The sequence below is a fragment of the Aminobacter sp. 01T433 genome (assembly GCF_056398585.1).
This window is the reverse complement of record NZ_JBFTPR010000002.1, coordinates 1-115,343: the sequence shown is the minus strand read 5'-3', so window position 1 is coordinate 115,343 and position 115,343 is coordinate 1. Positions and strand designations below refer to the sequence as shown.

Here is a 115,343-nt window from a genome sequence, read left to right as displayed (position 1 = left end):
TGCCACCCAGTGGCATGGATAGCGCCTTAACCTACATCATGCCTGCCGTGACGATGGGCGTCATCTTGACGGCAACCAATGTACGGCTCGTGCGCACGTCGATGCTTGAGACACTGCAATCGCAATACATCATGGTGGCGCGCGCCAAGGGGCTGAGCGAAAGCAAAGTCCTCTACAAGCACGCGCTTCGCAATTGTGCCATTCCGCTCATCACCTATTTCGGATTGCAGTTCGGCGGCCTGCTCGGCGGTATCGTGGTGGTGGAGCGCGTGTTCAACTGGCCCGGCATGGGCACGTTGGCCTTCGACGCTGTGGGCGCGCGCGACTATCCCGTGCTTCAGGCAGTGATCACCGTTCTGTCGCTGATGATTGTCGGCGTGAATCTTCTGGTCGATATCGCTTACGGGCTGGTCGATCCGCGCATCCGTACGGAGTAGACGACAATGGCCTCCAAGACATTCTCGCTGCGCCAGTCGCGCTTCATGAACCTGGAATTCATCCTCGGCGCCTTTCTCACCGTGACAATCTGTCTTGCGGTGGTCTTTTCCGACCTGCTGTTTCCCGGCGGTGGCGCCAAGGTCGATCTACTCGCTCGCTTGACGCCCCCCTTTGTCAATGCAGCTCATCCGCTCGGCACCGATCCGCTGGGACGCGATGTACTGGCGCGCGTGGTTGCGGGCGGCAAGATATCGCTGCTTGTCGGCTTCACCTCAGTTGCAGGGGCCTTGGTCATCGGCGTGCTGATGGGCCTGATCGCTGGCTATTATCGCGGCTTTTGGGACATGATCGTCATGCGCTTTGCCGACATCCAGTTGGCAATGCCTTTTATTCTCCTGGCCATCACATTCATTGCAATCGTCGGCGGCAGCCTGACCAATACCATCATCCTGCTGATCGTGTCGCAGTGGGTGCAGTATGCACGCCTTGTGCGAGGCTCGGTGCTTACCTTGCGTGAGCGCGAATTCATCCTGTCGGCGCGCGCCATCGGCGTGCGCGACTGGCGCATCATCTTCCAGCATCTGCTGCCGAACCTGATCGGGCCGGTTATCGTGCTGATGACGCTCAACGTCGCCTCCAACATCTTGCTCGAGTCGAGCCTGACCTTTCTCGGCCTTGGCGTCGATCCGACGATCCCCAGCTGGGGCGGCATGCTTGCCGACGGGCGTACCTATCTGCAACTGGCCTGGTGGGTCAGCGTCTTTCCCGGCCTTGCCATTTTGCTGACGGTGCTCGGCCTCAACCTTCTTGGCGACTGGCTCCGCGACAGCCTCGATCCGACAGGCAGAACCTCACGATGACATTGATTTTTGAAAAGGCCTACGGGCGCACGCTGGAAGCGCTCGTCGCAACCGTAGCAGGCGAGGGCGCGACGCTGCAGGCATGGACGTTCGACGATCGTGCAAGCCGTAGGGCCGCCGAGCAGAAGCTGGCACAAAAAGGCATCAACGCCCGTATTCGTTCCGCCTACAAGCCACTGCTGCACTTCTTCCTTGAAGAGCTCGACCTGTCCGGCGTGACCGAAATTGCGGTCACATACCCAGTTCATGAATCCGCGCCAAAAAACCGTTTCATCCTCGAAACCTATCCGCTGGCCGCCCTTGCCGGAAACGCCAGGATATCTTTCGTCGCGCGCTCCGATGACCTGTTCCACTACTGCGTGACGCTGACGCTGGCTGACGGCAGCACGGCAAGCCATAGCGTTTTCGCCCCCAACCGGGTGCACGTCGATTTCGTTGGCGAAACCATCGTGTCGCCGACCGGCTGGATCATAACGGGCACTGGCCTCGGCGAACGCCTCGAAACGGACTACGAACATCTGTTTGCCGACACGGTCGCAGCCATCCAGTCACACGACTGGGGAACGGCCGAGCCCTTTTTCGACGAGTTGAACATTCGGGCAGTAGTTCCCTCGTCGGATGAGCCACTGGCCCATGGCGACGAAGTGCTCAGCTTGCGCGAAGCGCTGCACGAGGATTTCTACTTCTCGCTGCTTGAGGTTTTCCAGAAGAAATCAGGCCGTCCGCTCGGTGACCGGGGGCTGCGTCCGGGCCAGATCGTGCCTGAGATCGTGCAGGGCGAAGTTCTCTCAGTAGCCGTTAGCCAGCGGCCCTTGTCATCGCATATCGCCGACGGTCCTGTTGTTGCGCTCGACACGATGCGCGAGCCGCCTTTCTTCGCGCAGGTGGTCGCTGAGCTCGACGCCATCGGCGGCCAGCCCTTCGAAGCGCTGAGCCGCGCGGGCCGGCCTGTGCTTGCCCGCTACGTCAAGGGAACGGATGCGCCGGTCATCATCAGCGGCGGCCAGCACGCCAATGAAAACACCGGGATCGTTGGTGCGATGCGCGCAGCCAAGGTTCTGGCACAGCGACAGAACGCGCATTTCAGCGTTAGCCCGATGGAAAACCCTGACGGCTATGCGCTGCATCAAAGGCTGCGCGCCGACAATCCACGCCACATGCATCATGCCGCGCGCTATACTGCGATGGGCGACGATCTTGAGTACCGCACGCTGGAAAATACCGGCGGTGTGTTGCACGAAAAGGCCATTCGCATCGAGGCCCAACGGCTGACTGGTGCACAACTGCACGTCAACCTGCACGGCTATCCGAGCCACGAGTGGACACGGCCTCTGTCAGGCTACGTGCCGCGCAACTTCGCCATGTGGACGCTGCCGAAAGGCTTCTTCCTCGTCATGCGCCATCACGCAGGATGGGAGGCGCGCGCCGAACGTATGCTTGATCACGTCACAGACCATCTGGGCAAGATCCCCGGCCTTCTCGCCTACAATGACGCGCAGATCGCGCTCTACGAGGTCCATGCAGGTGAAACCGGCTTCCGCATCATCAACGGCTTTCCTTGCCTGTGTTCGGTCGACGACCGCCACACCACCCCGCTGACGCTGGTGACGGAATATCCTGACGAGACTATTTATGGCGAAGATTTCTTAGCCGGGCACACTGCCCAGATGGAAACCGTGCTTTCGGCCTATGAGGCCATGCAGGAGATTTCGGCCATTAGCTGACCAAGCGAAACCGTTTGAGCTGCCCCTGAACGTTTATCCGTATGCCATTGAATATTAACTGGAATGCGGATGACTGGATGCGAGCTTCGGGGGCGGCAAGATTGAAACGTCCAGGACCGTGTATACTTGGCCTATGGTCCGCGTGATTGCTCGGTCCGACGTGTTGGAATGCTGCCGCCTCTTGACCTTGTAAATGCGGCTGGGAGTCAGCATGTCAAGCAAGAGCGGCCCGATTGGATCACTCCAATGCGGGCCGTCTGCATTGCGAGGTGGGCGGGGTTTGGGGCAGCCGTCGCAACACTCAGATCGATTATTTACGGCATCGCGCCGACGCTACCCACCTTCACACTACCGAATGTTACCGTAGGCATCGGTACGTAGCAATTAGCTCATTGGATGGTAGTGCTACCTTTTGACTGGCCGCTTGACGCTCCGCGTCGGTTTGGCGAGTTTGGCGCAAGCGGAGGTGGAAAGCGTGACCCTTACCGACCAAGATATCGTCGAGCTTACGGCCTGGCGGCGCAAGTTGCATCAGCAACCGGAGATCTCAAATGAAGAGGAGATCACCGCAAAGGAGGTCGCCGACTTCCTCGCCAGTACAAGACCGGACCAGCTACTGACCGGGTTGGGCGGTCACGGGGTTGCGGCCATCTACGAAAGTGGTAAAGCCGGGCCAACGGTGATGTTTCGCTCCGAGCTGGACGCGCTGCCGATCCACGAACTCTCGGGCATGCCACATTCATCCCTTGTGCCAGGCAAGTCTCATATGTGTGGTCACGACGGGCATACCGCAATCCTCGCAGCACTTGGCCGTCAGTTTGGGCGCCGACGGCCTGCTCAAGGCCGTGTCGTGCTGATTTTTCAGCCAGCGGAAGAAACTGGAAACGGCGCAGCCGGCGTCGTTGCTGATCCGCGCTTCGCCGCGATCGCGCCGGATTTCGCCTTCTCATTGCACAATCTGCCAGGGGTGCCTCTCGGCCAGGTGCGGCTCAAGGCGGGGGTGGTGAACTGTGCATCGCGCGGCATGCGCATCGTGTTGAGCGGGAAGACAGCGCATTCATCCATGCCGGAGACCGGTGTCTCGCCGATGATGGCCATCAGCCAACTCATGCCTGCGCTCCCAGCTATTGGCGCCGGAGCATTTGATGACGACGAATTCAGCATGGTCACAGTTACCCATGCCGTGATGGGCGAAGCCGTGTTCGGTATCGCGCCTGGATACGCGGAGGTCTGGGTGACTTTACGGACCCGTCGCGACGACTTCATGTCTAATTTATGTGCCTCAGCAGAAGCCCTTGTGACACAAATTTCTGATCAGCATCATTTGTCAGCGCAGTACGACTATCATGAGACATTTGTTGCAAGCGTGAACGCGGCTGAGGCGGTGAAGCACCTGCGGCGAGCTCTCGATGAAGAGGGCATCATGCATGGAGAAGAAAACTTGCCGATGCGCGCTTCCGAAGACTTCGGCGTGTTCGGTCATAAAGCAGCATCAGCGATGTTTTTTCTTGGGGCGGGCGAGCGCCACCCCGCGCTGCACAATCCAGATTATGACTTTCCCGACGCGCTGATCCCGATTGGCTCTAGAATATTCATGCGTACGGCGCGCAACCTCCTTGGTTAATTCTCTGGTCCTTCTCCCTTCGTTGAACGCCTAGGAGACAATGTCCTCGATCCGGATCGGAAAGCGATGCGCCCTTACCCCCGTGGCATGCCAGATTGCGTTGGCGATAGCGCCTACAGTGCCGGTGATGCCAATCTCGCCGACACCCTTGATCCCTAGTCCATTGACGTAGGGGTCATCCTCGTCGATCAGCAGCGCCTCGAGCTCGGGAATGTCGGCATGGACGGGGATGTGATAGGCTGCCAGGTCGGCATTCATCGGCCGACCTGTGCGGCGATCATGGATCGCCTCTTCGTGCAGCGCGAAAGAAACGCCCCAGATCATCCCGCCATAGAGTTGGCTGCGCGCCAATCTGGGGTTGATGATGCGCCCAGCGGCGAAGGCGCCGACAAGGCGCGTGACCCTCACCTGACCCAGATCCGGGTCGACCTTAACTTCCGCAAAGACTGCGCCATGCGAAAACATGGCGCGCGCTTCCGCATGACTAGGATCGCGACGGCCCGTCCCGCGTCCTTCAAGGGACTTGAGGCCTGCTCGCGCGAGGATGTCCGAGTAACTTTCACTCCGGCTCTTGTCATTGCTATGATAGAGGCGCCCGCCTTGCGCCTCGACGCCAGCATTGCCGGCGCCAAACAGGGGGGAGTTGGGGTCGCTGGTAGCGATCTCGGAAAGTTTTGCAATGACATCGGCTCCGGCGCTGTAGAGCGCGCCTCCAGCCGTCGCGGTATGGGCCGAGCCGCCGGCGATGCCGCCATCGGGGAGCTCTGACGAGCCAGAGCGAAATTCGACCATATCGATGTCGAGTCCCAATCCGTCGGCTGCGATCTGCGCAAGTGCCGTCCACGCGCCCTGGCCCATGTCGGCGGCCGCGGTTTCGACGAGCGCGGTACCGTCGCCACGCAAGGTAGCGCGCGCCTCCGCCTGGAACATCGGGGCAGGGAACAGTGCACTGCCCATGCCCCAGCCGACAAGGAGACCGGCATGGTCGCGCATCTGCCGCGGTGCCCGCGGACGCCCGGCCCAACCGAACCTTTCTGCGCCTTGCGCATAGCACTGGCGCAGCGCCTTGGCTGAAAATGGCCTGCCCGTCGCGGGGTCGGTATCGGCATAGTTGCGCAGACGGAATTCCAGGGGATCGAGCCCGCAGGCCAACGCGGCCTCGTCGATCGCGCATTCGAGTGCGGCCGAGCCTGAGGCCTCGCCCGGCGCTCGCATTGGGCCAGGTGTGCCGGTATCGACCCGCATTGCCGAATGCCGGGTCGAGATTGCGGGGCTGGCGTAGAGGTTGTGCGAGGCATTGGCAGCGGGTTCGATGAAGTCGTCGAAGCTGCTCGTGGTCGCTACCGCGTGATGCTCCAGGGCCGTCAGACGCCCCTGCGCATCCATGCCGAGCCGAAGATGCTGTTGCGTTGCCCCGCGGTGCCCGACAGGCCCGAACATCTGGTCGCGAGGCAGCACCAATTTCACGGGGCGTCCAAGCATCCGCGCCGCGAGAATGCAGAGGATCTGCGGGCCGACCAGGATCGCCTTGGATCCGAAGCCGCCGCCCAGAAACGGGCTGCGCAAATGCACGTTTTCGGCCGGAATGCCGAAGAAAGCCGCAAATCCTGCCCGCGCCATCACGATGGCCTGGTTCGGTGTGTCGATGGTCAGCCGGTCGCCGTCCCACTCGGCAACGATCGCATGCGGCTCCATTGCGTTGTGATACTGAGGCGGAGTCTCGTATTCGGTGTCGATCCGATGCGTGGCTGCAGCGAGACCGGCGGCCACATCGCCGCGATCGAAGTTGGGCTCTGCGCCAATGCCGACAGCAGGCGGATCGTAGCGCTCTCCACCATCAAAGCCGATCCGCGCAGGCTCCACCTCGTAGGTCGGAGCAAGCAGGCGCGCGCCTTCCGTCGCGGCCTCCAGAGTGTCGGCGACGACAAGTGCAATCGGCTGTTTGGCATAGCGTACATGGTCGTTCTGCAACGCCTCGATGCGAAACCCAAACAACCCATGTTTGCCATCCGGATCGAGCGCCAGCGGCGGGCGGTTCGCGGGGGTGATCACCTCCACGACGCCGGGATGGGCTTTGGCTGCGGTCACATCGAGGGAAGCGACCCTGCCGCGACCAATCGTGCTGACCGCGACCACTGCGTGCAGCATGGCCGCAGGACGGTTGTCGGCAGCATAGGTCGCCGCACCTGTGACCTTAAGGCGGCCGTCGCGCCGGGTCAGGGGCTGGCCGCTGCTGGAGCCGAGACGGACATGCGTCAAGGGAAATGGAAGAGTGTCAGCCATGGATGAGAACTCCGCTGTCGGATCCGAAGGGGGAGGCGGGCAGTGCCGGCATGCGGTCTGGGGTTCCTGCCGCCGCAAGCAGCAACGCGCGCTTCACTACCCGTGTCGCAAGTTCGATCTTGTAGCTATTGTCGCCTGAGGGAGCCGCGCCAGCGAGCGCCATTTCGGCTGCCTTGGCGAAAGCCTCAGCGGTAGGTGAGAGGCCCTCCAATAGCGTCTCGGCGGCGCGGGCGCGCCAGGGTTTTGCGGCGACGCCGCCCAGGCAAATCCGGGCCGCCCGGATCGTTCCGTCCTCGATCTGCAGTGCTGCGGCGGCGGAGACGAGAGCAAAGGCAAAAGACGTCCGCTCCCGCAGCTTCAGGTAGCGGGCATTGGCGCGGAAGTGTCCGGCCTCTGCCGGCAGGCGCAATCCGGTGATCAGTTCACCTGCCTCAAGGACGCTTTCGCGAGCCGGCGTCGTGCCAGGAAGCAGGTGGAAGTCTTCCAGCGTGACGTCTCGTCGGCCACCTGGGCCCTCGATCTCTACCACCGCGTCGAGTGCGACAAGAGGAACGCAGAAATCGGACGGGTGCGTGGCAATGCAGGCGTCGGACCAGCCAAGGACGGCATGGTTGCGGTTTTCGCCGCCGCGCGCATCGCAGCCCGCGCCCGGATCGCGTCTGTTGCAGGCACTGGCGGTGTCCTGGAAATAGGCACAGCGGGTGCGTTGCAGCAGGTTGCCGCCGACAGTGGCCGCGTTTCGCAACTGCGGCGAGGCACCTGACAGCAGTGCTTCCGCCACGGCGGGATGCGCCGCTGCGAAGACTGGGTCACGAGCCAGATCGGCATTTCGCACCATGGCGCCGATGCGCATGCCGCCTCCAGCCAGCACCTCGATCCTGTCCAATCCAGGCAGCCGGGTAACATCGACGAGCCGGCTGGGGCGTGATACGCCGCCCTTCATCAGGTCCAAGAGATTGGTGCCGGCGGCAAGATAGGCAGTTCCGGGTTCGGAACCAGCGGCAATGGCTTCGGTCACCGAAGCGGGGCGGACGTAGTCGAACAGGTTCATGCGATCCTCCGTTCGTCGTTGGCAAGGTGCTTCTGCGCGTCGAGCACCGCCTCGATGATCCCGGCATGAGCGCCGCAGCGACAGAGATTGCCGCTCATACCTTCGCGGATGCGCTCCGGGTCTTCCCCAGCCTCGCCCTCGCCGATGAGGCCAACCGCACTCATGATCTGTCCGGGGGTGCAAAAACCGCATTGGAAGCCGTCATGGGCGATGAAAGCGGCCTGGACGGGGTCGAGCACGTCGCCTTGCGCAAGACCTTCGATGGTCACGACATCGGCTCCGTCAAGGCTGAGCGCCAGCGCAAGGCAGGCATTGATGCGCCGCCCGTCCACCAACACGGTGCAGGCGCCGCATTGGCCGCGATCGCAGCCTTTCTTCGTTCCCGTCAGCGCAAGCCGCTCGCGCAGAAGGTCGAGCAGCGTTACCCTTGGATCGTCAAGCGTAACGTCCGTGCGGACGCCATTGACCGTAAGGCAGAGGGACAGAGTCATGATTGCTCCGATTGTGATGTCTTAGATTTTTGTCGACCTGACAGGCCGGCTGTGCAACGCAGGCAGCACGCATTGTCGGAAGGAGGCGCTTCCATCAAAAATGGTGGTGGTGCCAACCATCTGATAATGCTTTATACGGAGGGCTCCTCCGTTTTGCAAGCCGTAACTGGAATGACAGCAAAAATGGGACAGCAAATCGAAAAGGCAAGCCGCAAGCCGCGAGCCGATTCCTTGCGTAACCGGGACCGGCTGCTTGTCGCTGCTCGGAATGTTTTCAGCGCCGGCGGGCAGGATGCCAGCCTTGAGGCGGTGGCCCGTGCCGCAGGCGTCGGCATCGGTACCCTCTACCGTCATTTTCCCACACGCGAAGCGCTATTTCAGGCTGTCTACCGTCGCGAGATCGACCAGCTTGTCGATCTCGCCGTAACGCTCACTGCCGACGGAAATCCGCTGGAGGCGCTACGCCGCTGGCTACATGCCAACATCGGGATGGTTGCCACAAAAAAAGGCATGCTTGCGGCGCTGTCCCCGGCAGTTGGGAGTTCAGCTGAGCTGTATGCCGATTCCGCTGCGCGGCTGGCCCGCTCCGTCAGCGATCTGATGACGAAGGCCATTGCGGCTGGCCAGATTCGCGACGACATCGCGCCTGAAGACGTCATGCGTGCGCTGATCGGCATGTGTTACACACGCGAGCAGCCTGGCTGGCAGGACACGGTCATTCGCCTGGTGGATGTCTTCGTGGACGGCCTGCGCTTGCGCCACGACCAGATCGGCTGAAGTAAGCTGCCGCATTGGCGGTGATAGCCCGAAAGCAATCCACGATTGAGACACTTGGCGCTCTGATGTCAGGCCTTTCGCAAATCGAGCAAACGCCGGACTTTGTCGCGACCAAGGCGGGTGTGTTCGGCTAGCGTTCCTGCCTCGACGATTTCTACGTCCACCTTGACGCCAAGGTCTTTGAATAGTTCGCGTCGGATATCAGCTTCCAGCGCCGCTGCATCGATTTGCGTTGACTTGCGCTCGACACGTACTGTCATTTCCTCACGCCGGCCGAGGCCGTCGCCGACATGATAAGCGACGCAAATGTAGTCTCCCGTCGTCCGGTCGTCCTTTGTCACTGCATTTTGACAGGCCAACGGATAGACGTTGGTGCCCCGCAGCTTCACCATTTCGTCGGCACGGCCCAGGAAGGTGGAGAGCTTGCGCGTGATCAGGCCTGACTCGGATTCTTCCCTGTCGGTCATGATCATCAAGTCACGGAGATCGTAGCGGATCAGCGGCGGCACCGACCTGTGCAAGCTGGTGGCGACAACGTTGCCACGCGCACCGTAGGGCACCGCCACACCGGTGTCTGTGTCCAGGATCTGAACATAGACGGTGTCTTCGCTGATGTGCTTGCCGTTGCGCTCGCGTCCTTCGAACGCGATCAGGCCTATCTCGTGGCTACCGTAGTTGTCGTAGACCGGGCAGCCCCATGCCTCTTCGAGCTTCTGCCGTAAACGTCCTTCGACATCCGGTCCGAGATAGGAGTGAAGGAACCGCGTCTTCAGTTGGTGCAAGTCGAACTTCATCTCCTCGGCGACTTGGGCCAAGCGGCCGAGATATTCACCGCGCGCGAACCACCAGTCGACACCCCACTCCTTGGCATACTCAAGCTTGCGTTCGCTCGATGTAACAATGCCTGTGCCAGTCGTCACGGGCACGCAGCCCAACCAATTGAACAACCCCGTAAACGCGTTCCATGCGGAATTGGCGAGCGAATTGGTATAGGTGATCTGAACAACGTCGCCCGGCCGGGCGCCCTGTTCGTAAAAGGCGCGCGCGGCCTGCACGGCCTGCACTTCCCAGGCAATCGGATCAAACAACGTAGGACGAGGCATGCCCGTGGTGCCGCCGCTGGTCTGGATCTTCAGCGGCATCTTGCCGAAGTCGGCCCGGGTAAACTTGTAGTGATCACCAAATGGCGGAGCTGACACCAGCGCGCCCTTGAGGTCATCGCTATTGAACGTTGGAATGCGGTCGATGTGCTCGAGCATGCTGACATCGCCCGGCTCCAGCCCGGCAGCTTTCCAATGCCGCTGATAAAATGGCACCTGCCACGCATCTGCGACGCGATCGAGAAACCGCTTCTCCTGCAACGCATGCATGGCATCGGCCGACAAGCGTCCGGTCGTCGCGTTGAAGTGCGGCGGTGGCGGATAATCCGCCATGAACTGATCCCAGTCGATCGATTTGCAGTAGTAGGGAATACTTAAGGTCATCGGCAGGTATGTTTTTCTGTATTGTCGTCAGCGCTCACACAAGTCCAAGGCTCGCCCTCAACGAGTATTGCCTTGCCGACAGAGGACGCGAACCGAGTCCGCACGCTCCGTTGATACGCTTCGGAGAAGTAAAAATTGCGCGCCTGATCCCAGCTGGGAAACTCGATCACAAAGAACCTCTCAGGAGCCCAATCGCCCTCAAGGGTCTCGATTCGGCCCTCCGTTCCAGCAACACTGCGGATCAGGAAACGCCCACCTTGCTGGTCGAGGATCGGTCGCGCGGCGGAGCGGTAGCTGTCGTATTCCTCCTGATTCTGAATGGAGATCTCAAAGACCAGGAACGCTGCCAACGGCATCTCTCCCACGATTTTCGTTCACATGCACCAGCCTTGCAGATGGATGCAAACAGCGGGCAGGCACACCCATACAGTGGATTGCTCCCTGCCAAGTAACCGTCCGAACGGACTATGGCACCCGTGGCCGATCTTCGTGGCTGGACGTGGCAAAATCGGCATACCGTCCGTTCGGACTATGTTGGGCGGGCAGTTACCGTGAATTATACTGCCAGCTTGGTTTGACCGCGGCGTTGGAGGCGCTCGGTCCAGACCAATATACCCATTTGCCAGCGTAGAGTTTTTTGCTGCCGCAATCAGTATTCTGGAGGAGACGATATGACCTTTCTTAAGCGCGCCGCCGTCGGTGCGGTGCTTTGCACCGGATTGTTGGCCTTTGCACAGCAAGCTTTGGCGGCTGACGACTTCAATACCATTGTTGAGAACGCTAAGAACGAAGGCAACGTCATCGTTCGGATCACCAATCCGAGTTCGCCGGAGGCTCATGCGGCGCTCGAGAAGGCATTCAATGAACGCTTCGGCCTGGCAGTGAAACTTGAATGGACACCACAAGGTGCTCCGCAGACCAACGCTCGTGTCATTGCCGAAGCCGGTGCCAACCAGGGCTCTGTCGACATCATTGGCCTCGGCAGCGCCGAGGATGTGGAGGCCTTGCGCAGCCGTGGCTTGGTCAAGGAGTATCCGTGGGTCGAAGTATTCGGCAAGGAACTACCCGGCATCGAACGTGTGGTGAACGACGTCATTCCGGATTTGCGTGGCGCGACGTTCAACCTGCTTGATGCCATCTATGGCATCGGCTGGAACACCAACATGATCAAGGCTGAAGACGTGCCCACGGCGACGACCGACCTGATCGATCCAAAGTGGAATGGCAAGCTCGCGCTCAACGCGTTCTTCCTCAATCCGCTGCCCACCATCGCTTATATCACCGGCCAGGATGAAATGCTGGACTACGCGCGCAAGCTCGTCGAAAACAAGCCAATCCTGCAGCGTGGCAGCCCGGTGGTGATGCAGGCGCTCTCCGTCGGACAGGCGCCACTCGGCATCATCACTTACCACGCTGCGCAGGCCGCCAAGAAGAAAGGCCAGCCTGTCGATTTCAAGCTCTTCTCCGACTACGTCATGATTTATCAGGGATTGATCTACATTCCCGAGAACGCGCCCCATCCAAACGCAGCCCGACTGTTCATGGCATGGCTCGCCACGGATGGCACCAAGGTGGCGTCCGAGTTCGAAGCCATGCCACGTATCAGCGACGAGGGTTCAGCTGCCGCGATTTTCGTCAAGGACGCACTTACTAGGACTGGCGCCAAGATCGCGACACCAACCTCTTTGAAGGAGATCGCGGCACAGGAAGCTCTGCGTGCGTCGCTGACCAAGCTTCTCACGTCCGCCGGCAACTGACGCTTCCAACTTCACTCATACATGCCCCGCTCCACAGCGGGGTATGGCACTTTACCAGCTTGGATACGTCATGCTTGTCATCGAAAACCTTGAGAAGACCTATGCCGGACGCGGCGGCGGCCAGCCGGTTCACGCTTTGCGTGGCGTGAGCTGCACAGTGAAACAAGGCGATTTCTTTGCCCTCTTGGGACCAAGCGGCTGCGGCAAGACGACAATGCTGCAATCCATCGCCGGACTGGAGACGCCAGACAACGGCGAAATCAGGATCGGCGACAAGACAGTCTTCAACCCGAACAAGTCGGTTTACGTACCGACCAGCCAGCGCATGCTGGGCATGGTGTTCCAGTCCTACGCGATCTGGCCGCACATGACTGTGTTCGACAACGTGGCTTTTCCGCTCGTCCACGGTCGCCATAAGGCGCCGCGCGAGGAGGTTAGCAGACGCGTGATGCTGGCTCTTGAGCGCGTTAAGCTGGCCGACCACGCCCAGCGACTGGCTCCCCATCTCAGCGGTGGCCAGCAACAGCGCGTGGCATTGGCACGCGCAATCGTTCACGAACCGCGCCTGCTCCTACTCGACGAGCCTTTGAGCAACCTTGATGCGCGCCTGCGCGATACGATGCGCGAAGACCTAAGGCAGCTCGTCAAATCGCTTGGCATCACCACCGTATTCGTGACCCACGATCAGGTGGAAGCAATGGGCATGTCCGACCAGGTCGCCGTGCTGCATGGCGGCGCTATCGTGCAGATCGGTGCACCGGAGGAGATCTACTTCCGTCCCAGAACGGCTTTTGCCGCAAACTTCGTCGGTCGAAGCAATACACTGCCTGGTCGTGTGACCACGGTAGAGCGCATTGGCGGACAAACACTGCGTCGGTTCGAAACAGCAATCGGCGAAATATGCAGCTTGGTGGATTCCGACGTGGACGTGGGCTGTGAAGGGCTTTGTATCATCCGTCCGCAGGCCTTCAGCCTAGTGCCGGGCGACATGGGAGGAGGAGGCAACGCCATCTCCGGAACCCTAAGCGCCAGAAGCTTTCTTGGCGACACTGTTGAGGCGCAGCTTACGGTTCGCGATACGCCTTTGCGCATTGTTCTCAACTCCTACGACACAGTCGCGACAGGGTCCGAAATGCGTTTCTCAGTGCCCTTCGACAGATGCGTCATCGTGCCGACCGAGCATTGACCATGACAAGTGAGACAAGAACGACAACGCGTCGCCGTTCGCTCGACGTCGGGCAGCCATGGGTTGCGCAAACCGTGGTGCTGTTGATCGTGGCAGCCCTGGTTATCGGGCCCCTCTTGATGTTGTTCCGCACTGCTTTGCTGCCTGAGAATTCGCTTCCTTTCGAGACCTGGGAACTTACCCTATCCAATTTCGCGACCATCCTGGCGGACCCGCAAGTTCTGACCCTGCTCTTCAACACAGCAGTATATGCATTCGGGAGCGTCTTGGTTGGCCTGTTGATCGCAACGGTGCTTGCCTGGCTGGTCGAGAGGACGGACATGCCGGGCCGAACGGCCGTACGTATAGCGCTCTTCACATGGATGGCGGTGCCGCCGGTCATACTGGGTTTCGGCTGGATTCTGTTGATCAATCCCGGAAGCGGTATCCTCAATGCTCTGTGGCGCGCATTCGCTGGAACGGACGGGCCGCTGACCATCTATTCGATGTGGGCGCTGATCCTGATCACCGGTATCAGCGTGGCGCCGACGGCCTTCGTTATGATCGGCGGACTGTTTCGCAACATGGATCCGCAGCTTGAGAACGCTGGTTATGTACATGGAGGAAACTGGTCGTCGGTAGCACGGCGCGTCACGCTGCCGCTCCTCACTCCCGGCCTGCTATCGGTCGGCATCTATGTATTTATCGCCGTGGTACAGACCTTCGAGTTGCCACTAATAGTCGGCCTGACAGCACGCATCCCGGTGTTGAGTACGCGCATTTACCTCTTGTCCTCTCCCGATGTAGGCGTGCCGAGCTACGGCCTGTCAGCGGCATTCGGCCTCGTACTCCTTGTTACTGCCGTGCTGTTGATGCTTCTCTACTTCCGGGTGGTCGGAGCCGGTGAGAAATACCGCGTCGTGAGCGGCAAAAGTTTCAGGCCGCGTCAGACCAGGCTCGGACGCTGGTCCATTCCGGCTGTCGTCGGCACGGCACTGTTGGTGCTGCTGATGATCTTGCCGCTTCTCGTACTCTTTTGGACTAGCTTCCTGCGCTTCTACGAACTGCCGAGCCTTGACGCCCTTTCACGCGTGTCGCTGGACACCTATCGCGAGGTACTTGCGCGTGGTGCTGTGCGCGGTGCGATCCTGAATACTGTCATTTTAGTGCTCGTAAGCAGCACGGCGACCATGTGCTTGGCGGCGGTAGTCGCGTGGTTTTCACATCGCGGGCGTGGTTGGATCGCCCGATTGCTCGATGTACTTTCATTCTCGCCGATAGCTATTCCACCGATTGTCATGGCAATGGCCATCCTGCTGCTCTATCTGCGCACACCGCTCTACGGATCTGTGGCAATCCTCATTCTGGGCCATATAACGATCTATCTGGCCTTCGCCACGCGCACGCTGTCCAGCGCACTTGTTCAATTGCACAAGGAACTGGCCGATGCCGCCGTGGTCAGCGGGGCTAGCTGGTGGACGACGCTCACCCGTGTCATCATTCCTTTGATATGGCCGCAGGCCCTGAATGGCTGGATCTGGGTGTTGGCCCACAGTGCACGCGACCTGACGATCCCGCTGCTTCTTATGACCAATTCGAACATGGTCATGTCGACCGTCATGTGGACGCTCTGGGATGTGCCCGACCTGCCTGGCGCGGCGGCGCTCTCAACGCTGCTTGTGGCCGCACTTTTGTGCATCGTGGTTCCCCTGCAGCTATGGATTACCCGCGCGTCGGAGCGCGCCCTATAGACGCTAGGTTGGGGAGATGTTGCGCATCCCTCATTTTTTGTCTGGAACTGACTAAGCCCGACTCGGTGCGTGAAAGGGTCAAGGGAAACTAACGAGAGTTCTTAGGAACCCTCCGGTTCGGCTGACTACTCACGCCGAACCTTTCGATTTTCCCTTTGACAGAGAGCATGCTGCAGCCGTTGATCCGGCCAGCAGATGCCCTACCCGCTCTCTAGATGGTTAAGCCTTGGCCTGCTTTGGGCCGCGCTTCGTTGGCAGCTTCGCCGGTTGCTTGGCGCCAGGCTTGCGACCAAGGCCGAGCTTCTTCGCCAATTCGGAACGCTGCTGAGCATAGCCGGGCGCAACCATCGGGTAGTCGGCTGGCAACGACCACTTGGCGCGATATTGTTCAGGGGTCAGGCCCACTCCGGAGAGATGCCGTTTCAGGGCTCGGTACTGTTTACCGTCTTCGAGGCTGATGATGTATTCGTGGGTTACCGTCTTCTTGATCGGCATCCGTGGCTTTGGCGCCTCTTCAGATTGAACTTCCGGCACATTAAGTTTTTTTATGCTGGTGAAAACATCTGCGATCAGATTTGGCATATCCTCTGGTCTGATCGAGTTGTTGGAAACATACGCCGCTACAATGTCGGCGGTAAGTTCAATAAGCTGATTGCCAGGTTTCGGAAACAATTCGGACATCAATAAGCTCCAGTCTAATTCCCCCTGGCTGTCGCGTAGCTGATATTCCACTGCAGTGGAACCCGGAAATCGAAAAATTATGGGTCAAATGGCCGGCTTGTACCGAGAATGTTGTCCGAATTCTTCGCCGAGTTCAATGAGGGTACGTGGCTGGGATCTTTAGGTCTGTCCCCAGCTTGTGATCTGGTGTGCAAAATTGACCCCTTAGGGCGGACATCAGCTGCTGACGGTTTGAACCTGTAGGCCGATCTTCCAGCAGTCTTACTTGCGCGCGGAATGCTACTCTCGCAATCGCTTGAACGTTTTTTCTGATGCAAGCTCGTCGGTCAGATAGTCTAGAAAGCGCTCGGCGATTGGGTTCTCTGGGCCTTTGCGGAATGCAAAAATTCGGTGCTTCGGCAATGGGCCGAGATGTTCGGTTGCTCGTATCTGCCGCAAGTCTGGCGGTATTGATGACATTGGCAAGACGGACACGCCGAATCCCGCGCGTAGGCCTTGCTGGATTCCGGCAACACTGGAACAAACCAACGAGACTTCCCAAGGGCGTCCTTGTGCTTCCAGGCTGTCGACGGCGGCCTTGCGAAAACGGCAAGGCGACGGCAGCGTGATCAGGTGTATCATCTCTTCTTCGCCAGGAGACCAAGTCGGACCGCCAATCCAGCTCATCTCTTCTTCGAACAGGGGCTCCCCATTTTCCAGCATGGGTCCGGCGCCTGCCACGGCAAGGTCGAAATTCCCACGTGCGAAATCAGGGGCAAGATCCTGGCCGAGGCCAATGACCACCTCCAGACGCAACTGCGGATAGTGCGTGCGAAAGCGGTGCAGGATCCGGTGCAGAGTCAAAGGAGCCAAATACTCGGCGATACCGACCCGTAACTGGCCGCTGAGATCAGGGCCGCTCAGTCTTTCGACTGTCTCGTCATTGAGAGCAAGAATGCGCTTGGCGTAGCCAAGTAGAATTTCTCCATGCGAAGTCAGCTCGAATGTCCGGCTTGTCCGATGAATCAGCTGAATTTGGAGAATATCTTCGAGTTTGCGGATACGAACGCTAACGCCAGATTGGGTGAGGTGTGTCGTATCGGCGGCAGCGGTGAAGCCTCCTGCATCGACGACTGCCACAAAACATCTCAGCAGTGATGTATCTATGTCTATTTTGCGCATGCGAACCCCTAGCATGGTTTATTACACCGGTCATGGAGCCCATGCATCCGGATCACAAATACAATGATCGGAAGGCCCCGGTCGCCGGTTTCGCGTTGCTCGTCCCCAATTATTCTGTTCTGCGGCCATGGCCGGTCAGAATGGGCGTCCTTTCGCGCCGCAAATGCGCAAGGGCGATCAATGAGAACTGGTCATTGCTGATCGGTATATAATTCATTTGCCTCGCCACAAGCCTGCTTCTAGATGTGAAAACGATGAAACGCATCCCGCTGATCTGCGCTGACCTGGCTACCTTAAATGGTGAAAATCAAAAATAAAATCGCCAAATCGGTTAACGAAAGAAAATATTTCATCAAGAAAAGTATGTTTTGATTTCATGGAGGAGGATATTTCAATGAAGTCGACCTTGTTTAGAGCTATGGACGCGATAAAGTCCATTGATTTTGGCAAATCAATGCACAGATCTGTCCCAGATCTAGTTGATGGATTGAGTTCTGGTTCTATCAGTCGGCGTCAATTTTTGCGCACTGCCACGCTGCTTGGTGTGTCCGCAGCGGCCGCGTATTCGGCGGCCGATGTTTTTGGCGGCGGCATCGTGTCTTCCGCAATGGCACAAGAGACGCCCGAGCGCGGCGGCACCCTGAAGATCGGCATGCGCGTCCTCGATGCCACCGATCCGGCAATTGTCGATGGCTTCGAAAAGGCCAACATTTTCCGTCACACCGTCGAGACACTGACCGAGACCGGTTCAGACAATGTCACCCGTCCGATGCTTGCCGAGAGCTGGTCGGTCAACGACGATCTCACCCAGTGGACCTTCAAGCTCCGCCAGGGCGTAACATGGTCCAACGGCGATCCGTTCAAGGCCAGCGACGTGGCCTACAATTTCAATCGCTGGCTGCGCAAGGAGCTGGGCTCGGCAAACCTTTCCCTGTTTGCAGGCCTCACGTCGGACAAGGTCGAAGTGGTGGACGATCACACCATTCGCCTGACATTCGCCACGCCAATGCTGACGGTTCCTGAGAACCTCAACAACTACACCACCTTCATCGTCCATCCGAGCTTCGACGAGACCGGCGCCAACATCACTCGCAATCCGATTGGCACCGGCGCCTATACGATCTCCGAGTATGTGCTTGGCGAGAGCTGCAAGCTTGATCGGCGTGAGAAGTACTGGGGCGAGGGGGCCTATCTCGACGCCATCCGCTACATCGACCTTGGCGACGATATTGCCGCCCAGGCGGCTGCGATGGCCTCAGGCCAGGTCGACGGCCTGTTCGAGGTCGATGTCAGCCAGATCGCCATGTTCGAGGCAATGCCCGGTGTCATGGTCTCCGAAATGGCCTCGGCCACCACGGCAGTGGCGCGCATGCAGGTCACGCAGGCGCCGTTTGACAACCGCAATGTCCGAAAGGCCGTCCAGCTTTGCGTCGACAGGGCGCAGATCCTTGAAAAGGCCTACGCCGGCCGCGGTGTCGTCGGCGAGGATCACCATGTCAGCCCGATCCACCCCGATTACACGCCGATGCCTGCCTTGGTGCGCGATCCTGCCGAAGCCAGGCGCCTGCTGGCCGAGGCTGGTCATCCTGACGGCATCACCATTGCCGTGACCTGCCGTTCGTCTCCGCAGTGGGAGCTGAACGCCATGCAAATCCTCGCCGAACAGCTCAAGGAGGGCGGCATCACCTTGAACCTCAATGTCGTCCCGACGTCGGTGTTCTGGGAAGGCTGGACCAAGGTGCCGATGAATTTCTCGCCCTGGGGTCACCGCCCGCTTGGCGTGATGGTGCTCAATCTCGGCTACACGTCGAGCGGGCCGTGGAACGAAAGCAAGTATTCCAACCCCGATTTTGATGCGGCGATGGTGAAGGCCAATGCCGTGGTGGATCCGGTTGCCCGCGCCAAGCACCTCGCTGTCGCGCAGAAGATCCTGCAGGACGACGCAGTGATCATTCAGCCTCTGTGGCGCTCCGTCTTCGCGCCGATGCGTGAGAACGTGCGTGGCTTCCAGGTCCACCAGACATTCAATCACCTGTTCCGCAATGTCTGGTTGGCCGACGCTTAATCGACCCACCGGCGATAGATTTCTCCTCTTGAGGCCCGGATTTCGGGCGCAAGAGGAGTTGTCCCCTGTGGCAGGCAGCCTACGGCATGTACAAGAAATGGGTATCTCTGGATGAACGACCTCGCAGAAATCGCTGCAATCATCGCTGACGACATTTGCGGCCCACGCAGCTTCAGTACCTATGAAGAGCGAGTCAGCGACATGGACGCGGCCTATGCGATCCAGGATGCAGTGACCGGCCAACTAATTGCGTCCCGGTCGCGGGATAGCATCGGCGGCTACAAGATGGCATTCAACAGTCCTGCCTCGATGCAATATTATTCGCTTGCTGAACCTTGCGTTGCGCCGGTTTACGGCGGGCAGATCGTCGATAGCGGGGCCGTCCTTGATGCCCGCAACTATCACACATTCATCGTCGAACCTGAAATCTGCATCGTCCTGGGCAAGGACATTCCCATGGTGGAGAGGCTCGACCGCTCTTTCGTCGTCGGCTGTATCGACAGTGTCCGCCCGAGCTTTGAACTTCTCGATCATAGGGGCGCTTTTGCACTCGATCCGTCGGCGGCGCTAGCGGTCGCGCAAGGCATCTACAATGTTGGAGCGGTGCTCGGCAAAGCGGTTCCCGCCAATTTGCTCGATCAGCGCGCGAGCCTGGTGACGACCTTTTCGATCAACGGTGCAACAGTTGGGGAAAAGATTGACGCAGCACCGCAGGATCCGATCGATGCGATTAGCTGGATGGCGGGTGCGCTGGCGCGCCGTGGCCAGATGCTGAAGGCCGGCATGATCGTGCTGTGCGGGACGCACCTGCCATCGAAGGCGATCACAGCGCTGTCGAAGGTCGAGGTCTCCATGGGTGTCCTGGGCACGGCGCACTTCGAACTGATCTGACTGGCCGAAAAGGCGCTCAGGCGCTTGACGATAGCAATGGCGCGCGGCCCTCACGGGCTGGGCCCGCCGCAAGAACCAATTCTGGGAGAGGGGCTGCATATTCATGCTGGCGTTTATCGCAAAGAAGCTTGTCTCCATGGCGCTGACGATGCTGGTCGTGTCGATTCTGATCTTCGTCCTGCTCGAGATGAACGGGGCCGCCGTCGCCGGAAAGGTGCTGGGCCCCTATGCCGTGGAAGAGCAGCGGCAGCTGTGGCTCGAGGCCAATGGCTACATGCGTCCAGCCTATGTCAGATACCTGGAGTGGCTCAGCCATGCGCTGGTTGGCGACTTTGGCGAAAGCCTTCGGTTCAAGGTTCCTGTTTCCGAAATCCTATCACGCCGGCTGTGGGGCACGGCGATCCTCGCATTCTGGGCGATGACCTTCATTGTGACCATCGGCGTCGTGTCGGGCATTGTCGCTGGCATGCGTGAAGGCTCTCCGACGGACCGCTTCTTCACCACCCTTGCGGTGTTGACGACATCGATCCCCGAATTCGCCTCCGCTGTCTTCCTGACCTCCCTATTCGTGCACTATCTGCACTGGTTCCCCGGCACGAGCGGGATGGCCGACGGTTTTGACCCCATCCAGCTTGTGCTGCCTACGACTGTGCTGGTGCTCTACGGCTTTGGCTACATCACGCGCATGACGCGCGCCTCCATGGTCGAGGTCATGCAGCAGCCATACATGCGAACGGCTGTCCTCAAGGGGTTGCCTTATCGCAAGGTCATTTTGGGCCACGCCTTGCGCAATGCCCTGATCGCGCCGTTCACAGTCATTGTACTCCAGATCAACTGGCTTTTGTCGGGCGTCGTGGTGGTCGAATACAGCTTTTCCTACAAGGGATTTGGCGCGCTCGTGCTCGAGGCGGCGCTGAACCAGGACATCTATCTCTTGCAGGGTTGTGCGTTGGTTGCGGTCTTCATCGCAGTGACCACCCAGGTGATCGCCGACGTCGGCTACACCTATCTCAACCCGCGCATCCGCTTCAATTGATCGGAAACGACAGATGCAACTCAACGACAAAGTCGCCGGTCATAGCCTGAAAAGTCGCGCAACGCTTGCCTTGGCGCCGCTGCGCAGCTTGGCCTTATTGAGCGAGAGCCCGGTGGGACTGATTGGCGTCAGCCTGGTGCTGTTCTGGGTCCTGGTCGCCTTGTTTGCGCCCTTTCTCGCGCCGTATGATCCGCTCGCCCAGATGACGCCGTTCCAAGTGCCGGGCGCCACCGATGCCGAGGGCCGAATATTCTGGCTGGGGACCGATCAGCTCGGCCGCGACGTGCTCAGCCGCGTCATCTATGGCAGCCGCACCGTCTTGACCTACGCGCCGCTGGCGACGCTGTCGGCCTACACTGTCGGCTGCGCAATGGGTCTCGTCGCCGGCTACATGCAGGGCTGGGTCGACGAGGTACTGAGCTTCCTTGCCAACGTCGTCTTGTCGTTCCCGGTGATCCTTCTCTACGTCATTATCATCACCACGATCGGTCCTTCGGGCCTCAATATCGTGCTTGCCGTGACGTTCGCATCAGCTCCTGGCGTCATGCGCATCGTGCGCGGCCTGGTGTTGGACCTGCGCAGCCGCGACTATGTCGCAGCAGCCCAGACGCGTGGCGAGGGCGCGCTGTGGATTATGTTCGTGGAGATCCTCCTAACGCACGTGGTCCTTTGATCGTCGATGCCTGCCTGCGGCTCGGCTATGTCGCGATCACCATCGGCGTGCTCGGGTTCCTGGGCCTCGGACTTCCGCCCCCCACGCCGGACTGGGGCAGCATGATCAACGAGACGAGGGCCATGGCGATGAGCTTTCCCCACATGATCCTGTTTCCGTGCATCGCTATTTCATCGCTGGTTCTGGGCTTCAACCTGATGGCCGACGGAATTCGCGAAATCAGTCTCCGTGATTGATCGGTAGAAGGCAAAAATGGCTCTGAACATGTCTCCAGTCTCGCCCGCCCAACCGGTTCTCGATATAAGTGGATTGAACATCACCTATCGCACCCGGGCCGGCCTCAGCCCCGCAGTGATGGATTTCAATCTTCGGGTCATGCCGGGTGAGACTGTCGGACTTGTCGGCGAGTCTGGTTGCGGCAAGTCGACCGTCGCCATGGCGATCATGCGCTACATGGGGCGGAATGGCGTCATTGCCGGCGGGGCGATCCGCTTCAACGGCCGTGACACGGGCACCATGAACGAGGCCGAGCTGCGTGCCATGCGCGGTTCGGGCATCGCCATGGTCTATCAGGAGCCGTTTGCAGCGCTCAATCCGTCCATTCCGTGTGGACGGCAACTGATGGAAGTCGTCGAGACGCTGGGCGGTGAAGATGCCGCCAACGCGCGTGCACTGGCGCTGAAGATGCTGGCGGATGTGAACCTGCCCGACCCTGAACGCGTCATGGAGGCATACCCGCATCAGATATCGGGCGGCCAGCAGCAGCGCGTCGTCATCGCAATGGCGCTTTTGTCAAAGCCGGCCCTGCTTTTGATGGACGAGCCAACCACGGCGCTCGACGTCACGGTCGAGGCCGGAATCATCGACCTGATCCGCGACATCAAGGGCAAGTTCGGCACTTCGATAATCTTCATCTCGCACAATCTCGGCTTGGTCCGGGCCGTCTGTGACCGCGTCTCGGTAATGTATGCTGGTGAGGTGATCGAAGAGGGGACTGTCGAGGAAGTATTTAGGGACATGCGTCATCCCTACACGCACGGTCTGTTTTCAGCCATTCCGCAGCCGCGGGCAAACAAGCGCACGCGACCGCTCGTCACCATCCCCGGCCAGGTGATGTTGCCGCATGAGCGGCCGCGCGGATGCAACTTCGCGCCCCGCTGCAGCTTTTTCGAGAAAGGTCGATGCGATGCGCCGCAAGTCGTTGCGCAGCGACCCGTCCAAGGCAGCTCCAATCATTCCCTACGCTGCGAACGCTTCGAAGAAATAACGCTAGGCGGCGGGCAACAGACTCTGCCGCCGCCGCAAGGCGCACGATCCGAGGAGTTCGTTTTGCGTGTAGAGGAAATGCGCAAGTACTACCCTTTGCGGGCAGATGGGTTCTTCGACCGGTTCCGAGGCATCACCAAGCGGCTTGTCAAAGGCAATGACGGTGTCGATCTGGTCGCGCGTCGTGGCGAGACTGTCGCAATTGTCGGAGAATCCGGCAGCGGCAAGTCGACCTTTGCAAAGGTGCTGATGGGGCTTGAGACGGCAACGGGCGGCAAGGTGATGCTGGGAGATCAGGATATCACTCGAACCCCTGTTCAGGAGCGCAGCCGCACCCAGCGCTCCAACCTGCAGATGGTCTTCCAGAACCCCTCGGAAACGCTCAATCCCTCGATGACCGTCGGGTCGCAAATCGCTCGCGTCGTGCGCAAGCTCGGCGGCCTGTCCGACCAGGGCAGCATCGACAAGCGGGTTTTGGAATTGCTGGATCTGGTCAAGCTGCCGCGCGAGTTTGCCAGGCGGCGGCCGCGCCAGCTGTCGGGCGGGCAGAAGCAGCGCGTGGCGATCGCGCGGGCCTTCGCCGGCACGCCTGATATGGTGGTGGCCGATGAGCCGGTCTCCGCGCTGGATGTGTCGGTGCAGGCTGCGGTTATCGAGCTGCTGATCTCGATTCAGCGCCAAAACAACACGACGATCGTGTTCATCAGTCACGACCTGTCGCTGGTGCAGTATGTCGCCGACCGGGTCGTCGTCATGTATCTCGGCCAGATCATGGAGCAGGGGACCGTTAGCGAGGTGTTTTCCTCGCCTTACCATCCCTACACTGAGGCGCTCATTTCGGCGATTCCCGTCGCTGATCCGACGATCGAGAAGCGCAAGATTGTGCTCGATGGCACTTTGCCGAGCCCGCTTGATCCGCCCAAAGGCTGTGCTTTCTGCACGCGATGCCCGCGCAGGATCGGCTCCATTTGCGACGAGCAGGCACCTGCCGTTCAGGTCACCGACAAGGGCCACACGATCAAGTGCCATATTCCTATTGCTGAACTTGCAACCGTACCACCGGTCTTCCGGCAAAAGGAAGACGAACTCTACGTGGCAACTATCCAATAAGATCTGGCCATTGCCGTCATCGTCAGCGTGTTCAAAAGCACATTTTTCGAACGTAGGCGATCAATGATAATTGGTCATGTCAACACGTTTAACATCTCGTTTGTGTGATGCGCGGCCCAGCCTTAATGTAAGAGTCGTTGACGCGTCAGTTTCGGCGGGGTGTCAGCTTACGCTTAAAATTTCCATTCTTTCAATTAGTTAGGATTCTAGTCAATCCCACGAAATTGAATGCGGTCGATTTGGCGTGTGACCTGACAGGCGTCGTCCCGTTAGGCAAGGATTATAGTATTGTATGTTTCAGGAGATTTTGTAATGCGGGCAGTTGGCTTTCATGTCGGTCGACCGGCAAACCACAGCGAGGCGCTGGTTGATCTCGATCTGCCGCAGCCGGTTCCGGGGCCTCGCGATGTGTTGGTTCGGGTAGGTGCTGCCGGCGTCAATCCGATCGACTGCAAGCTGCGTATGCGGGTTACGCCCGAGGCTGGTCAGGCAAAGATCCTGGGTTACGACGCGGCCGGTACGGTCGTTGCCGTCGGCAGCGAGGCCTCGTTGTTTGTGCCAGGCGATGAAGTCTTTTACGCAGGCTCAATGCAGCGCCAGGGTTCCAACGCAGAATTTCAAGCCGTCGATGAACGGCTCATCGGACGAAAGCCAACAAGCCTCGATTTTGCGGCAGCCGCCGCACTGCCGCTGACGTCGATCACAGCGTGGGAAATGCTGTTTGAAAAATTCCGCATAACCCGCAGTCTCGACAGCAAGGGCGTATTCCTCGTCATAGGCGGGGCAGGAGGCGTAGGCTCGATCCTCATCCAGCTTGCCCGGCAGCTGACCGGCCTCACGATCGTTGCGACTGCTTCCCGCACTGAGAGCGTGCAATGGTGCCTCGACATGGGCGCGCATCACGTCATTGACCATCACAAGTCGTTGCAGGATCAGCTCGCACAGCTCGGCTTGGCTTCGGTCGACTACGTCGCTTCCCTGACGGCGTCGGACCAGCACATCGACGCTGTCATCGCGATGACCAGCGTGTTCGGCCAGATCTGCGTGATTGATGACCTGACCAAGATCAACATTGCCGAGATGAAGCGCAAGAGCTTGACCCTACATTGGGAATTCATGTTTGCGCGTTCCAACAACCGGACTGTCGACATGGCCGAGCAGGGCGCAATCCTCAATGAGGTTGCACGCCTTGTCGATGAGGGCACGTTGCGTACGACGCTGCATGAGGAGATCAAGGGCCTCTCAGCGGAAAACCTCAGAGCCGCGCATGTTCGCCAGGAAAGCAATGGAAGCATCGGCAAGCTCGTGATCGGCTACTGACCGGGCGAAGTCAGCAAATGCGTGGCTGTCAGATGCCGGCCTCGGCCGGCTAAGCCACTCCGCCATGAACGTCCTGCGGTGACTTTTGACTTCATGACAATTCATCAAAGCTTCGATCCGACTACATTGGTGGTTGGCGGCCCCCGCTTGGCTATTGCGGATGTCGTCAAAGCCGCGCGCGAGCCGAAGATCACTATTGCTTCGGCAAATGGGTCCGACGCTCGGCTGGCTGCTGGCTTCGATGTCGTTATGGCAGCTGCAGCCCAAGGCCTGAAAGTCTATGGGCTGACCGTTGGTGTCGGGCTGAATAAGGACCGGTCAGCGCTTGTACATGAGGGTAACGCTCGCTGCGAGGATGTGGAACTCCTCAACAGATCGCGCCAGTTCAACATCATGTCCTTGCGGGCACATGCAGCCGGGCTTGGGCCAGACATGGCGCCGGAGGTGGTCCGTGCCGCAATGCTGATCCGCTTTCACACGATGGCGAGCGGAGCGGCTGGTGTGCAGCCGGCAGTGGCGCATCAGTATCGAGCATTCTTGAATGCCGACATCACGCCCGTGGTGCCGGCGCGTGGTTCGGCCGGCGAGGCCGACATTACCCTTGCTGCCCATATCGGGCTGGCCATGATGGGCGAATGGTTCGTCTACTATGGCGGCGCGCGCGTTCCGGCGAAGGACGCGCTGCTTGCCGAGGGGCTTTCGCCGCTTGCTCCGCTTGGCAAGGATTTTCTGGGCATCATCGGCACCAATGCGCTGGCTGCCGCGCAGGCATGCCTCGCCCTGCACGACGTCGCCCGCTATCTCGACTGTGCCATGCTGGTGTTTGGCCTTGCGCTGGAGGGTTGCAACGGCAACGTCGCCCCCTTTGCCGCCGCAACGACGGAGATGCGACCCTTTCCCGGTATGTCCGACGCATCGTCCAGCATACGCGCCCTATTGGAGGGCAGCTATCTTTGGCAGCCGGACGCGGCCCGGGCCCTCCAGGATCCGTTGTCGTTTCGCACTATGGGTTATGTCTTGGGCAATGTCCTTGAGGCGTTGCGCGATGCCGAAGCCGCCCTGCTGATCCAGATCAATCATTCCGACGATAATCCGGCGGTCGTTGTCGGCCCCGGGAAGCCCGAACAGGAAGGCGGCCAGCTGGACAGCTACCGTGTCTGCGGTGCGGTCGAAGGGGCGATATACCCGACTGCTAATTTCGATGTGATCCCGGTCGTCGCCCGCATTGAAAGCCTCAACCTCGCACTTGCTCGCCTGTCGCTTGCCATCGTCATGCAGACGCTACGCTTCGAGGCGCCCGAGCTGACCGGCCTTCCACGCTTTCTGTCGGCTGAAACCAACCATGGCCATGCCTTTGGCGCGTTGCAAAAGCCGTTGGCAGCGCTTTATGCCGAGACCCGACACCATGCGATGCCAATGTCGCTCGACACGGTGGCGATGGCCGGCTCGATGGAGGACATGGCGAGCAATTCGCTTGGCGTCCTCGCCAATCTCGGCCGCATACTCGATAATCTTTACGCGCTGTCGTCGATCCAGCTCCTGCACGCAGCTCAAGCGGCGGACCTGCGCCGGAACAGTACGCTCAGCACGAGGACGCAGGGCCTTTTACACGCCTATCGGCAGGTCGTTGACTTTGTCGACCGTGACCGCGTGTTCACAGGTGACATCGCCGCCGGCCTCGATTTTCTGAGGAGCTGGGACGGCTTCCACACCACGAAAGGACAAGCCCTCCATGGGTGACCGCGTCTTCACCGGCACGATCGTTTTGCCGCAAACTGTGATCGAGAACGGCTGGGTGCTTGCCGCTGATGGCCGCGTCGTCCAGGTCGGAACGGGCAGCGCGCCGGCTGGTGAGCTCCATGGGGGACCGGGTTTTCTCGTCCTCCCCGGGGCCATCGACAGCCAGGTGCATAGCCGTAGCCAGAAGGGCCAGGAAGACTTTGTCTGGTCGACCCGAAGTGCTGCTTCAGGTGGTGTCACCACCATCGTCGACATGCCTTATGATGACGGTGATCTCATCGCCACCGCCGTGCGCCTGACGAACAAGGCTGAAGAGGCTGCCGCCCAGGCGCGTGTCGATTTCGCACTTTATGCGACCACCCACCCCAGGGACGGCGCCAAGCACGTTGCCGAACTGGTTGAGGCAGGTGCTGCCGCCTTCAAGTTCTCGACCTTCGGTACCCATCCCGAACGCTTTCCGCGCGTGCCGCCTTATGAGCTGTACCGCTCCTTTGCGGCGATCGCCGACCACGGACTGATGGCCGGGGTCCACAACGAAAATGACGAGATGGTTCGCGCCTTTATCGCCGAGGTGGAGGCCAGCGGGCGCACCGACTACGCCGCCCACGGCTTGAGCCGTCCCGCGGTGAGCGAAGCCATCGCCATGGCCGAAGTCTACGAGATCGGTGCTGCCACCGGCTGTCCGGCACATGTGGTGCACTGTTCCATCGGCCGCGGCTACGATCTTGCCGCGGGTTACCGCGCGCAGGGCTTCGAATCGACTGTCGAGGCCTGCATCCACTATCTGACTCTGAACGAGGAAGATGACGTGCGTCGTCTCGTCGGCCAGGCCAAGATCAATCCGCCCGTGCGTTCGCAGCACGAGGTCGAGGCCTTGTGGCGTCATCTCGCCGCCGGCAACGTCACCATCGTGTCGACCGATCACGTCAGCTGGTCCGAGGACCGCAAGAGCGATCCCGACATGCTCAAGAACGCCTCGGGCGTACCCGGCCTCGAAGTGCTCTATGCCTTGCTGCTGAAGGGTCTGGACGCACGCGGCCTGTCATTGTCGCACGCGGCGCGCCTGCTCGCTCACAACCCGGCCAACCTGTTTCGCCTCGGCCAAACCAAGGGCGCGCTGGCTGTTGGCCGTGATGCCGACATCGTGCTCGCGCGCCGCGATCCCTTCATCTACCAGGCCGGTGCAAGCGGCAACAATGTCGTCGACTGGAGCCCCTACGAGGGCATGACGCTGCCTTTCCGCATCGTCTCGACCTTCGTTCGCGGCGAATGCGTGATGGAGCAGGGCAAGGTGCTGGCAGAGCCCGGCAGCGGTCGTTTCGTGCGCCCGTTGCGGAAGGCTGCATGATGACCAACAAGAAAACGAGCAACCTGCCGGTCGATCCCGATCGCCTGTGGCAGGACATCATGGCGCTTGCCGACATCACCGACCCGGGCAAGCCCTATACGCGGCGCTCCTTCTCCACTCGCTTCCTCGAAGGCCGGGCATATCTTGAGGCGCGCTTTGCGGAAGCCGGCCTTGCCGTGCGCATCGACACGGCAGGCAATCTGATCGGTCGGCGCGAGGGCAGCGATCCTTCGCTTGGCACCATCATGGTAGGTTCGCACAGTGACACTGTGCCTTCAGGCGGTCGCTTCGATGGCATTGCAGGAGTGGCGACGGGGCTTGAGGTCGCGCGTGCGCTGGCTGACGGCGGCACGCCCTTGCGCCATGCGCTTGAAGTGGTCGATTTCCTCGCTGAGGAACCCAGCGAATTCGGCCTCTCCTGTGTTGGCAGCCGTGGCATGACCGGGCTGTTGGAGCCGCGCATGCTTAGTTTCCCTGGGCCCGGTGGCGAACTGCTGGATTCGGCGCTTCGTCGGGTCGGTGGCATGCCGGACAAGCTTGACAAGCCCTTGCGCGATGACATTCGCGCCTTCTTCGAACTGCATATCGAGCAGGGACCGGTGCTCGAAGCGCGCGCCATTGACATTGGCTTGGTGACCGGCATCGTCGGCATTACTCGCTTCGAGATTGTCTTTGAGGGTGCCGCCGATCATGCCGGCACCACGCCGATGGATCTGCGCCGCGACGCTCTGGTTGCTGCAGCACAGACTATCACCGCAATCCGCGCTGCGGGCGAGCGCCTCGCCGACGAGGCCGGCGGTTACTTCGTCGCCACCGTCGGCATTGTCGAGGTCGAGCCGGCAGGTGCTAATGTCGTACCCCGGCTCGCCCGCATCATCGTCGACATCCGCACCAGCGAACGTCAACGAACCGAGCGCTTCATTGCCGAGCTTGACGCGGCAAGCACTGCGGCGGCCGTGGCTGCCCGCGTTGTCCGCACCGCATTCCTGCGCCTGTCCGACACGCTGCCGACGCAGTGCGACGCTGGACTGCAGCAGCTGCTGGCTGATGGTGCCGACGTCCTTGGCCATTCGCATGTGCCATTGGCAAGCGGCGCCGGACACGACGCGGCATTCATTGCCCAGATCGCGCCGGTTGCAATGGTCTTCGTGCCCTGCCGGGACGGCAAGAGCCACACGCCCGAGGAATGGGCGGAGCCCGAGGCGATCGCTGCAGGTGCTGCCACGATCTTTGAAGCTGTGCGGCGCTTCGATGCCGCTGGCTGCACATCCCAAACCAATTGAGGGCAATCCGATGGGACGCATCCTGACACTGAACGACGTCGAAGCAGCGCTGCGCGGAGGATCGGTCTTTGCGGCAGGCGGTGGCGGCTGGATCGAACATGGCCGAACGCTCGGCACTGCGGCCGTCACCATAGGCCGCCCCGAACTAGTCGACATGGACGAGGTGGCCGACGATGCCTGGATCGCCACCGCTGCCGCCATTGGCGCGCCTGCCGGAACGACCCAGTGGGAGATGCAGGGCGTCGATTATGTCCGTGCGGTTGAACTCTTACAGGACGCCCTTGGCGAGCCGCTGCATGGCCTGATCATTGGCCAGAACGGCATGTCCTCGACGATGAATGCCTGGCTGCCCTCCGCCATGCTGGGCACCAAGGTCATCGATGCTGTCGGCGACATCCGGGCCCACCCCACTGGCGACATGGGCTCGATCGGCATGGCCAACAGCCCCGAGCAGATGATCCAGACCGCTGTGGGCGGCCATCGCGATAGCGATTCTTACATCGAGCTTGTCGTGCGCGGCGCCACCGCCAAGGTCTCGCCGGTCCTGCGCAAGGCCTCTGATATGTCGGGCGGCTTTATCGCCAGTTGCCGCAACCCGTTGCGCGCCAGGTACGTCCGCGACAACGCGGCCCTTGGCGGTATCTCGCGCGCGCTGGCACTCGGCGAGGCGATCCGCGTGGCCGAGCCCAAAGGCGGCTCAGCGGTGGTTGACGCCATCTGCAAGACTACCAATGGCACGATCCTGGGGCAGGGCAAGGTCGTGCGCAAGGCTGTCACTTACACCGAAGAGGCCTTCGATGTTGGCACCATCACCGTGAAGGTCGGTGGGCGTGAGCTCGTATTACATGTGATGAACGAATACATGGCAGTGACCGATGGCGACGGCGTTCGTCTTGCCACATTCCCTGATGTCATCACCACGCTCGACAGCGACGGCAAGCCCGTCAGCGTCGGCCATGTCCGCGAGGGCATGGAGCTGCTGGTTTTCCACATCGACAAGAGCGAAATCCCACTGAGTTCGTCGGTGAAGGATCCCAGCGTCTATCCGGTGGTGGAAAAGGCGCTTGGCCTGTCTTTCGCCGACTATGCGCTGGCTTGAGGAGTAGCAATGATGACCCGCGAATTTACCGTGACTTCTGGCTCAACGCTGCGTTGCAAGGGCTGGCGGCAGGAAGGGCTTTTGCGCCTTCTCGAAAATGTCCTGGCCGTCGGCGAAGACCCCGCCAACCTGGTGGTCTATGCAGCACTCGGCAAGGCGGCGCGCGACTGGCCCTCGCATGACCGCATCGTTGCAACCTTGCGCACGATGAGCGACGACGAAACCTTGGTGGTCCAGTCGGGCAAGCCGATTGGCGTGCTCAAGACCCATGAGCACGCACCCATCGTCATCATGGCCAACTGCAACATGGTCGGCCAATGGGCCAAGGCCGAGAACTTCTACGAGCTGGAAAAGGATGGGCTGATCTGTTGGGGCGGTCTGACCGCCGGCGACTGGCAGTATATCGGCTCCCAAGGCGTCATTCAGGGCACCTACGAGATTTTCATGCGCATCGCCGAGCGTCATTTTGGCGGCGAATTGGCTGGACGGTTCGTGCTGACCGCCGGCCTTGGCGGCATGGGCGGCGCCCAGCCGTTGGCTGGCCGGCTTGCTGGTGCCGTCACGCTTTGCGTCGAAATCGACGCCGAGCGCATCCGCAAGCGCCGCGAGATCGGCTTCTTGGAGGCTGAGGCGAAGACCCTCGACGAAGCGCTTGCCATGGTGGCAGCAGCCCAGGCGGAAAAGCGTGCGACGTCAATCGGCCTGCTCGGCAACGCCGCCGATGTCTACGAGCAGATTTTGGCGCGCGGGGTCATTCCCGACATCGTGACCGACCAGACCTCGGCGCATGATCTCGTTTATGGCTATGTCCCGGCGACGCGCAGCCTTGTCGAGGCCCGCGGCATGCGCAAGACCGATCCGAAGACCCTGATGAACGAAAGCCGTGCTTCGATCGTGCGCCATGTCAGCGCCATGCTCGGTTTCCAGAAGGCCGGTGCCGTGGTGTTCGACAATGGCAATCTGATCCGCACCCATGCGCGCGACGGCGGGGTTGCCAACGCCTTCGACATCCCGATCTTCACCGAGGCCTTCTTGCGACCACTGTTTTGCCGCGCCATCGGACCGTTCCGCTGGATTGCGCTGTCCAACGACCGCGACGACATTCGCAAGATCGACGACTATGTCCTTGAAGCCTTCCCCGACAACCGCATCGTCACGAACTGGATCGCATTGGCGCGCGAGCATGTGCCGTTTGAAGGCCTGCCGGCGCGTATTGCCTGGCTCGGCCACGGCGAACGCACCCAGCTTGGCCTTGCCGTCAACAAGATGGTACGCGACGGCGTGCTTTCCGGGCCGATCGCCTTTACGCGAGACCATCTCGACGCCGGTGCGATGGCTCATCCCAACATCATGACCGAGAATATGCGCGACGGCTCGGATGCCATTGCCGACTGGCCGCTCATCAACGCGCTGGCGATGTGTTCGTCCCAGGCCGACTTGGTTGCGATCCATTCCGGTGGCGGCGGCTATTCCGGCTACATGACTAGCTCTGGCGTGACCATCATTGCCGACGGCACTGTGGAGGCAGACGAGCGTCTGCGGCTATCGCTGACCAACGACACCTCGCTCGGTGTCATGCGCTATGCCGATGCTGGCTATGAGGAGGCGTTGGACGAGGCGGTTCGCAAGGACGTTCGCCATTTCGATCTTGGCATGACGGCCTGACGGCGACATTTGGCCTATCGCCGGGTCCGTGGCGTAGCCAGGTCTTGAAGCGGCAGTGCGGTCTTGTACTTGACCTGCTTGAGGGCGAAGCTCGATCGGATATTAGCGACGCCTCTGGTCTTGGAAAGGCGATCGACGATGAAGTGCTGCAGTGCAACCGTGTCACGCACAACCACGCGCAGCAGATAGTCGGAATCGCCGGTCATCAGATAGCATTCCATCACTTCGGGAAAGCGCGCCATCGCTGCTTCGAAAACCTCGAGCAGCGTCTCGTTCTGCTTTTCCAGCGTGACCTGGATGAAGACGCTCAGGCTTGCGCCCAGCATCATCGGATCAAGCAAAGCGACCCGCCGGGCAATCACGCCCGCCTCCTCCAGTGCGCGCACCCGGGCGAGGCAGGGGGAGGCCGACAGGCCGACCCGAGCTGCAAGTTCGACATTGGTCAGGCTGGCGTCCTCCTGGATCTCCGAGAGAATGCGCATGTCTATCGCGTCGAAATTCATTGGCAGCATGTCCTGCTGTTTGAGAAGTAATCGGCAGTAATATCTGCCGCAATTGTAAACATTTGCAACATCTTCGGCAGGAAATGCCGAGGTCTTGCCGCTACCATCGCGCGCAAGTGGAAACTCGAGGAACGAGAGCGCTGTTATGCACACTAAGAACCCCTCCGCCCATATCGGCACGGAAAACGCGTGCGCGTCCGACGGCGATCCCAACGAGACGGCCGACTGGCTGGCGTCGCTTGAATCCCTGTTCTTCAATTCCGGCGGCACGCGCGCCGAATTCATCCTCGGCGAACTCGACCGCAAGGCCAAGGAGCTTGGCATCGTCCACGAGGCGCTGCCGTTTTCGCCCTACCGCAACAGCATTTCACTCGAAAAGCAGACGCCGTTCCCCGGCGACCTTGCCATGGAAGAACGCATCACTGCGATCATCCGCTGGAATGCGCTGGCGATGGTGGTCAGGGCCAACAAGGCCTATGGCGAACTCGGCGGCCACATCGGCAGCTATGCCTCCGCAGCCGAAATCTTCGAGGTTGGCTTCAACCATTTCTTCCGCGCCGACACCGGTGAGGGCGACGGCGACGTGGTATTCTTCCAGCCGCACTCCGCACCCGGCGTCTACGCTCGCGCCTACCTCGAGGGGCGGCTTTCGGAAGAGCATCTCCAGCATTACCGTCAGGAGATCGGCGGCACGGGCCTGTGCTCTTATCCGCATCCATGGCTGATGCCCGACTTCTGGCAGGTGCCGACGGGATCGATGGGCATCGGCCCGATCACCGCGGTCTACCAGGCCCGCTTCATGCACTACTTGAACAACCGGGGCCTCGCCAACACCGAGGGACGCCATGTCTGGGGCGTGTTCGGCGATGGCGAGATGGACGAGCCGGAATCTGTCGCTGGCCTGTCGATCGCGGCGCGTGAAAAGCTCGACAACCTGACCTTTATCATCAACTGCAACCTGCAGCGCCTCGACGGTCCGGTGCGCGGCAACGGCCAGATCATCCAGGAGCTGGAGAGCACCTTCCGCGGCGCCGGCTGGAACGTCATCAAAGTGCTGTGGGGATCGGAGTGGGACGCGCTGTTCGCGCGCGATACCCAGCACGCGCTCCTCCGTCGTTTTGCGGCAACTGTCGATGGCAAGTACCAGACCCTTGGCGCCAAGGACGGCGCCTACAATCTGGCAAACTTCTTCGAGGAGGATCCCGAGGTCAAGGCGCTGGTCGCCCATATGTCGGATAGCGACATCGACGCCTTGAAGCGCGGCGGCCACGACTTCCGCAAGCTGTTTGCGGCCTTTGAAGCGGCAAGGGCGACCAAGGGTCGGCCGACCGTCATCCTGGCCAAGACCAAGAAGGGTTTTGGCATGGGCGCTGCCGGTGAATCCCGCATGACGGTGCATCAGTCCAAGAAGCTCGACGTCGAAGCCCTGCTCACCTTCCGCGACCGCTTCTCGCTACCGATCAGCAACGAGCAGGCCGAGCAGGTCGCGTTCTATAAGCCGGCTGAAGACAGCGCGGAACTCAACTATCTCAGGTCTCGCCGCGAAGCGCTTGGTGGCTACCTGCCATCGCGCCGCCGCACGGCGGCACCCGTCGCGATTCCGCCGCTGGCAAGCTACGGAGACTTCGCGCTCAATGCCGAAGGCAAGGAGATGTCGACGACCATGGCCGCGGTCAGGCTGCTCGGCAACATGATCAAGGACAAGGAGATCGGTCCGCGCATCGTGCCGATCGTTGCCGACGAAGCGCGCACATTCGGCATGGCCAATCTGTTCCGGCAGGTCGGCATCTATTCGCCTGTAGGCCAGCTCTACGAGCCCGAGGATGCCGGCTCGATGCTCTACTACAAGGAAACCAAGAACGGACAGCTGCTCGAAGAGGGCATCACCGAGGCCGGTGCGATCTCGTCTTGGGTGGCGGCGGCGACGTCCTACAGCGTGCACAACCTCGCCATGCTGCCGATCTACATCTACTACTCGATGTTCGGCTTCCAGCGTGTTGGCGACCTGATATGGGCGGCGGCTGACCAGCGTTCTCGTGGCTTTCTGATCGGCGCGACCGCAGGCCGCACGACGCTAGCTGGCGAAGGCCTGCAGCACCAGGACGGATCTAGCTTGCTGGTTGCCTCGACCGTTCCGAACTGCCGTGCCTATGACCCGGCATTCGCCTATGAGTTGGCGGTCATTCTCGACCACGGCGCCCGTGCGATGATGGAACAGGGCAAGGACGAGTTCTACTACATCACCGCGATGAACGAGAACTACGCCCAGCCGTCGATGCCGGTGGGCGTCGAGGCCGATATTATCAAGGGGCTCTACCAGATCGCCAGCCACAAGCCCAAGAAGGGTGCTGGTCTTGTCCGCCTGCTCGGATCGGGCACCATCCTGCCGCAGGTCATCGAGGCGGCTCAGATGCTTGCCATCGATTGGGGCGTTGCCTCGGAAGTGTGGAGTGCCATCAGCTTCTCCGAGCTGTCGCGCGATGCGCGGGAGGCGGAGCGTCACAATCGCTACAACCCGCTCGCCGAACCCGTTGTCAGCCATCTTGCTGGCTGCCTGCCGGGCAAGGCGCCGATCGTAGCAGCGACCGATTATGTCCGCGCCTATCCGCAGCTGATTGCGTCCTATGTCGAGGCGCCGTTCACTGTGGTCGGCACCGACGGCTTCGGCCGCAGCGACACACGCACGGCGCTGCGCGACTTCTTCGAGGTCGATCATCGCCACATCGCGGTGGCGGCCCTTGCAGCGCTCGCCGCCGAAGGCTCGGTGCCGCGCCAGACGGTTGCCGACGCCATCGCCCGCTACGGCTTCAACGGTGCCGTCGACGCGCCGTGGCTGCGTTGATCCGGGTCGAGTTCCAGTTCCGAAAGAGTTGATATGAACCAGCTAGTGGAAGTCAGGTTGCCGGATATCGGTGACTACAAGAATGTGCCGGTCGTCGAGTTCCTGGTGAAGCCAGGCGATATCGTTGCGGTCGAAGACCCGCTGATTACGGTCGAATCCGATAAAGCGACTATGGAGATACCGGCGCCCTTCGCCGGAACCATCAGGGAGTTTGCAGTGTCGATCGGCACCCGCGTGTCCCAAGGCGCGCTGCTGCTGACGATCGATGCTGCTGCAGCGGCGCCAGAAACCAAAAAGGCTGAAGCCACTCCCGCGGCTACGCCCTCCAAGGCCGAGCCTCTAGTTGCAGCGAACGCGGTGCCAACGCCGGCGTCCGAGGGCAGTGCACCGGCGGTCACGATGGAGACCTCCGCCGGTGCTCATGCAACGCCGTCGGTGCGCGCCTTTGCCCGGGAGCTTGGCGTAGACCTTGGCACGGTTAAGCCTTCGGGTGCGAAGGGCAGGATACTGCGCGAGGACATCACGGCACTTATCAAGGAGCGCCTCGCAGGAGGTTCCTCAGTGCAGGTGTCCGGTTCCGGCATCGGCGCCGGCCTGCCGGCCTGGCCTGCGGTCGACTTCGGGAAGTTCGGCCCCGTCGAACGCCAGCCGCTGTCGCGCATCCAGATGATTTCGGGCGGCAATCTCGCCCGCAACTGGCTGACCATTCCGCATGTCACCAACTTCGACAAGGCCGACGTGACCGGGCTTGAGGAGTTCCGCAAGGAGCTCAATGCGGCCAACAAGGACGCCAAGGTGACGATGGTCGCCTTCTTGATCAAGGCGTCGGCGCTGGCGCTCAAGGCATACCCGCGCTTCAACGCCTCGCTCGACGGCGACGAACTGGTGCTCAAGAACTACGTTCACATCGGCTTTGCCGCCGACACCCCCAAGGGGCTGATGGTGCCGGTGATCCGCGATTGTGACCGCAAAGGCGTACTCGAGATCGCCACCGAAATGCGCGCGCTCGCCGACAAGGCGCGTGGCAGTGGGCTATCGGCGGCCGACATGCAAGGCGGCTGTTTCTCGGTGTCGTCGCTCGGTGGCATTGGCGGGGCCGGTTTCACGCCGATCATCAATGCGCCTGAGGTGGCAATCCTCGGCGCTGGCCGCTCGGCAATGGAAGCCATCTGGGATGGCAAAGCCTTCCAGCCAAGGTTGATCATGCCGGTCTCCCTGTCGTGGGATCACCGCGTCATCGACGGCGTCGCCGCGGCCCGGTTCCTGGGCCACATATCAGTCCTGCTGGGCGATTTCCGCCGCGCGATCGTATGAGGCCGAGATGAGCATTACCGAAATCAGGGTGCCCGAAATGGGCGACTTCAAAGACGTCGCCGTTATCGAGGTTCACATCAAACCGGGTGACGACGTCGCCCTCGACCAGACGCTGATCGTGCTCGAATCCGACAAGGCGTCGATCGACGTGCCGTCGCCCTTTGCCGGCCGCATCGCCACGGTCGAACTCGCCATTGGCCAGCGCGTTTCCAAAGGAGCGCTGATCGCCATCATGGAAGCGGCAGCGGGAGTAGACAAAGCCAAGCCTGCGGCCGCTCCGGAAGCGCCGGCCGTGGCTGCGTCATCGATTCCGGCAGCCACGCTATCGCCCGCCTCGGGTGCGGCGCCAGATTGCGATGTGCTGGTGATCGGCGGCGGACCGGGTGGCTATTCCGCTGCCTTCCGCGCCGCCGATCTTGGCCAGCGGGTGATCCTGGTCGAACGCGACGCCACGCTTGGCGGCGTCTGCCTCAATGTCGGCTGCATCCCCTCCAAGGCACTGCTGCATGTCGCGGCGATCAAGGAGGAGGCCGAGCGCCTCGCCGATCACGGCGTCGCCTTCGACACGCCGACCGTCGATCTCGAGAAGCTGCGCAGCTTCAAGGCCGGCATCGTCACCAAGCTCACCGACGGGCTGAAGGGCATGGCACGGCTGCGCAAGGTCGAGGTGGTCAGGGGAACGGCAACGTTTGCCGATGCCGATGCTGTCGATGTCGCGCAGTCTCACGGTACAGGCCGCAGGATCGTCTTCGCCAAGGCGATCGTCGCCGCCGGCTCAGTGCCGGTCCGGCTGCCATTCCTGCCCGACGATCCGCGCATGGTCGATTCCACGGGCGCGCTTGAACTACCCTTCATCCCCGAACGCATGTTGGTTATCGGCGGAGGCATCATCGGGCTCGAAATGGCCACTGTCTACAGCGCGCTCGGGGCGCGCGTCGATGTGGTCGAACAGCTTGACACGCTGCTGCCCGATGTCGACCGCGACGTGGTCGAGGTCTGGCGCAAGCGCAACGCCCACCGCTTCGATGCGATCCTTCTGGGCGCGCGCGTCGAAAGTGTCGTTCCCGAGGAAGATGCACTTGTCGTGACGACGACCGGCGAGGGCGCCGGCGTCAGGCGCTACGACCTGATCCTGCAGGCGGCCGGCCGGCGACCGGCAGCCGAGGCGCTGCAGTTGGTTGCGGCCGGCGTCACCCTCGATGCCAAGGGATTCATCGAGGTAGATGCGCAGATGCGCACGCGCAACCAGAACGTCTTTGCCGTCGGCGACGTCACCGGCAATCCGATGCTGGCGCACAAGGCGGTGCATCAGGGCCATGTCGCTGCCGAGGCGGCAACCGGGCTTAAGAGCTTTATGGACGCCAAGGTGGTGCCATCGGTCGCCTATACTGACCCCGAGATAGCCTGGGTCGGCGTAACCGAGGATGCTGGCAAGGCGGCCGGGCGCGCTGTGGAGGTCGGCAAGTTCCCGTGGGCAGCCTCGGGGCGGGCCATTGCTAATGGCGCCGACTACGGCCTGACCAAGCTTGTATTTGATGGTGAAACGCGTCGTATCATCGGCGGCGCCATCGTTGGCCCTTCGGCAGGCGACATGATCGGGGAAATTTGCCTAGCGATCGAGTTGGGGGCGGATGCGTTGGACATCGGCAAGACCATCCACCCGCACCCGACGCTCGGCGAGACCATCGGTATGGCAGCCGAAGTCGCCGAAGGGGTTTGTACCGACCTGCCACCACGAAAAAGGGGTTGAACTAGGTTCTGGAGCGCAAGGTGCGTTGCGGCCTAAGTGAAGCTCGCGAGCTGGTCGTTGCTCACCATACCGGGCCTTTGGCTTGCGTCCCTTGACGGCAGAGCCGTCATTACTCGCGAATAAAAAGGCGGCGCACGCGCCATCCTGCAGTGACGCTACGGCGCTGCGGATGCCGCCAATCGATTTCGCATTTTCCGTCGCGACGCAATGGTGCGGGGCGTGGCAAGGAGAACCATCACGCCTACCATCGGCACTTTCAAGAAGACCGGCAACGAGCTCATCGGCGACATGCGTCCTGGCCAAAGACGAGCGCATTATCCGGACGCCGAGCCACCGGCGATGACAGCCCACGTCTTTGTCGGTCGCGCAGGGACCGCCGCCGCATTGACCTCCAACGAAGGTCTGAAGCTACGATCAAACCTTCAGCGCACTGACATCTGCCCACATTTTCGATGACGAAGGCGGCCAATCTCGTCCCACGTCGTTGCGAAGCCGCCCGGCTAGTCTGCGCGGGTCTTTTTGCTGTTGGCATGTGCCGCCACGAACAAGCATCTTGCGACACGGCCACAGAGCAGCGGGCGGTGCCTAACGTGCTATGACGAAGATCTTACGCACAGTTTCGATTGTCTTCCATACGCCCTCGAAACCTGGTTTGAGAACGAAGCTGTCTCCTGCTGAATACCGCACAGGTTCGCCGCCGTCGGGCGTGATTTCGACGACACCGGAGATGATGTGGCAGAACTCAAAGGCTTCGCCTTTTATCGACTTGTATTCTCCGACCGATGCCTCCCAGACCCCCGCGCTGATATTGCCTTTCGCGCTTTCCTGATCCCACGTTCGGAACACTGGATCTCCACTGATGTGGCGCTCGGGTAGTGGGCCGGAGACGCTCGGCTCAAATGACGGCGAAGTTTCGATGGTCTTGATGAGTGACATAGGTTTCCTCGGGTGTGTCTGGAGGGATGATGCACGTACGACAGATGGCGCACGGAACAAGGTTTGGGCGGCTGGAAACGGGATCCTGTGAGCTCCTAAGGCATACGGGCTGCGATGGACCGGTCCCACTGGTCGCGCATCCGGTACCAGCCACCCACCATCGGGAGGAACCAGGTGCTGCCGTTGTAGAGGAGGTGGGAGGGGAAGGAGGGTCGGTCGAATGCGCAATGATAGCCCTTCGCCGCTGCAACCTTTCTTGCAGTCTGGAAGCCCAGGTAGGTCATCATAGCAATTCCACTGCCATTGCAGCCCATGCAGTAATGGAGGCCTTCCAACTCGCCCATATGGGCCGTGGCATCGAAGGTGAATCCGAGTGATCCCGTCCAGGCGTGGCTGATCTTTACACTCGCCAGTTGGGGGAAGCGTTCAATCAACGCTGCGTGCAGTAAAGCTGCTATCTTCTCCTCACCGACTTCGGTGAAGCGCGCACGTCCTCCGAAGATGACCCTGCGGCCGTCGGGCGACGGTCGGTAATAGTACAGGACCCGCTTGCTGTCCGAGATCATTCTGCCTTTAGGAAAAAGGGACTTCACCAATTCGGCTGGCAGTTCTTCGGTAGCGATGATGTGGCTGGAAACTCGGATTATCCGTTTGAAAAATTCCGGTGTCACGTCGGTGGTGTACCCGTTCGTCGCAACGATGACGTCTTCCGCAAGGCATTCACCGCGATCTGTGATGACGCGCCATTTTTCGCCTTGCCGTTCCAGCTTGCGTACCGGGTTGTTCGAAACAAGGTGCACGCCCTTTCGTAGGCAGGCGTCCAGCAGCCCTTTTACGTAGAGCGCTGGCTGGATGGTCGCGCTGCCTTCTGTCACCATGCCGCCGTAGTAGAAGTTGCTGTCGATCTCCTTATTCTGGTGTTCTCTTGGCACCAGGTAGCTGTTCGTGCGCGGGTTCTTGTTCAGCTCTTGGGCTCGCTTCTCCATCGCCTTGAAATGAGATGGTGTGAACGCGCCGACGAAGCCGCCATTCATTGTGAAATTACAACGGATATTCTCTTGTTCGATAAGCGAGAGCACCAATGGAAACGCCTGAGTGGCGTCCTGACGAAGCTTTCTAATTTCTTCGTCCGGTAGCACTTGGCGACCGGTGAAATTTCTGCCGATCGACTGGGTTCCGCCGACTCCGCCACCGTTACGAGAGCTGGCGCCCCAGCCGATTTCGTGAGCGTCGACCACAACTGCTTTCACGCCCAGTTTTGCCAGTTCTAGGGCAGCCGATAGGCCTGCGTATCCTGACCCGATAATGAGCACCTGCGCTTTGCGCGGCAATCCGGCCTCGGACCTCCATGGAGCGAACTCCTCCCACCAGTAGCATGTGGGCTTGAAGTCGGATGCCAGTACAGACTTCATCTAAGAAACTCCCGACGGTCAGAATGTAGAACTTGACAAGGCTCCACCGTCACGTGCATGACAGTATCGCTATACGATAGTGGCGAACGAATAGCGATAATCGTTAAACAAAGCAATGGCATGTTTGCCTACGTGACGATGGGGTGAGGAGTATGAAGGCGACGGTACTATTCTCGACACTGGCCATGACGGCGGCGCTTGCGTCGGCCGCCCATGCGTCGGTGCTTACGATGTGCACGGAGGGAAGCCCGGAGACGTTCAATCCGCAGCTGACCAACAATGGCGTCACCGCCAATGTCCTGACTCAGATTTACGATGGCTTGGTCTCGGTCCGACAGGGGGATCTTTCTATCGAGCCAGCTTTGGCCGAAGCCTGGGAGGTGTCCGACGACGGCAAAACGTATCGGTTCACTCTCCGCAAGGGGGTTCAGTGGCAATCGAACGACGCATTCACACCGTCGCGGGAATTCAATGCCGACGACGTCGCTTTCACATTCGCCCGGATGATGGACAAGAACCATCCATACGCCAAGGTCAGCGGCGGGACATACATCGGCTTCGACAACAAGCTTGCGGACCTGTTGACGGAGGTACGCAAGATCGACGACACTACGGTGGAATTCCACTTGAAGCGGCAAGACGCGACGTTCTTGGGGATCATGGCTTTCCAGCCAATGAACGTCCTTTCCGCGGAATACGCTGACAAGATGCTTGCGTCCGGGACGCCTGAGAAGATCGACCAGGAGCCGATCGGGACCGGGCCATTTCAACTGGAGGCATATCAGCCGGACTCTATGGTACGCCTAAAGGCGTTCCATAACTCGTGGGGAGAGGTGTCCGGCCGGAAGGACAAGTCTGCGCTTGTGGATACGGTGATCATGGCAATCACCCCCGACGCGTCGACGCGTATACAGCGCGCACTCGCCGGAGAATGCCATATCGCAGTCTATCCCAACTTGGCCGACGCAGAGGCAATCCGCAAAAGCGACAATCTCAATCTCGTAGAAACTGAGGTAGCGTCTTCCGGCTTTCTGACGTTCAACTTCAAGGATGAGAAGTTCAAGGACCGCAAGGTTCGCGAAGCGTTGGCGCTGGGCCTGGACCTAAACAGGCTTGTCGAAATCGTCTACCAAGGCACGGGGCATCCGACGGCTGCGATCATCCCGCCAATGTTTTGGGGGCATAACGCTGATCTTAAGACACGTCCTTACAATCCGGAGAGGGCCAAGGAACTTCTCGTGGAGGCTGGTTACCCGAATGGGTTCTCAACCCAGGTATGGGCGATCCCTGTTATCAGGCCGTATATGCCGAACGGGCGTAGAGCCGCCGAGATCGTTCAGGCTGACTGGGCGAAAATTGGCGTCAACGTCGAGATTGTCACATACGAGTGGGCCGAATACCTGCAGCGGTCGCGGGCTGGTGAAGCGCAAATAGGAATGTTCGGTGGTAGCTGGGACTACCCTGACCCAAGCCAGATTCCGAACAGCTATTTTTCCTGCGACACCACAGGCAAGCCAAGTCCATCAAACATCGGCGCATGGTGCAGCGATGATTACAACGGCGTGATGCGCAAAGCGGCGGCGGCGACGTCCCAAGCGGAGCGCGAACCTTTGTACAAGGAACTGCAGACCGTTTTCGACAACGAAATCCCGGCTATTATCCTTGGCTCCGCGAATGCACTCACGGCAGTCTCCAAGAAGGTCTCGGGCTACAATCCCGCAGCAGTCGGAACGACGCCACTCGCAGGCGTATCCATCGCAGAATGAGGCCTTGAGCTGAGCGAAGTGGGGCGTTTGCATTGCGACGCCCCTCTTCCCTTTTCGGCTGGAGGCCGGGATTGGACCTCCACATGTGTTCCGCAATTGTTCGGGACGCTCGGATGTGGGGAGGGCCGCCTTTGCGCGCTTGTCTTTTCCCAAAGACGAAATCCTGTTACCGCACATGAACAAAAAAGATGGTGCAGCGTTGGCGGACAGGGAAGATCGCGCGGTGATTCAAGGAAACGATCCTATCGACGACAGCCGGGAGGATGGGTTGTTTGTGGCGTCTCTGGCCAAAGGCATGAAAATACTGGAAAGCTTTAGGAGCCAGCGGCGCGGGCTAAGTCTGACAGAGATTACGGCAACTGCCGGAATTGGAAAGAGCGCGGCGCAGCGGGCGGTGTCAACCCTGCACTCGATCGGCTATCTCACGCGTGACGAGCATACGAAGACCTATAGCCTCTCCCCAAAGGTCCTGACACTCTGCTGGGATTACCTCTCCGGGTCGAGCTTGTCCGACGCCGCCATTCCCTTTCTGCGTGAACTAGGCGAGAAGTTCGGGGAGACGGTGAACCTTTCTGAGCGGGTGGACGATCAGTTAGTTGTCGTCGGCAGGATGCCTGGAAAGCAGGTTCTGACGATTAACGTTGGTATTGGTACCCGTGCTCCCCTGATAAGTACGGCACCCGGATTGGTGATGCTCGCTTTCGGCGACCGACAGCAAACGACGGCCTTCATCCGCAAGGCTGAGATAATTCCCTGGACGAGCCAAACGGTCACGGATCGTGACCGGATTGCCAAATGGCTAGAGCAGATTCGCCGAGACGGGTTCGCTGTTGCCCGCCAGTTGATGCATGAGGGAGAAATATCCATTGCGGCCCCGATCTTCCGGGGAACTTCTGAAACGGCCATCGCCGCCATCAACCTTTCGGCTCCGTTGGGCCGATGGAATGACGATGCGGTTCGAGATGAGCTTGTTCCTTCGGTGGTACGCGCTGCATTCGGTATATCTAGCGCGTTGGCTCGCTCAGTCGGGTAATTTACCGAGACAATCTCAGCTGGGCATCCAGGACTTATACCGCGAACGGCAACACCGGGTGGAGGCTGACTTGTCGCTTCCCGTTCATCGGCGAAAAGAATATTTGCGGGGCGCGTGCGGCCTATCCGAAGATAAATCCCGCTGGCGGAGTGGGCATCAGCTACGGGTAGCCACCAGTTGCCCGAAAACGCAGAGTTGGGACAAATAGTTTGTCCAGGCGACGACGTGTTCGTTTTAGGAGCTGTGCGACGCATCCGCATTACGCCGATGGTTGAGGGCAGGGCTGCCTGTGATTTGACCGTCTGAATAGCAAAATTGCTGTGAACGTCGCTGACCCCCGGCAGCTTGAGCAGGGTCCCAACTAAAAGCCGTTCAGAGCCAGCGAGGTCGGGAACGACGACCTGTAATAGGAAGTCTGCCTCGCCCGATACCAAATGGCAGGAAATGACTTCGAGCAACGCCTGTACGCTAAAAGCCGTGGCCGGTGCCTAAACAACGTCGAATTCGACGGCGGCCGTTCCGCTTGGTTGTTTGCGATGGCGATCGAACATATGTGATTAGAAGTCTGAAGTAAATTATTGAAAACATTACATAACTGTAATGCTACCGTTCATACTGGGTTCACCAAGCGGCGGCTAGCAATGGAGGCGTCAATGAGAAGGAGCCTCCCAAATGAAACGCATTGTTCTAGCTGCTGTCGCCCTGTCGATGTTCGCTGCGCCGATGGCCCAAGCTCAACAGCGCTATGAGGCGCCACGTCATGGAAACCACTACAGCCAACCGCAGAAGTGGCAGGATTACCGCCAAAAGCCGGTCAAGCGGCAGCACTGGTCAAAGGGCAAGCGTGTGCCTGACTGGCAGCGCAAGCAGGCACTTCGGGACTACCATCGCTACGGCCTCAAGCGTCCAGGCTATGGTCAGCGCTGGGTCAAGGTAGACAACGACTTCCTGCTGATCAGTGTGGCGTCGGGCATCATCGCTTCGGTCGTGGCTGGACGCTAATCCAGGCATTTCAATAGATTGCGGAAAGGCGGTTCTTCGGAGCCGCCTTTTTTCATCCATAAGCGGCCTTCGCCCAAGAACGGTTCGATTTTCTGGTCTCGACGTTATGAGGCGATGCTCCGTGCCGCACTCGTCGAAGCGATCGACGACTCCGGTCGAACATCTGTTTTAGGCGAACCCAGCGAATGGGTGTTTACCGGTCCCGAAGAGCAGAGTCCCGCAATCACAGAGTGCTTTCGATCGAAATCAATGTCTTTTCGATTGCCTGCTTGTATTGCTCGAATTCCGGCGACGTTTCTCTAACCTCCTGAGGCGCAGTCGCAGCGGAAGGTTGTGATGCTTCAGAAGGTGTCCGGCCAGTCATCTTTTTCTCAGCCCAGGCAATGACATAGCCGGCGTTCTTGCCGGTCAGGAACGGGTTGGCCTTGATGACGACCTCTCCGAGAACATCAGCAAGCATTGCGTCATTGGATGACGATAGGATCTGGTGGGCGCCCTCCATTCCAAGAAAGTGGCAAAGGTAGAGCCGACCAGCAGTGATCTGATGGCCGCGCGCTTTAAGATAGGCTTCGCCTTCGCGCGCCAGATTGCGCACCATCTCGCGTGAGATGGTCGGGTCGAAACGAAGATCGAGGAGCTCGGCCGTCGAAAGCGACCTGGCGAGATCGGGACGGTAGGTGTTTATCATCCTGATCCACGTCTTGCTTATGAATTGTCCGAGCCCCGTTGCCGACGACAGCGGGTTCTTAGCACGGGCACTGCCGCCGCTTTCGACATGGACGATACGATTAGTCAGCACCTCGATGGCAGAGTCGTCGGACGCAATCACGGTAATCGTGCCGAGCGGATCGATGGCCTGTCCGTCCTGATAGAGTTCGAAATGAAGATGCGGGCCGGTCGACAGGCCCGTGGTGCCGATATAGCCGATGACATCGCCAGCTTTGACAGTCGATCCGACGCTGATGCCGTCGGCGAAACGCTGCATGTGGGCATAGCGGGTTTCGCGATTGTTAGCGTGCGATATGCGGATGAGGTTGCCGTAGCCCTTGCCGTCGCCTTCAAACACAATCTGGCCGTCGAAGGCCGCTTCGATCGGTGTACCGATGGGGGCTGCCCAATCCACTCCTTTGTGGACGCGAACCGTCTTCAGGATCGGATGCATGCGCGGCCCGAAGGTTGACGTCATGACTCCGTTGACCGGCGTGATCATGCCGTTGGTTACCATCAGCGAGCGAACCTGATCGTTGCCCGTAACGCAAGAGAACTGACCGTCGCCCTGTTGGAAGACAAAACATTCTAGGTTCTTGTCAGTGCCATGCACGCCGACATAAAGCACCTGACCTGCCAGACCATCCTTGCCGCGAGCCGTTTGTGAGTAAAGCAGTACGAGCCGTTGGTCTTCGGTCGCAAAGGCGTTCAAATCCTGCCCACGCGACAGATACATGATCGCCTCGCCAAGAACGCCGGTCGGAACGTCGTTGCGGGCCGCTGTCGAATAGATCGCGTCGAGGAGGCGGTACTGGCGCTTGTGCGCGCCTTCTTGCAGGGCGGCGCCGGAATAGTTGAAAAGGTCGTCGCGCACCCAAGGATCTGCGCCGGAGACGAACTGACCGGCCGAATTGCGCGCGAGGGTGCCAACGAACCTGTTCATGGCGTAGACCGACACCTGCATCAGCGCCACCTGCGGCGCCTCGCGTCGCGGCTTGAAGCCACGCATGGCGACGACATAACCAGGTTCGAGGCCTTCCAGCTTGAAAAGCGACTTCAGCGCTTCACCGGCCAATTTAGCCTCATCGGGGGCGAAATGTGCCTCGAGAACGACGCTGTCCAAAGTGCGGTTGGTCAGGATCTTGACGAAGACATCCTCGGTCGCCTCGAAGCGCTCGGTCTCCGGTGTCACGGTGGCAACACTGGTGTTGTTTTCGATCGCGGTTTTCTCGAATTCGGGCAGGGCAGCTTCGCCCTGGTCGATTGTTTCGCCCCAACCGGCGCCGAGATCCGATGATAGACCGCCTTCGGGCTCGGCCTGATCAAGATTGACATCCGCTGGCGGAGGCGCGTGATCATCCGCCTGCTGGCCGGCTGTTGGCTCAACCACCGCCCGCTGCGCCTGGAAAAATGCAAAATCCTCCTGCGTCGATGGGATGGCCGTCATGAAGCGCTCGCTGGAACTCAGCATCGTGTCCGCAAGAAATTCGATCTTCGGCGAGATGCCGTCCTGGATAAGTTCGACAGGGCGAGCAACGGAGCGCCGCTTTGTTTCACCGCCGGCTTCATGCGCCAGGTTGATCCACATCGGGTCGCCGGCAAGATCGACGATAGCCGGCACATAGACAGAAGCATCCGACGGCACGATATCCGCTTCTTCGGTAGGCTGAAGATCTCCTTCATATTCGCCGAACGACCAGTAACCGAAGGTGAGATAGGCGGTGGCGGCTACGGCGAGCAGCGCAAGGATGCCCGCAGCGACAATCGCCTTTGACCGGCGAGAACGTTCGCGCCGCGCCATTCGCTGCTGTTTTTGCTGCTTGAAGCTCTCATCGATGCCATGCGTCATGGCGATCGCCCAGTCAGGAAGAAGGTCCAGCGCGCCTGTTCAAGCGTGTCCACTTCATAGAACCGGGCAGCGATATGGCCGCGCTGCCAGCATTCGTCGATGCCGCGCACAGTGAAGCGCTTGCGCTCGACGCACATGTCCGTCGAGCCGGTAAGTATCGCATTACCGAAGACATCCGTCGCGTAGATGTAGATGTAGCGATTGGTCAGTTCATCGCGGATGACGTTGACGCACTGGTTTGCGCCAATCGTCCACCAGCCGTCGGTCTGGAAGGCTGCATCGATCTGTTGGCCGACGGCGAGGTTGACGACGTCGAGCGTCTGGTTACAGACGGTGAATTCTGCTCTCGCTTCGCTTGGCGCAAACAAGGCCGACAACAGGGCCATGCAACTGGCGGCAAGCATCGCGCGACCTGCTTGGGAAGCGCGCCCGATCCCGTTCGCATCGTTTCGCCGGCCTCTATCGGCCTCCCGCCAAAGGGTCAGAAGATGCACTGTCGGTTGCGCCCCCAATCCGTACCAGAACAATGGTGACGTTGTCTGTTCCGCCGCGCGCGAGGACCTTTGCGAGCAGATCTTCGCATGCTGCCTGGGCAGTGGCCGAAATCACCGCTGTTTCGATCTCGGCGTCGCTGACATGCGCAGTCAATCCGTCCGTTCCCAGCACGAAGATGTCGCCGGGCAAGAGATCGCCCTGCTGGAAGTCGACGTTGATGTCGTCGCTGACGCCAATGGCGCGCGTGATGACATTACGACGTGGCCAGGTTTGCGCTTCCTCCGGCGTGATCGCACCGCGGTCGAGCAGTTCCTGCACCTCGGTATGATCGTGCGAGACCTGAGATATGGCGCCGTCGCGCACCAGATAGACGCGGCTGTCGCCGAGCCAAAGGCAGGCGAATTTGCCGTCCATGGCCAGCAACGCTGCGACGGTGGAGCCAATGGTCACGCCACGCGAATCCGAAATCTCGCGGATATCGGAATGTGCCAATCTCAGCCGGTCGACGAAACGTGCGCGCAGGTCCGGCGCGGAACTAGCGATGCCGATCGTCGACAGGTGTTCGACGATGCTGGCAGAAGCCACTTCTCCGGCGTCATGCCCACCCATACCGTCGGCGACCACCCACAGGCCGCTGCGGGGTTCGATCAGATAGCTGTCTTCATTGACTTGGCGGACGCAGCCCTTGTGGCTTACGCCATAACTTTCGAAGGGGAGGGCGACATTGCTCAATTGCCTCAAGCGCTTCTCGGGCGCCCCTCTGCGTTGCGTAACAAGCGCTCGCGCCTTTCAGTCTGCCACAGGCCCAAGCGTTAGAGTACAGAAATTAACGTGCACGAGATCGTCGGTGTGGCTCCTGGCTGTATCAAAGGCCTTTCGGGCACGTGAAGCCGGAGAATGCGGCAAGCGAAAAGGGGTTGCCGGACGGGTTTATCTGGACCGTGTAGGCGACGTCACGGCCGCCAATGACAAAGCGCATCTCGAGATTGTCACCGTTGCGGGTGGAGGTTCCGGCATCGAGCAACCGCTTCAACGCCCATGGCCCTTCGAACCTGATGGCGGACTCGCGGCCGGGAAGCTCCGGCGTCAGGCTGAGATTGGCAGAGCCGGCGGGCATGCTGCCCGGCCAAGTGACGACGCCTGGGCTGCTGCCGTTTTGATAGCTTTGGACGATCTGTCCGTTCACGTCGAGCAAGGCCATGTCGGCGTCGCCATGCAGCGAAAACGGCGTGAAGGTGATGTTGACCGCAGGGGTTGATCCGCCAAGTGGAAAGAATGCATCTCGGATCTCGGCGGCAAGCTGAAACTGCTTTAGCGTTGACTTGGACAGCTCACGGCCTAGGCGTGCCCCCTGCTTCCACTGCCACTCCTGGCCTGACATGTCGGCAAAGGATGCCAGGTTCTGCGCGAAAAATCGATCGATGATGCCGCCGGGCGCGAAAAGGCGGGCAAAATGACTGATTGGCACGTCCTGACTGGCGCCCCCGCTGAATGGATAGCGATTGGCGATCGCTTCCTCGCACGGCCCGCTGACCGTTTCCTCAAGTGCCTGATTGAGTTGCGCGACCGAGGTTTCGGCAGCCACACCTTCGAAATCGTCGGCCGCAGCATGAACCATCCGCGAAAGTGCCTTGGGTAGGCGAGACGCGTTGGCGCGGAGATTGGATATCTGCAGCTGTAGGTTGGCGTTGACGCGGCCCGCTTGCGACGGTGCAGCAGCCGAGATCGTCAGGCTCTGGTAGATGGCGTGGAAATTCTGGATCAGCGCATCGACCGGGCGCTGACCGGGACGGCCGTCGACAAGAAGCTGGAATGGTCGGAACTGTGCCTCAATGTTTGCCCCTGGAACCAAAGTCGGCGTGTTCGCGAATGCGGCACCGGCACGAGTGTTGGATTTGCGACCGGCGAGTTCGATGCCTATGCGGGCGAGGCCGTCGGCACGTGCCTCCCCATCGCCGGTGGAAGGCGTGCCGCCACCCCGCGTCAATGCCGTTTCACGCGCAATCGCCTCAAACAATTGCGCAAGCGGAGAATTGGGCGAACCCGCGGCCGAAAGGGCCAGATATTCAGGTTTGTCCGCCGACATTGATTTGAACTTCAGCCTGTTGAAGACGCCATTCCATGCGCTTGAGAATTCATCGCTGTAGCGGTCGAGCAATTCAGGTCCAAGCCTCAGCAACTCCTGCTCTACATCGCCTTGCTCGCCACCCGCACCGATTACCCATTGCTCGTCGACAAGCCGTTGAGCGATGCCAGCGAGCTGCCCCAGGTAGAAATCGTTGAAGCCGGCGTAGGTGTAGAGGCCGGGAACGCGAAGCGTCGACAGATCGCTGCCATCGACAGCTTCGAAGATCATTTTTGCTTCTGCGCCGCCTCTCGTTGCCACGGCAAAGTCAGCTAGCGGGGCGGCCGACATTGCCGAGGCGATCAGGGCAGAGGCACGGTCAGCGACGGTCATGCGGCCAAGCGCGCGCTGTGCGGCTTCGACAACAGGGCGATTGAGCTCAAGCGACGGGTCGTACTCGTCGTCGAGCGCCAGCATCGCGCGCAGGTGCTTTTCCAGCATCAGGCGCCCTTCGCGATTTTGCGGTCCCGGATAACGGTTCTGCTCCCAATCCTTCCTCAGCCAGGAAACGATCTGCTCATCCTCGACTTTAGGCGCCTTGCCGCCAAGCATGAGGTAGATCTTCAGCGCTTCGTAGAGCGCGGCCGGATCGCTCATCTTGGCCTCGATCGTGCGCTCGACATGAAGCAAGAGTCGCGTACGGAATATCCGCTCCAATGCTAGCCGGTAGGTCGTTTCCGATGCCGAAAGCAGCCGCGCGCGCTGGCTCAGCCCGAGCGCTTCCTGAGGTGGCGTCGGCAGGTCGCGGTTCTCATAGCCGGTTGGCAGACTGCGAACGCTCTCCAGTGCATCAATGACGTTTTCAAGATCGACATCGGACACGGTTTCCGCCTGGAGCAAGGAGCTGGCCGATGAACTATAGCTTTCCGCCGCCTGGTCGGTGGCAGCGATCAACGCCTTGTTGGCGGTGTAGCTCATCGCCATTGCACCTAGTGCCGCAGCAGCGATCAAGCCAACGGCACTGACGCTGGCATAGCGGGAAATTCTGGCACGCCGGTCGGCGGCTTTGTCGTAAGAAACCCAGCCGGCTTCGGCGAAGATGACATTTGCGAGCAAATCGTGCAGGAAATAGCTCTTGCCGGTGCCCGAAAGATGAGCATGTGACCCACTGCCGAAGCTTCGACCGATGGCGCCGAGCACACGGTCGATCGGGGTGCCTTCCTGCGTGCCGGAGGAGAAATAGAACCCACGCAGTATGGCGCTTGCTTGCCTTTTCGTCGGCTCGAAGACGCGGCCGAGAAAATCCGCACTGCGCTGCTTGAGCGAGGCAAACTGCGCGGTAAAGCTGAAGATTGAGATGCGCGCGGCCTGATCGGGTTCCTCCTGCAACCGGTCTGGTACTTGCTCGGCAAGGCGGTGGACGAGCGCGTCGAACTCAGCAGGCACAATGCCGACCATATTTGTCTTGTGGTCCGCATCCTGGAATGTGGCACCCCACACCATGCGCCGGCGGGTTTCGTCGAGATCGCCGAAACATTCCATGAAGCCGGCGATCAGGTCGGCCTTAGTGAACAGGACATAGACCGGGAAGCTGATTTTCAGCGTCTCGTGGATCTCTTGCAGGCGATTGCGGATTTCTATGGCATAGGCGCCGAGTTCCTGATCCCCTGACGTCATCACGTCGGGAAGGCTAATTGCTACGATCACGCCGTTGATAGGCTGTCGGGCGCGGTATTTCTTCAGTAGCGATAGAAATGCCAACCAGCCCTTGCGGTCGCCCTCGGCATCGGAGTCCTGCGTCGTATAGCGGCCGGCAGTGTCGATCAGCACAGCCTCTTCAGTGAACCACCAGTCGCAGTTTCGGGTGCCGCCGACGCCGGGTACTGGTCGGGCGGCACCGGATACCGCGAGCGGAAATTTCAGCCCCGAATTGACCAGGGCGGTGGTCTTGCCGGCACCAGGCGGGCCGATGATGAGATACCAGGGTACTTCGTAGAGAAAGTTGCGTTTGCCGCTAGCGCGTTTGAGCGTCGCGATGGCCTTGGTCATGCCCGTTTCGAGTTGCCGGGCATCGCCGTCGTATGCGCTATCGCTCGAGACAGCCGCTGCCAGCGCCTTTTGTGCGCTGCGGGCATGCAAAGATCGGAGCAGGTAGAGGCCCACAACCATTGCCACCACCAGGCCGATAATTGCGATGCGCGGCCAGGCTGCCGCCAAAGGACGGGTGTCAGCGAACACGATCAACGGGCCGGCGAACCACACGGCCGCGGCAAAGCCGGTCAGTGCAAGGACACTGAAAAGCCTGAGCAGCCAGAGCCTCATGGCCAACCCCCCGAGATGGCGGTGGGGGCTCATAGTGTTTCTTCCCGCTGGACCATGACGTCGACTCGGCGGTTCCTCGCCCGGCCGTCGGGGGAGCCATTGTCGGCGATCGGCTCGTCCTCCCCCTTGCCTTCGACCGATATTCGCGACTGGTCGCCAATCTGAGGAACCAGGGCCATTTCGACCGCCTCGGCCCGGGCGACGGACAGATCGTAGTTCGACTTGAAGGTGCCAGACTGTCGCGGCTTCGCATTGTCAGTGTGGCCAACGATCTTGATCGGACCTCGTTCCGCCCCTAATGCCGCTGCGATCCGACCCGCGACGGGGGCAAACTCGGGCTTTGTCTCGGCTCCGCCTGGTTCAAAGAGCAGCGCATTGTTGATCTCGACGACGATGAATTCGCCCTTGGCGCCGACAGTCAAGCCGCCGCTTTTGATGTCCTGCGCAAGTGCCGCGCGGATGCGATCGATCTGCGCGACACTTGGCGCCGTATCGACAGGCTTGGCTTCCTCGACCAGCGGCACGAAATCCGTCCGTTCAATGACGACCGGCGTCGAAGGCGTCAGCGCAAGCAGCTTTGCAGCAAGCGCATCGCCTTCCCTGGTGATGTCGTAGCGCATCAAGAAAAACGTACCTGTGACGAGCGCCAGGGCTGCGGCAGCGATTGCCCACAGCGGAAGCCGCGCCGGGCGCCGCGCCTGGGTGGCTGACAGGCCTTGCCATCGCGGTGAGAGCTCATCGTCGGCAAGCGGCCTGAAATAGCGCAGTGCTGCGTGGGCATCCTGCCGAACGGGTTCGAGGCTGTCTTCCCCGCTGGTGATGCCACGGTATGGGCCCTCGAAGCCGAGCGATAGGCAGGCGTGCATGAGTTCGAGCAGGTCGCAGCGCTCCGCTGGATCGGCAAGGACCGTATTGAGGGCTTCAAAGAAACCGTTGCCGGGAGCTTCGATGCCATAGAACCGCGACAACATGCTGTGTTGTGCCCAAATGTCGGGACCAAGACCCGGCAGGTTCGCGATGATATCGTCAGCGGTTTCGCTAAGCGCATATTTGGCGATACGCGCGTCCTCGTCGGCAACACCAGCTTCAGCGGCTTTCCATTCGAACTCTTCGATGGAACTTGCGACATGCTGGGCCAGCGGTACGGCATCAGCTTCGACAGTCGCCATCCTGAGATGACCAAGCAGCATCAGCAGCGGTGCTGCTGCCACCATGATCGGATTGGCACCAGCAACTTGGACGTGGTCGGCAGCCTCGAATAGGGCGTCCTGCGAAACGCCAGCTTCTGTTGCGGGTTTTCCCTGCTTTTTTTTGCCGTGCACCGTCTCGTGTGGGCGCTCGGCGAAGGGCGCGCTTTGATAAATTACCGTGCCGGAAGGCAGCGGTTGCGGTTCAGCACTGCTAGCGTAGATGATGGTTGGGTCGGATTTTGCTAGGAGTGCCGGAGTAGGTGCAGCCGGGTCCGGCCGCGGCGCGCGGCGCGGCGATCCGCGAATGACGGTTCTGCCGTCGGAGCCGGAAGGATCGTCCTTCGAACTCATCGCCGATTACCCGCTCTCGCGCGACGCCTGCACTGCGCTGACAAATGCTGCAGGCGCCTCCGGTCAGACAGTGTTGCTCGCGTGCCAATTACGCATCGTAGTGCAAGGACATGCCGATTGGAACCAGGACGGATCTACTCGGCAAAGGCAGCATCATTTCTTGCTTGCCGATTTGGCGTAGGCCTCGCTGAAATAGGCCAGGAAGACATCGAGCATGCCATTTTCGTGGGCAGCCTCCTTGGCCTCCCATGTCGCGACGAACATGTCCCAGGCGCGGCCTTTCTTCGACACGAATGAAGAGCCGGCAAGCTTGCTCTCGATGGTGTCGGGCGAAAGTTCCGAGAGCAGTCGCGAAAGTGCCGCCTGCATCGCGGCGTAAGTCGCAAGTTCGTGTGTCTTGAGATCGTGGAACGCCTCTTCAATGCTGTGCCTGGCGTCAAGGTAGCCAGAGCGGCGCTGGGCGAACATGATTTCGAGGATTTCTTCAGAGCGCGGAATGAACTTCAATGGATTGTTGTCGACGCCGCTGATCATGGTTCGGTGGCTGCTCTTGGCCAACGCCTTGGCAGCCGCGCGCGCCTTGAGCAACAAAGCGAGTTCATCGACCACCGCCCGCAGCACCGCGCCGACTTCCGCGGCAACGTCGTTTGGATCGCGCTGCAGAAATATTTCTGGCGAGACGCCTGCGCCGGCCGCTATGAGGCGAAGTAGCTCCGTGGCCTCCAGTCGTTGAGCCGGAGCCACAAGAGGCGATGGCGCGGCTGGTAGCGGTACCGGCGGCTGCGCTGCGACGCCAATGGCGCTTTGGTCGTTGCTGGTTCCGCCGAAGAAAGGGTCGGCGAATTGCGGCGGACGTTGGCCCACTTGGTCTACGGCATACCTTGCAGGCGCTGGATTGCCCCGTTGGCTAGCCGCATCCCGGTCGTTCTCGATCGATACGGCGACGATGTAGCGGCCAATCCAGAGCCGGTCGCCGTGGTTGAGCGGGTGCGGGTCAGTGATGCGCTGGTTCGATCCGTTGACGTAGGTTCCGTTGCGCGAGACGTCATAGAGCCAGAACGTGCCCCCGTCGTAGCGGACCTCGCAATGCAGACCGGAGATGAAGAGATTGGGATCGGGCAGGTTCCAGTCGCGATTTTCGCGACCGATGGCAAAGCTGCGACCATTGGAGCTGTAACTCAACGGTCCGCCGTTTGGCAGCCTGTCGACATTTTCGATGGTCAGATTGATGAGCATCCGAATTCGTCCGCCAAACCCTCTGTTTCCGGCAGTCTCGTCCAAATTCACCCATTTATTCTAGCAGTTTACGGCGACCCCAGCACAGGGACATTTCGCATCGGCACATTCAGCGGCACCGCCACGCCTACTTTGGCCGGTTGAAAAACTTGTGCTAAGCTTTGTGATAGAAGTCCGGCCGTCCGGAGAGGGCATGACGCCATGGCTAACGATCGCGCGACTGTGGTCCGGACACCTCTTGGCGCCGATACGTTGACTTTCACCCATCTGACCGGACGCGACGAGGTTAGCCGCTGTTTTGCCTATACGGTCGGCTTTGTGAGCAGCGATCCGGAAATCGATCCTCTGAAACTGCTCGGGGGCGCCGTCTCGATCGAAGGCGAGTCCGATCCGGTACGCTGGTTCAGCGGCCTCGTTTCGGAATTCCGTCTTACCCGCATCGAGGACCGGCTGGCCTTTTACGAAGCTGTGGTCCGGCCGTGGCTGTGGTTTCTCGGCAATACAACCGACTGTCGCATTTTTCAGAACATGAGCGTCGTCGAGATAGTCGAGAAGATCTTTTCCAAATACAGCACCGTGAAGTTCGAGAAGCGGCTGCAAGGGTCGTATCCGCCGCGTGACTATTGCGTACAATATGACGAGACCGACCTCGACTTTGTGCAGCGCCTGCTCGAGCACGAAGGCATCATGTATTTCTTCGAGCACGGCGATGGCGAGCACAAGCTGATCCTTGCCGACGCCATGAACATGCTCAAGGCCCCAACAGGCTATGAGAAGGTGCCGTATCATTTCGAAGGGCAAGGGGCGCGGCGCGACGTCGAGTACATCACCGAATGGGCTCCGGGCAGTTCGGTGCGCCCGGGCGCTTACGCGCACACCGACTACGACTTCAAGAAGCCGGGCGCCGACCTCATGGCGAAGTCCGCACAGGCGTTCGGCCACAAGCTCGCAGCCGGCGAGAACTACCGCCAGCCTGGCGCCCATCTGGAAGTCGGCCGCGGCGATAAGATCGCTGCGATCCGGCGCGAGGAGTTGCAGGCCGTGCACCAGCGCATTGCAGCCGCCGGCACCGTGCGCGGCCTGTTTTCTGGCTGTACCTTCAAGCTCGAGGGCTTTCCGCGCGATGACCAGAACCAGGAATACCTGGTGCTGAGCGTCGAATACCGCGTGTTCGACCCTGGCTATCGCAGCGGCATCGATACAAAAGGCGAAAGCTTCACGGTGGTCCTCGGTGTGGCCCCGACCAGCCTGCCATATCGCCCACCGCGGATCACGCCGCGACCCATCATGCGCGGTCCTCAGACGGCGCGTGTCGTTGGCCCCTCGGGCGAGGAAATCTTCACCGACGAATATGCGCGGGTGAAGGTGCAATTCTACTGGGACCGCGAGGGCAAGAAGGATCAGAACAGTTCCTGCTTCGTGCGGGTGTCGCAAACCTGGGCAGGCAGCGGCTTCGGCTTCATTCAGATACCACGCATCGGCCAGGAGGTGATTGTCGACTTCATCGAGGGCGATCCGGACCTGCCGATCATCACCGGCAGGGTCTACAACGCCGCTCAGATGCCCCCCTATGGCCTGCCGGGCTCGGCCACCCAGTCAGGTTGGAAATCCGATTCATCGAAGGGCGGCGGCGGTTACAATGAGCTGATGTTCGAAGACAAGGCAGGCTCCGAACTGGTCAATTTCCAGGCGCAGAAAGACCACAAGCTTCTGGTCAAGAACGACCGCACCAAGCTGGTGCAGCACGACCAGTCGGACCGCATCGACCACGACGCAAAACACTCGGTTGGCCACAATCTGGATGAGGACGTCGGCAACAACAAGACGGTCAAGGTCGGCGTCGACCAGACGACGAACATTGGCGCCAACGACACCGAAACGGTGGGCTCGAACCGCTCGTTGACGGTCGGGGCGAACGAGACGATTAAGATCGGCTCGAACTCAACCGAGACGATCGGTGCCAATCATGCGCAGACGGTAGCTATCGCTCAAGCGATTACGGTTGGTGCCGCGCGCGTGGATTCCGTCGGCGCGACCGAGACACGCAGCGTCGGCGCCGCGCAGACGAATACGATCGGGGCAAGCCGTTCGGTCAGCGTGGGCGCTGCGCAGAGTCACGACGTCGGCGCAGACGACAGTTGGCAAATCGCGGCAAACCAAAGCGTGCACATAGGTGCTGGCCAGACCGTCAAGATCGCCAAGGATCAGGGCACCGATGTCGGCGCCGGACGCTCGGCGAAAGTCGCCAAGGATGACGCTACCGATGTCGGTGGCGCGCGGACGCTGAAGATCGCCAAAGGCAGCCTGGTTGAGGTCGGCGAGGATGGTGCGATCAAGATTGGCAAGGACCTCCTGATCGACGCAGGCGACTCCATCGTCATCAAGTGTGGTTCGGCGGCCATCTCGATGAAGAAGGACGGGACCATCAACATCGAAGGCAAGGACATTACCGTGAAAGGCTCCGGCAAGATCAACGTCAAAGCATCTGGCGACATCACGATGAAGGGTTCGGAGATCAAGCAGAATTGAGGCGGTTGCAATGACCAAGACATTGAGACGGATCGAAGGTGTAGCGATCGGAATATTTTTGGGCTTCGACGCGGATTCACCACTCGTCGTGTTTCCAGGCAATCCCCAAGAGACTGCCATGCCTGCCCGGAGCGTTGCCGAACTGACATCGGAGATGATCGGTGCCGAGGTGGCGTTGCTTTTTCAGGAAGGTGACCCCAACCGACCACTGATTGTCGGGCGCATAGTCGATCCTATGCGCAAGCAACAGGTGCCACAGGTCGTCCGCGACGGCGAAAGTGTCAAGATCGTTGGGCAAGAGCGGATCGAGTTGCGCTGCGGCAAGGCCACGATCATAATGGAAAAGGACGGCCACATCACCATCCGCGGCACCTACGTCACAAGCCACGCAAGTGCCGCCAACCGCATCCGCGGTGGCTCGGTCAACCTGAACTGATGCCAGCGCCGGCCCTAAGTGAGATCATCCGTCAGCACGCTGAGATGGCGGCGTTCCTATGGACCGTCTACGACCACCATTTGCTGTATCCGGACGAGAACCCGGACATGGACACTGTGCGGGTTTCTCGTCTTGTCGAGAGGTTGGAAGCGCATCTCGACGGGCTGCGCGTTGCTGGAGAAATCGGACGTAAAATCGCGCAAGAGCGTTATGCTGAATATCCGGAAGCGGGCGAGTTGTTTGTGGTGAGAATACTGATGGGAAACAGAACCCCACGTATCGCTGAACTCGATCTTCCGAAAGTCAGAGCTTTTCTGACGGCGACTCTGACGTCGAGAGATTAAATGCCAAGAACTTACACATATCGAGTACCAAACCAATTTTTACCGTCGAAGCGCATCCCAATGGCACCGCCCGCGCTGCCGAGGTAAGCATCGTTCGCGATGATCTTGTAGGACTGGAAGGTCTTCTTTGTCAGTTGTAGCGATCCGCCTATGAGGGCGAAGAGGCCTTCGCCGCCCGCAGCAACATAGGTTGTGCCTTGAAAGACAGCGAGGCAATGCAGGTCTAAGTCGCTCGACGTTATGTCGGTCCAGTTCATGCCAGCCCCCCTGAAGAGAGTTCCCCCAAGGCCGCAGATCACCACATCGTCGACTCCAAGGGCATATACGTGCAAGAGGCGCGCATTGGTGGGAAGGTCGATACGCTGCCAAGCTGCACCATTTTTCCACCAGGCAAGGCCGGCCTCCCCCACCGCGTAGAGGTTATCAATTGAGGTGCCGCCGATTGCAAAAATAGTATCCCCAAGTCGAGGGCTGGACGCGGACCAAGCGTCACGTGCGTTCCTCTGGTAAACTATACCACTGTTGCCACAGGCAAAGATCTCTGTATCGGATAAGGCAAAGAACCTGACTAGGCGATCGCCTGGACTTACATCTGTCTGTGACCAGGTGCCCCCGTCATACTCGGCAATCCGGCCGCGGATATCGCAGGCAAACAACCGGCCCGACGGGTCGCGGCAGAGATCTATCAGCCAGCCATTCCAATTGAGCAGTTCGGACTTGACGTCCCCCGCCCCGGCCCCAACGTCCGAATTGACGTTCACGTACGAATTGAATCCTTCGCCGTTGGTGTAGACTCCCAAGGTGAAGAGTTTGCCTCCAGCGTCGACCGCCACGCCATCGCAACTGACGCTGTGAGGTTTTTCATCATCGATATCGTCAGGTTTCCGTGGAGTCATGAGCTTAACCTTGAACAGGAACGGTCGTGTTGGGAGCACTGAAGTCTTGGCCAGGCGTCCGGCAGGCGGTTTTGTCTCCGGTCTCGTCGTCCATCAGCGGCAGGAAATAAGCGTCGCAAATTTGACGTAAGCAATCTATCGCCGGATGCTCTGGCTCTCCTTCTTTGTTGGCGAGCTCGGGTTTTGCCTTCTTCATAGCTTCCAGATTGCCCTCGCGCACCTCCTTGTAGGTGGGTGCGCGCCCGGTTTTGGCTTGATCGGCTGACCATTTGTTTTGCGCTGCTGTCTTTTCGCCATGCTCGGTTCCGGCGGTTGTGGCATCCTTCAAGCAAATACATGGCGCGTCGCGATAGTAGTAATCCTGAACTGTATCGATTCCTTGGCGAGAGGTCCTGTTACCCAAAGGAACAAAACATGCATTCTGAAGTATGTGGTCTGATTGTTGATATGTGTCATCGTTACTTGACGTCTTCTTCTCGCAGTAGTCTTTACGATCTCTATACTCGTGGACATAAATCTCAAGGTCATTCAGAATATCCGAGCAATCACGGTCGCCTGATGACATGCCGGCTATATGAGGCCAGGAAACTGTGTTTGACGGCGATCCATGATTGTTCGTAGCAAGGTCAGACATACGTATGACCGGCTCGCCATCAAATTTCACGTCGCCTGACCAAGAATTGAAGTGCTCTTCACCAGTATTATTCGAGCTTATCAAGCCTTTTTTCGCGGCGCTGCCAGCTTCCGTTCCAGATGTCTTCGACAGGTCTGACTTGTTTTTAATATTGACTGTTTTCCCCCCGATCTTGACTGTCCCGGTGCCCTGTTCTGTGTCGCTGGCGAATCCGAAGCTCGGATAGGGAACCGGCACCCCCGGGGGCGTTGCCGGGTTTTCGGGCGGCGTGAAGCAGGTGTCAGGGAATACTGCGATTGTTCTTGCATTTACCGCCTTGCCGGAAATTTCCAATCCATTAGCGAAGACGTTTGACATTAGGCGGTCCTTGCAGCGAGTACCGCAGCACCGCAAGCGCCGGCATCGTTGGAAGCTTCGATAAGGACAGGATTGCCGGCAGCGTAGCCCTTTTTGTTGGCCGTCCAAGCCATGCCGATCATCAAGGGCACGACGGCAGCGCCAACATTGCCAAGGGATTCACCGGGCGACCAGATGTCCTGGAATTCATGGCGGCCGCGGAGTAGCCGCAATTTTGCCAGCGCGCTCTGCTTGAACCAGTACTGCTCCCCAATGAAGTCCGAGATTAGATAGCCGAGTTGCGCCATCTCTATGCCTGTTTGCTGCAAGGCGGCACGGTACGCCTCCGTCATGCCGTCGCCTCGCAAAGGCAGGTCCGACGGGTTGTAGATCGAAGCGAGTTCCCGCGCGAGCCCCAATCCAAAGAGGCGAAAACCGTCTGGTTTCGAACGCATGCAAAGCACAGCTGCCGCCGCTTCACCCGGTAGGAAACCGTTGGGATTACTTGGCGTCAACAACCGTTTTGCGCTGAGATAGTGACCAACCGCATCGCTGGTCAGATAGCTATCCACCCCGGCGATCATCACATAGGGGGTATCGCCCGACGCCAGAATCCGTCGCGCTTGCTCTAGGGCCGCATGGCCTGAAGGTCGACCATGTGAGACGATCCGCGAACGTGTATGCGGCTCGACCTCGACGATCTCGGCGATGCGACGGAGTAGGCCGGAATTGTCTCTAACTGGTCGTCCGGGACGGTCTTCTTCGGCGAGGCAAAGGATCAACGCTGTCCGACCTCGCGCTTGCGGTGCGTTGTTGAAGGCCTCGCAGATCGCGCCGGCGGCGAGATGAGCCATGCGCTTTTCGCCAATCCAGTTGCGTGGCAACGGTACCGGCGCGCCGACCAGCCACTCGCCGCGAGAGCCTATAAAGCGCGTTTCCTGAAAGCCGTCGAGCCGCGCCCTCATGGCCGCACAGCTAGAAGGTGCATCGAGACCAACTGCTGTGACCATACCGACCGAAACAATGTCGAGTGGAGCGCTCATGCGTCCTCTACTTCGTCTAGCGGTGTGGTTCCGCTTGCACGGACATATGCGCGCCCCGCCGCCCGTGCCCGCAACATCGACTCTGTTGGTGGGCCGACCCAGCATTCGGTGAAGTCGAGGATGGTTCGGTGGATACGCTGCGAGATGCGCCAGACCAGCGAGACGCGGCGGTTCTCGGGATCGAACAGGACCGTGTCGGGGAGGATGTTGGCTTCGTAGGCCTTCTCTCGTCCCTTGAACAGCGTCATGGGTAGCCTTGTCGATGGCAAACGAAAGCTCTCGCGGCCGCTAGATGTGAGGTTGATCAACACCACTTCCTCGCCACCTTTAGGCGGGGTTATCTGCTGGTCGGGCGGCGCCATTTGGAAATAGCGTTCGTCGAAATCCGCCGGCAAGAATGGGAAGACGTTGTCGATCCAGTTCTGGTCGTACGTACCGCCATATTCTATCCGCCCGGGCCAGCCTCGTCCCATCGGCCCGAAACTCATTGGCGTGTAGACGCCAAAGGGCGAGCGGATCTCCTCACCGATGGATTGTGTGTTTGGCAACCTGAGGCCGGGAACAAGATGTTGGTTGCGGGTACGCGCCCAACCGGTGCCGACGGGATTAAACTGGTAGCTACCCGGGAGCTTGTCTTCGGGGTCGAGGCGGTCGGTGCCGCCCCAAGCGGTATCGTAGGAGAATGGCTGGCGCAGAAAGGGCTGGGGTGCTGTCGCCATGAACAGAGGCCCGTGAGCCCGCCATTCGCGCATGCCCACCACCTCGAAGAGTTTTTGCCAACCGCCCAGCTTGATCCCTACCGGCACCCGTTCGGCCGGACGTCCACCAGGCGCATAGGCGCAGCCATTGGCAACCACATCGCAGCGCGGTTTGCGGAAAGCGAAATCGGTCTCCCAAAGCGTTGCCGAATAACCTGGCTCACCGGTGCAGGTATCGGCCATCACCAGCGGCACCTGCTCAGCCGACTTGTGCACCAGCCCGCCAGGGGTGTCGGGAAAGTCGAACGTGCCCTTGACTACGACGACGATGTATTCGTGCGCAGCTTTGTCCATACCCATGGTGAATTCATAGACGAAGCCGGTCTGGTTCCAGATCTGCATCAGCCGGTCTCCCAGCTCGCCATGAGGAGCCGATCCAGTGCCGGTTGCGGGTTTGTCGGGTCAATTTCCATTGGCACGGAAGCATCCGTCCAGAGGACCATGCCGTGCACCGGCTCACCAGTAATGTCGAGTGTCGGGAAGGGCAGGGCAGCCAGATGGGCAGCGAATTCGTCGGCGCTGACGTCTCCATATCGCGCGGAATCCGCAGCGACCTCGATGTCGTCGAACCAATTCGCCGCCGAGCCTGCAAGGCCGGTTGCGGCTGCTGTAAGCGGAGAGGCGACAGTCAACGGAAAACGGCGACCGGCGCGGTCGCGGCTCGGCACAACGATGCCGGCCATCGGCCCATTTGCCTCTGGGCCGAGCAGGAGGCGCAGCGCGACTTCTTCCGTCCAGATGCCAGATGATTGCAGTGGCGCCAGATGGCTCGCGACCCAACGGTCCCAGGCTTGCACGAACGCGCCCGGAAGGCCTCGGCCGACAAAATCGCCGGTCGCCGGGATCTTGCCGTAGAAGCCAGTGACTAGATCTGCTGCGGGCATGCGAACCTCTTGAACATCTCCAAATTGTAGGGGTTCTCGACACTTGCCGCCTTCAGTTCGAAATCGGCGTAGAAGTTCTTGGCGCCGAGGCGCAGATTGTAGACGTCGGACAGGGCAGTGCCGGTGAAACGGCCCTTTGTCAGCAGCCTGAGCCAGGCCCAGCTGCCGGTTTCATTGACGATCACTTCGGGGGAGCCATCGATCGGCTGGAAGGCGAGCGAAATGGTGCCGGTGCCGTCCTTTCCCGGCCAGGTCATTGGCTGCGGGCGGGTGGCGTTGTTGTAGTAGACGAGGCTCTGGCCATCGAGGTTGAGCGTGACGCGGGTGACGGTGGGCGACAGGTCCTTGGGCTCAAGCGTGAAGCTCATCAAAGGTCCTGTCCCACCAGGGAAGAGGTCGTCGCGGATGCGGCGGGCCTGCTCGAAGGCAGCAAGCGCCGAAGAATCAAGGCCGAAATCGGCGCGCCAGGTCCATGGCTGCTTGGCGGTGTCGACATAGCTGATGAGGTGATCGTTGGTGAACGCGTCAATCAAGCCACCTGGGCCAAACAGCCGGGCGAAATCTCGGACGTTGACATCGACAGCGCTCTGCGGACTGAATGGATAGCGGTCGTTGAGCGCTGCCTGGCAGAAAGGCAGAATGTCTGCGCGCCAGATGGCGTTGAGCTCGGAGGTGACCGCCTTTTCCGTCAGGCCGCTTGTGTCGCCGGCAATGCCGCCGAGCCAGTCGTCGATCGGATCGGGCAGGATCTGCGCCTGACGGGCGACAGCACCCGTAAGTTCGGCAAGCCCGCCTTGCTTTTTGATGGCGTCCTGTGGATCGGGATTGGCGGTGACGGTCTGCAGCACATTCGAAAGTGCTGTGAGCGCCACGACGGCCGCGTCAAGCGCGGGCGGCTGGCCATCAACCTCGGCGACAGCTCCCTTGAGCGGTTTGAAGTGCTCGGCAACGAGCGTGCCTGTCATGTCGACTTCGGTGGCTGAACCGGCACGAGGAAGCAGCTTCGCGCCGGCCTTGGCGAGTTTGCCGACCTTGCCGAGCTTGCCCAAGAGCTTCGATGCACCCTTGGACGCAGCCTTGTTGTCACCAGCCGGCTCTTCGTCGGAGCGCATGAGATCGGTCTCGTGGACGACGGCGGTGACAAGGCGCTTGAGCGCGGAATCGGCGCTCGAAAGGTCCTTGAGGTTTTCGCTGGCGACGTTGAGGTCGGTCAGCGGTGCCAGCCGAATATCGCGCAACAGGCTGTCCCACTGAGCGATGAAATCCTCGTAGTAGAGCTTGAGGATATCTTCCGACAGCGCTGATACCGAGGTCTCGGAATTCTCCTCGCAACCGCCGGCAAAAACGGCGCGATCGAGCGCTGCCTGGCCCGCGACATCCTCCAGCCGGTCAAGGATGACATCGTGGAAGCCGGCGTAGGTAAATGCACCTGATATGCCGACACGCATCGTCTTGTCCGAGCGGCGGGCAAGGACCTTGGAGCCGTTGGGACCTGCGAAATTCGCCGGAATCCATTCTTTCAGTTCGGAGACGGCGGGATCGGCCAGCAACTGCTTGTAGGCGCGCGCCGGAAGCGAGATGGTGCAGACGCTCTTCAGTGCCTCAGCGACCAGCGCTGGATCGGGTGCAACATAGCTCGCATCCACAGTCATGCGGCGGATGGCGGCGAGCTGGTGTTCCTCCGCGTTCGCCGTCGGAAAGGGGGCGACAGGGGCAAACTCAGGCAGGTGGTTCACCCACCAATCCTGAGCGAAATCGGGGTCCATCTGCGACAGGCCGGTCATCATGCGGTAGGTCTTGAGGGCGCCAAGCATGAATTCCGGATCGCGGACCTGCCGCCACATCGTTGTTTCGAGCAAGGCGACCATGCGCGGCTCGAGGATGTTGCGTAGGGCGTGGTTGTAGCTGTCTGCCTGTGCCCGCAGCAGCTCCGGCGCTGCTGTCGGGCCGATCAGGTCGCGCACTCCGCTCGGCGGCGGCGTGCGGGCACTGGTCACCTCATCCATCGCTGCCAGCGCGACATCTATATCAGGCGCGTCAACTGGGGCTGGAGCCGCTGCAAACGGTGCAAGCGGCGCCTGCAGGGCCTCGAACTGGCCGGCTTGGGCCGCGATGGCGTTGCGGTTGTCGTAGTAGGACAGCCCGAAGAGAGATCCGGCGAGCAATACCGCCGCCCCAGAGGCTGCGGCAGCGCCGCGCCAGATCCAAGTCCGGCGGCGCTGGGCAAGCGGATCGAACATGCCGAGACCGGCTTCCTTGAAGATGATTTCGGTCAGCAGGTTCTTGAGGAAGAAGCTTCGCCTTTCGACGCGAGGCGAGGACATGGCGCGGCGTGGCGGCAGCCCGAACGAGGACGAGAGCGCGGCCGTGAGCCGGTCGATAGGCGCGCCTTCCTGCGTTGCCGAAGTCAGGTAGACGCCGCGCAGCCAAGCGCTGTCTTCATAGCGGCTTTCGCCGAATATCTGTTCGATGAGAAGGCGGATCGGTTCGGACAGGCTTTCGACCTGTGCCGGGAACCTGAAAATTTCGGCACGAGCCGCCAAGCTGTCTTCGTCTTCGAGGCGAGGGACGAGACGTCTCTCAAGCTCTGTCGCCAGCAGCGAGATTTCTCGCGACACGATGTTGCCGTCGACACGCGCGTCGGGCGCGAAAGTTGTACCCCACACCTGTTCGCGTGCCGAGGTCGAGAGGCCGCCGAAGAAAGGCTCGAAGCCCTTGATCAGATCGGCCTTGGTCAGCATCAGATAGACCGGCAGACGGATTTCCAGCCGCTCATTCAGTTCGGCCAGACGCCGGCGGATCTTGCGACCATGCGCCTTGATGGCTTCGTCACCTTCGGACAGCGCATCGATCGAAAGCGCGACGATGACGCCGTTCAGCGCGCGCCGCCCGCGATGCTTTTTCAACAGGTCGAGGAACCCCAGCCATTCGGCAGCGTCGACATCGGGCTGGCTCTCCTGCTGGACGTAACGTCCAGCGGTGTCGATCAGCACGGCGTTTTCGGAAAAGAACCAATCGCAGTTGCGGGTGCCGCCAATACCCTGGATGTCGTCGGTGAGATCGATCGGGAAGTTGAGGCCGGACTGGCGCAATGCGGTCGTCTTGCCGGTCGCAGGCGGTCCGACGATGACGTACCAGGGCATATCGCGCAGCAGCTTGCGACCGCCGAGCTTGCGCCGTTTCAGCTCGTCCATCAGCCCCTGGAACTTGGCGCTGACTGCGGCAACGCTTTGCTCGCCAGGCGTCAGTGGCTTTTCCACCGGAGCTGCGGCGATCTCGGCGACGAACATACGATTGGCACGGATGGCGCGGCGCTGGGCCATGATCAGCCAGATGAGCCACAAGATGACCAAGCCTGCGATCAGCGCCATGCGTATCGTTTCGGACGCGAAGGGCGAGCTCTGCCCAACACTCACGATTGGTCCGAACACCCAGATGATCAGCGAAAGCAAAGTGAGCCCGATGAGCGTCCAGAGCCACCGCGACGTCAGTACCGACCAGAGGAAGCGCAGGATGAACATCTGTCACAGCCTCTTTTCGACCAGCACTTCGACCCGGCGGTTGAGCGCGCGGCCCTCTCGGGTAGCGTCGTCGGCGACGGGGTCGGTGGCAGCGCGGCCTTCCGAGCGGACACGCTCCTGCGGCACGCCGTTCTGGACCAGCATGTCGGCAATCGTTGCGGCACGTGCCTCCGACAGGCGCTGGTTGGTGGAAAGCGGGTTGGTTCTTTGCAGAGGAATGCCGTCGGTGTGGCCAACAACCGTGATGTTTCCGATCAATTCCTGGTTTTCGACGATCACCTTGGCTATGGCGCTGACCAGGGGCTGGAAGCCGTCTGTCAGTTCGGCCCGAGACGACTGGAACAGCTCAGGGTTGGAGGCCTGGATGACGAGACGGGCTAGGGATACGCTTTCGGCACCCTTCAACGCTGGGCGCAATTCTTCCGGAGTGGCCGCCGCAAATTCGGGTAGGAGTGCGAAGTCGACGGTCTCGACCGGAAGCGCTTCTGCCTGAGGTGCAGTGCGCAACACTTCGGCGCGGTCTGCCGGCGGAAGCGCACGGACTAGCGCGGAGAGTTGGACGGCCTGATTGCTCAGCCCCAGGGAGAAGCCGACATAGATCGCGGTTGCGAGCACCGCCGCGATAACACCCATCACCCAGATCGGCACTGTGAAGCGTGGCGCCTCGTCAGCTGCGACGACACCCTTCCAGTTTGGCGAAAGCGGTGCATCTTCGGCGTCTGCATCGCGCAGAAAACGCGCGGCAGCCGCACGCACCGCATTCAAAGATCGGTCGCCGGACCGACCAGGCACCCGGTATTTGCCGCGGAAGCCGAGTGCCATGCAGTGATACTGCAGTTCCAGCATTTCCTTGTCGCGGTTGGGGTGGCGCTCAAGTTCTTCCAGGCGTGAAAAGAACTGGGCGCCAGCATCGACATCCCCACGCAGCATGACGACGAGGGGCTGACGCGGCCAGGCACTGGCACCGCCCCAGGGTGTGTTCAGCGCGAGATCGTCGAGCAGTGCAGCGACCGACCATGCGGCCTGGTCTGCGCGTTCAACGGACGACCCTGCAGCAACCGCAGCGTCACGCCCCCGCACGAGCTCTTCGAGCAGGCGGGTTCGCAGATGCTCCGGATTTTCCGGCGGCAGCGCATTTTCAAGCTCGGGGGCGAATTCCAAAAGGGCAGAAAAAGCATTGACCAGCGTGTTCGGATGGGCACGCGACCGCTTCAGTTGGGCTGCGGAAAAGGGCATCGGCGCGCGTGGCGTCGGCGTGCCGACCATGCGAATCCGGGTCCGCTCACGATCCTCCGACAAGCCGAAAGGATCGTCTTGGCTCATCGCGTCACCTGTTCACTGAATAGCAATCGACCTGCGGCTCGCTCGGCAGCACCCCGGATACGCCTATGACGAATCCGGGTGCGTCGAGGAGGGAGGCCCAGTGCTCGCTTCTTTGATCAAGTTCAAGGCAAAGGCGGTCGCCGTCATAAGGGATTTCGCGCGGCTGCGAGTGCAGCGGCTTCAACGGAATGCCCGGCAGGCGCGACTTCCAAAGGCCTTCGAATTCGTTGGCCGCACCAACAGTGGCTTGGTTGACGAATATCTTGCGCAGTGCATCTTCCGATAGCTCGGAGCCAACGCGAATGACGATGCGGCTGGCAACAAGCAGTTTCGGGTTGTCGATGCGCACCTTCCAGACGTTGGTGGAATGGCGCATGACCGGCAGCGCTCGCGATTTTGGTTCGACGTAGCGCAGACTCAGGATCAGCGAACGCAACGTGTCGGCAATCGCCGAGTAGGCTGGCCCCGGCGCCATGTGATCGTAGATCGGCAATTCGGCCAGGCGCCTCGAGTTTGAGCCGTAGGTCGCCATCGAGCCGGCGAGGCCGGCAAGCTCGAGGTAGAGATCGGCGGGGTGGAATATGTCCTGCGCCAGCATATGCGCCAGTCGTGGCCGCGCTGCATTGGCGAGATTGAGCATCAGCAAGTCTTCAACGCTGCGCCCTGGGCCGCCAAGCACCATCTTGGCATGCGCCTCAGCGATCTGATCGAGCCCGGTGATGACCTCTTGCAGAAGCTGGGCGTACCAATGGACGGCTCCGGTCGTGAGCGTAGGCGGCAGGAAGTTGTCGTCGATGGCAACGCCACCATCAGCGCGCAGGCCCGTGATTTCGGTGATCGGCAGTGCCGTGTAGCCGCCGACCGATTTTCCGGGCGCAAGCAGCTGTGCCTGCGGTCGGGCGATCTCGATCTCCTCGGGGTCCGAACCGCCTTGCACCGCGTCACGCACCGTGACGATGCGGCCGCGGTAGCGCGCACCGCTAGCCTCGGCATGCGCGGGATCAAAGCCGACGCCGCCCGGCGGCTCCAGTGGTACGGCGATGAGCACCGGACCGCCGCCCATGTCCGCGGTGATGGCGAGCGGCTTCGGTGCGTCCATCGTGTCGGGAATGGCGAAAGGGGTGCCATCGGGGAAGATGCCGCGGGCAGAGAGCACCGCGACCTGTCCGGCCTCCAGCAAGGCCGGATCGAGGGTCAGTGTGCGAAAGCCGAAGGTATGGAGCTGCCCGGCCAGAAGAGCGCCGCGCACCGTCGCTTCAAAGAAGCGGTCCTGTTGCTGGAAGTGCTGGGTGCGGAGGAACAGCCCTTCGGACCAGAGCACCCTGTTTGCGTCGGTCATGCGGCAACTCTTAGCATCGAGAACTCCGTTCTTAGTCCGCGTCAGGCGGAAATGCCTCCGCTGCCGAGCTTAACGGCGATCGTTGCCGTCGAACCTGGCGAGACCGATTTCGTCGTTCGCCAGGTTCGACCCGTTGGTTCGCGAACAAGCGCGACAAAACCGAGCGCGGTCGCTTCCGGCTCAACGGTGATGGTCTTAGACGCCGCCTTACCGGGGCCGACGGCGAGCTGGTCGGAGCCGATGAGGTCGCCACCTAGCGCTGTGGCGGCATCACCTTGCAGGGCGAAATAGTCCGCGGAGTTGAACTTGCCCGTGCTTTTCAATCGCATGACCAGAACGGTAACCGGCCTGTCGCCGCCGCCGGGTCCGGGATTCATGCCGGCTTGACCGCTCACATTGACGGTGACCGTGGACGGTTTCGGCGGCCCGCTTTGGCAGGCGGTAACCAGTCCTGTCGCGCCAAGAGCAAGAATGAAGTCGCGCCGGTCGATCATGCGTCACTCCTCTTCATATGCGTTGCGGAAGTCGGCTCCGATCTCGCCCATGAAGCGCGTTTCGGCGCTTATGGCGATTTCGCGATGGCGTTTCTTGTACAGATCCCAAAGCTTGGCGCTACGGCCGCCGGCCAGCAGCGTCTCGAACGACGAACTCGATTTCAGCTCCTCTTCGAGCGCGATGGGATCGAAGCGATCGATCATGCGGCGAAGAGCTCCCTGCAGGCCGCGCCAAGCGCGAACATGGTGTTGGGCGAGGTCGCGGACTGCATCGGCAATGGCCGGCTCGCCAGCGAGGAAACCGGGGCTGCGTTCGGCCAGCATGGTTGCCAACACGTCATCGACAGTCGGCAGGAATTTGAGCGGATTGACCTCCGACGAGCCGACAATGGTCTGCTCGATGCGCGCATTGCCTTTCTCCTCGGCACGCTTGCGCAGGAGCTGCATAAGACCTTCGAGCATCAAGCGGTATTCGCGGCCGAATTTCTCCATTTCAACGATCGCGTCGCGGCCGGAGGCGTCGCTTTCGTCCAGGCCCATGCCACGAAGGAACGCCGCACGCAGGGCGCTATCCGAATGTGCGGCGGCCGGTGCCGCAGCCGCGGCAGATTTTTGGCGTGCTCGCAGTGACGGCGGCGGTGGGGGAGGTGCATCGGCCCGGCGTGCCGGTAAATCCCAAGGCGCGGGCGAGGGGTGCTTGTCGACGGCTCTGTTTTCAGCCGGCCTTACCTCGGCAACAGGCGGTGGTGGTGGAACGGCTGCGGGGCCAAAATCATCGTCGAGCGATGACGGTTGCGGGTCGACTGGTTCCGGCTTCGGCTTAGGAGGTGGTGTTTCAACTGGGGCGAGGCCAAATGGATCAGCAAAGGCGGACGTGCCATTTTGACTGTCATCGCTGTGTCCAGTCGAAACTGGGGTTGCCACCGGATCGAGACTGAACGGATCGTCGAAGGCCGGCGAATTGCGCTCTGAACCTCCGGCACGCTCGTAGGCGCGAAACGCTCCAGGTTCAGGATGCTCGAACGGGTTCGGAAGATCGGAAGGGCGCGGGCGTTGAGGCTCTTCGTTGGTCTTGACCGAGAAGAAATCATCCCCACCCAAGCCGATTGATGTCCGCGATGTGGGCGGTACGGGTTGAGGTGTCGATGTCCTGGAAGGCGGCGATGACTTTGGCGCCGACGGTTGGGCCTCTGGCTGCAGCTCGACCCGAACGACATAGTCGCCCAACCTGAGCCGCATTCCATTGCGCAGCCGTGCCGAACTGCCTGATCCAAGCGGATTGCCGGCGTCGTCTATGAATAGGCCGCTGCTCGAGGTATCGGTGACGATATAGCCACCCTGTTCCGCCGTGATCTTGCAGTGAGCGCGTGACACGAACATGTCTGGGTCGTCGATCTGCCAATCCGCATCGGGACTGCGACCGATCACCAGTTCACCCTTGTCCAGCCGAGTCTGGCGCACTGCCTGAGCGCGCGGTCCCTGCTCTAGCGTGAGGAGCAAACTCATGCCCCGACCCCCGCCATTTCTGGCCGCCAACCGACGATCGTCCGCAGGCGCATATCCTCAGCATCGTCCCTTTCCGCAGGGGGCGCAAGCCAGGCCGTTCGGCCAAGCTGCGCAGCGCCGATCCGAGCAGGCGGCACCTCTGCACGGGCCAGCACGATCCTGAGATCGACGTCGAGCAACTCGCCGATGAGGTCGCGGATAGCGCGCTTCAAAACAGGTAGCCGTTTGCTACCGGGAAGGAACGCTTTGTAACTCTCGAAATCGAGCGGACCGATGCGCAGCTCGACCCTGTTCTGGCGGCTGAAGCTGCGGGGCCCGATGGTCGCACTTTTGCCCAGCGAAGCGCTGGCTTGACCAAGCCTCGTCTGCAGGGCCGCTGGTATCTCCAGCCATGAAGCGACGAACTCCTTCAATCGGACTTGCACGTTGAAAACTTCTGCGACGAACAAGGTGAGCCGTTCTGGCCCATCGACCTGGCCGGCAAGTGCCGCAGCCTGCCGCAGCTTCACTGTATCGAGATCGGGGTTCGCGGCATTTTTCGTATCGGGAAGGCCGATGCCAGCCATGGCCTCGAGCATCGAGCGGATGCGGCCACCGACGGCACGCTCGACCTGCACGCCCGGATGCGCATCGGCCCAGGCGCGATAGAACAAGGCGATCATGCGGTGCTGGAGGATGTTGACGAAATCGACGAAGGTCGTGTCGCTGGTCTGATGCGCATCGGCACCAGCAAACCAGCGCTGCGACAGCCGATCGAGCACCCAACGCGTCACATGCAGCGGAAGCGGTCCCTCGGGGCCAAGCAAGCCCAGATTGGCGACGGTGACGCGCGCGGCGTTCTTGTCTGTCGCCTCTTCGAACTTGACAACATCCTGGGTCGAAAAGCCCAGGCGCACATGCTGCCCCAGCCGCGCCGGCTCGCGGTCCGGTCGCCCGGAATGACCGAACAGACCGTTGCCCCGGTTTTCAAGTTGGCGAAGCAGCTCGAAGAAGTCGTAGCTCTCCGTCAGTCTGTTACGCGCTGCTAGATCAGGAAGCGGTTGCCGGGCGTCATCGGCCATGGCACGTCCTCCTGTTTCTGGAGAAGCCGCGTGCGGGTGCGCACGAAGCCGTTGATACCGGCGTGGCGGGCAAACAACCGCGCAAGCAGTGCGGAAAGCAGCAACGAGCTTTGGCCCGACAGCACCGACTGGTCGACATGGAGCATAACTTCGGTGCCGCGGCCGAAGCACATCGGCCCTGGTATCGCCAGTCTTTCGATCACCGGTTGGGAGTCGATGCGGACGATCGAGCGGACGTGGCGAGTTATCCCCGGGTCGCCGCGATCGGCATAGAGGTCGAGCAGTGCGTGCAGCGGATCGACGCCGCGGCCGTCCTTGGCAAGGCTGAGGAAATTGAGCGCGAGTTGCGCCACCAGCCGCCAGGCCAGTTCGTCGGCGCGGGATTCCGCATCGGCACCGGCAGGCAGAGTGGCCGGAATGGAAGGCTGGGGCGCTCGCAACGCGCCAAGCAACCTCACCGCTTCGACAGGGTCACCGCTTTCCAGCGTCAGCGTCGGGTTGTCGTCGAGGATCGGCAGGTCGCGGTTGGTGCAAAGAGCGGTAACTTCGATGCGCTTGAGCGGGCGCCCCGTGGAGGTGCCGGCTGGCCGTGAGATCGCCAGAAAGACGTCGTCGCCGGTGTAAGAGGTGCGGGTCACGCCCTCGCGCCGCTCGTCCTCAGTCGCGCGTCGCGGGCGGCGTTCGGTCGAGTAGACCCATCCATTGCCCCTGTTCTGCCCAAGGCTGAAGAGCGCGGGTATCTCCGCGTCGGCCCCTTCGGCCTCGGCGTCCTCGACATGGGTCACCCGAAAGATTTCGAAATCCCTTGGCCGCGTGCGGTCGGCGTAAAGTACCTGTCGCGTTTTGCGGGCATCGAGTTCGATGACGTTGCATTCACGCTCGAATAAATTGATCAGCGGCGTCGCAAACAGTTCGAAATCGGCTGGGGCAAGGTCGGCTAGCTCAGCTACGGCGCGCCGCAGCAGGAAGACGATTTCGAGCCCGGCCTCGCAGCTGCGCACGACAGGCTGCAGCCCTTGAACGCGCGCATAGTGGAAACGCTCGGGCATCATGAAATATTCGCGCAGCAGCCGATAGCCCTCGAAGGTCGGGCGTGTCCGCGGCATTAGCGCTTCCGCGTCGCTGATCCCGATCATCTCGGGAATTGGCAGGGGGGCGAGCTTGCTCGACTTGGCGTCCTGACGAGCGCCCATTGCGGTGCAGACGCCAAAGATCGTGTCGAATAGCTGTGCTGCTTTCGTGCGCCTGGCAAAGTGCAAATCGAGCCGGTCGAGCGCCAGTTCGCTGAGTTTGCCCTTGCCCGTCCGGGCGATGGTTATGCGCAGCGCTGCTTCACAAACTGCTGCGCCGATCGGAGCAATGCCAGCGGCGGCGAGCGCACTGCGGTCCTGGTAGTAGCCGACGGAGGCGATCTCGATCGGCCACAAGGTAACATCCTGAGCCGTAGTGAAGGTGCAGCGTGTCGACAGGCCAGGCTGCAGGCTGGCCACCAGGCGGGTGCCGCGCTTCACGACGTGGCCAGCGCTCATCGTTTGAACCTGCTGGCTGGGCTTCAGCACTGCCATGGTCGTCGCAGGCGCAGGCGTAAGTAGGTCCGGATAGAGAACTTCAAGAACGCTGCGTGCAAACCTCGATCGCTCGGCATCGACCTTCAGTCGGGTCCGTGCGGCAAGGAAAGCGACACCGTCGAGTAGCCGTTCGACATAGGGGTCGGGGCAGGGGGCGGTGTCGAGCGACAGGTTGCGCGCGACAGCTGGATGCATGTCGGCGAACTCCGCCGCAAGCGTGCGGATGTGGGTCAGTTCCTCCTCGTAATACTCTAGGAAGATCCGATCCATGTTCAGGCTTCCTTGAAATCGGTCCGCGCCATGCCGTTGTCGAGATTTATCGTGGTGCGCAGCCGCAATCGCTCAGGCGTTGGCGTCATGATCAGCACGGCGTCGATCTCGATCTTGAGCCCGGTGGTCTTGTCGCCAAGGTTGACTGTCACCTTCGTCGCGCTTTCCTTGAGGCGCGGTTCGAAGTTGGTCAGCACCAGACGTATCTCGCGCGCCAGGACTTCACGATCAAAGTCGCGAGACGACCGGCCGGAGAATGACGGCACGCCGTAATTGACGACGCTTCGGCGCACTTCGGGGAAGTCTGCGAGATCGGGCGGGTCATCGACTGCCTGTTCGGCCTCGCTGTCGGAAAGCATCGGCGTCGCTTCGAAGCGCTCGGTGTTGAACAGCGCCTCGATGTCACGCCGCACAGCCTCCCGCAGCACGTGCGCCGAGACCACAACGCCCCGGCTCTCAAGTTCGGCGCGTTGCCTGTTCTGAAAACTGAGCCGGTGTAGGCGCCGCTTCTGATCGGGCGTCAGTTCAAGGTCCGAGTCGATATTCCGGGCGGCCCCGCCGAGAAAGCCGTCGAGACATTCTGCACCCAACTCCTCCAACAGCAGGTGCCGAAGCCCATCGATCTCCGAATTCAGTCCCGGCAAATCATTGACGAGGCGATCCCAAAGGGAAGGCTGGACCGCCTCGCGTTTCGCCCGCGGACTGACGGTGGCCGCAGCGATTTCGGCGCCGTTGCGCCGTACCTGTCCATCACTTGCCGACATGGACATCCATTTCGACCTCGTCCTTGTCGTCATAGTTGAATTTGATCTTCTTGTAGGCGAAGCCTACCCGCTCCTCGATCAAGTCCTGTTCATCCAGGCTCGGTTTCATGTCGTATTGAACGACCGAGGCATCCGACAAGGTGACCACAAGATAGTCGCTGGTCTCGCCGTCGATGGTGCGGCGTGCCGAAAACACCACTTCGTCCAGCGGTTTATTGTCAAAGAGGGCTTTCTTCAGATACGGAGAGGACTTGTCGTAGTTCTTGATGAACTTGATCATACCTAATGCAACGCGACCCCTTCGCGACAGCGAATTTGGATCGTGCGGGGCGACCATGTCGAATTCGATCCCGTGGATCTCAATCTCATCTTCGTGGCCGTCGCGAACGCTTGGGCCGGTGATATCAGGGACCTTCAAAAACCCATCTATTTTTGTTGTTGCTTCGTCTGGCATCGTCTCTCTCCATTGTGCAAAGACAAATCAAGACTTCACTGACGGCAATTCCGACACGAGCCGGAGCGACGCATTTATTCCCTCTAGTTGGTAATGCGGGCGCAGGTAAAAGCGGGCGTTGTAGTAACCCGGTCGACCCTCGACACTGTCGACCTGGACCTCGGCCGCCGCGAGCGGACGCTTGGCACGCGCCTTGTCGTCGGCGAAGGCCGGATTGGCGAGCACGTAGCGGTTGATCCACTCGGTCAACCAGATCTGCATGTCGGAGCGTTCCTTAAACGAGCCGACCTTGTCGCGGGCGATCGCCTTGAGGTAGTGGGCGAACCGCGAAACCGGGAACAAATAGGGCAGGTTGGCGCTCAGCCGTTCGTTGGACTGAGCGTCGGGATCGACCAGCCGCCCGGCCCGGGTTTCGTCGTCTTGCAACGAATGGGCGCCAATGAACGCCGCGAGATCGGTGTTCTTGCGGTGCAGGATCGGCATCAGGCCGAGCTTTGCCAGTTCCGCCTCGCGCCGGTCGTCGATGGCGACTTCGGTCGGGCACTTCATCGCTACCGACCCGTCGTCGGTGGGGAAACTGTGCACCGGCAGATTGATCACCGTGCCGCCGTTCTCGACGCCGCGGATTTGCGTGCCCCAGCCGAACAGCTTGTGGCTGCGGTTGATGTTGACGCCCATCGGGAAGGCGGCGTTCATCCAGATGTATTTGTGGTGGTCGCCCTGCACTTCCTCCTCGAAGGCGAAGCTTTTGACCGGAACAGTATCGGCGCCATAGGGCAGCCGCGCCAGAACGCGCGGCATGGCAAGGCCGATGTAGCGCGCATCCTCGCTCTCGCGCAGCGATTGCCACGACGCATAGGCCGGGTTGGAGACGATCTGCTGCAGATCTTGCGGATTGGGCAGTTCCTGCCAGCTGTCCATGCGGAACAGGCGTGGCGAGGCAGCTGCGATGAACGGCGTATGCGCCGAGGCACAGACGCCGGAAATGTTGCGCAAAAGACCAACGTCGCGCGGGTGGTTGGAGAACTCGTAGGCGCCAATCAGGCAGCCGAAGGGCTCGCCTCCGAACATCGAGTATTCGTCAGTGTAAACCTTCTTGAAGACCGGGCTTTGGTCCCACATCTGGCCTTCATAGTCTTCGAGCGTATCAGCCAGCTGCTCCTTGGAGATGTTCATCACCCGGATCTTCAGTTTCTGGTCTGTCTCGGTGTTGTTGATGAGGTACCAGAGGCCGCGCCAGGTGCCTTCCATCTCCCGGACTTCCGGCGCGTGCAGGATCTCGTTGAGCTGGACGGTCAGCATCTTGTCGATGCCAGATATCAGCGATTTGATCGACTTGATCGCATTCGACGAGATGCTGGTGGTGTCGGAGCGCGACTGAGCAGCAAGGGCGAGATTGCGGACGAGCTGCTGCAGCTTCTCGCTATCGTCCTTCTTGACCTTGAAATCCTTCTCCAGAAGATCGCTGAATTCGCCGAGATCGATGGCCTCTGCCTCGGCGACCGTTGGGCTCTTTTGCTGTTCGGCCATGGCTTTATTCCTCGACCTTGTCGCTGTCGGAGAGCGCCTGGCTGGCGATCTTGCCGAGAAGCGGCTCGTTGTTCAGCAACTGCGCGATGCGCTTTTCCGCGTCGGCCCGGCCGTCCATGAAGCCCAGCAACTCCTCGAGCTGACGGCGCATCTTGAGGATTTCGGCCAGTTGCGGCACTTGCTCGGCGATCTTGTCGGGCGCGAAATCGCCCATCTTGGAGAATGTGAGGTCGACCGCCAGCTCTTCCTCGCGCTCTTCGCCTTCAGCCTGGGGCAATGTGTTCTTTACACGCGCCTTCACGCGGGGACCGAGCGCTTCCATGAATCGCGGAAACCTGTTGGCATCGGTCTCTACAAAGGTGCGGTCCAGTACCGTCTTTTGGGCTTCCTTGGTCTGCGATGCGCCGGCAAGGTCGGCCATCACGCCCATAACGAAGGGCAGTTCGATCGTCGTTGGGCTGCCGTAGGTCTCAACGTCATAAGCGATCTGCACGCGCGGTGCGCGATTTCGCTCGATGACCTTTGCTTTGCTTTCCGCTGGCATGCTTGGCTACCTTTCATCCTTCTGAGGCGTCTTCTTGCTGTCTGGTACGCCGGCCAGGAGCCGGAACTCCTTCAGCCCTGAGGGGGCGAGATCTTCCATCAGTTCAACGAAATCCATGTGCACCATGCGACGTACGCGGCGGGCGAGATGCGGGATCGGGCTCGACGGCTCGGTGCGGTCGTAAAAGGCAACGACGAGATCGAGGCATCTGACGACGTCGTCGCGCGAGGAGAGGCGGTCTGGGAGGGACATGGCTGATCCCGTATGGTTTGCCGCCGGTTCGACTGCGTGGCCATTTGGCGACGCCGTGGCGGGTGTGGCCTCCGTGAATTCGGCCTTCGCTGTGCCGTTGGGCGCGGCGCGCGCGGTCGACCCGCGTTCAAGCGTGGTCAGGATCCTGTCGAGAAACCTCTTCAGGTCAGGCACCGCCGGTCCGGTAGTTTCGAGACGTTTGTTGAGAGCTGTGTCGACGCCGCTGAGTGCCACGCTCGCTGCACGCGCGTCGGCAATCAGTTGCTCCATTGCCGAACCGGCAAGGTCCGCCTGAGCGGCACAAGCACTGCGCAATTTCGCCAAGAGCTGTTCGTGGGCGCTCGACAGGGCTGCCCGCTCGGTGCTGTTCAACCCTTGCGCCGCTTCCTGCAGCATGACCCGATCGTCAAGCGCACCCAGTTCAAGTTCGCGACCGGTGATCGGGCCAAATCCGCGCGGTGCGAAAAATGTCATCTGCCGGAGATTTGCAAGCAAGCCCTCCTGGCCGTTCTGCAAATCAAGCAAGGCATTGATGCGGCGGAGGGCTGCCTCGCGCGGTGGCGCATTCGGCCTGAGTGCCGGATGCATCGTCTCCCAATGCTCGTCGAATGTTCGCCCAATCAGCGTCAGACCTTCAGCGAGCCCAGTCATTCCCTGATCATTGGCAAGCGCACGGGTGACGAGGGTGAGGAGCCGAAGGTCGCGCCCATGGCTGCGCAGTTCCTCGGCCTTGCTAAGGACAGCCGTCCAATCGACTGGGATGCTTACCTGAGATGAAGGCTTGTTGCGCTCGTCGTGGACGACATTGACCTGGGGCTCGACGAGGCGCTCTAGTTCGTGGAAGCGCGGATCGTTGCGCAAATCTTCCCCTGACGGGTTTTCACCGTTCAAAGGGTTGAGCCAAAGAGCAAGATCAACCACGCATCCCCCCACGTCTCAAAAGACGGAAGTCGCCGGTATTCCACTCCACTTTGGTTTAGCACAATTCAGGCTTCGCTCAAAGTTGGTCGAGGGAAGCGCTTAAGCTTTGGTAACCAGCCTGCCACGAATTGTTGCGGCTGCTCCTGATGGTCCAACGTGTGCCCTGGTGCCATGGCTGCGCACGGCTTTGTAAAGTCGTACTTTGTGTGGCAAGTTGTTGCGAACGCAGTCCGGCCATTGGAGAAATTCCATGGAACTAAAGGGCATGCAACAGCGCAGGGCATCACAAGGCTTCAAGCGCAAGGAACTGGTCGGCAAGCTCAACCCCACCTGCTTGCGCGCCTTCAAGGCGGCAGCCGACGCCGCAAAGCTGCGTGGTAACCCGTACGTTGAACTCGTTCATTTCATTGAACAACTTGTTCTTTCAGATCGCTCGGACGTTCAGATGATCCTGGCCGATGCGGGCGTTGATGCTGCCCGCATCGCCAGCGACATGACGCGCTCGGTCGACAAGCTGCCTTATGGCGCGACCTCGATCGAGGAATTCTCCGACCACATATTTCACGCCATCCAGGAAGCCTGGAACCTGGCGACGCTCCAATTCGGCAGCGAAGAGGTGCGCAGCGCCCACATCATCCTCGCATGCCTGAAGACGTCGGTCCTCGAAGGGCTGGTGTCGAAGATCAGCACGGAATTCGACAAGATCGACGCGGATGGCGTGATCTCGCGTTTCGCTGACGTGGTCGACGGCTCGCTTGAGGGATCGACCACTGGTGCTGCGGCACCCTCTGCTGAGGCTCCGCGGCGCCCATCGCCGGGCGGGGAGTCGGCGCTTGCGAAATATGCGACAGATCTCACCCAACGGGCACGAGACGGCAAGATCGATGCCGTCGTCGGCCGCGACCCGGAAATCCGCCAGATCGTCGACATCTTGATGCGGCGGCGGCAGAACAATCCGATCCTGACCGGCGAGGCAGGCGTCGGTAAGACGGCGGTTGTCGAAGGGTTCGCGCTGCGTATCGCAGAAGGCGATGTTCCGCCAATGTTGCAAGGTGTGAGCCTGCGCATGCTCGATGTCGGGCTGATGCAGGCCGGTGCCAGCGTCAAGGGCGAGTTCGAGAAGCGGCTGAAGGCAGTTATCGACGAGGTGCAATCCTCCGAGACGCCGGTGATCCTGTTCATCGACGAGGCGCACACACTGATCGGCGCCGGAGGCGCTGCGGGCACAGGCGATGCGGCGAACCTGCTCAAGCCAGCACTGGCCCGCGGCGAGCTTCGCACGATCGCGGCGACCACCTGGGCCGAATACAAGCAACACATCGAAAAGGACCCTGCACTCACTCGCCGTTTCCAGGTGGTCAAGATCGACGAGCCCGACGAGGCGACCGCTATCTTGATGCTGCGCGGTATTGCCGGCGTGCTAGAAAAGCACCATCAGGTGCAGATCCTCGACGAGGCGATCGAGACGGCGGTAAAACTCTCGCACCGCTATATTCCCGCGCGCCAGCTTCCCGACAAGGCGGTGAGCCTGCTCGACACCGCGTGTGCTCGCGTCGCCATCTCGCAGCACTCCCGGCCGGGCGAGGTTGAGGACCTGATGCGCCGAAGGCAGGCGCTGGAGGTTGAACAAGGCATTATAGGACGCGAGGCCGCCATCGGCATCGATGTCGACGAGCGTCAATCTCGCGTCGAGACGGGACTGACTGATACCGACATAGCGCTCGCCTCTGCCCAGACGCGCTGGGATCGAGAGAAGGAAGTCGTTGCTGGGATCCTCGAATTGCGTGCCAGATTGCGCGGGCTTGGCGTGGCGCTCGATCCTGTCGTTGCGGAGACGCCTCCGAAGGGCGAGGCAATCGAGGAGCCGGTCGCCGCCAATGATGACGCCGCCCAGTCAGCGCCAGTCGAAACGGCGACCGCAACTGAACCAGCCTCCGACCCCGCCGCCGATTTGGCACGGCTCAAGGAATTGATGGCGGTGCTTGCCGAAGCACAGGGCGAGACGCCGTTGATCCTGCTCTCCGTCGACCGCAATGCGGTTGCGGCGGTGGTGCAGGATTGGACCGGCATTCCAACGGGCCGGATGCTGACGAGCCAGACCGAAAAGGCGTTGCGCCTGGCTCAGACGCTGTCCGAGCGCGTGGTCGGTCAGGATCATGCAATGGAGATGATTGCCAAGCGCGTGCAAACCAGCCGCGCCGGGCTCGGCGCGCCGGAAAAGCCGGTCGGCGTCTTCTTGTTGTGCGGACCGTCGGGCGTCGGCAAGACGGAAACCGCGCTGGCTCTCGCCGAAACACTCTACGGCGGCGAGCAGAACCTGATCTCGATCAACATGTCTGAGTTCCAGGAAGCGCATACGGTCTCGACGCTCAAGGGTGCGCCGCCTGGATATGTCGGCTACGGCAAGGGCGGCATCCTGACCGAGGCAGTGCGGCGCCGGCCCTATTCAGTGATCCTGCTCGACGAGGTCGAAAAGGCGCATCCAGACGTGCACGAGATCTTCTTCCAGGTCTTCGACAAGGGCATGATGGACGACAGCGAGGGCCGGCGGATCGACTTCAAGAACACGCTGATCCTGCTCACGTCGAATGTCGGTTCCGAAGTCATCATGCAAAAGACCAAGGGCGGCGAGCTGCGCGAGAAGGTGGAGAGCCTCGACGCAGCACTACGCGCGCCGCTGCTTAAGGTATTTCCCGCCGCTTTCATCGGGCGTGTGGTGACCATCCCGTATTATCCGCTGTCGGATTCGATGATCGAGGCGATCACGCGGCACCAGTTCGGCAAGATTGCACGGAGGCTTCAAACCAGTCACGGCGCGGAACTGGTAGTCGGCGATGGCGTGATGGAACTGATCAAGACGCGCTGCACCGAAGTCGAGTCCGGCGGCCGCATGATAGACGCGATCCTGACCAATACGTTGCTGCCGGAACTCAGCCGCGGCGTACTCAACCGCTCGCTCGACGGCGAGAAACTTTCCAAAGTGACGGTCGGTGCGTCAGACGAAGGATTTACCTACGAGTTCAGGTAGGCGAGGTCGTCCTGATTATACTCAGCATGACATGCTACCAAGCGCTGCCTCTGTCGCCATTGTCGGTACCACTATTGCCTTCGCTGGCGGGGGTCGCCGCAACAACTGGCCTCTTAACAGCGTTGCTCTTAGCCGGCGCTGCTACTTTGACTGGCGCGGCCATTCGCTTCGGAGTTGCGTTCTTGACCTGCGCCGGCTGGGCGACCGGCGGGTCGCCGGCTGTCCACATTGAACCACATCCCCCTAGCGGCAAGAGCGCGGTCGCCAGAAGAAGCCTGAGGGTAAGCGATCGCATGTAGCGTCTCCGTTTTTAGCCCAGCATGTCCAGTCGTGGCCGTGTATCGATCCATTCCTTGTGGAGGAGGGCAATCAGGAGCTCCCGAGGATCGCGAGGTGCCGCCGCCCCCAGAACAGCCTTGGCTGCCTCGCGTGTTCGACCACCAAGCTTTCCGTCGATGTCGCCGACATCTTGGCCCGCACGCTTGAGCGCCAGTTGCACTTCCTTGCCGATCGCCAAATTGTCTATGCGGCCCAAAGCTGCCTTCGCTTGATCGGAAGCTGTCTTGAAGTTGTGCGACGCGGAAAGCGCGTAGAGGCGCACCATCTCGCCGCTGTCATGTTGCAGCGCTGGATTATCCTTCAAAATTTCTGCGGCATAGTAAGCGCCCCAAGCGTCGCCCCGTTCGGCGCTTTCTCGGTACCAGCCGGCAATCGTCGCAGCATCAGCATTTTTGTCTCGTTGAGCTAAGCGGCCGAGCAGCCTGCCAGCATATGGATGGCCCTGTGTACGCGCCCTCTCGAACAGTTCAGCGGCGTGTTTTGGATCGTTCTGCACCCCTGTACCGTCGCGATATAGGATGCCGAGAAGGACCAAACCGTAGATGTCATCCCGATCTGCTGATTGCGTGATGAATTTCAGCGCGCGCGCATCGTCCTTCTTCACATGCTCGCCTGAAAGATACTCGGTGCCGAGCATGTTCATCGCATAGGTATGACCGGATTCGGCTGCACTGGTGATCAGCGCCATGCCTCTCTCGACATCAGGCTTGGTTCCAAGCCCTAGTACCAGCGCTTTGCCCAATGCGTACTGAGAATACGGATCGCCTCTCTTTGCTCCCGATTCGTACAGAGGAATGGAGCGCTTGGGGTCATGTTCCACAGCCGCGCCAAATTGATAAAGCCTGCCAAGCAGATAGCTCGCCCGGACATGTCCTTGATCGCTCGCGGCGTTGAGTTCCGCAAGCGCCTCCTTGAAATCGCCTTCGGCATAAAGCGCGCGCGCATACTGATATTTGAAACGTGCGACATCCGGATGTTCGCTCACCGCCGCCTTACATGCCGTCAGCGCTTTGGGCACGTCGATGTCATTTGGCAGCTTGCCAGCGGATACGGCCTGAACGTCGAGCGGCTCGGCGGCAAGCGTGTCGCATTCGTTGACGGAGACAGCCACGTTGATGGTGATCGGCGCCGGGGTGGCGGTCTTGATCGCCGGAACCAGAACGACTGTGCGCACCGGAGCACTGGCGGCTTTCTTGTCCGCAGGCAAGGGGATCGGCTTGACCTCCATGCTGTCCGTGCTCGCGTCGTGCGGCTTGGCTTGTGTGGTTGCGGAAATGGTCTTGACCGCCGGCGCGTCGCTATCGGCAGCACTCACCACCTTGAGCGACGGTCGGATGCGCAGCTTGGTTATGTCCTCGGCCTTGATCAGGTCACCTTCGGAGACGATCTGCCCGCCGACCGCCACCTGGGTTTCGGGGTCGCGGCTTTGAAGGCGGAGCCAGCCGGTCGGCGCGCTGGATCGCACGACCTCGTCAGGCATGGCGGCAAAGCCGGTGCCGATATCTGATGCCATGGCGACCAGGATCGGCTTGGCCGTTTCGGCCTGCTGCGGTTGCGGTTCTTCGCCTTGCTGGATGGTCAAAGAAGGTTTGACCGGCACTTGTGCGACCACCTGGGCATCGACAACGACCCGGACAATGCCGCTCGCGCTTCGGCCTCCGTCGGTCATGACGGTGTAGCGCACCTCTTCCTTGGTCATGTCGTCGGAGGCCGGTTTGAATATAACCTCTTCGACCCGATCGGCTGATATCTTGCTGTCCAAATTGAGCTGCTGGTCGCCGAGCCAAAGCGTTCCCTGGTCCGGAAGCTTGGTGAAGCTTACGGTCAGCGCTGTGTTGCCGCTGGTGATTGGCGGTGAAATGCGCAGCGCCACTTCCTTGGAATGCGGCGGAACACGAACCTCGCGCATATCCTCGATGATCAGAAGGTTCTGTCGGGTCACGAAGAAGAAAGAAGAAGTCAGGCTCGATGTGTCCCAGGGCGTCTGCCGTCCGTCGGTGCGCTTGATGACCTCGGCGCGGATATCGCTGAGCAGCTTCCTGATCTCAACATTGGGCTTCAAAGCATATTCGGCGAAGGTGCCGGTGAAGGGGCTGAGGCCGTTATTGCCGTCCAGCGCCACCTTGTCGGGCGCGGTCGAATAGACGATCAGCGTGCCATTTTCGGGGGCGACTGACGCAAGTCCTTTCTTGCCTTCGACGGCGACCTTGTTCTGGCCGACATAGTAGGAATTGTTGGCGAAGGGATTGTCGCGGCAGGCGTCCAGTATCGCGATCTGCAGCGACGAGGTCTCGCGCATATATTCGAGCAGGCTCGACATGTTGTAGGCCTGAACCTCGAGATCATAGGAGGTCTCCAAGCTGGCATCGACCGGCAGCATGAAGTTGTGGCCACCAACCTGCACGGCATGCCCGCTGTAGTAAAACAGCGCGACGTCGCCATCGTTGAGCGTCCTGAGGAAGCCGAGGATGGTTTCTTCAAGACCCTTCTTGTTCAGGTCCTTGCCGAGCGTAACCTCGAAATTCGCCCGCTCCAGCACGTCGCGGATGCGGTCCGCGTCATTGGTTGCATTGGGAAGCTTGGCGAGATGCTCGTAGGCCGAATTGCCAATGACCAGGGCGGCGCGGCGACCAGACACGCCGTCGGCAGCGAGAACCGTGCCAACAGCAAGCAATAGTAAGAGGCCGCACGCCAATACGGCGCCGGTTAGACGTGCGACAAGGCCAATATTGCGAGCAGGCAAGCAGCCCCCGCATACCATTACTGCCCCCTTTAGGATTGCAGTCTTTAAAGGCTTGGCACGGCTTACATTCTTAAAAGATCAGCATCCTCCTTGTGAGGAAAGCTGTCAACGGCGATCAACCACACTCGAAATTGCACGAACCAAGGGACCGGCAAGAGAAGAGCCCATCACGAAGATCCGTGTTATTGTCGAGGCATGATCCAAATACCGCGGGTGTGAAGCAATGGCCGGATGGCGCTCACGCATGGATGGAACCAGGTCATGACGCCGGAGGACAAGACACGCATCGCGCCCGATAGCGGTGTTCACAAGGGCGTCCAGCTCAACGGCATCTATGAGATCGACGAGCACATCGCCACGGGCGGCATGGGCGAGGTCTATCGCGGCCACAACATCCAGACTGGCGACCCTGTGGCGATCAAGCTCGTTCTGCGCGAATTCGCCCGCGACCAGGGCATTCTCGCGCTGTTTCGCAAAGAGGCCTCGATTCTCAACCATCTCTCCAACGACGCCATCGTGCGCTATCACGTGTTCACGATCGACCCGACGATCGGCAGGCCGTATCTCGCCATGGAGTTTGTCGATGGGCAGTCGCTGGGCGAGCGCATCCGCAACGGGCCGCTCGATACGCGGGAAGCCCGCAAGATGCTGGCCAGGGTGGCGTCCGGACTCTCTGTCGCTCATGAGGCGGGCGTCATTCACCGGGACCTGTCGCCCGACAACATCGTGCTGCCGGGCGGAAAGGTCGAAAAGACCAAGATCATCGATTTCGGTATCGCGCGCTCGGCTGAAGTTGGCGGCGGCACGCTGCTCGGCGGCAGCTTCGCTGGCAAATACAGTTTCGTTTCGCCCGAGCAGCTTGGCTTGTTCGGCGGTGAAGTCACCGAGCAGTCGGACATCTACAGTCTTGGGCTGGTGCTTGCAGCGGCATTGCGCGGCAAGCAGCTCGATATGGGGGGCTCGCCGGTCGAGGTGATCGAAAAGCGGCGGACTGTGCCCGACCTGACAGGTGTTGACCCAAATCTGCTGCCGCTGCTTGAATCCATGCTCCAGCCGGACCCCAGGGATCGCCCGGAAAGTGCTGCAGTGATCGTCGAGTGGCTGCGCGAGACGAGTGGAGTGACGGCAGCGCCTGGAACATTTCCAGGGGTCGACGCCCAGCGTGATCAGGAGCAGCGCAAGCCTGTGGAACTTGCCTGGCGACCGCCGGGCTCAGGCGCTGCTGGGCAAAAGCCTCAACCGCCTGAAGCCCTGTTGCCGCGCGACGCTCCGTGGCGCAACGCCGGAGCGACTGGTAAATCCGCGCCGGACAAGTGGCAGAAAACAGGTTCGCGACCACTGCCTCTCCGTGAACCGTCAAAATCCGGACGTGGCGCGGTGATCGGTACTGTCATGCTGGTTGCGCTGGTAGCGGCGGGCGGCGGTGCCTACTTTTCGGGGTTTCTGGGTGGCTTTCTGCCCGGCAGCACACCGTTGACGCCAAGTGATGAAGCTGCCAGCGGCAAGCTTACGCCCGCGCCTCCCAAGGACCCCATCCCGTCTCAGGAGCCGCCGGCAAAAAACCCGCCTGCGGCCGAAACTGAGCTGAAACCGCCGGCGCCGCCCGAAATCGTCAAGCCAAAACCGCCGGAGCCGATCAAGGAGGTGGCTGTCCAACCAGCTCCAAAGGCTGCGATCACCGTGGCGGAGTGGTTCAAAGCCTTTGACGGCGGCCCATGCTTCTACGTCACGGTCGCGGACGCCTTAGCACCGCGTCCCCAGGTGGAGGGGCTCGCGACCTCAAAAGCGCCGTTCGACAAACTTTCCCGGGATTTTGCTTCCGCCTTCGGGGCTGGTCCGGTCGTCAATCCGAGGATGATCGAAAGAGAGCAGTGCCCCGTGGCCGATTTCCTGGAGGCCGTGCACCCGGACAAGGGCAACGGACCAATCCTCGAACTGAGCAAGGACAATCTCAAGGTCGGGGACTCGCTCCAGGGCAAGTTGAGCGGGACCGGCAGCCGCGACATCAATCTGCTTTTGATCGGCAAGGACGGCGTGGTCTACAATTTCGCCAGTCTGCTGAAGAAAACCGGAGCTGACGAAGCCTCCTTCAGCATGAAGCTCTTCCCGCTCAACGACCAGGAGGCATCGGCACCGGAGCCGCATCTCATCGTGGCGCTTGCAAGCGACAACGGCATCAAGTCGGCTGACATTAAGGATCCCGAGTTGGCGTCAGATCTGTTCCCCAAGATCCGCACTGAGATCGAGGCGCAACAGAACGGGGCCGGCGTCGCCTTCGGCTATTTCCTGTTCGACCGTTGAGCGGTTGCGCATGGGGCTGCGATTACTTCAAGCTTCGTAGCTGACCAGCAGGCCATGATATCTTTCAAATCCACGTTTTTTGCGATCGCTCCGATGTATCACCAAGGGCAATACATCGAAGATATGTGTTGGGACGCAACTGCCTGGAACGCGCGGGTGGGGTCTGACGCGCCGATCGCCCGCGGCCTGTTGGGATGGGGCCGCGCACAAGATCCGGATTGCTCCGGACCTTGATCTGAGATGCTATTTGGCGGGCTCCGGCGGCATCTTCCACTGAGAGCCACCGCCAATTTTGACGGGCCTAGCTCACCACTTGACCCTGAAGCCGGCTGTGCCGGCAAGGGCATAGCTGTCGCCGAAGTTTTCCAGCGAGCTGTTGACCGAGACCTCGCCAAAGACCGAATATTTGTCGTCGTTCCAGTTGTAGGAACCACCGAGGCCAAGGCCGCCCCAGAGCCTGTCGGGACGGCTCTCGAACTTGGCGCCGGAAACATCGACTTGGGTGGCGTCGAGGAACTGATAAAAGAGGTTGGCGATGCCGTAGAGATGACTGCGCCTGGTCTTGCCTTCCTCGTCCTTCCAGTTCTGGTCATGGTCGGCGGAGATGCCAAGCCTGCCAAGCAGGGCGTCGCCGCTGTCGAGCGCAACATCGGCGCCGAAGACATCGGTGAAGCGGCTGAAATGGATATTCGAATAGGCAAGCTGGGCCTGGGGGGTCAGCGTCCAGGCCTCGTTGAGGGCGAACTTCTTGCCGGTTTCCAGCGACAGCGCGTAGCCAAAGCCGCCATTGCCATCGACAAGGGTCGGCGTCTCAAGCCCAAGTGCCTTCGAGGTCAGGTCGCTGTTGAACCAGGTCAGCTGGGCCTGGCCGTCGACATAAAAGCCGTTTTGGTCATACCAGGTCAGTGTGCCGCCGAACCCATAGCCATTGGTGTTGATGTCGCCATCGCCGAAGAACGAGGAGACGTCGCTCGAGGCCTGGCCGAAATGCACCGTGATGCCGCCAATCAGCTTCGAGCCGTCCTCCGCCTCGTGCAGCAGCCCGTCGAGGCCGGCCTGTAGCCTCCACACATCGGTGTCGTAGTCAGTGCCAGAGGTGGTGACGGCCGGTTCGATATGATTGTGCGCGCCCTCGATGCGGCCCCAGATAGCCCGCTGGTCCTCGATCAGAGCCTGGTGGCCATCGGTGCCGGCATAATATTGCGCCTGCGCGCCGGTGACCGGGCAGCGGAAGTTCTGCGAGGCGTCCTTGCAGAACACCGTCTCGGGTGCTGGTGCTGGTTCGTTCCAGTAGCGGTTGCCGACACGCTGCTGCAGCGTCGGCACACCGTTGAGCGCCAGAAGATGCTGCGGATAGACCTCATAGAGCGGTGCGCCGGGCTGATAACGCGGTTCGGGTGGCGTGGGTGGTCCGGGAGGCGGGATCAGGAACGAGCGCAGATACCAATCGCTGTCGCTGGGATCGGTGACGCCATTGTGGAACAGCGTATAGGCGTAGGCGCCGCCGACCACCGCTGGTTGGCCGTCCGCCGTGACAAATTCGCCCTGGAGCGCAAACGATCCGTTCGCAGTCGTCGCGCCATTGATGGCGTCGACCACCTTGATGCCGTCGGAAAGGGTCAAGGCGCCCGGACCATTCGTGTTCCTGACGACCAGCGTGGTCAAGCCCGTCGCCGTGCCGCCATTGATGACCAGCCGGTCGGAGGGAGCCCCATCGGCGCCAAGATAAGTGTTCAGCGCCAGCCTGCCGCCCTGGCCGACATAGTTCTGCGTCGTCAGCGTCTTGTAGCTCGTAAGCAAACGCGGATCGCCGGCCGGCGGGATGACATCGATCAGACCGGCGTTCGTCGTCTGCTGCGAGACGGTCGAACTCGCCGTCATGGTCCAGATGCTGGTCGGGTCGACCGATACATTGGTGACGTTGAAAGCCGCACCCGTCCAATGCGAGCCGGTGGCAAGGCTGATGTTGGTTGTCGTTTGCGCCGCGATCAACGCATCACCGGTAAGCACACTGCCATTCGAGGCGTCGAACTGGACGGCGGTCGGTTGCGCCGGGCCGAATGTGCTGGCGAAGGTTTCGATCAACAAGCCGCCGCCGCCGGTTATCACCGCGCCATTGGTTGCCGTGAGGTTCAGCGGGCCTTGCGCCTCAACTGCGGTCGAGGCGCTGCTGACAAGGCTTCCGCCTGCCAGGCGGACACTATTGATCGTGGCCGGCGTCTGATTGAGCGATGCCAGTCCAACCGTATTGGGTCCGTTCGCCTGCACCGCGGTGTTGGTGAGATCAATCGAACCTGGCCCGCCATTGATGAACAGCGCGGCACCGCCGCCGGAGGTCGTCACGCGAGAATCGCGGCCAATGACCGTACCGTTGGAATCCACCCGTACACCGAAGGAATTCGCGCCGGTGGTGGTGATGATGTTGGCGGTCATATCAACCGTGCCGCCGAGGCCCGCGTCGACGCCAGCGGCGAAGACGTTGCTGGAGGTTACGTTGATCGTGGTGCCAATGCTCGTGATCAACGCGCCGGCGCCCTGCGCGAGCAGGCCGCTCACCGGTATCGCACTGACCACGCTGAAGCTTGACGCCACGGGGCCGTCCGGCGTGACGAGGTTCGCCGTCTGGAGGATGTAGGCGGTCGGGTTCTGGGCGGAATTGATGTTGATGACGCTTTGACCCGAGATCGTGATGCTGCTGTTGGCGGTCGCCCAGGCGCCTGCAGCGGCATTGGTGCCTGTGACGGTCACATTCGCGATGGCGAGCGAGCCGCCATTGACGGCAAACAGGCCCGTGCCTCCCGCCTGTCCCGCAACCCCGACTGCGTTGAAGTTGATCGTCAGGCCGCTGCCGATCGTGCCGAGCGCAACGGTGGTGTTGTCCACGCCAACACCCACGCTGCTGGTTCCATTCATCTGCAGTGTTGAGCCGGGCAATAGCGTCACCTGGCCGCCGTCATGAACATAGATCCCCATCGCGCCGCGGCCGTTCATGGTCACCGGGATGAGCACGTCGGGAACTACGCGGCTGTTGGCGCCCGAAGCCCCGAGCCCGACGGCATTGAAGGCTGCGGTCGTGATGCTGGTGCCGGTGTGCAGGAAGATCGTGCCGCCGCTCTCGGCGATGGCGCCATGGCCGGCCGAAATGGTCGGGCCGGCGGTGGCTGTGTTATTGACGACCGTGTTGCTGGCATTGATCGTGCCGCCGATCGCGGCAAGCGCCGCGCCGACACCGGTCGTGGTGATCGAAACGCGGTTGAGGGTGACGCTGCTCGCAGCTCCGTTGGCAAGCACAGCGTGGCCGCCCACCGTCTGGATGCTCAGGCTGCCATTCGGCACGCTGATCGTGCCGCCATTGGCCTGCAACGCATTGCCGTTGACGGTCTGGAAGACAATCGAGCCGGGGGTCGCTCCCGCCGAGCTGTCGATGACCAGCGTCCCGCCTGTGACGTTGCTCGCATTGGTGGCGCCGGTCGTCGAAACGGTGGTGCTGCCGAGCACGGTGGTGGTTCCGGCGGCGACGTTGACGGTGGTGGTTACCGTGCCCGGTCCGACTGTCTGCGCATCTGCGGGACCAAGCGTCGAAAGCATGGCGCTTAGCGATGAAGTGATTGCGACCAGCGAAGAGGTCGCGAACAGGTTTCGAAATATTGCGCTGGATGGTTTTGCAGAGTGTTGCCGAGACAGAATGCGGGGCAAAACCATAGGGCTCACGGAACACCTCCGTTAACGCCCCAACAGCCCGCATCAGCGTGCGCGTATATTCTGCCTCACGCAAGTATTCGAGCGTGAGGGATTTCATATTGATGGGTGGATGTTGCTTTTAGGCAATCGCTAACACTCACTAACGCTCGGCTTGGGCAGCTGGGTATGACAGGCCGTCTGCCCCTAGGGGGCGGCTGTAAATTTCTGAGCTTTTTGAGGGATACAGCCTTGATGGCGCGGGCCAACCGCATTGAGACGATCGCTTCCGGCTCCAGTCAATTTGCTGTTAGCCTTTTGACGAAGTTGCCTTCGAGGAGCGCTCACCTGCATCCTAGAATTGCGGCAACCGGCGATCATCTCACCCGACTGTAGAATTCCACACTCTCCCCAAGACTTAATCTGTGATGACTTCGCGTGCATCCGGCAACCGGGGGGCAGGGACAATGACACGTGCAACACATGGGTTCTACGCCGAGCCAGCTGCTAGCGAGCCACCATAGCAAGCGGGTGCGAAGCTTCCACGAGCGGTGTCTCTGGAACCTCAAAGCTGCGATGATCGAACACTCGTGTTTTCGCGCTGATGCGGGGCATACCGCGAGCAGGGCACTAGTGACGTCCCGCGAGGCAAATCTCCTGAGATTGTGCGATCAAAATGCCCTTGCAAACAACTGCGATGGCGCGTTTAGCGGACGTTTCCAATTGTGGCGTCGCCGGCCAATTTTGGGTTTGCTTGCGTCGTATTTATTCGAAGTCTCCGTCACGTGTCATCGAGAAGCTTGAGGCAGGCGACATGGCGCAACTTCGCTCCCATCCCCGTCTCATACGCAAGCTGCAGGAAGCCCTTGGCCACGACCTCTGTGTGGCGCTCGATGATGATTGTGTCGTCGAGATCATGCTGAATCCCGACGGACGGATTTTCATCGAACGGCTTGGGCACGGGATTGCGCCAGCCGGCAAGATGACGGCCGCAACTGCCGAGATCGTCATCGGCAGCGTCGCTCACGCGCTTCACTCCCAAGCCGATGAGGACCGCCCGATCATCTCTGGCGAGCTGCCAATAGGCCGGCATCGTTTCGAAGGGTTGCTGCCGCCTATTGTCTCGGCTCCGACCTTCACCATCCGGAGGCGCGCCTCGCGGCTGATCCCGCTCATCGACTATGTGACCTCGAACGTTATGACCAAGAACCAAGCATCGGTGATCAGCAACGCGATCTGTTCGCGGTTGAACATCGTTATCTCGGGTGGCACGGGGTCGGGCAAAACGACGCTAGCGAATGCGGTCATCGCCGAGATCGTCGCTACGGCGCCTGAGGATCGGCTGCTCATTCTTGAGGACACAGCGGAGATCCAGTGTGCAGCTGAAAACGCCGTGGCGCTGCATACGAGCGACACGATCAACATGGCCAGTCTGCTAAAGAGCACAATGCGCTTGAGACCGGATCGCATCATCGTCGGCGAGGTCCGTGACGGTGCCGCTTTGACGCTGCTGAAGGCCTGGAACACCGGTCATCCCGGCGGCGTGACAACGATCCACTCCAATACGGCGATGTCGGCGCTACGCCGTCTCGAGCAGCTGACTGCTGAAGTCAGCCAGCAGCCGATGCGAGAAGTGATCGGAGAAGCCGTCGATCTCGTCGTGTCGATCGAGCGAACGCCCAAAGGTCGAAGGGTGCGTGATGTCGTCCATGTCGAGCGCTTTGCCGGCACTCACTACCAGACCGAGAGTTACGCCCAGATCGAGGAGCAGCACCATGTCGCATGACCATCAAACCTTTGTCGCCGCCAGTGCGTTCGTGCTGTCGCTTTCACTTATGTTGGCCGATCCAGCGCTTGCCAGTTCAGGCGGTGGACTGCCTTGGGAAGGTCCGCTGCAACGGATCCAGCAATCGATCACTGGACCCGTTGCGGGCTTCATTGCGCTGGCAGCTGTGGCCGTTGCCGGCGGCATGCTGATCTTCGGTGGCGAGCTCAACGATTTTGCGCGCAGGCTTGTGTATGTGGTGCTGGTTGCCGGCATCCTGCTCGGCGCCACTCAAATCGTTGCGCTGTTCGGTGCAACAGGCGCCTCCATCGGCGCTGTCGCATCCCCTGCTGTTTCTGCCCAAACAGGGGAGGGGCGGCATGGCTGACGTCGGCTCCAATCTCCAGCGTAACCGTATCCATCGCGCTCTGTCGCGTCCGAACCTGCTGATGGGTGCGGACCGCGAACTGGTACTCGTCACGGGTCTTGCAGCAGTGATCCTGATCTTTGTGGTGCTGACGCTCTACTCCACGCTGTTTGGGATCGCCGTCTGGATTTTGGTGGTTGCAGCACTTCGCATGATGGCCAGGTCCGATCCGATGATGCGGCGTGTCTACATCAGACACATCTCGTACCGGCCGTACTACCGACCCACTTCAACGCCCTGGCGCCGGTACTGAAGGACGAGTGGGCCATGGCAGCATTGCGATCCTTTCGTCACTCCGGCCCGTCTTTTGCTGATCTCGTTCCCTATGCCGGGCTGGTCGCCAATGGCGTCATCCTGCTCAAGGACGGGAGTTTAATGGCCGGCTGGTACTTCGCGGGTCCGGATTCGGAGAGTTCTACCGATGCCGAGCGCAACGAGATCTCGCGTCAAATTAACACCATCCTTTCGCGCTTCGGCTCAGGGTGGATGATACAGGCCGAGGCGATACGGGTGCCGACTGTGGCGTATCCTGCAATTACGGAATGCCATTTTCCCGATCCCGTCACGCGCGCCATCGACGACGAGCGGCGTGGGCATTTCGAGCAGGAGCAGGGGCACTATGAGAGCCGGCATGCTCTGATCCTGACCTATCGCCCGCCGGCGCAGCAACGATCAAGGCTCACCCGCTACTTCTATTCGGACGCGGGGAGCAGGGCGACAACCTATGCCGACACAGTGCTGCAGACGTTTGAGACTTCGATCCGCGAAATCGAGCAGTATCTCGCCAACGTCTTATCGATCAGGCGGATGGTAACGCGATCGGTCGAGGAGCGCGGCGGTTTTGTGACCGCGCGCTACGACGAACTGTTCCAGTTCATCCGCTTCTGCATCACGGGAGAGAACCATCCAGTGCGCCTGCCTGACATCCCGATGTATCTCGACTGGCTGGTGACGGCCGAGCTTCAGCATGGGCTGACGCCGGTTGTCGATAATCGCTTTGTTGGCATCGTAGCAATCGATGGGCTTCCGGCAGAAAGCTGGCCTGGCATCCTCAACTCCCTCGACCTGATGCCGTTGACCTATCGCTGGTCCTCGCGCTTCATGTTCCTCGACGACCAGGAAGCCCGTCAGAAGCTCGAGCGCACCCGCAAGAAGTGGCAGCAGAAAATTCGACCGTTCTTCGACCAGCTGTTCCAAACGCATTCGCGTTCGATCGACCAGGACGCGATGGCAATGGTCGCAGAGACGGAAGATGCGATAGCACAAGCTTCCTCGCAGCTTGTCGCCTATGGCTATTACACGCCGGTGATCCTGGTGTTTGACGAAAACAGCACTCGCCTTCGGGAGAAGTGCGAGGCCGTGCGGCGCCTGATCCAGGCAGAAGGTTTCGGGGCGAGGATTGAGACGCTGAATGCGACCGAGGCCTTCCTCGGCTCATTACCTGGCAATTGGTATGCCAACATCAGAGAGCCGCTGGTCAACACACGCAACCTTGCCGACCTCATTCCACTTAATTCGGTTTGGTCCGGTGGCGCTATTGCACCTTGCCCTTTTTATCCGTCGGCCTCTCCACCACTGATCCAGGTTGCTTCTGGCTCGACGCCGTTTCGGCTCAACCTGCATGTCGGCGATGTCGGCCACACGCTGATCTTCGGGCCGACTGGGTCCGGCAAGTCGACGCTTCTGGCACTGATTGTCGCCCAGTTCCGCCGCTATCCCGGGGCCCAGATATTTGCCTTCGACAAGGGCAGGTCGATGCAGCCACTGACACTGGCTGCTGGTGGTGACCACTACGAACTAGGCGCGGATAGCGAAGAAGAGGAGGAGGCGAACCCCGGTCGGCTGCTCGCCTTTTGCCCTCTCTCGGATCTCGCCACCGACGCCGACAAGGCCTTCGCATCCGAATGGATAGAGACCCTTGTGGCGTTGCAGGGCGTTACCATCGCACCCGATCACCGCAACGCGATCTCGCGGCAAGTCGCACTGTTGGCCGAAGCACGCGGACGCTCGCTGTCGGACTTCGTTTCCGGCGTTCAGATGCGCGAGATCAAGGAAGCGCTTCATCACTACACGGTCGATGGCCCTATGGGGCAGCTGCTCGACGCCGAAACCGACGGCCTTTCGCTTGGATCATTGCAGACCTTCGAAATCGAGCAGTTGATGAATATGGGGGAGCGCAATCTCGTGCCGGTCTTGACCTATCTGTTCCGCAGGATCGAGAAGCGCTTGACCGGCGCACCCAGCCTTATCGTCCTTGATGAGGCATGGTTAATGCTGGGGCACCCGACTTTTCGCGAGAAGATCAGGGAATGGCTGAAGGTGCTGCGCAAGGCCAATTGCGCGGTGGTCCTCGCCACCCAGTCGATCTCCGATGCTGAGCGCTCCGGCATCATCGATGTGCTCAATGAATCCTGCCCGACAAAGATCTGCCTGCCGAATGGGGCGGCGCGCGAGGTTGGCACACGCGAGTTCTATCAACGCATCGGATTCAACGAACGCCAGATCGAAATCGTCGCCACCGCTGTTCCCAAGCGTGAATATTACATCGCCTCGCCAGAGGGACGGCGACTGTTCGACATGTCGCTTGGACCGGTAGCCCTCTCTTTCGTTGGTGCCTCCAGCAAAGACGATCTCAAGCGCATCCTGGCGCTTAAGCGAGAGCATGGCCTCGACTGGCCGACCCGTTGGCTCGAACTGAGAGGAGTTGGCCGTGCTTCATCGCTCTTTCCATCTGCATAAGCTGACCACTGCCAGTGCTGCGGTCGTGTTCATGATTACCGCGATTGCGCCTGAAACCGGGCACGCCGGCGGCGTGACGGGCCAGGCAACCGAATGGACGCAGCTCCTCAACAATGCCGAACTTGTTGCGCTGGTTGGCAAGTCGACCGAGCAGGTCAACAACCAGGTCAAGCAGATCACGCAGCTGGCCGAGCAGATCCAGAACCAGCTCAACATCTACAATAACTTGCTGCAGAACACCGCCCAGCTGCCGAAACACATATGGGGACAGGTCGAAGGCGATCTCAAGAAGCTGCAGGCTGTTGTCGGACAAGGGCAGGGCATCGCGTTTTCGATGGGCAATGTCGATGACGTGCTCAAGCAGCGTTTTCAAAGCTTTGCCGATTTCAAGACGGGCCTCGCGGACGGCGAGACCTTTTCTGGCAACTACCAGACCTGGTCGACAACCAACCGCGACACCATTGCCGGTACGCTGAAGGCGGCGGGGCTTACGGCAAATCAATTCACCTCTGAAGAAACAACCATGAGCTCTCTGCGATCCATGTCGGAGACTGCTGACGGCCAGATGAAAGCGCTTCAGGTCGGCCATCAGATAGCGGCCCAGCAGGTGGCGCAATTCCAGAAGCTGCGCGGGCTGGTCTCGCAACAGACGACGATGATGGGAACGTGGTTCCAGTCTAGGCAGGCGGACAAGGATCTGGCGCAAGCACGCCGCGAAAACTTCTTCGATTCGACGCTGCCCGATGTCCGGGGCGGCCAGATGATGGAACCGCGCTGGTGAACCATTCCATTGGAATGGCTATCGGGATAGCCATCAGCTTCTGTGCAGGGGGCGTTCTGAGGATGCTGCGGCAATCCGAACCGCCGAACGAGGCGCCCGCACCCACATCGGACACAGCGCGCTCGGAGCGGGCGGAAAACTTCTTCGGCAGCGATCTGGATCGGGACGGGCGCAGCGGTCTGGAGATGCGGTGCCGATGGTAACATTCAACCAAGTCATCAGGTGCCAATTGGCCTTCACAGTGATTGTCGCAATCCTTCTCGCCAGCACGCCTGTGCTGGCGCAGCAAGGCTCGGTTTTGACCACACTGGAGAACGAAGTCGTGACGGCCGCGCGTGGCTGGCAGACGACAGTGATGAACGCCGCGCGCTCGCTGTTTTGGATACTCGCTGGGATCGAGGTTGCGATAGCCGCGGTCTGGCTCGCGATCAACACCGCTTCGCTCGATACCTGGTTTGGAGAGCTCGTGCGCCGTATTATGTTCATCGGCCTTTTCGCCTTCATTCTCGATCAAGGACCTAGTTTCGCGAAGGCGGTCGTCGACAGCCTATTCCAGATCGGCGCCAGTGGCGGATCAGCCTCACCTGCTAACATCTTCGACGCCGGCATACGTGTCGCCTCGAAGATGTCTCAACAGGCAAAGTTCGGCCTGTTCGAAGACAACGCACTGGCGATTGCCGCTGTCTTCGCCATGGTAGTGGTGGTCGTCTGTTTCAGCCTGGTCGCAGCGATCTTTGTTGCGGTGCTGGTCGAGATGTATGTTGGACTTCTCGCTGGCATGATCATGCTCGGCCTCGGCGGCTCGTCCTTCACCAAGGATTTTGCCGTTCGTTACCTCATCTACGCCTTCTCGGTCGGCATGAAGCTGATGGCCTTGGTGATGATCGCGCGGATCGGCTCGGAGGTCCTGCTTGGCCTTGCAGAAGCACCAACGGCCAAGTCCGAACAGTTTGTTACGACGCTTGCAATCGCTGGCATCTCCGTTGTCGTGTTCATCATCGCGATGTATGTGCCGGCCATCCTCCAGGGCGTGGTGCAAGGAGCTTCTGTAGCCGGCGGCATGGAAGGAATACGCCATGGTGGGCAAGCTGCGACCTTCGCGGCTGGCGGCGCCTTTCTTGGCGCAAGTGCGGCCGCCGAGGGCGTCTCTGCAGCAGGTGCTGCGCGGGCCGGCGGCTCCTCCATGGCGGCTGCAGCTTTGCGCGGCATGGCCTCTGGAATCGGTAGCGCCGGCTGGGCTGCCGGATCAGCTGCCAAAGAAAAGGCGATCGCCACACCAGGAGCCCATGCTGGCTCTCTGCTCGGGCTCGCAAATGCCAAGCTCGACCAAAGCAGGCCATCGGGCAAGACCGTGCCATCGCCGCAACCTGTCACCGAGACAAAGTAGCCCGGAAGAGAGCCATGGCCGAGCGCAATCCGCCCGAAAACCCCTATCTCGCCGCACGTCAAGAATGGAACGAGCGCTACGGCTCTTATGTAAAAGCCGCGGCCAGTTGGCGTATCGTCGGCATCACGGGAATGCTGATGGCAGTGATCGGCTTCTCCTATGCTCTGTTTCAGAGCACCCAAGTCAAGCTGGTCCCCTATATCGTGGAAGTCGACAAGCTCGGGGCCGCTGCGAGTGCTGGATTCCCGCAGCAGATCGAATATGCCGACACGCGCGTGGTGCGCGCGACACTTGGCAGCTTCGTTTCGAATTTCCGAAGCGTAACCCCCGATGCGGTCGTGCAGAAGCAGTACATCGACCGTACCTATGCACTCTTGAGGTCTTCCGATCCCGCGACCGAGAAGGTCAATGCGTGGTTCCGTTCGAGCTCGCCCTTCGACAAGGCCAAGACCACCACTGTCGCGATTGAGGTAAACAACATCGTGGCACTCTCACCGCAGTCGTTCCAGATCGACTGGACCGAGTTCGAACGCGATCGCAAGGGCAAGGAGACCGCCGTGCGTCGTTTCCGCGGCATAGCCACTGTCACGCTGACCGCGCCACAGGATGAGGGTGTCATCCGGCTCAACCCAATCGGTCTCTACCTCCGCGACTTCGACTGGACCGCACAGCTGTGAAAGGCATAACCTCACCAATGACCATTGCCACCAAAACCATTAGCGCAGTCACGCTTGTCGCTACACTCGTCACAGCTCCGATTTTTCTTCCTGAAGCATGTGCCGAGGGCATGAACGCCAACGAACAAAAGGGCACTGGAATTTCTGGGCAGTGGCGAGGAAAACGGGGCCTCGTCACCAAGGGTGCCGACGGCAAAGTGATCTTCCTCTATGGCGAGATCCAGCCTTCCGTCGTCTGCTCGCCCTTGCAGGTCTGCGACATAGAACTTCAGGCAGGCGAGGCGGTCCGCGACGTGCTGATTGGCGATACAGTGCGCTGGAAGGTCGAGCCAGCGACCTCAGGCGCCATCGGCGGCCAGGCGATCCACCTGATCGTCAAACCGTCCGAACCGGATCTTGTCACCTCGATGGTGGTAACCACCTCGCGACGCACCTATCACATTCAGCTCAAATCGCACCAAAGCCAGTACATGGCGCGTGTCGGTTTCGAGTACCCCGAGGATGTGAGCTCGAAGCTCGCGGACGTCAATGCGCGGTTGGAGGCAAGCATCATTCCGGGCGCCGGCGTTCCGGCTGAGCAACTGAATTTCGGCTATTCCGTCTCGGGCAATGCTCGCTGGAGGCCGACACGGGTCTATTCCGACGGGACCAAGACCTACATCCAGTTTCCGCGATCAGTCTCCGGGCAGGATGCGCCGGTGTTGTTCGTGGTCTCGGGGGGTGAGAATCGCGTCGTCAATTATCGGATGAAAGGGGACATGATGGTTGTGGATTATCATGTCGACCGCGCGGTCCTTGTCTCTGGGGTTGGTCGGAAACAGGAGAAGATCACCATCAGGCGAGGAGGCTGACAATGCGCTGCCGCATCCTCCCTGTCCTGTTTTTGTCGGCCGCACTTGCCGGCTGCCAGGCGCTGAAGGCCGACGGGCCGGTCGCCAGTTCAGCACCTACCGAGATTTCGGGGTCCGCTGCCAGCGCAATTGCAGGCGACATGGTCACAAAGCTTGCCGAGCAGATCGGCCCTGCAAACGGCACCATCGTCATGAAACTCGATGGTTCGCTCTTGGGCCAGGCCCTCGAAGCCTCGCTTAGGAATTGGGGTTATGCTGTCGTCACCGATCAGAAGACGGACGGCCAGAATGAGATCCTGCTCGCCTATGCCATCGACAGCCATGAAGGGCAGGTTCTGGCGCGATTATCGACGAACACCGTCGAATTAGGCCGTGCCTACCAGGCGACGATGTCAGGGGCCTCCCCGGCAAGTCCGCTTTCGGTCATGCGCCGCGGATAAGGGAGGGGGAAGGCATGGTTCAATCCTTGAAGCTCGGCGGGGTCGCAACGGTGGAGAACGCCTCCGGCATTCGTCGTCTCAACCGGCTGCCGGTTATCCTGGGGGTAGTACTCGTCGTTTTGTTCTTCGCTGTCATTATCTTTGGCTTGACGTCGCGTGGCTTGTATTTCGATCGCGACGACGGCATTGGCGCCGCGTCGAACAATTCGGCATCGACATATGCCGATCAACTGAAACGCGGGGTATCGGACGGCATCATCGGCGAGCCGGTTGAGGTGATCACGCTTGGACCTTTGCCGGCTATTCCAGCGCAAGCGCAGCAGGTAACTGCGAACCCGTTCACAAGCAGGCCCCAGGGCGAAGAGCGTGTGTTGGAGCAGGGCGAGCCGGAGGGGGCGTGGAAGGCTCGCCTCGAGCGCGAGCAGCGCGAACAGTATATTCGCGAGCGCCATCGCCAGAAGATGGCACGGTTTCAAGCCAATGATGCTGCTTACGACTCGCCCCTCACCGTGAACCTCAACAAGCTGGAAGCGCCGATGACGGGTGAGCAGCCGGACAGCGCAGGGAATGTGCCGGCAACAGCCAGCTCCAACACCTCTAGCGCTAATCTTTATGCAGCGGCTCTTCAGGCAGGCATCGGAGGTCAAAATCTCGATCCGAATGGCCAGCACGCCAAGGGGGACTTTTTCAACGCCGACATCAGGGAATTCGGCTATCTGCCGAACAAGCTCGTGCCGCAGCAGTCACCCTTTGAGCTGAAACGCGGCTCTGTGATACCGGCCACGTTGATCACTGGCATCAATTCCGACCTGCCCGGCCGCATCACCGCCCAGGTCAGCCAGAACGTCTATGACAGCGCCACTGGCCATCGTCTGCTCGTTCCGCAGGGTACGAAGCTCTTCGGCCGCTATGACAGCCAGGTTTCATTTGGCCAGTCACGCGTGCTCGTTGTCTGGACCGATATCATCTTTCCGAACGGCTCAACTTTGCAGATCGGCGGCATGGCAGGCACGGACGCTCATGGGACTGGTGGTTTCTCAGACAAGATCGACAACCATCATTTCAAGACATTCGGCTCGGCCATCCTGCTCGCGATCATCGGCACCGGCATCGACATGGCCGTTCCACAATCGTCGACGCTCGCCACCCAAGACAGTGCATCAGATGCGGTCCGCCGAAACTTCGCGGAAACTTTCGGGCGTGTCGCAGAGCGTACTGTCAGCAAGAATCTCGACGTCCAACCGACCCTCGAAATCCGGCCGGGCTACAAATTCAACGTGCTCGTCGACCAGGACATTGTCTTTCCAAGTGTTTATCGCGGTTGATGCCCTAAAGAGCGAATTTTCGGCAAGGTGACGTCGATCGTGCCAGCTGGCCAGTGCTCCGCTCACACTGTCACGCCATAAGCAACGGCATTTCGCTCGGCATAGAGCCGCAATCAAGAGGTTCACGTTTTTCCCGCAACCACAATCGCTAAATTATGCGATTGCGTGATCTATTCTCTCCGATACCTCGTCGTTGTCAACTTCGTCGCTCCTTCGGTGACGTAGAAACCTCTGACCCGGAGAAATACACTTGGACGGACAGATCACGACACTCATAGATGCGGTCGACACATCGAACGATCAGCGGTCGATCCGCAGCGCGTTGAAGTCATTTTCTCTTGCCTGTGGCTTCGAACGTTTCGCTTATTTCGAGATAACGTCGAAGGAGACTTCTACGATCAACAGTTATCCGCTCGAGTGGCAGCATGCCTATCTGCAAAGCCAGTTCGTGCGTATCGATCCGGTCGTTACGATGGCAAAGCGTCTCATGCAAATGTTCACGTGGTCGGCTCAGGACTGGCCGAGCCGTTATCTCACGACTGAGGAAAAGCGGTTTCGAGCTGTTGCCAAGCAGTACGGCCATTGTTCGGGCCTGTCGATTCCTGTGCAAGGCAGTTACGGTAGCGTCCTGATGCTTTCACTGACATCTGCGAGTGCCAACAATTTGCTCGCCACCCCGGTAAGTGCGGCACGCGCTGAACAGGCCGTTCTCTACATACATCATCGACTTCGGGCTATCGCTGACATCGAGCTGATTAGTTGCACTCTGACCCTGACCTCTCAAGAGGCCGTTTGCTTGAAATGGGCAGCGAAGGGGAAGTACATGCGAGAAATTTCGATCATTACAAATCTTCAATACCGAACCGTCCAGTTCTACCTCGACAATGCCCGCAAGAAACTTGATGCGACCAATTTGGTGCAAGCTGTATCGATCGCAAAAGACAAAGGAATTATCTAGCCAACAGTCCGTTGCGTCAGATGGTATGTGCTGTATGAGCTAGACGCGATCAGCGTCCGATTGCGCTTTCAGTCGATGGCGTGAAGATGATTTCGCTGACGTGTTGACTCTAATTGCTGCGTGTTCGAGTAATGGCTCTGTCAAATGAGGGCTACACACATGGCTGAAGAGAACAATGGATCCGTTGTTGCGGATGAGACGAACGCAATAGCGGTCAAGAAGCAGAGAGCCCCAAGGCGCAGCAAAGCGGTTGCAGAGCCTTCCAAGGCGCCGTCAAAAACTGAACCTGCTAAAGCTCCGATTGTGAAGCGCAAGACGTACAGCGAACGGGAAAAAGCCGAAAAGCTCAAGCTGATCGGCACACAGATTGCGCAGGGCACAACCCCACTACACCAGGTGGTCAAGAACGCCGGGATTTCGGTGCAGACCTACTATCAGTGGAAGCGCAATGAAAAGCCTGTCACCAAGAAGGCAGAAAAGGCCGTCTCAGGTGGTAGTGAGTTGGCCGAACTCGTTCAGCTCGAAGCAGAAAACAACCGGCTTCGGGCACTTCTGGCGGAAAAGTTGCGGGCAGAAAATGTCGAACTGCGCAAAAGGCTGGGGCTGGACTAGGCCGTCAGAAAACTAGCCAATTGAGTTGCGGCGCATATCAGTGTGCGCGGCAACTACGGTGAACAGCGACGTCGTTAATGCTGTCCGTTGTCGCGGACAGCCAGGTCCTGTATGCCCACAAAAGGTGACGCGGCGACGAGCGCTGGCGCCTTTCACGAATTGTACGGAATTGACTATGAAGACGCCACAGCGGAATTTCGTTGTTGAATTCAAATCGACGCGACGTCTGTCAAAGACGCCGACAAGTTCGATTTGGGGGGACACAGACCTCAAGGCTTTGGTCAGAGAAGTCGAAGATCAGCAGTCCGATCTTCCCAGCCAAACGCACGGGGTCACCTCCGCAACGGACACATTGCCCGATCTGGTCGAAATGGGTCCTCCAAACCAGTCGGCAGTTGATGTTGACACTGTTCAGATTGCGAAGGTTTCGGCGGAAGATTTGAATGCTGACGGGCTGCTTGGCGTCGATGCGCTGCATCCTGGGCGCGGATCGGCTGCGCCAGTCCCGGAAAATCTGCCGGCGCTCAAACCTCGAAGGATACCCAACCGCGCCCCGAAAGGTCGGCTCACACGGCCGTCAGTGCCGGAGAGCATAATGCAGGCCGCCCCAGCCGAGATTGTCGATGGACCCTCCTTGCTGGATGAAGTCGCGACGCTTGACGCAGAAAACATGCGGCTCAAGCATCTGCTGGTCAAGCATCTCCGCGACCAGAATCTGACGCTCAAGCAAATGCTTGGGCGGTTTGGTCTCAGCTAGACTAGGAGAGGATGTCGGGCGTATTGTTCCGGGGGTTGCCGACCTTGCGGCCGATCGGCCACATCTTCATCCGCTCCGAGGGGAACGGCTTCATCAAGTCGCGCAGGTCGGGATCGTCGAGGTCAAGCCAGCGAATGTAGTCTTCAGGCCCCAGCACGACCGGCATGCGGTCGTGGAGGGTGGCCATCATCTCGTTGGGCGCGCAGGTTATGACGGCGAAGGTGCGGAAATCCTCGCCATTGGCGTCTCGCCAGCTCTCCCAGATCGCCGCCAGAGCAAAGGGCGCGTCGTTGGTCATGGCGATGGCATAGGGCTGTTTGTTCTTGCCGGTGCCGGTCGATCGGTATCAGAGCTCAGCTGCTGGTAGGCGAATTTGAACAGGCCGTTGGTGGCGATGGTCTCTGATCGCGCGTTGATGGGCGGCCGCTGGCCGGTCGGGCTTAGCCCGCGCCTGCCAATGAAGCCCCAGATGGCACGGATGAAGACCGGTCCTTGAGATCGCGGTCCATAATGATGAGCGGATCGTCGAGGCTGGGCGCGCCGTTCCAGCGCGGGAACGTGTTGCCGAGCTGCTCGGCCCCGCCCTTCTGGGCGAAGGTGAAGCTGCGCAGGATGCCGTCGATCGAGGCCTTTACGAACACTCTTCTGCACATGCAGCGCAATAAAATAGAGATGCACGAGCAAGCAATCTAGTGCGCGCGTGTTGTAGGTCCGCTTTGGACGGCCTGCTCGCGTTCGCAAGGGGCAGTCAAATCGCCGGGGTGCCGTGGCCGGGAAACTGCTTAGAAGTGCTCGCGTTGCCTGAGTGAATCTGATCAGGGGCCTCGATAGCGCAGCTTTTCAATCAGCAGCGTCAATGCCGGAGAGGAGTGGCGGCGGCTTGGGTAGTAGAGGTGATATCCGGGAAACGGCGCGCACCAGTCCTCAAGTGTCCTGACCAGTCTTCCCTTGGCGATATGAGGGAGCGCCTGATCTTCCGGAACGTAGGCAATCCCCAGCCCGTCCAGAGCCGAGTTGATGCGAAGGCCCAGATTGTTGAACACCAGCTGGCCTTCGGCGCGCACCCTAACTTCCTGCCCGTCCTTTTCCAGTCCCCAGGGGGATAGGCCGCCATAAGTGGGCAGGCGCGTGTTGATGCAGTTGTGGCCGGTCAGATCCTGGGGCGTTACCGGCAGCGGATTCTTCTTGAAGTAGCCGGGAGAGCCGACCAGCGCCATGCGCATTTCCGGCCCGATCCGCACCGCGATCATGTCCTTGGCGACCTGTTCTCCCAGTCGGACGCCCGCGTCATAACCTTCGGCTACGATGTCCGTCAGGCCGTAATCGACGATCAGCTCGACATTGATGTCCGGATATTGCCGCAGGAATTTCTTGAGCGCGGGCTGGAGGATTGACAGCGCCGGGTGTTCGCCCGTCGTGATGCGGACCTTCCCGGCGGGCTTGTCGCGCAGCGCGCTGAGCTGCGCGAGTTCGCGTTCGATCTCCTCAAGGCGCGGGGCAATTGTCCGCACGAGGCGTTCCCCGGCCTCCGTGGGCAGAACGCTCCTCGTGGTACGGGTGAGAAGGCGCAGCCCCAGCCGCTCCTCAAGGGCTTTGATCGTCTGACTTAAGGCCGACTGGGAAACGCCCAGCTGGGCCGCCGCCCGTGTGAAGCTGCGCTCCCGAGCAACAACGGCGAACGCCGCGAGGTCATTATAGTTTTCCAACTTCATTTATTAGCCTATCTTATAAGCGATAGCGAATTATAGCGCCTAATCGTCGGTGTCCGCACGCGCTAAATTGTTGGTAGGTGAGGCTAGGAGCTTCGCCCGCAGGCGCTGGTTGGGAAGCCCGCAAGAACCAGCACTTTGCTGTTGTCGCAATATAAACCCCGCCGAATAGCGCGGGTTGGCGCTGAGAGCCGGCGACATACTAAGCGGCTAAGGAACAAGGACATGCAGAAGCGCACTCTTGGCAGAAACGGCCTGCAAGTATCAGCCCTGGGACTGGGATGTATGGGGCTCAGCTACGGCTATGGCGCGGCTGCCGACCGCCAGGACGCCATCAAGCTGATCCGGGCGGCATACGAGCGCGGCGTGACGTTCTTTGACTCGGCTGAGGCGTACGGCCCCGGTCATAACGAAGAACTCGTCGGCGAGGCGCTTGCCCCTGTGCGCGATGAAGTGGTCATAGCGACGAAGTTCGGGTTCAGGAACGGGGTGCCGGCCGAGGGCCTGGACAGCCGTCCCGCCCACATCCGTCAAGTTGCGGACGAGGCGCTCATGCGCCTTCGCACTGATCGTATCGACCTCTTCTATCAGCACCGGGTTGATCCAAACGTGCCGATTGAGGACGTTGCCGGAACGGTCAAGGAGCTGATCGAAGCAGGGAAGATCAAGCATTTTGGACTGTCGGAGGCTGGCGCACCGTCCATCCGTCGCGCGCACGCCGTTCAGCCGATCACAGCGCTCCAGAGCGAGTATTCGCTGTGGTGGCGGGAGCCGGAGGCCGAGATTCTGCCGGTTCTTGAAGAACTGGGCATTGGCTTTGTTCCGTTCGCGCCTCTCGGCAAGGGTTTCCTCACCGGCAAGATCACGGCCGACACGACATTTGGAGAGAAGGATTTTCGGAGCACCGTGCCGCGTTTTTCGCCCGAGGCCCTGAAAGCCAATCAGGCTTTCATCGATCTCGTTGGTGAGATTGCCACCGCCAAGCGTGTCACGCCGGCCCAGATCGCTCTCGCCTGGCTTCTGGCGCAGCGGCCGTGGATCGTTCCGATCCCAGGCACGACGAAGCTTCATCGCCTCGAAGAAAATCTCGCCGGCGCCGATGTGCAGCTCAGCCAGGATGACCTCGCGCGGATCGAGAAGGGGCTCGCAACTATCAAAGTGGTGGGAGACCGCTACTCCGCATCGCACCAGTCATTTGTCAATCGCTGAAGGCAAAGGCGCGTACCCAATGGAAGAACATCAGGTAACCAAGGACCATCCGACACTGACCTTAAGCAACGGCGTCGTCATGCCCGCGCTCGGCCTTGGCGTTTACCGCAGCAGTCCGGAAGAGACTCTGTTCGCCGTCTCGTCCGCCCTCAAGACGGGCTATCGCCTGATCGACACGGCGGCCGCCTACGGCAACGAGGCGCAGGTTGGCGAGGCCATCAGGCTGAGCCACCAGGATCGTGACGGGCTGTTCATCACAACCAAGCTCTGGATCAGCGACTACGGCTATGACGAGGCGCTCTACGGTTTCGATCGCAGCATGCGCAAGCTCGGGCTCAACGAGCTAGACCTCTATCTTCTGCACCAACCGATGCCTGCCGAATGGGAGCGGACAGTCGCCGCATGGAAGGCGGCCGCCCGCCTGCATGCTGACGGACGGGTCAGGGCCATCGGTATCTCCAATTTCAGCATTGAACTTCTCACGGACCTGATCGACCGTACAGGCGTAGTGCCCCACGTCAATCAGGTCGAGCTGCACCCGTTCTTCACGCAAACTGAACTGCGCAAGACCCATGAGCGGCTCGGTATCGCGACGCAGGCCTGGTCGCCGATCGGCGGGGTGATGCGGTACTTCAGCGACAATCCCGAGGTTGCCGCCAGCCCGCTGTCGCATCCGGTCGTGACCGGCCTTGCTGGGCGCTATGCCAAGACACCCGCACAGATCATTCTCCGATGGCACCTGCAGCACGGGTTTTGTGCCATCCCGAAATCGGTGCGGGCCGAGCGTATCGCCGAAAACTTCGACGTTTTCGGTTTTGAGCTCGCACCTTCCGACATCGCTGCCATCGACGCGCTCGATACGGGCACGCGCAGTGGCCCCGACCCGGCTGCCATCAACACCACAACCTACAGCAAGAAAATCGAAGATTGACCTACTGCGCCGGCTTTGAGAAAGGAACACACGATGACAGCTGACGAACCCCGAGGACTTGGTCGACGCGACTTTCTCCTGACAGCCGCAGGGCTCGCCGCAGCGCCGTTTGCCGCCGGGCTGATCACACCTGAGGTCGCGCAGACCAGCGCGACCTCGACGTCCACCGCGTCAGCGAACTACTTGGGGAAGAGAAGGCTGATGCCGGCGCGAGCGCCCCAACCGTCCGGACCATTTTCGGGTGATGCAGCCCAGTAGCGCGGGCCACCCGAGAAACTCACCGGCTGCTTGCCGAACATGACGAGCTTCGACACCGTAAAGTTGATTGGCACGCTCCATTCTTCGCTTTTCCAGTCATAGGTGCTCTCGGTATCGAGCGCGAACGTCCAAGCATCCTTCGTGGTATAGGAGATGAAGGGCTGCAGGAACGTGGAACTGATGTTGCGCCTATCGCTGTCGCCGGCGACGGACCAGATATGGTTGCCAAGCGCTCCATAGGTCCAGGGCCCCTCCTGCTTCAACAGGACCGCCGTTGGACCGATGCCCCATTTTTCCCCGCCCAGGAGCGGATCGGTTGCGGTCGGCAGCAGAATGGCAGGCCCGACGCCCCAGATCAGGCCCCCAGCGGTCGGCTGCTTTGGCGAAAGGAAGAAGCTTTGCACGACGTCGCCGATTCCAGCCTGACTGCCCGAATTCCCCGCGATATCGTTCTGCGAGATGATCGGAACAATCGTACGGGAAATGACATTCCAGTCTTCATTGATTGAGAACGGAATAACCGGCTGGATGTTCAAAACCGACTTGTGGCCGCCATTGGGACCGTAGCCGCTGTCATGATTGAACTGAAACGGAACGCTGATCAGCGACGCGACGGGATTTGATAGTTGCTTCGCGAGCTCGGCCTCCTCTGCGGCAGCCGGACCGGCCAGGACAGTCGCGGCGATCAGTAGCAAGAGCGATTTCGGATGCATGATGTCCTCGATTGAAATGTTCGGGCTGGCGCGCGTTGGCCACAGCCCCCTGTTCAACGCAGCTCGTGCGCTATCGTCGTTAGAAATGGTAAGCTAGGCCGAGGATTGGACCTTGCTGGACGACGTCGAAGACAAAGCCGTCATGGCTGTAGTCGACGCCAAGGGCGCGGTATCCGGCGACGGCCGAGAGACTGTCCTTGATCTGATAGCCGACGGCGGCCGCGACATCCCAATCGAGCTTCGCCTGCCCGGCGCCGACGTTTCCCCAACCCGTCAGGTAGATCCGGTCTGAGACGAAATACGTTCCGCGCACGCCCGCCACGGCATTGGCCCACGTCGCGCTGTCGGTGCGGTTTTTGCCATCAAGGAGCCCGCCTTGCAGTGACAGCTCCGTGCTCGCGTACCAGACGCGCGCGCCGCCAATCACATCCAGATGGTCCCTGCCGTTCGCCAGGACACTGTAGCCGCCGCCGAAGAAGCCGGTGAAGGTCTGCGACGTCACGCCGATGTTTTGCGTCAGAATCCCCTTGGGGCTCGCATCGGACGTGGAAATCTTTGTGTAGATTATGTCGCTGAAAACACTGAAGCGGTCATTCCTGCCTTCAGCCATTCCCATGAAGGCGAAGTCCAGCTGGTCGAGAAGGTCGCCGAAGTCGGAATCGAGGCGCGCCGGAGGAAGGCCGAACTGCCCGACGGTGCCATCGACCCCCGCGGCCCACAAATACGGACTGGCGCTGAAATGCCAGCCAGGGGCGGCCCCGCTGCTGTAGCCGGGCTGGAGCGGTAACGAAACTATCGCGTCGGCCGCCTGCGCCGACAGGCAAAGCGTCAGAAGCGATGCGAGCGCAGTGGAGGATACCGAAAGAGACTTCATGCTTTTCCCCAAGACGGGTTCTGTTCAATCATTTCTGTGACAACGCAGCCGCTTCGGCGGAACAGTCGGCTTTGAGGGCTTCCCGGCTTTGCCACTTGCCCGCGCGCAGCTTCGACGTTCGTGAGGAAGGCAGGATCGGCATGAAGCCGGGCTACGGTGGCCGCACCCATGATACGTCCGGCATCAATGCCGCAGATCCGGATGACGTCGGCATCGTGCTTCTCGACAACCGGCGAATCGCGGGCTTGCGCGGGACGTCGCTGCACATCCCCGATCTGCCTTGCCGTCAAAGGGCAGCGTGTCGAACGCTGCCCTTCTGCCAACTACTTACTGCACGGGTTGAGCCTCCGGCACCTTCCACGTGCCGTTCAGGAACTCGGCGCGAGGGCGGTAGAGCCGAAGCGTATAGTTCCAACCTTGCGAAATCGGCAGGCAATTGGCGATCTTGCCGTCGCAGCCGCCGAACTGGATGTCGATCGCGCCATCGGCGCTCTTCTGGGCGGTGATGCTGTTGACCGAATAGGCGTCGTACTCGTTCTTCTGGAAGAAGCCCTTGTCGTTGTAGACGCTGATCGACCAGAACGCGTCGACGGGGACCTGTTCGAGCTTGAGCTTGTACACCGTCGTGCCATCGTTTTTGGCCGGGGTGAAAGAGGGGTAGGATGCGTCCTTGTCGGGGTTGCCGCCCCAGCCGGCTGCTGTGCCGATCAGGTGCTTGACCGGATCGACCTCCCCCTTCTGGCCGAAAGCGTTGCTGAAACTGCCGGTTGCCGCGGCCAGCGCTTCGAGCGCGTCACGGATCTTCTTTTGTTGAGCCAGGTCCCAATTCGGCGCCTCGAACGTACCGACCGACTTCTGCTCCACCTTAAGCGCATCCTGTAGAGCGTGAACCTGCGCGAGGTCCTTGGTGTCGTTGGGATCGACAAGGATACGGACCGCAATGAACACATAGCGGGTGCCGACATTGTCCTTGGTGAGTGTCGTTGGGCCCGGCTCGTAGACCACCATTGGGGTGTAATGGTCTTCGCTGATGACCTGCATCGAGACGAAGCGCTTGCCGCCATCGGGAAGAGTGATGGTCACCGGGCCGGCGTCGAGGTCGAAGAGCGCCTGGGAATAGAGCGTATCCCGGTTCATCCGGACCACGGGCTGGTTGTCGATCGGCGTCGGCGTCCTGGTATGAGCGAACTTGCCGAAGCCACCCGCGTCGGCCGTCTTACTCATATAGAAATCGCTCTCGGCGCGCTTGAAGTTGTCGACTGTGACCGGAACCGACTGTGCGGACGCCACGCATGGCGCGAGAACCAAGAAACTCAGGCTGTAGGCCAACTTCATTCGCATCGAACAGTACCTCATTGGAGTCTATTTGTTCATCGGGGCAAGACCGAAGGAGGCCGCGCCGTGCTTCGGCTGATCGTCAACCTTGGGTTGGGTGATGGCCGTGATCCACCCAGCTCGGAATGTCCGGTCTGGGCGGCGAGCCAATTATCGGGAAGCTGCTCGTAGCAGTTGCTGGCCCCGTTACTGCGCGGTCAGTGCAGCAGCCTCCGCGGCGCATTCGGATGCCGAGGGCACTTGCGCAGCCTTCACCTCTGCTTTTGCGGCCTCGAGATCGGCGAGGAAGTCCGCATTGCTATGAAGGTTCGCTACTGTAGCCGCGCCCATGGTCCGTCCTGCATCGACGTCGCTTTGCCAATGCGCGTTGCAAATCACACGGCTCTGACCGAATTCCAGACCGCGTTTCAAGAGAAGATTGGCCCGCTCCGGGTTGATTTCGCTCAATACCAGCGCCCAAGCCCAGCCCGCGGCTGTATGACCTGAAGGATAAGAACCGTCACTGCGTAGGAGTGGCTCTTGATCAGGATAGCAGGTGCCTTCGTTGTGAACCACGAAAGGACGGGTACGATTGAAGGCGTTTTTTACGCCATAGGTCGACAGGCCCGCGTCGGTTAGCACCTTCTGCATCAGGCGATAGAGATGAGGTGTCGCTTTTTCGTCGATGTCGACACCCATCGCGCAAGAGAAGTTTTTCGCCGGCTGCGGAAACTGCAGATCTGCGTCCGCGCGCGCCAGATCCCAGCGCGCTTTGCCGCGCAGCGGTATGGTTGCGCTTCTCGCTTCTTCGTCACGCGCCAGCGTCGCGCTTCCCTCTGCCGGCGGCGGTCCGAGCAGTTCAAGGCTGTCGGGCAAATCCTTTTGCTCGATGTAACCCGGAGCCAATTGGAAATGTGGGTCTGTGATCTTGGGCTGGGCTTCCTGCGCCACGGCCTGCCCGCAGAGCGCGATTAGTGCAAGCAGGGAAACTTGTGCGGCCCGCACCGCAGTCCCGATCATCGACATTCGCATTCCTCTCGACATTTCCAAACGCATGTAGGCCCGGTCATCGGCATGCGAATCCCGTTGCGAGCATTTCGTCCATGGGCAGCTTGCCCGTCTTGCCATTTCACGCCAATCGGGACCGGCTATGCTCTTTCTGTCCGATCGCAAATCTCTCGTGATTCGGTTTTGTGAAAAGCATCAACCCGGTTGCCACGAGGTCCGATGGCTGACATTCCTTTGACGCGCGGCCAGTTCCTGCTGCCCTTCGTCAGCATTCTCGACGATATCGGCGCCCCGACGGAGGCTCTCCTGGAGAGGTCTCGTCTGCCATCGTCCCTGGCCGAAAAGAGCGATCTCTACCTGCCGCTCCTGCCGGCGCTGCGCTTCGTCGAAGCCGCCCAGCGAACCCAGGGCATCGAGGATTTCGGTTTTCTTGCCGCCCAACGCCTGCATTTCTCCCATATGAGGGAAAAGACACGGGCCCTGATCGCACATTCCCCGACGCTGCTCGTTGCGCTCCGGCACGCTTGCTATTGGGCGTCGCGGGAAGACACCATTTTGAGCATGTGGATCGAACAGGACGCAGATCAGGTGAGGGTCTGTAGCAGGCTCGCCGGGACAGGGTTCCTGCATCTGAAGTACGCGCAATGGATCCAGAACATTTTCTCGATCTACATCGTTCGGCAATTCGCAGGGCCAGACTGGATGCCGACGGCGATTGCCTTTGAATCGTCTTATGCGCCGAGCCTGGCAACGCAATCCTGCTGGCCGAATGTGCGATTTCTGTCGGGTCAGCATGCAGCTTGGATCAGCCTGCCGACCGCGCTCCTCAGCCTCCCCAATAGTTCGATCCCCTCGTTTACGCCGACGCGCGACAACGAGGCCGGTCCTTCCGCCTACGATATCGTCGAACTGCTCAAGCTGATGCTGCCGGCCTATCTCGACGAGGGGACTACTGCTCTTGCCGACGTCGCCGAAATCGCGGGCGTCAGCGCGCGAACGCTTCAACGCAAGCTCGCCCTGATCGGCCTGTCCTATTCGGACGTCCTCGATACCGTCAGGTACGAGCATGCAAGTCAGCTTCTGCGCGACACCGATTGCAGGATCATCGATGTCGCCTTTTCCTCCGGCTACACGGACCCCGCGCATTTCAGCCGCGCCTTCCGCCGGATGACAGGCGTCACGCCGCGCCAGTTTCGTGAGCAATCACGCCTTGGCTAAGCGCGTTTCGGCTCGTGCCACCAACCGCCCAACCAACGGCTTGAGCGAAGATGAGCGGCACCCCATCTAGAAAGGGCGCGCCACCAGTCGCCTTCCCAAGGCATGCGAACAACCGCGCTTGGGCGATGCGTCGGCGCGACGTGTCTTTCGGGCACTACATAGTCGGCAATGGAGGCACCCCGTCAATCGCAAGATGTGGCGAATGACAGGCGCGCCGTTCTCTATCAGTTTTTCCATCCAGCTCTCAGCTACGATGGAGAAGAGCGGTGATGGGAAACGAAAGCTCTCCGGACGGTTCGGTTTCGCCTGACAATGTCCCCCTCCTGGTAAGACAGGGAAGGGGAGAGGCACATGCACATCACGGCGAACTCATTCAAGGCGTCTTCGAAGATGAGAGTGGACGTCTTCATCGAGGGCTAATCACTCTTCCTTTGAGAAATATGGGCTCTCTCGCGATTTTCCGGATTGCGGACACAAGCGGCGTTAGCGTGATTCCGCCGGAAAAGATGAAGGCGGCAAAAGCAGCGCTGCTCACGCTAACTCACCTCGGCGGACATCGGGGTGGCGTTCTCGAAATTGAAAGCGCAATTCCTGTGGGCCATGGATATGGGTCATCGACCGCCGATGTCGTTGCCTCGATACGGGCTGTTGCTGATGCTTTCGAGGTGGTGCTTCGCCCTTCAGTCATTTCCCGCCTCGCGGTCAAAGCTGAGCAAGCGAGTGACGCCATAGCTTTTGAAGACCAGGCCGTTTTGTTCGCCCAGCGCGAAGGCGTGGTCATCGAACATTTTGGCGATGCGTTGCCGCCGGTCTGCGTCATAGGCTTCAAAGCAAATGATGGGCAGTCAGTTGATACGCTTGCATTGCGGCCGGCTCGCTACTGCGGTGAAGAAATCCAGACCTTTGCTATGTTGAGAGGGTTGGCGGCGCGATCAATAAGATACCAAGATCCGTATTTGCTTGGGCAAGCAGCCACGCTCAGCGCAAAAATTAGCCAGCGCCATCTCGCAAAGGCGCAATTTGCTACCGCCCTTGGCATCGCCGACGAGTTTCGGGCCTGCGGAGTTCAGGTCGCCCATAGCGGATCTCTCATAGGCATCCTCTTGGATGCCTCGGCGCCCGGTCTCGCAGATGTTGCGCGCAAAATTGCAGAGGCCTCCGCCACTGCCGGGTTCAAAGACGTTGTTATACAGCCGAACTATCCGAAGGCAGGCGCAGATGAGGATTGAAGCAGATTACTTCAAGGCGCTCGAGACGCCCCGAATGGCGCAGTTGGCGGACAACCTTGTTGCCGCAGCCTTTCCGCTGATGAAGCTGATGCCCGCTCGCTTCATCCTCGATCGGGCTGCAGCATCAGGTGAGCTCAACAGGAGAGCGCATATTGTCGAAACGACATCAGGCACATTTGGCATGGCGGTGGCTCTGCTTGCGGCAGCCCGTGACTATCGCCTGACCCTTGTGACCGCATCAAGCCTGATGGATGCAAAGTACCAGGTACGACTTCAGCGACTGGGAGCCGAGGTCGTTGTACTCGACGATCCCCGAGGCGACGGCAACCAGACCGGTCGGCTCGAAAGTCTCGACGCCATAATGCGCCTTAAGCCGGGTGCCTTTTGGACACGTCAGTATGACAGCGACGGGAACTGGCTGGCATACGCTCGTTTGGCCGATCTATTTGTGCGCGCAATGGGCCAGATAGACTACCTCGTGGGATGCGTCGGGACAGGCGGATCGCTGTGCGGTACCGGTACTTTCTTGCGATCGGTATTTCCCGATCTGAAGATCATTGCAGTCGACACACATCGCAGCATTTTGTTTGGACAGCCGCTTGGGAAACGGGTGCTGCGAGGCCTGGGAAATAGCGTCTTGCCCAAGAATGTTCGCCACGAGTTGATAGATGAAATTCACTGGGTTGGGGCTTATCCGGCATTCCATGCTGCCCACCGCTTGTTCAGACAGCATGGCATATTCATGGGCCCAACCAGTGGTGCCTCTGCACTGGTCGGCCAATGGGTGAGCAAAACCAACCCCGACGCACGGGTCGCTGTGATCATGCCGGATGAAGGGCATAGGCATTCCGACACTGTTTACAGCGATGTTTGGCTTGCCACACTGCCAGGTTGGAGAACCCCGGCATCCAACGCTCCAACGAGAATCTCCAAAATTGAGCCCAGAGCAGAGACTGCTTGGACACGTTTTGACTGGCAACGGCGCAGCCTTGATGAGGTTGTTGATTTCCACTGAGAGCTGACCCGGCGTTTCCACCGAGAAGTGACCCGCCTTTAGGTATCGTTCGTGTTGGTGGTGGTGGTCAAGTTCGTGCGTTTCTCCTTCGTTGTTTTGGGTTCATGCGCCGAACTGTTCTTGAAGCGAAAGC

Annotated in this window: 91 protein-coding genes and 2 pseudogenes (1 of these 93 running past the window's edge); 50 read left to right on the top strand and 43 right to left on the bottom strand. The window is 60.4% G+C overall.

Going from position 1 to position 115,343, the window contains the following annotated elements; translation table 11 throughout:
- The 4 genes from AC1DLV_RS03500 to AC1DLV_RS03485 all read left to right on the top strand — a co-directional run.
- Positions 1-437, top strand: the 3' end of a protein-coding gene (locus AC1DLV_RS03500) for an ABC transporter permease (RefSeq protein WP_476798185.1). The gene continues 487 nt to the left of window position 1, outside the view; the window shows 437 of its 924 coding nt (coding positions 488-924); its start codon lies off the left edge, out of view; it ends in the stop codon at positions 435-437.
- Between the two features lie 6 nt (positions 438-443).
- Positions 444-1,298, top strand: coding sequence for an ABC transporter permease (locus AC1DLV_RS03495; RefSeq protein WP_476798184.1), 855 nt, complete (start codon positions 444-446; stop codon positions 1,296-1,298).
- Positions 1,295-3,022, top strand: coding sequence for a M14 family metallopeptidase (locus AC1DLV_RS03490; RefSeq protein WP_476798183.1), 1,728 nt, complete (start codon positions 1,295-1,297; stop codon positions 3,020-3,022). Before AC1DLV_RS03495 ends, AC1DLV_RS03490 begins: the two co-directional genes overlap by 4 nt.
- 475 nt (positions 3,023-3,497) lie before the next feature.
- Positions 3,498-4,646, top strand: coding sequence for an amidohydrolase (locus tag AC1DLV_RS03485; RefSeq protein WP_476798182.1), 1,149 nt, complete (start codon positions 3,498-3,500; stop codon positions 4,644-4,646).
- 30 nt (positions 4,647-4,676) lie between these two features.
- On the opposite strand, the gene AC1DLV_RS03480 is transcribed toward AC1DLV_RS03485, so the two are convergent.
- The 3 genes from AC1DLV_RS03480 to AC1DLV_RS03470 are packed head-to-tail and all read right to left on the bottom strand — an operon-like array spanning position 4,677 to position 8,471.
- Positions 4,677-6,929: a xanthine dehydrogenase family protein molybdopterin-binding subunit gene (locus AC1DLV_RS03480; RefSeq protein ID WP_476798181.1), complete on the bottom strand. Its 2,253-nt coding sequence runs from the start codon at positions 6,927-6,929 to the stop codon at positions 4,677-4,679.
- Positions 6,922-7,980, bottom strand: coding sequence for an FAD binding domain-containing protein (locus AC1DLV_RS03475; RefSeq protein WP_476798180.1), 1,059 nt, complete (start codon positions 7,978-7,980; stop codon positions 6,922-6,924). Before AC1DLV_RS03475 ends, AC1DLV_RS03480 begins: the two co-directional genes overlap by 8 nt.
- On the bottom strand, positions 7,977-8,471 hold the full coding sequence (locus AC1DLV_RS03470) for a (2Fe-2S)-binding protein (protein WP_476798179.1): 495 nt from the start codon (positions 8,469-8,471) through the stop codon (positions 7,977-7,979). The genes AC1DLV_RS03475 and AC1DLV_RS03470 overlap by 4 nt, the downstream gene beginning before the upstream one ends.
- Before the next feature lie 183 nt (positions 8,472-8,654).
- Between AC1DLV_RS03470 and AC1DLV_RS03465 the strand changes: the two genes are divergently transcribed.
- The gene (locus AC1DLV_RS03465) at positions 8,655-9,248 is read left to right on the top strand and encodes a TetR/AcrR family transcriptional regulator (protein ID WP_476798514.1); all 594 of its coding nucleotides are present in this window, start codon (positions 8,655-8,657) and stop codon (positions 9,246-9,248) included.
- A gap of 68 nt (positions 9,249-9,316) precedes the next feature.
- Here AC1DLV_RS03465 and AC1DLV_RS03460 read toward each other — a convergent pair whose 3' ends face one another.
- Both AC1DLV_RS03460 and AC1DLV_RS03455 read right to left on the bottom strand, forming a co-directional pair.
- Complete coding sequence (locus tag AC1DLV_RS03460; protein WP_476798178.1) at positions 9,317-10,732, bottom strand: phenylacetate--CoA ligase family protein; 1,416 nt, start codon at positions 10,730-10,732, stop codon at positions 9,317-9,319.
- On the bottom strand, positions 10,729-11,082 hold the full coding sequence (locus AC1DLV_RS03455) for a DUF1330 domain-containing protein (protein ID WP_476798177.1): 354 nt from the start codon (positions 11,080-11,082) through the stop codon (positions 10,729-10,731). The genes AC1DLV_RS03460 and AC1DLV_RS03455 overlap by 4 nt, the downstream gene beginning before the upstream one ends.
- A 321-nt stretch (positions 11,083-11,403) precedes the next feature.
- On the opposite strand from AC1DLV_RS03455, the gene AC1DLV_RS03450 reads away from it, so the two are divergent.
- The 3 genes from AC1DLV_RS03450 to AC1DLV_RS03440 all read left to right on the top strand — a co-directional run bounded on the left by AC1DLV_RS03450 (position 11,404) and on the right by AC1DLV_RS03440 (position 15,405).
- On the top strand, positions 11,404-12,489 hold the full coding sequence (locus AC1DLV_RS03450; RefSeq protein ID WP_476798176.1) for an ABC transporter substrate-binding protein: 1,086 nt from the start codon (positions 11,404-11,406) through the stop codon (positions 12,487-12,489).
- A 70-nt stretch (positions 12,490-12,559) separates the two neighbouring features.
- Positions 12,560-13,675, top strand: coding sequence for an ABC transporter ATP-binding protein (locus AC1DLV_RS03445; RefSeq protein WP_476798175.1), 1,116 nt, complete (start codon positions 12,560-12,562; stop codon positions 13,673-13,675).
- Between the two features lie 2 nt (positions 13,676-13,677).
- On the top strand, positions 13,678-15,405 hold the full coding sequence (locus AC1DLV_RS03440; protein WP_476798174.1) for an ABC transporter permease: 1,728 nt from the start codon (positions 13,678-13,680) through the stop codon (positions 15,403-15,405).
- Positions 15,406-15,624: 219 nt separating this feature from the next.
- Here the strand turns inward: AC1DLV_RS03440 and AC1DLV_RS03435 are convergent, their stop codons facing one another.
- Together AC1DLV_RS03435 and AC1DLV_RS03430 are read right to left on the bottom strand one after the other, a co-directional pair.
- A complete protein-coding gene (locus tag AC1DLV_RS03435) occupies positions 15,625-16,086 on the bottom strand; it encodes a Ros/MucR family transcriptional regulator (protein ID WP_476798173.1) in 462 nt (153 codons plus the stop codon).
- Between the two features lie 279 nt (positions 16,087-16,365).
- The gene (locus AC1DLV_RS03430; RefSeq protein ID WP_476798172.1) at positions 16,366-17,247 is read right to left on the bottom strand and encodes a LysR family transcriptional regulator; all 882 of its coding nucleotides are present in this window, start codon (positions 17,245-17,247) and stop codon (positions 16,366-16,368) included.
- A gap of 520 nt (positions 17,248-17,767) precedes the next feature.
- On the opposite strand from AC1DLV_RS03430, the gene AC1DLV_RS03425 reads away from it, so the two are divergent.
- The 12 genes from AC1DLV_RS03425 to AC1DLV_RS03370 all read left to right on the top strand — a co-directional run bounded on the left by AC1DLV_RS03425 (position 17,768) and on the right by AC1DLV_RS03370 (position 32,743).
- Entirely contained in the window at positions 17,768-19,312 is a 1,545-nt protein-coding gene (locus AC1DLV_RS03425) for an ABC transporter substrate-binding protein (RefSeq protein WP_476798171.1), read from the top strand.
- A gap of 111 nt (positions 19,313-19,423) precedes the next feature.
- On the top strand, positions 19,424-20,203 hold the full coding sequence (locus tag AC1DLV_RS03420) for a hypothetical protein (protein ID WP_476798170.1): 780 nt from the start codon (positions 19,424-19,426) through the stop codon (positions 20,201-20,203).
- 103 nt (positions 20,204-20,306) lie between these two features.
- Complete coding sequence (locus AC1DLV_RS03415) at positions 20,307-21,239, top strand: ABC transporter permease (protein WP_476798169.1); 933 nt, start codon at positions 20,307-20,309, stop codon at positions 21,237-21,239.
- Between the two features lie 13 nt (positions 21,240-21,252).
- Complete coding sequence (locus AC1DLV_RS03410; protein WP_476798168.1) at positions 21,253-21,912, top strand: ABC transporter permease; 660 nt, start codon at positions 21,253-21,255, stop codon at positions 21,910-21,912.
- The gene (locus tag AC1DLV_RS03405; RefSeq protein WP_476798167.1) at positions 21,909-22,148 is read left to right on the top strand and encodes a hypothetical protein; all 240 of its coding nucleotides are present in this window, start codon (positions 21,909-21,911) and stop codon (positions 22,146-22,148) included. Before AC1DLV_RS03410 ends, AC1DLV_RS03405 begins: the two co-directional genes overlap by 4 nt.
- Positions 22,149-22,164: 16 nt before the next feature.
- Positions 22,165-24,288 (top strand): dipeptide ABC transporter ATP-binding protein, encoded by a 2,124-nt coding sequence (locus AC1DLV_RS03400; RefSeq protein ID WP_476798166.1) that lies wholly within the window; start codon positions 22,165-22,167, stop codon positions 24,286-24,288.
- Positions 24,289-24,600: 312 nt separating this feature from the next.
- A complete protein-coding gene (locus tag AC1DLV_RS03395; protein ID WP_476798165.1) occupies positions 24,601-25,608 on the top strand; it encodes a zinc-binding alcohol dehydrogenase family protein in 1,008 nt (335 codons plus the stop codon).
- 93 nt (positions 25,609-25,701) lie between these two features.
- Positions 25,702-27,348 (top strand): HAL/PAL/TAL family ammonia-lyase, encoded by a 1,647-nt coding sequence (locus AC1DLV_RS03390; RefSeq protein ID WP_476798164.1) that lies wholly within the window; start codon positions 25,702-25,704, stop codon positions 27,346-27,348.
- Positions 27,341-28,696 carry a dihydroorotase gene (locus tag AC1DLV_RS03385; protein ID WP_476798163.1) on the top strand — a complete coding sequence of 452 codons (1,356 nt, stop codon included), beginning with the start codon at positions 27,341-27,343 and terminating at the stop codon, positions 28,694-28,696. The genes AC1DLV_RS03390 and AC1DLV_RS03385 overlap by 8 nt, the downstream gene beginning before the upstream one ends.
- Positions 28,696-29,979, top strand: a complete 1,284-nt coding sequence (locus AC1DLV_RS03380; protein WP_476798162.1) for a Zn-dependent hydrolase — start codon at positions 28,696-28,698, stop codon at positions 29,977-29,979. Before AC1DLV_RS03385 ends, AC1DLV_RS03380 begins: the two co-directional genes overlap by 1 nt.
- A gap of 10 nt (positions 29,980-29,989) precedes the next feature.
- Positions 29,990-31,078 (top strand): DUF917 domain-containing protein, encoded by a 1,089-nt coding sequence (locus AC1DLV_RS03375; protein ID WP_476798161.1) that lies wholly within the window; start codon positions 29,990-29,992, stop codon positions 31,076-31,078.
- Positions 31,079-31,087: 9 nt separating this feature from the next.
- A complete protein-coding gene (locus tag AC1DLV_RS03370) occupies positions 31,088-32,743 on the top strand; it encodes a urocanate hydratase (RefSeq protein WP_476798160.1) in 1,656 nt (551 codons plus the stop codon).
- A gap of 14 nt (positions 32,744-32,757) precedes the next feature.
- Here the strand turns inward: AC1DLV_RS03370 and AC1DLV_RS03365 are convergent, their stop codons facing one another.
- Positions 32,758-33,246 carry an Lrp/AsnC family transcriptional regulator gene (locus AC1DLV_RS03365; protein ID WP_476798159.1) on the bottom strand — a complete coding sequence of 163 codons (489 nt, stop codon included), beginning with the start codon at positions 33,244-33,246 and terminating at the stop codon, positions 32,758-32,760.
- A gap of 145 nt (positions 33,247-33,391) precedes the next feature.
- Here AC1DLV_RS03365 and mdeB point away from each other — a divergent pair, with 145 nt between their 5' ends.
- From mdeB to lpdA, 3 genes are read left to right on the top strand one after another with little or no spacing between them, the layout of a single operon-like run.
- The gene (gene mdeB / locus AC1DLV_RS03360; protein WP_476798158.1) at positions 33,392-36,088 is read left to right on the top strand and encodes an alpha-ketoglutarate dehydrogenase; all 2,697 of its coding nucleotides are present in this window, start codon (positions 33,392-33,394) and stop codon (positions 36,086-36,088) included.
- A 33-nt stretch (positions 36,089-36,121) separates the two neighbouring features.
- Complete coding sequence (gene aceF / locus AC1DLV_RS03355; protein WP_476798157.1) at positions 36,122-37,402, top strand: dihydrolipoyllysine-residue acetyltransferase; 1,281 nt, start codon at positions 36,122-36,124, stop codon at positions 37,400-37,402.
- 7 nt (positions 37,403-37,409) lie between these two features.
- Positions 37,410-39,152, top strand: a complete 1,743-nt coding sequence (gene lpdA, locus AC1DLV_RS03350) for a dihydrolipoyl dehydrogenase (protein ID WP_476798156.1) — start codon at positions 37,410-37,412, stop codon at positions 39,150-39,152.
- 585 nt (positions 39,153-39,737) lie between these two features.
- On the opposite strand, the gene AC1DLV_RS03345 is transcribed toward lpdA, so the two are convergent.
- Together AC1DLV_RS03345 and AC1DLV_RS03340 are read right to left on the bottom strand one after the other, a co-directional pair.
- Positions 39,738-40,088, bottom strand: coding sequence for a cupin domain-containing protein (locus AC1DLV_RS03345; RefSeq protein WP_476798155.1), 351 nt, complete (start codon positions 40,086-40,088; stop codon positions 39,738-39,740).
- Between the two features lie 95 nt (positions 40,089-40,183).
- Complete coding sequence (locus AC1DLV_RS03340) at positions 40,184-41,500, bottom strand: NAD(P)/FAD-dependent oxidoreductase (protein ID WP_476798154.1); 1,317 nt, start codon at positions 41,498-41,500, stop codon at positions 40,184-40,186.
- A 152-nt stretch (positions 41,501-41,652) separates the two neighbouring features.
- On the opposite strand from AC1DLV_RS03340, the gene AC1DLV_RS03335 reads away from it, so the two are divergent.
- Together AC1DLV_RS03335 and AC1DLV_RS03330 are read left to right on the top strand one after the other, a co-directional pair.
- On the top strand, positions 41,653-43,266 hold the full coding sequence (locus AC1DLV_RS03335; protein WP_476798153.1) for an ABC transporter substrate-binding protein: 1,614 nt from the start codon (positions 41,653-41,655) through the stop codon (positions 43,264-43,266).
- Between the two features lie 139 nt (positions 43,267-43,405).
- Positions 43,406-44,299, top strand: coding sequence for an IclR family transcriptional regulator (locus AC1DLV_RS03330; protein WP_476798152.1), 894 nt, complete (start codon positions 43,406-43,408; stop codon positions 44,297-44,299).
- A 311-nt stretch (positions 44,300-44,610) separates the two neighbouring features.
- Here AC1DLV_RS03330 and AC1DLV_RS03325 read toward each other — a convergent pair.
- Positions 44,611-44,757 (bottom strand): annotated as a pseudogene (locus AC1DLV_RS03325) (Lrp/AsnC ligand binding domain-containing protein); the annotation flags it as partial.
- Positions 44,758-44,971: 214 nt separating this feature from the next.
- Between AC1DLV_RS03325 and AC1DLV_RS03320 the strand changes: the two are divergent.
- Positions 44,972-45,301 (top strand): RcnB family protein, encoded by a 330-nt coding sequence (locus AC1DLV_RS03320; RefSeq protein ID WP_476798151.1) that lies wholly within the window; start codon positions 44,972-44,974, stop codon positions 45,299-45,301.
- Positions 45,302-45,524: 223 nt separating this feature from the next.
- Here the strand turns inward: AC1DLV_RS03320 and AC1DLV_RS03315 are convergent, their stop codons facing one another.
- From AC1DLV_RS03315 to tagH (AC1DLV_RS03290), 6 genes are all read right to left on the bottom strand, one after another.
- Entirely contained in the window at positions 45,525-47,858 is a 2,334-nt protein-coding gene (locus tag AC1DLV_RS03315; RefSeq protein ID WP_476798150.1) for a M23 family metallopeptidase, read from the bottom strand.
- The gene (locus AC1DLV_RS03310; protein WP_476798149.1) at positions 47,855-48,262 is read right to left on the bottom strand and encodes a DUF1036 domain-containing protein; all 408 of its coding nucleotides are present in this window, start codon (positions 48,260-48,262) and stop codon (positions 47,855-47,857) included. The genes AC1DLV_RS03315 and AC1DLV_RS03310 overlap by 4 nt, the downstream gene beginning before the upstream one ends.
- Positions 48,263-48,317: 55 nt before the next feature.
- Positions 48,318-49,085 carry a PP2C family protein-serine/threonine phosphatase gene (locus AC1DLV_RS03305; RefSeq protein ID WP_476798513.1) on the bottom strand — a complete coding sequence of 256 codons (768 nt, stop codon included), beginning with the start codon at positions 49,083-49,085 and terminating at the stop codon, positions 48,318-48,320.
- 133 nt (positions 49,086-49,218) lie between these two features.
- Entirely contained in the window at positions 49,219-52,740 is a 3,522-nt protein-coding gene (tssM, locus tag AC1DLV_RS03300) for a type VI secretion system membrane subunit TssM (RefSeq protein WP_476798148.1), read from the bottom strand.
- 29 nt (positions 52,741-52,769) lie between these two features.
- Positions 52,770-54,281 (bottom strand): type VI secretion system protein TssL, long form, encoded by a 1,512-nt coding sequence (tssL, locus tag AC1DLV_RS03295; RefSeq protein ID WP_476798147.1) that lies wholly within the window; start codon positions 54,279-54,281, stop codon positions 52,770-52,772.
- Between the two features lie 153 nt (positions 54,282-54,434).
- The gene (tagH, locus tag AC1DLV_RS03290; RefSeq protein WP_476798146.1) at positions 54,435-55,517 is read right to left on the bottom strand and encodes a type VI secretion system-associated FHA domain protein TagH; all 1,083 of its coding nucleotides are present in this window, start codon (positions 55,515-55,517) and stop codon (positions 54,435-54,437) included.
- A 201-nt stretch (positions 55,518-55,718) separates the two neighbouring features.
- On the opposite strand from tagH (AC1DLV_RS03290), the gene AC1DLV_RS03285 reads away from it, so the two are divergent.
- The 3 genes from AC1DLV_RS03285 to AC1DLV_RS03275 are packed head-to-tail and all read left to right on the top strand — an operon-like array spanning position 55,719 to position 58,826.
- Positions 55,719-58,046: a type VI secretion system Vgr family protein gene (locus AC1DLV_RS03285; protein WP_476798145.1), complete on the top strand. Its 2,328-nt coding sequence runs from the start codon at positions 55,719-55,721 to the stop codon at positions 58,044-58,046.
- A gap of 10 nt (positions 58,047-58,056) precedes the next feature.
- Complete coding sequence (locus AC1DLV_RS03280) at positions 58,057-58,482, top strand: DUF6484 domain-containing protein (RefSeq protein ID WP_476798144.1); 426 nt, start codon at positions 58,057-58,059, stop codon at positions 58,480-58,482.
- A complete protein-coding gene (locus AC1DLV_RS03275) occupies positions 58,482-58,826 on the top strand; it encodes a hypothetical protein (RefSeq protein ID WP_476798143.1) in 345 nt (114 codons plus the stop codon). The genes AC1DLV_RS03280 and AC1DLV_RS03275 overlap by 1 nt, the downstream gene beginning before the upstream one ends.
- Positions 58,827-58,837: 11 nt before the next feature.
- On the opposite strand, the gene AC1DLV_RS03270 is transcribed toward AC1DLV_RS03275, so the two are convergent.
- The 17 genes from AC1DLV_RS03270 to tssA are packed head-to-tail and all read right to left on the bottom strand — an operon-like array spanning position 58,838 to position 78,924.
- Positions 58,838-59,722: a hypothetical protein gene (locus AC1DLV_RS03270; RefSeq protein WP_476798142.1), complete on the bottom strand. Its 885-nt coding sequence runs from the start codon at positions 59,720-59,722 to the stop codon at positions 58,838-58,840.
- 4 nt (positions 59,723-59,726) lie between these two features.
- On the bottom strand, positions 59,727-60,713 hold the full coding sequence (locus tag AC1DLV_RS03265) for a DUF4150 domain-containing protein (protein ID WP_476798141.1): 987 nt from the start codon (positions 60,711-60,713) through the stop codon (positions 59,727-59,729).
- Positions 60,713-61,735 (bottom strand): 3-oxoacyl-ACP synthase, encoded by a 1,023-nt coding sequence (locus AC1DLV_RS03260; protein ID WP_476798140.1) that lies wholly within the window; start codon positions 61,733-61,735, stop codon positions 60,713-60,715. Before AC1DLV_RS03260 ends, AC1DLV_RS03265 begins: the two co-directional genes overlap by 1 nt.
- Positions 61,732-62,835 (bottom strand): DUF2169 family type VI secretion system accessory protein, encoded by a 1,104-nt coding sequence (locus tag AC1DLV_RS03255; RefSeq protein WP_476798139.1) that lies wholly within the window; start codon positions 62,833-62,835, stop codon positions 61,732-61,734. Before AC1DLV_RS03255 ends, AC1DLV_RS03260 begins: the two co-directional genes overlap by 4 nt.
- Positions 62,835-63,377 carry a type VI secretion system-associated protein TagF gene (tagF, locus tag AC1DLV_RS03250; protein ID WP_476798138.1) on the bottom strand — a complete coding sequence of 181 codons (543 nt, stop codon included), beginning with the start codon at positions 63,375-63,377 and terminating at the stop codon, positions 62,835-62,837. The genes AC1DLV_RS03255 and tagF overlap by 1 nt, the downstream gene beginning before the upstream one ends.
- Positions 63,359-66,898 (bottom strand): type VI secretion system membrane subunit TssM, encoded by a 3,540-nt coding sequence (gene tssM, locus AC1DLV_RS03245; RefSeq protein WP_476798137.1) that lies wholly within the window; start codon positions 66,896-66,898, stop codon positions 63,359-63,361. Before tssM (AC1DLV_RS03245) ends, tagF begins: the two co-directional genes overlap by 19 nt.
- A gap of 3 nt (positions 66,899-66,901) precedes the next feature.
- Entirely contained in the window at positions 66,902-68,221 is a 1,320-nt protein-coding gene (gene icmH, locus AC1DLV_RS03240; RefSeq protein ID WP_476798136.1) for a type IVB secretion system protein IcmH/DotU, read from the bottom strand.
- Positions 68,222-68,225: 4 nt separating this feature from the next.
- On the bottom strand, positions 68,226-69,560 hold the full coding sequence (tssK, locus tag AC1DLV_RS03235) for a type VI secretion system baseplate subunit TssK (protein ID WP_476798135.1): 1,335 nt from the start codon (positions 69,558-69,560) through the stop codon (positions 68,226-68,228).
- A 41-nt stretch (positions 69,561-69,601) separates the two neighbouring features.
- Positions 69,602-70,054: a type VI secretion system lipoprotein TssJ gene (gene tssJ, locus AC1DLV_RS03230; RefSeq protein WP_476798134.1), complete on the bottom strand. Its 453-nt coding sequence runs from the start codon at positions 70,052-70,054 to the stop codon at positions 69,602-69,604.
- 3 nt (positions 70,055-70,057) lie between these two features.
- A complete protein-coding gene (gene tagH, locus AC1DLV_RS03225; protein ID WP_476798133.1) occupies positions 70,058-71,560 on the bottom strand; it encodes a type VI secretion system-associated FHA domain protein TagH in 1,503 nt (500 codons plus the stop codon).
- The gene (tssG, locus tag AC1DLV_RS03220) at positions 71,557-72,621 is read right to left on the bottom strand and encodes a type VI secretion system baseplate subunit TssG (protein WP_476798132.1); all 1,065 of its coding nucleotides are present in this window, start codon (positions 72,619-72,621) and stop codon (positions 71,557-71,559) included. Before tssG ends, tagH (AC1DLV_RS03225) begins: the two co-directional genes overlap by 4 nt.
- Entirely contained in the window at positions 72,585-74,459 is a 1,875-nt protein-coding gene (gene tssF, locus AC1DLV_RS03215; RefSeq protein WP_476798131.1) for a type VI secretion system baseplate subunit TssF, read from the bottom strand. Before tssF ends, tssG begins: the two co-directional genes overlap by 37 nt.
- 2 nt (positions 74,460-74,461) lie before the next feature.
- Positions 74,462-75,223 (bottom strand): type VI secretion system baseplate subunit TssE, encoded by a 762-nt coding sequence (gene tssE, locus AC1DLV_RS03210; RefSeq protein WP_476798512.1) that lies wholly within the window; start codon positions 75,221-75,223, stop codon positions 74,462-74,464.
- Positions 75,210-75,677, bottom strand: a complete 468-nt coding sequence (locus AC1DLV_RS03205; protein ID WP_476798130.1) for an Hcp family type VI secretion system effector — start codon at positions 75,675-75,677, stop codon at positions 75,210-75,212. The genes tssE and AC1DLV_RS03205 overlap by 14 nt, the downstream gene beginning before the upstream one ends.
- Positions 75,678-75,704: 27 nt before the next feature.
- The gene (gene tssC / locus AC1DLV_RS03200; RefSeq protein WP_476798129.1) at positions 75,705-77,207 is read right to left on the bottom strand and encodes a type VI secretion system contractile sheath large subunit; all 1,503 of its coding nucleotides are present in this window, start codon (positions 77,205-77,207) and stop codon (positions 75,705-75,707) included.
- A gap of 4 nt (positions 77,208-77,211) precedes the next feature.
- Positions 77,212-77,751: a type VI secretion system contractile sheath small subunit gene (gene tssB, locus AC1DLV_RS03195; protein WP_476798128.1), complete on the bottom strand. Its 540-nt coding sequence runs from the start codon at positions 77,749-77,751 to the stop codon at positions 77,212-77,214.
- A 6-nt stretch (positions 77,752-77,757) separates the two neighbouring features.
- Positions 77,758-78,924: a type VI secretion system protein TssA gene (gene tssA / locus AC1DLV_RS03190; RefSeq protein WP_476798127.1), complete on the bottom strand. Its 1,167-nt coding sequence runs from the start codon at positions 78,922-78,924 to the stop codon at positions 77,758-77,760.
- 265 nt (positions 78,925-79,189) lie between these two features.
- Here tssA and tssH point away from each other — a divergent pair, with 265 nt between their 5' ends.
- Positions 79,190-81,952 carry a type VI secretion system ATPase TssH gene (tssH, locus tag AC1DLV_RS03185; RefSeq protein WP_476798511.1) on the top strand — a complete coding sequence of 921 codons (2,763 nt, stop codon included), beginning with the start codon at positions 79,190-79,192 and terminating at the stop codon, positions 81,950-81,952.
- 310 nt (positions 81,953-82,262) lie between these two features.
- On the opposite strand, the gene AC1DLV_RS03180 is transcribed toward tssH, so the two are convergent.
- A complete protein-coding gene (locus AC1DLV_RS03180; RefSeq protein ID WP_476798126.1) occupies positions 82,263-84,965 on the bottom strand; it encodes a caspase family protein in 2,703 nt (900 codons plus the stop codon).
- Positions 84,966-85,265: 300 nt separating this feature from the next.
- On the opposite strand from AC1DLV_RS03180, the gene AC1DLV_RS03175 reads away from it, so the two are divergent.
- Positions 85,266-87,335: a serine/threonine-protein kinase gene (locus tag AC1DLV_RS03175; RefSeq protein WP_476798125.1), complete on the top strand. Its 2,070-nt coding sequence runs from the start codon at positions 85,266-85,268 to the stop codon at positions 87,333-87,335.
- A 306-nt stretch (positions 87,336-87,641) separates the two neighbouring features.
- Here the strand turns inward: AC1DLV_RS03175 and AC1DLV_RS03170 are convergent, their stop codons facing one another.
- Positions 87,642-90,923: an autotransporter family protein gene (locus AC1DLV_RS03170; protein WP_476798124.1), complete on the bottom strand. Its 3,282-nt coding sequence runs from the start codon at positions 90,921-90,923 to the stop codon at positions 87,642-87,644.
- Positions 90,924-91,827: 904 nt separating this feature from the next.
- Here AC1DLV_RS03170 and trbB point away from each other — a divergent pair.
- The 14 genes from trbB to AC1DLV_RS03100 all read left to right on the top strand — a co-directional run bounded on the left by trbB (position 91,828) and on the right by AC1DLV_RS03100 (position 103,732).
- Positions 91,828-92,799, top strand: coding sequence for a P-type conjugative transfer ATPase TrbB (gene trbB / locus AC1DLV_RS03165; RefSeq protein WP_476798123.1), 972 nt, complete (start codon positions 91,828-91,830; stop codon positions 92,797-92,799).
- A complete protein-coding gene (locus tag AC1DLV_RS03160; RefSeq protein ID WP_476798122.1) occupies positions 92,789-93,166 on the top strand; it encodes a TrbC/VirB2 family protein in 378 nt (125 codons plus the stop codon). The genes trbB and AC1DLV_RS03160 overlap by 11 nt, the downstream gene beginning before the upstream one ends.
- Complete coding sequence (locus AC1DLV_RS03155; protein WP_476798121.1) at positions 93,159-93,458, top strand: conjugal transfer protein TrbD; 300 nt, start codon at positions 93,159-93,161, stop codon at positions 93,456-93,458. Before AC1DLV_RS03160 ends, AC1DLV_RS03155 begins: the two co-directional genes overlap by 8 nt.
- A 14-nt stretch (positions 93,459-93,472) precedes the next feature.
- The gene (locus AC1DLV_RS03150) at positions 93,473-95,944 is read left to right on the top strand and encodes a conjugal transfer protein TrbE (RefSeq protein ID WP_476798120.1); all 2,472 of its coding nucleotides are present in this window, start codon (positions 93,473-93,475) and stop codon (positions 95,942-95,944) included.
- On the top strand, positions 95,916-96,725 hold the full coding sequence (trbJ, locus tag AC1DLV_RS03145) for a P-type conjugative transfer protein TrbJ (RefSeq protein WP_476798119.1): 810 nt from the start codon (positions 95,916-95,918) through the stop codon (positions 96,723-96,725). The genes AC1DLV_RS03150 and trbJ overlap by 29 nt, the downstream gene beginning before the upstream one ends.
- A 14-nt stretch (positions 96,726-96,739) precedes the next feature.
- Complete coding sequence (locus tag AC1DLV_RS03140) at positions 96,740-96,928, top strand: DUF2749 domain-containing protein (RefSeq protein ID WP_476798510.1); 189 nt, start codon at positions 96,740-96,742, stop codon at positions 96,926-96,928.
- A complete protein-coding gene (trbL, locus tag AC1DLV_RS03135) occupies positions 96,922-98,112 on the top strand; it encodes a P-type conjugative transfer protein TrbL (RefSeq protein WP_476798118.1) in 1,191 nt (396 codons plus the stop codon). The genes AC1DLV_RS03140 and trbL overlap by 7 nt, the downstream gene beginning before the upstream one ends.
- 14 nt (positions 98,113-98,126) lie before the next feature.
- Positions 98,127-98,789, top strand: a complete 663-nt coding sequence (locus AC1DLV_RS03130) for a conjugal transfer protein TrbF (RefSeq protein WP_476798117.1) — start codon at positions 98,127-98,129, stop codon at positions 98,787-98,789.
- Positions 98,790-98,806: 17 nt separating this feature from the next.
- Positions 98,807-99,640: a P-type conjugative transfer protein TrbG gene (gene trbG / locus AC1DLV_RS03125; protein WP_476798116.1), complete on the top strand. Its 834-nt coding sequence runs from the start codon at positions 98,807-98,809 to the stop codon at positions 99,638-99,640.
- A 2-nt stretch (positions 99,641-99,642) separates the two neighbouring features.
- A complete protein-coding gene (gene trbH / locus AC1DLV_RS03120) occupies positions 99,643-100,080 on the top strand; it encodes a conjugal transfer protein TrbH (protein ID WP_476798115.1) in 438 nt (145 codons plus the stop codon).
- Between the two features lie 14 nt (positions 100,081-100,094).
- Positions 100,095-101,405, top strand: a complete 1,311-nt coding sequence (gene trbI, locus AC1DLV_RS03115) for an IncP-type conjugal transfer protein TrbI (protein ID WP_476798114.1) — start codon at positions 100,095-100,097, stop codon at positions 101,403-101,405.
- 250 nt (positions 101,406-101,655) lie between these two features.
- Positions 101,656-102,363, top strand: coding sequence for an autoinducer binding domain-containing protein (locus AC1DLV_RS03110; protein WP_476798113.1), 708 nt, complete (start codon positions 101,656-101,658; stop codon positions 102,361-102,363).
- 159 nt (positions 102,364-102,522) lie between these two features.
- Positions 102,523-102,975: a transposase gene (locus AC1DLV_RS03105; RefSeq protein ID WP_476798112.1), complete on the top strand. Its 453-nt coding sequence runs from the start codon at positions 102,523-102,525 to the stop codon at positions 102,973-102,975.
- 175 nt (positions 102,976-103,150) lie between these two features.
- Positions 103,151-103,732 carry a hypothetical protein gene (locus AC1DLV_RS03100; protein WP_476798111.1) on the top strand — a complete coding sequence of 194 codons (582 nt, stop codon included), beginning with the start codon at positions 103,151-103,153 and terminating at the stop codon, positions 103,730-103,732.
- Position 103,733: 1 nt separating this feature from the next.
- Here the strand turns inward: AC1DLV_RS03100 and AC1DLV_RS03095 are convergent.
- Both AC1DLV_RS03095 and AC1DLV_RS03090 read right to left on the bottom strand, forming a co-directional pair.
- A pseudogene (locus AC1DLV_RS03095) lies at positions 103,734-104,385 on the bottom strand (SOS response-associated peptidase).
- Positions 104,386-104,547: 162 nt separating this feature from the next.
- Positions 104,548-105,444 carry a LysR family transcriptional regulator gene (locus tag AC1DLV_RS03090; protein WP_476798110.1) on the bottom strand — a complete coding sequence of 299 codons (897 nt, stop codon included), beginning with the start codon at positions 105,442-105,444 and terminating at the stop codon, positions 104,548-104,550.
- Between the two features lie 222 nt (positions 105,445-105,666).
- On the opposite strand from AC1DLV_RS03090, the gene AC1DLV_RS03085 reads away from it, so the two are divergent.
- Both AC1DLV_RS03085 and AC1DLV_RS03080 read left to right on the top strand, forming a co-directional pair.
- On the top strand, positions 105,667-106,650 hold the full coding sequence (locus tag AC1DLV_RS03085; RefSeq protein WP_476798109.1) for an aldo/keto reductase: 984 nt from the start codon (positions 105,667-105,669) through the stop codon (positions 106,648-106,650).
- Between the two features lie 19 nt (positions 106,651-106,669).
- Entirely contained in the window at positions 106,670-107,581 is a 912-nt protein-coding gene (locus tag AC1DLV_RS03080) for an aldo/keto reductase (RefSeq protein WP_476798108.1), read from the top strand.
- Between the two features lie 179 nt (positions 107,582-107,760).
- Here the strand turns inward: AC1DLV_RS03080 and AC1DLV_RS03075 are convergent, their stop codons facing one another.
- The 5 genes from AC1DLV_RS03075 to AC1DLV_RS03055 all read right to left on the bottom strand — a co-directional run bounded on the left by AC1DLV_RS03075 (position 107,761) and on the right by AC1DLV_RS03055 (position 111,766).
- The gene (locus AC1DLV_RS03075; RefSeq protein ID WP_476798107.1) at positions 107,761-108,552 is read right to left on the bottom strand and encodes a transporter; all 792 of its coding nucleotides are present in this window, start codon (positions 108,550-108,552) and stop codon (positions 107,761-107,763) included.
- 79 nt (positions 108,553-108,631) lie between these two features.
- Positions 108,632-109,426 (bottom strand): hypothetical protein, encoded by a 795-nt coding sequence (locus AC1DLV_RS03070; protein ID WP_476798106.1) that lies wholly within the window; start codon positions 109,424-109,426, stop codon positions 108,632-108,634.
- A complete protein-coding gene (locus AC1DLV_RS03065) occupies positions 109,423-109,749 on the bottom strand; it encodes a hypothetical protein (RefSeq protein ID WP_476798105.1) in 327 nt (108 codons plus the stop codon). The genes AC1DLV_RS03070 and AC1DLV_RS03065 overlap by 4 nt, the downstream gene beginning before the upstream one ends.
- A gap of 4 nt (positions 109,750-109,753) precedes the next feature.
- Positions 109,754-110,761, bottom strand: a complete 1,008-nt coding sequence (locus tag AC1DLV_RS03060; RefSeq protein ID WP_476798509.1) for a DUF1254 domain-containing protein — start codon at positions 110,759-110,761, stop codon at positions 109,754-109,756.
- 186 nt (positions 110,762-110,947) lie between these two features.
- Positions 110,948-111,766 carry an acid phosphatase gene (locus tag AC1DLV_RS03055; protein WP_476798104.1) on the bottom strand — a complete coding sequence of 273 codons (819 nt, stop codon included), beginning with the start codon at positions 111,764-111,766 and terminating at the stop codon, positions 110,948-110,950.
- A 201-nt stretch (positions 111,767-111,967) separates the two neighbouring features.
- Here AC1DLV_RS03055 and AC1DLV_RS03050 point away from each other — a divergent pair, with 201 nt between their 5' ends.
- From AC1DLV_RS03050 to AC1DLV_RS03040, 3 genes are all read left to right on the top strand, one after another.
- Positions 111,968-112,966 (top strand): helix-turn-helix transcriptional regulator, encoded by a 999-nt coding sequence (locus AC1DLV_RS03050; protein WP_476798103.1) that lies wholly within the window; start codon positions 111,968-111,970, stop codon positions 112,964-112,966.
- Between the two features lie 269 nt (positions 112,967-113,235).
- Positions 113,236-114,195: a GHMP family kinase ATP-binding protein gene (locus AC1DLV_RS03045; protein WP_476798102.1), complete on the top strand. Its 960-nt coding sequence runs from the start codon at positions 113,236-113,238 to the stop codon at positions 114,193-114,195.
- Positions 114,185-115,210 (top strand): PLP-dependent cysteine synthase family protein, encoded by a 1,026-nt coding sequence (locus AC1DLV_RS03040; protein WP_476798101.1) that lies wholly within the window; start codon positions 114,185-114,187, stop codon positions 115,208-115,210. Before AC1DLV_RS03045 ends, AC1DLV_RS03040 begins: the two co-directional genes overlap by 11 nt.
- Positions 115,211-115,343 lie beyond the last annotated feature (133 nt).

What these genes read in the sequence shown, in the direction of transcription:
- AC1DLV_RS03465 (WP_476798514.1), top strand. Translation starts at nt 8,655, where the DNA reads ATGGGACAGCAAATCGAAAAGGCAAGCCGCAAGCCGCGAGCCGATTCC.
- trbB (WP_476798123.1), top strand. Translation starts at nt 91,828, where the DNA reads ATGGCGCAACTTCGCTCCCATCCCCGTCTCATACGCAAGCTGCAGGAA.
- AC1DLV_RS03430 (WP_476798172.1), bottom strand. Translation starts at nt 17,247, where the DNA reads ATGCGCAAAATAGACATAGATACATCACTGCTGAGATGTTTTGTGGCA.
- tssL (WP_476798147.1), bottom strand. Translation starts at nt 54,281, where the DNA reads ATGAGTTCGAAGGACGATCCTTCCGGCTCCGACGGCAGAACCGTCATT.
- tssH (WP_476798511.1), top strand. Translation starts at nt 79,190, where the DNA reads ATGCAACAGCGCAGGGCATCACAAGGCTTCAAGCGCAAGGAACTGGTC.
- AC1DLV_RS03400 (WP_476798166.1), top strand. Translation starts at nt 22,165, where the DNA reads ATGGCTCTGAACATGTCTCCAGTCTCGCCCGCCCAACCGGTTCTCGAT.
- tssK (WP_476798135.1), bottom strand. Translation starts at nt 69,560, where the DNA reads ATGACCGACGCAAACAGGGTGCTCTGGTCCGAAGGGCTGTTCCTCCGC.
- AC1DLV_RS03285 (WP_476798145.1), top strand. Translation starts at nt 55,719, where the DNA reads ATGGCTAACGATCGCGCGACTGTGGTCCGGACACCTCTTGGCGCCGAT.
- AC1DLV_RS03385 (WP_476798163.1), top strand. Translation starts at nt 27,341, where the DNA reads ATGGGTGACCGCGTCTTCACCGGCACGATCGTTTTGCCGCAAACTGTG.
- AC1DLV_RS03475 (WP_476798180.1), bottom strand. Translation starts at nt 7,980, where the DNA reads ATGAACCTGTTCGACTACGTCCGCCCCGCTTCGGTGACCGAAGCCATT.
- AC1DLV_RS03100 (WP_476798111.1), top strand. Translation starts at nt 103,151, where the DNA reads ATGAAGACGCCACAGCGGAATTTCGTTGTTGAATTCAAATCGACGCGA.
- tagH (WP_476798146.1), bottom strand. Translation starts at nt 55,517, where the DNA reads ATGCTCATCAATCTGACCATCGAAAATGTCGACAGGCTGCCAAACGGC.
- tssB (WP_476798128.1), bottom strand. Translation starts at nt 77,751, where the DNA reads ATGCCAGCGGAAAGCAAAGCAAAGGTCATCGAGCGAAATCGCGCACCG.
- trbI (WP_476798114.1), top strand. Translation starts at nt 100,095, where the DNA reads ATGGTTCAATCCTTGAAGCTCGGCGGGGTCGCAACGGTGGAGAACGCC.
- AC1DLV_RS03040 (WP_476798101.1), top strand. Translation starts at nt 114,185, where the DNA reads ATGAGGATTGAAGCAGATTACTTCAAGGCGCTCGAGACGCCCCGAATG.
- AC1DLV_RS03345 (WP_476798155.1), bottom strand. Translation starts at nt 40,088, where the DNA reads ATGTCACTCATCAAGACCATCGAAACTTCGCCGTCATTTGAGCCGAGC.
- AC1DLV_RS03380 (WP_476798162.1), top strand. Translation starts at nt 28,696, where the DNA reads ATGACCAACAAGAAAACGAGCAACCTGCCGGTCGATCCCGATCGCCTG.
- tssJ (WP_476798134.1), bottom strand. Translation starts at nt 70,054, where the DNA reads ATGATCGACCGGCGCGACTTCATTCTTGCTCTTGGCGCGACAGGACTG.
- mdeB (WP_476798158.1), top strand. Translation starts at nt 33,392, where the DNA reads ATGCACACTAAGAACCCCTCCGCCCATATCGGCACGGAAAACGCGTGC.
- AC1DLV_RS03270 (WP_476798142.1), bottom strand. Translation starts at nt 59,722, where the DNA reads ATGACTCCACGGAAACCTGACGATATCGATGATGAAAAACCTCACAGC.
- trbG (WP_476798116.1), top strand. Translation starts at nt 98,807, where the DNA reads ATGACCATTGCCACCAAAACCATTAGCGCAGTCACGCTTGTCGCTACA.
- AC1DLV_RS03435 (WP_476798173.1), bottom strand. Translation starts at nt 16,086, where the DNA reads ATGTCCGAATTGTTTCCGAAACCTGGCAATCAGCTTATTGAACTTACC.
- trbH (WP_476798115.1), top strand. Translation starts at nt 99,643, where the DNA reads ATGCGCTGCCGCATCCTCCCTGTCCTGTTTTTGTCGGCCGCACTTGCC.
- AC1DLV_RS03170 (WP_476798124.1), bottom strand. Translation starts at nt 90,923, where the DNA reads ATGCTTTCGACGCTTGGTCCCGCAGATGCGCAGACAGTCGGACCGGGC.
- AC1DLV_RS03395 (WP_476798165.1), top strand. Translation starts at nt 24,601, where the DNA reads ATGCGGGCAGTTGGCTTTCATGTCGGTCGACCGGCAAACCACAGCGAG.
- AC1DLV_RS03410 (WP_476798168.1), top strand. Translation starts at nt 21,253, where the DNA reads ATGCAACTCAACGACAAAGTCGCCGGTCATAGCCTGAAAAGTCGCGCA.
- tssF (WP_476798131.1), bottom strand. Translation starts at nt 74,459, where the DNA reads ATGGATCGGATCTTCCTAGAGTATTACGAGGAGGAACTGACCCACATC.
- AC1DLV_RS03375 (WP_476798161.1), top strand. Translation starts at nt 29,990, where the DNA reads ATGGGACGCATCCTGACACTGAACGACGTCGAAGCAGCGCTGCGCGGA.
- AC1DLV_RS03155 (WP_476798121.1), top strand. Translation starts at nt 93,159, where the DNA reads ATGGCTGACGTCGGCTCCAATCTCCAGCGTAACCGTATCCATCGCGCT.
- AC1DLV_RS03340 (WP_476798154.1), bottom strand. Translation starts at nt 41,500, where the DNA reads ATGAAGTCTGTACTGGCATCCGACTTCAAGCCCACATGCTACTGGTGG.
- AC1DLV_RS03390 (WP_476798164.1), top strand. Translation starts at nt 25,702, where the DNA reads ATGACAATTCATCAAAGCTTCGATCCGACTACATTGGTGGTTGGCGGC.
- tagF (WP_476798138.1), bottom strand. Translation starts at nt 63,377, where the DNA reads ATGCCCGCAGCAGATCTAGTCACTGGCTTCTACGGCAAGATCCCGGCG.
- AC1DLV_RS03310 (WP_476798149.1), bottom strand. Translation starts at nt 48,262, where the DNA reads ATGCTTGCCGCCAGTTGCATGGCCCTGTTGTCGGCCTTGTTTGCGCCA.
- tssE (WP_476798512.1), bottom strand. Translation starts at nt 75,223, where the DNA reads ATGTCGGCAAGTGATGGACAGGTACGGCGCAACGGCGCCGAAATCGCT.
- AC1DLV_RS03480 (WP_476798181.1), bottom strand. Translation starts at nt 6,929, where the DNA reads ATGGCTGACACTCTTCCATTTCCCTTGACGCATGTCCGTCTCGGCTCC.
- AC1DLV_RS03105 (WP_476798112.1), top strand. Translation starts at nt 102,523, where the DNA reads ATGGCTGAAGAGAACAATGGATCCGTTGTTGCGGATGAGACGAACGCA.
- AC1DLV_RS03090 (WP_476798110.1), bottom strand. Translation starts at nt 105,444, where the DNA reads ATGAAGTTGGAAAACTATAATGACCTCGCGGCGTTCGCCGTTGTTGCT.
- AC1DLV_RS03420 (WP_476798170.1), top strand. Translation starts at nt 19,424, where the DNA reads ATGAACGACCTCGCAGAAATCGCTGCAATCATCGCTGACGACATTTGC.
- AC1DLV_RS03490 (WP_476798183.1), top strand. Translation starts at nt 1,295, where the DNA reads ATGACATTGATTTTTGAAAAGGCCTACGGGCGCACGCTGGAAGCGCTC.
- AC1DLV_RS03335 (WP_476798153.1), top strand. Translation starts at nt 41,653, where the DNA reads ATGAAGGCGACGGTACTATTCTCGACACTGGCCATGACGGCGGCGCTT.
- lpdA (WP_476798156.1), top strand. Translation starts at nt 37,410, where the DNA reads ATGAGCATTACCGAAATCAGGGTGCCCGAAATGGGCGACTTCAAAGAC.
- AC1DLV_RS03050 (WP_476798103.1), top strand. Translation starts at nt 111,968, where the DNA reads ATGGCTGACATTCCTTTGACGCGCGGCCAGTTCCTGCTGCCCTTCGTC.
- AC1DLV_RS03060 (WP_476798509.1), bottom strand. Translation starts at nt 110,761, where the DNA reads ATGAAGTTGGCCTACAGCCTGAGTTTCTTGGTTCTCGCGCCATGCGTG.
- AC1DLV_RS03445 (WP_476798175.1), top strand. Translation starts at nt 12,560, where the DNA reads ATGCTTGTCATCGAAAACCTTGAGAAGACCTATGCCGGACGCGGCGGC.
- AC1DLV_RS03265 (WP_476798141.1), bottom strand. Translation starts at nt 60,713, where the DNA reads ATGTCAAACGTCTTCGCTAATGGATTGGAAATTTCCGGCAAGGCGGTA.
- tssC (WP_476798129.1), bottom strand. Translation starts at nt 77,207, where the DNA reads ATGGCCGAACAGCAAAAGAGCCCAACGGTCGCCGAGGCAGAGGCCATC.
- AC1DLV_RS03415 (WP_476798169.1), top strand. Translation starts at nt 20,307, where the DNA reads ATGCTGGCGTTTATCGCAAAGAAGCTTGTCTCCATGGCGCTGACGATG.
- AC1DLV_RS03315 (WP_476798150.1), bottom strand. Translation starts at nt 47,858, where the DNA reads ATGACGCATGGCATCGATGAGAGCTTCAAGCAGCAAAAACAGCAGCGA.
- AC1DLV_RS03080 (WP_476798108.1), top strand. Translation starts at nt 106,670, where the DNA reads ATGGAAGAACATCAGGTAACCAAGGACCATCCGACACTGACCTTAAGC.
- tssM (WP_476798137.1), bottom strand. Translation starts at nt 66,898, where the DNA reads ATGTTCATCCTGCGCTTCCTCTGGTCGGTACTGACGTCGCGGTGGCTC.
- AC1DLV_RS03255 (WP_476798139.1), bottom strand. Translation starts at nt 62,835, where the DNA reads ATGCAGATCTGGAACCAGACCGGCTTCGTCTATGAATTCACCATGGGT.
- AC1DLV_RS03075 (WP_476798107.1), bottom strand. Translation starts at nt 108,552, where the DNA reads ATGCATCCGAAATCGCTCTTGCTACTGATCGCCGCGACTGTCCTGGCC.
- AC1DLV_RS03260 (WP_476798140.1), bottom strand. Translation starts at nt 61,735, where the DNA reads ATGAGCGCTCCACTCGACATTGTTTCGGTCGGTATGGTCACAGCAGTT.
- AC1DLV_RS03470 (WP_476798179.1), bottom strand. Translation starts at nt 8,471, where the DNA reads ATGACTCTGTCCCTCTGCCTTACGGTCAATGGCGTCCGCACGGACGTT.
- trbL (WP_476798118.1), top strand. Translation starts at nt 96,922, where the DNA reads ATGGTAACATTCAACCAAGTCATCAGGTGCCAATTGGCCTTCACAGTG.
- AC1DLV_RS03160 (WP_476798122.1), top strand. Translation starts at nt 92,789, where the DNA reads ATGTCGCATGACCATCAAACCTTTGTCGCCGCCAGTGCGTTCGTGCTG.
- tssM (WP_476798148.1), bottom strand. Translation starts at nt 52,740, where the DNA reads ATGAGGCTCTGGCTGCTCAGGCTTTTCAGTGTCCTTGCACTGACCGGC.
- AC1DLV_RS03055 (WP_476798104.1), bottom strand. Translation starts at nt 111,766, where the DNA reads ATGTCGATGATCGGGACTGCGGTGCGGGCCGCACAAGTTTCCCTGCTT.
- AC1DLV_RS03460 (WP_476798178.1), bottom strand. Translation starts at nt 10,732, where the DNA reads ATGACCTTAAGTATTCCCTACTACTGCAAATCGATCGACTGGGATCAG.
- AC1DLV_RS03275 (WP_476798143.1), top strand. Translation starts at nt 58,482, where the DNA reads ATGCCAGCGCCGGCCCTAAGTGAGATCATCCGTCAGCACGCTGAGATG.
- aceF (WP_476798157.1), top strand. Translation starts at nt 36,122, where the DNA reads ATGAACCAGCTAGTGGAAGTCAGGTTGCCGGATATCGGTGACTACAAG.
- tssG (WP_476798132.1), bottom strand. Translation starts at nt 72,621, where the DNA reads ATGGCCGATGACGCCCGGCAACCGCTTCCTGATCTAGCAGCGCGTAAC.
- AC1DLV_RS03175 (WP_476798125.1), top strand. Translation starts at nt 85,266, where the DNA reads ATGGCGCTCACGCATGGATGGAACCAGGTCATGACGCCGGAGGACAAG.
- icmH (WP_476798136.1), bottom strand. Translation starts at nt 68,221, where the DNA reads ATGAGCCAAGACGATCCTTTCGGCTTGTCGGAGGATCGTGAGCGGACC.
- AC1DLV_RS03085 (WP_476798109.1), top strand. Translation starts at nt 105,667, where the DNA reads ATGCAGAAGCGCACTCTTGGCAGAAACGGCCTGCAAGTATCAGCCCTG.
- AC1DLV_RS03370 (WP_476798160.1), top strand. Translation starts at nt 31,088, where the DNA reads ATGATGACCCGCGAATTTACCGTGACTTCTGGCTCAACGCTGCGTTGC.
- AC1DLV_RS03070 (WP_476798106.1), bottom strand. Translation starts at nt 109,426, where the DNA reads ATGAAGTCTCTTTCGGTATCCTCCACTGCGCTCGCATCGCTTCTGACG.
- AC1DLV_RS03150 (WP_476798120.1), top strand. Translation starts at nt 93,473, where the DNA reads ATGGCAGCATTGCGATCCTTTCGTCACTCCGGCCCGTCTTTTGCTGAT.
- tagH (WP_476798133.1), bottom strand. Translation starts at nt 71,560, where the DNA reads ATGAGTTTGCTCCTCACGCTAGAGCAGGGACCGCGCGCTCAGGCAGTG.
- AC1DLV_RS03045 (WP_476798102.1), top strand. Translation starts at nt 113,236, where the DNA reads ATGGGAAACGAAAGCTCTCCGGACGGTTCGGTTTCGCCTGACAATGTC.
- AC1DLV_RS03140 (WP_476798510.1), top strand. Translation starts at nt 96,740, where the DNA reads ATGGCTATCGGGATAGCCATCAGCTTCTGTGCAGGGGGCGTTCTGAGG.
- AC1DLV_RS03280 (WP_476798144.1), top strand. Translation starts at nt 58,057, where the DNA reads ATGACCAAGACATTGAGACGGATCGAAGGTGTAGCGATCGGAATATTT.
- AC1DLV_RS03450 (WP_476798176.1), top strand. Translation starts at nt 11,404, where the DNA reads ATGACCTTTCTTAAGCGCGCCGCCGTCGGTGCGGTGCTTTGCACCGGA.
- AC1DLV_RS03440 (WP_476798174.1), top strand. Translation starts at nt 13,678, where the DNA reads ATGACAAGTGAGACAAGAACGACAACGCGTCGCCGTTCGCTCGACGTC.
- AC1DLV_RS03495 (WP_476798184.1), top strand. Translation starts at nt 444, where the DNA reads ATGGCCTCCAAGACATTCTCGCTGCGCCAGTCGCGCTTCATGAACCTG.
- AC1DLV_RS03365 (WP_476798159.1), bottom strand. Translation starts at nt 33,246, where the DNA reads ATGAATTTCGACGCGATAGACATGCGCATTCTCTCGGAGATCCAGGAG.
- AC1DLV_RS03320 (WP_476798151.1), top strand. Translation starts at nt 44,972, where the DNA reads ATGAAACGCATTGTTCTAGCTGCTGTCGCCCTGTCGATGTTCGCTGCG.
- AC1DLV_RS03130 (WP_476798117.1), top strand. Translation starts at nt 98,127, where the DNA reads ATGGCCGAGCGCAATCCGCCCGAAAACCCCTATCTCGCCGCACGTCAA.
- AC1DLV_RS03205 (WP_476798130.1), bottom strand. Translation starts at nt 75,677, where the DNA reads ATGCCAGACGAAGCAACAACAAAAATAGATGGGTTTTTGAAGGTCCCT.